This window comes from uncultured Sphingopyxis sp., from assembly GCF_900078365.1.
Taxonomy (GTDB): Bacteria; Pseudomonadota; Alphaproteobacteria; order Sphingomonadales; family Sphingomonadaceae; genus Sphingopyxis.
Genome location: NZ_LT598653.1, coordinates 1200393 through 1309608, shown reverse-complemented (window position 1 = coordinate 1309608; position 109216 = coordinate 1200393). Strand labels below are relative to the sequence as shown.

At 65.4% G+C, this 109216-nt stretch carries 124 protein-coding genes, 2 tRNA genes and 4 pseudogenes (2 of these 130 only partly in view); 69 read left to right on the top strand and 61 right to left on the bottom strand.

Features of this window, described 5'->3' with window-relative positions; all coding sequences use genetic code 11:
- Nucleotides 1-582: the 3' portion of a phosphogluconate dehydrogenase (NAD(+)-dependent, decarboxylating) gene (gene gnd / locus QZL87_RS05905; RefSeq protein ID WP_295325215.1), read on the top strand. Its footprint begins 399 nt before the window's first position; only the last 582 of its 981 coding nucleotides appear in the window; its start codon lies beyond the left edge, outside the window; the stop codon is at nt 580-582.
- A 25-nt stretch (nt 583-607) separates the two neighbouring features.
- On the opposite strand, the gene QZL87_RS05900 is transcribed toward gnd, so the two are convergent.
- Nucleotides 608-907, bottom strand: a complete 300-nt coding sequence (locus QZL87_RS05900; protein ID WP_295325211.1) for a hypothetical protein — start codon at nt 905-907, stop codon at nt 608-610.
- Nucleotides 908-1127: 220 nt separating this feature from the next.
- Between QZL87_RS05900 and QZL87_RS05895 the strand changes: the two genes are divergently transcribed.
- Nucleotides 1128-1409: a DUF427 domain-containing protein gene (locus tag QZL87_RS05895; RefSeq protein ID WP_295325208.1), complete on the top strand. Its 282-nt coding sequence runs from the start codon at nt 1128-1130 to the stop codon at nt 1407-1409.
- Between the two features lie 53 nt (nt 1410-1462).
- Here QZL87_RS05895 and QZL87_RS05890 read toward each other — a convergent pair whose 3' ends face one another.
- The 4 genes from QZL87_RS05890 to QZL87_RS05875 form a co-directional block, all read right to left on the bottom strand.
- A complete protein-coding gene (locus QZL87_RS05890; protein ID WP_295325204.1) occupies nt 1463-2899 on the bottom strand; it encodes an MFS transporter in 1437 nt (478 codons plus the stop codon).
- Between the two features lie 128 nt (nt 2900-3027).
- On the bottom strand, nt 3028-3945 hold the full coding sequence (locus QZL87_RS05885; RefSeq protein ID WP_295325200.1) for an NADP-dependent oxidoreductase: 918 nt from the start codon (nt 3943-3945) through the stop codon (nt 3028-3030).
- Between the two features lie 232 nt (nt 3946-4177).
- Nucleotides 4178-5401: a PLP-dependent aminotransferase family protein gene (locus QZL87_RS05880; RefSeq protein ID WP_295325195.1), complete on the bottom strand. Its 1224-nt coding sequence runs from the start codon at nt 5399-5401 to the stop codon at nt 4178-4180.
- A 40-nt stretch (nt 5402-5441) separates the two neighbouring features.
- Nucleotides 5442-5708 (bottom strand): winged helix-turn-helix domain-containing protein, encoded by a 267-nt coding sequence (locus tag QZL87_RS05875; RefSeq protein ID WP_295325192.1) that lies wholly within the window; start codon nt 5706-5708, stop codon nt 5442-5444.
- A gap of 69 nt (nt 5709-5777) precedes the next feature.
- Here QZL87_RS05875 and QZL87_RS05870 point away from each other — a divergent pair, with 69 nt between their 5' ends.
- From QZL87_RS05870 to QZL87_RS05860, 3 genes are all read left to right on the top strand, one after another.
- Nucleotides 5778-6191 carry a cupin domain-containing protein gene (locus QZL87_RS05870; protein WP_295325189.1) on the top strand — a complete coding sequence of 138 codons (414 nt, stop codon included), beginning with the start codon at nt 5778-5780 and terminating at the stop codon, nt 6189-6191.
- Nucleotides 6192-6206: 15 nt separating this feature from the next.
- Nucleotides 6207-6698 (top strand): carboxymuconolactone decarboxylase family protein, encoded by a 492-nt coding sequence (locus QZL87_RS05865; RefSeq protein ID WP_295325185.1) that lies wholly within the window; start codon nt 6207-6209, stop codon nt 6696-6698.
- 175 nt (nt 6699-6873) lie between these two features.
- Nucleotides 6874-7806 (top strand): AraC family transcriptional regulator, encoded by a 933-nt coding sequence (locus QZL87_RS05860; RefSeq protein ID WP_295325183.1) that lies wholly within the window; start codon nt 6874-6876, stop codon nt 7804-7806.
- 10 nt (nt 7807-7816) lie between these two features.
- Here the strand turns inward: QZL87_RS05860 and QZL87_RS05855 are convergent, their stop codons facing one another.
- From QZL87_RS05855 to egtB, 4 genes are read right to left on the bottom strand one after another with little or no spacing between them, the layout of a single operon-like run.
- The gene (locus QZL87_RS05855) at nt 7817-8479 is read right to left on the bottom strand and encodes an RraA family protein (RefSeq protein WP_295325178.1); all 663 of its coding nucleotides are present in this window, start codon (nt 8477-8479) and stop codon (nt 7817-7819) included.
- 37 nt (nt 8480-8516) lie between these two features.
- Nucleotides 8517-8960, bottom strand: a complete 444-nt coding sequence (locus tag QZL87_RS05850; protein ID WP_295325175.1) for a hypothetical protein — start codon at nt 8958-8960, stop codon at nt 8517-8519.
- A 49-nt stretch (nt 8961-9009) separates the two neighbouring features.
- On the bottom strand, nt 9010-9996 hold the full coding sequence (egtD, locus tag QZL87_RS05845; protein ID WP_295325171.1) for an L-histidine N(alpha)-methyltransferase: 987 nt from the start codon (nt 9994-9996) through the stop codon (nt 9010-9012).
- A 1-nt stretch (nt 9997) separates the two neighbouring features.
- Nucleotides 9998-11287: an ergothioneine biosynthesis protein EgtB gene (gene egtB, locus QZL87_RS05840; RefSeq protein ID WP_295325167.1), complete on the bottom strand. Its 1290-nt coding sequence runs from the start codon at nt 11285-11287 to the stop codon at nt 9998-10000.
- 290 nt (nt 11288-11577) lie between these two features.
- On the opposite strand from egtB, the gene QZL87_RS05835 reads away from it, so the two are divergent.
- The 5 genes from QZL87_RS05835 to QZL87_RS05815 all read left to right on the top strand — a co-directional run bounded on the left by QZL87_RS05835 (nt 11578) and on the right by QZL87_RS05815 (nt 15486).
- Complete coding sequence (locus QZL87_RS05835; protein ID WP_295325163.1) at nt 11578-12129, top strand: transcriptional regulator; 552 nt, start codon at nt 11578-11580, stop codon at nt 12127-12129.
- Between the two features lie 77 nt (nt 12130-12206).
- A complete protein-coding gene (locus QZL87_RS05830) occupies nt 12207-12995 on the top strand; it encodes a glutathione S-transferase C-terminal domain-containing protein (protein ID WP_295325160.1) in 789 nt (262 codons plus the stop codon).
- 69 nt (nt 12996-13064) lie between these two features.
- Entirely contained in the window at nt 13065-13580 is a 516-nt protein-coding gene (locus QZL87_RS05825; RefSeq protein WP_295325155.1) for a redoxin domain-containing protein, read from the top strand.
- 169 nt (nt 13581-13749) lie between these two features.
- Complete coding sequence (locus QZL87_RS05820) at nt 13750-14463, top strand: antibiotic biosynthesis monooxygenase family protein (protein WP_295325152.1); 714 nt, start codon at nt 13750-13752, stop codon at nt 14461-14463.
- Between the two features lie 105 nt (nt 14464-14568).
- The gene (locus tag QZL87_RS05815) at nt 14569-15486 is read left to right on the top strand and encodes an NADP-dependent oxidoreductase (protein ID WP_295325149.1); all 918 of its coding nucleotides are present in this window, start codon (nt 14569-14571) and stop codon (nt 15484-15486) included.
- Nucleotides 15487-15530: 44 nt separating this feature from the next.
- Here the strand turns inward: QZL87_RS05815 and QZL87_RS05810 are convergent, their stop codons facing one another.
- The 3 genes from QZL87_RS05810 to QZL87_RS05800 form a co-directional block, all read right to left on the bottom strand.
- Complete coding sequence (locus tag QZL87_RS05810; protein WP_295325146.1) at nt 15531-16160, bottom strand: glutathione S-transferase; 630 nt, start codon at nt 16158-16160, stop codon at nt 15531-15533.
- A 33-nt stretch (nt 16161-16193) separates the two neighbouring features.
- The gene (locus tag QZL87_RS05805) at nt 16194-16484 is read right to left on the bottom strand and encodes a DUF2218 domain-containing protein (protein ID WP_295325143.1); all 291 of its coding nucleotides are present in this window, start codon (nt 16482-16484) and stop codon (nt 16194-16196) included.
- Nucleotides 16485-16551: 67 nt separating this feature from the next.
- Nucleotides 16552-17073 (bottom strand): hypothetical protein, encoded by a 522-nt coding sequence (locus QZL87_RS05800; RefSeq protein ID WP_295325140.1) that lies wholly within the window; start codon nt 17071-17073, stop codon nt 16552-16554.
- 465 nt (nt 17074-17538) lie between these two features.
- Between QZL87_RS05800 and QZL87_RS05795 the strand changes: the two genes are divergently transcribed.
- The 11 genes from QZL87_RS05795 (at nt 17539) to QZL87_RS05745 (ending at nt 24823) form a co-directional block, all read left to right on the top strand.
- Nucleotides 17539-17967 carry a DUF1810 family protein gene (locus tag QZL87_RS05795; RefSeq protein ID WP_295325137.1) on the top strand — a complete coding sequence of 143 codons (429 nt, stop codon included), beginning with the start codon at nt 17539-17541 and terminating at the stop codon, nt 17965-17967.
- 121 nt (nt 17968-18088) lie between these two features.
- A complete protein-coding gene (locus QZL87_RS05790; protein ID WP_295325135.1) occupies nt 18089-18706 on the top strand; it encodes a sulfite oxidase-like oxidoreductase in 618 nt (205 codons plus the stop codon).
- Nucleotides 18706-19461: a ferredoxin reductase gene (locus tag QZL87_RS05785; protein WP_295325132.1), complete on the top strand. Its 756-nt coding sequence runs from the start codon at nt 18706-18708 to the stop codon at nt 19459-19461. Before QZL87_RS05790 ends, QZL87_RS05785 begins: the two co-directional genes overlap by 1 nt.
- Nucleotides 19458-19730, top strand: coding sequence for a DUF6510 family protein (locus tag QZL87_RS05780; protein WP_295325129.1), 273 nt, complete (start codon nt 19458-19460; stop codon nt 19728-19730). Before QZL87_RS05785 ends, QZL87_RS05780 begins: the two co-directional genes overlap by 4 nt.
- Nucleotides 19731-19827: 97 nt before the next feature.
- A complete protein-coding gene (locus QZL87_RS05775) occupies nt 19828-21051 on the top strand; it encodes an alpha/beta fold hydrolase (RefSeq protein ID WP_295325126.1) in 1224 nt (407 codons plus the stop codon).
- Nucleotides 21052-21488: 437 nt separating this feature from the next.
- Nucleotides 21489-22010, top strand: a complete 522-nt coding sequence (locus QZL87_RS05770; RefSeq protein WP_295325123.1) for a sigma-70 family RNA polymerase sigma factor — start codon at nt 21489-21491, stop codon at nt 22008-22010.
- 145 nt (nt 22011-22155) lie between these two features.
- Nucleotides 22156-22731, top strand: coding sequence for a ferritin-like domain-containing protein (locus QZL87_RS05765; protein WP_295325120.1), 576 nt, complete (start codon nt 22156-22158; stop codon nt 22729-22731).
- A 10-nt stretch (nt 22732-22741) separates the two neighbouring features.
- Nucleotides 22742-23146: a c-type cytochrome gene (locus QZL87_RS05760; RefSeq protein ID WP_295325117.1), complete on the top strand. Its 405-nt coding sequence runs from the start codon at nt 22742-22744 to the stop codon at nt 23144-23146.
- Between the two features lie 179 nt (nt 23147-23325).
- Nucleotides 23326-23775 (top strand): peptide-methionine (R)-S-oxide reductase MsrB, encoded by a 450-nt coding sequence (gene msrB / locus QZL87_RS05755; protein ID WP_295325114.1) that lies wholly within the window; start codon nt 23326-23328, stop codon nt 23773-23775.
- Nucleotides 23772-24284: a peptide-methionine (S)-S-oxide reductase MsrA gene (msrA, locus tag QZL87_RS05750; RefSeq protein ID WP_295325111.1), complete on the top strand. Its 513-nt coding sequence runs from the start codon at nt 23772-23774 to the stop codon at nt 24282-24284. The genes msrB and msrA overlap by 4 nt, the downstream gene beginning before the upstream one ends.
- A 62-nt stretch (nt 24285-24346) precedes the next feature.
- Entirely contained in the window at nt 24347-24823 is a 477-nt protein-coding gene (locus QZL87_RS05745) for a TlpA family protein disulfide reductase (RefSeq protein ID WP_295325108.1), read from the top strand.
- A gap of 6 nt (nt 24824-24829) precedes the next feature.
- On the opposite strand, the gene QZL87_RS05740 is transcribed toward QZL87_RS05745, so the two are convergent.
- A complete protein-coding gene (locus QZL87_RS05740; protein WP_295325104.1) occupies nt 24830-26509 on the bottom strand; it encodes a cation:proton antiporter in 1680 nt (559 codons plus the stop codon).
- A 277-nt stretch (nt 26510-26786) separates the two neighbouring features.
- Here QZL87_RS05740 and QZL87_RS05735 point away from each other — a divergent pair, with 277 nt between their 5' ends.
- The 5 genes from QZL87_RS05735 to QZL87_RS05715 all read left to right on the top strand — a co-directional run bounded on the left by QZL87_RS05735 (nt 26787) and on the right by QZL87_RS05715 (nt 29773).
- A complete protein-coding gene (locus QZL87_RS05735) occupies nt 26787-27068 on the top strand; it encodes a GNAT family N-acetyltransferase (protein ID WP_295325101.1) in 282 nt (93 codons plus the stop codon).
- 36 nt (nt 27069-27104) lie between these two features.
- Nucleotides 27105-28139, top strand: coding sequence for a magnesium and cobalt transport protein CorA (locus QZL87_RS05730; protein ID WP_295325098.1), 1035 nt, complete (start codon nt 27105-27107; stop codon nt 28137-28139).
- 95 nt (nt 28140-28234) lie between these two features.
- Nucleotides 28235-28474 carry a DUF2171 domain-containing protein gene (locus QZL87_RS05725; protein WP_295325095.1) on the top strand — a complete coding sequence of 80 codons (240 nt, stop codon included), beginning with the start codon at nt 28235-28237 and terminating at the stop codon, nt 28472-28474.
- 79 nt (nt 28475-28553) lie between these two features.
- On the top strand, nt 28554-29027 hold the full coding sequence (locus QZL87_RS05720; RefSeq protein ID WP_295325092.1) for a DNA starvation/stationary phase protection protein: 474 nt from the start codon (nt 28554-28556) through the stop codon (nt 29025-29027).
- 104 nt (nt 29028-29131) lie between these two features.
- Nucleotides 29132-29773, top strand: a complete 642-nt coding sequence (locus QZL87_RS05715; RefSeq protein WP_295325089.1) for a cytochrome P460 family protein — start codon at nt 29132-29134, stop codon at nt 29771-29773.
- A 158-nt stretch (nt 29774-29931) separates the two neighbouring features.
- On the opposite strand, the gene QZL87_RS05710 is transcribed toward QZL87_RS05715, so the two are convergent.
- Together QZL87_RS05710 and QZL87_RS05705 are read right to left on the bottom strand one after the other, a co-directional pair.
- Nucleotides 29932-30699 (bottom strand): HD domain-containing protein, encoded by a 768-nt coding sequence (locus tag QZL87_RS05710; protein WP_295325086.1) that lies wholly within the window; start codon nt 30697-30699, stop codon nt 29932-29934.
- 79 nt (nt 30700-30778) lie between these two features.
- Nucleotides 30779-31423, bottom strand: coding sequence for an HD domain-containing protein (locus tag QZL87_RS05705; protein ID WP_295325083.1), 645 nt, complete (start codon nt 31421-31423; stop codon nt 30779-30781).
- 227 nt (nt 31424-31650) lie between these two features.
- Between QZL87_RS05705 and QZL87_RS05700 the strand changes: the two genes are divergently transcribed.
- Together QZL87_RS05700 and QZL87_RS05695 are read left to right on the top strand one after the other, a co-directional pair.
- A complete protein-coding gene (locus QZL87_RS05700; RefSeq protein WP_295325080.1) occupies nt 31651-32634 on the top strand; it encodes a GlxA family transcriptional regulator in 984 nt (327 codons plus the stop codon).
- An 894-nt stretch (nt 32635-33528) separates the two neighbouring features.
- Nucleotides 33529-33849: pseudogene (locus QZL87_RS05695) on the top strand (MarR family transcriptional regulator); the annotation flags it as partial.
- 48 nt (nt 33850-33897) lie between these two features.
- On the opposite strand, the gene QZL87_RS05690 reads toward QZL87_RS05695, so the two are convergent.
- The 3 genes from QZL87_RS05690 to QZL87_RS05680 all read right to left on the bottom strand — a co-directional run bounded on the left by QZL87_RS05690 (nt 33898) and on the right by QZL87_RS05680 (nt 34606).
- Nucleotides 33898-34101 carry a hypothetical protein gene (locus tag QZL87_RS05690; RefSeq protein ID WP_295325077.1) on the bottom strand — a complete coding sequence of 68 codons (204 nt, stop codon included), beginning with the start codon at nt 34099-34101 and terminating at the stop codon, nt 33898-33900.
- A 139-nt stretch (nt 34102-34240) separates the two neighbouring features.
- On the bottom strand, nt 34241-34438 hold the full coding sequence (locus QZL87_RS05685) for a hypothetical protein (protein WP_295325074.1): 198 nt from the start codon (nt 34436-34438) through the stop codon (nt 34241-34243).
- Nucleotides 34439-34480: 42 nt separating this feature from the next.
- Nucleotides 34481-34606, bottom strand: coding sequence for a hypothetical protein (locus QZL87_RS05680; protein ID WP_295325071.1), 126 nt, complete (start codon nt 34604-34606; stop codon nt 34481-34483).
- 182 nt (nt 34607-34788) lie between these two features.
- On the opposite strand from QZL87_RS05680, the gene QZL87_RS05675 reads away from it, so the two are divergent.
- The 8 genes from QZL87_RS05675 to QZL87_RS05640 all read left to right on the top strand — a co-directional run bounded on the left by QZL87_RS05675 (nt 34789) and on the right by QZL87_RS05640 (nt 41666).
- The gene (locus QZL87_RS05675) at nt 34789-35340 is read left to right on the top strand and encodes a helix-turn-helix transcriptional regulator (RefSeq protein ID WP_295325068.1); all 552 of its coding nucleotides are present in this window, start codon (nt 34789-34791) and stop codon (nt 35338-35340) included.
- 63 nt (nt 35341-35403) lie between these two features.
- Nucleotides 35404-35751: a hypothetical protein gene (locus QZL87_RS05670; RefSeq protein WP_295325065.1), complete on the top strand. Its 348-nt coding sequence runs from the start codon at nt 35404-35406 to the stop codon at nt 35749-35751.
- Nucleotides 35752-35789: 38 nt separating this feature from the next.
- Nucleotides 35790-36287: a hypothetical protein gene (locus QZL87_RS05665; RefSeq protein ID WP_295325063.1), complete on the top strand. Its 498-nt coding sequence runs from the start codon at nt 35790-35792 to the stop codon at nt 36285-36287.
- The gene (locus QZL87_RS05660) at nt 36227-36811 is read left to right on the top strand and encodes a JAB domain-containing protein (RefSeq protein ID WP_295325061.1); all 585 of its coding nucleotides are present in this window, start codon (nt 36227-36229) and stop codon (nt 36809-36811) included. The genes QZL87_RS05665 and QZL87_RS05660 overlap by 61 nt, the downstream gene beginning before the upstream one ends.
- Complete coding sequence (locus tag QZL87_RS05655; RefSeq protein WP_295325059.1) at nt 36808-37230, top strand: winged helix DNA-binding protein; 423 nt, start codon at nt 36808-36810, stop codon at nt 37228-37230. Before QZL87_RS05660 ends, QZL87_RS05655 begins: the two co-directional genes overlap by 4 nt.
- Nucleotides 37231-37282: 52 nt before the next feature.
- A complete protein-coding gene (locus QZL87_RS05650; protein WP_295325057.1) occupies nt 37283-38587 on the top strand; it encodes an SH3 domain-containing protein in 1305 nt (434 codons plus the stop codon).
- A gap of 20 nt (nt 38588-38607) precedes the next feature.
- A complete protein-coding gene (locus QZL87_RS05645) occupies nt 38608-39837 on the top strand; it encodes a DUF2235 domain-containing protein (protein WP_295325054.1) in 1230 nt (409 codons plus the stop codon).
- A gap of 17 nt (nt 39838-39854) precedes the next feature.
- Nucleotides 39855-41666, top strand: a complete 1812-nt coding sequence (locus QZL87_RS05640; protein ID WP_295325051.1) for a hypothetical protein — start codon at nt 39855-39857, stop codon at nt 41664-41666.
- 311 nt (nt 41667-41977) lie between these two features.
- On the opposite strand, the gene QZL87_RS19245 is transcribed toward QZL87_RS05640, so the two are convergent.
- Together QZL87_RS19245 and QZL87_RS05635 are read right to left on the bottom strand one after the other, a co-directional pair.
- Nucleotides 41978-42133: a DUF3223 domain-containing protein gene (locus QZL87_RS19245; RefSeq protein WP_362988829.1), complete on the bottom strand. Its 156-nt coding sequence runs from the start codon at nt 42131-42133 to the stop codon at nt 41978-41980.
- Between the two features lie 162 nt (nt 42134-42295).
- Nucleotides 42296-42616: pseudogene (locus QZL87_RS05635) on the bottom strand (ATP-binding protein); the annotation flags it as partial.
- Between the two features lie 65 nt (nt 42617-42681).
- On the opposite strand from QZL87_RS05635, the gene QZL87_RS05630 reads away from it, so the two are divergent.
- The gene (locus QZL87_RS05630; protein ID WP_295325048.1) at nt 42682-43803 is read left to right on the top strand and encodes an RNA-directed DNA polymerase; all 1122 of its coding nucleotides are present in this window, start codon (nt 42682-42684) and stop codon (nt 43801-43803) included.
- A gap of 402 nt (nt 43804-44205) precedes the next feature.
- Here QZL87_RS05630 and QZL87_RS05625 read toward each other — a convergent pair whose 3' ends face one another.
- The 5 genes from QZL87_RS05625 to QZL87_RS05605 form a co-directional block, all read right to left on the bottom strand.
- Nucleotides 44206-44400 carry a DUF6771 family protein gene (locus tag QZL87_RS05625; RefSeq protein ID WP_362988826.1) on the bottom strand — a complete coding sequence of 65 codons (195 nt, stop codon included), beginning with the start codon at nt 44398-44400 and terminating at the stop codon, nt 44206-44208.
- A 106-nt stretch (nt 44401-44506) separates the two neighbouring features.
- Nucleotides 44507-45073, bottom strand: coding sequence for a lytic transglycosylase domain-containing protein (locus tag QZL87_RS05620; RefSeq protein ID WP_362988823.1), 567 nt, complete (start codon nt 45071-45073; stop codon nt 44507-44509).
- Nucleotides 45061-45591, bottom strand: a complete 531-nt coding sequence (locus tag QZL87_RS05615) for a S26 family signal peptidase (protein ID WP_295325042.1) — start codon at nt 45589-45591, stop codon at nt 45061-45063. The genes QZL87_RS05620 and QZL87_RS05615 overlap by 13 nt, the downstream gene beginning before the upstream one ends.
- Nucleotides 45584-45814, bottom strand: coding sequence for a helix-turn-helix domain-containing protein (locus QZL87_RS05610; RefSeq protein WP_295325038.1), 231 nt, complete (start codon nt 45812-45814; stop codon nt 45584-45586). The genes QZL87_RS05615 and QZL87_RS05610 overlap by 8 nt, the downstream gene beginning before the upstream one ends.
- Before the next feature lie 166 nt (nt 45815-45980).
- A complete protein-coding gene (locus QZL87_RS05605; protein WP_295325035.1) occupies nt 45981-46244 on the bottom strand; it encodes a DUF2285 domain-containing protein in 264 nt (87 codons plus the stop codon).
- 100 nt (nt 46245-46344) lie between these two features.
- On the opposite strand from QZL87_RS05605, the gene QZL87_RS05600 reads away from it, so the two are divergent.
- Nucleotides 46345-46554 carry a helix-turn-helix transcriptional regulator gene (locus tag QZL87_RS05600; protein ID WP_295325032.1) on the top strand — a complete coding sequence of 70 codons (210 nt, stop codon included), beginning with the start codon at nt 46345-46347 and terminating at the stop codon, nt 46552-46554.
- A 3-nt stretch (nt 46555-46557) separates the two neighbouring features.
- Here the strand turns inward: QZL87_RS05600 and QZL87_RS05595 are convergent, their stop codons facing one another.
- The 13 genes from QZL87_RS05595 to QZL87_RS05535 form a co-directional block, all read right to left on the bottom strand.
- Complete coding sequence (locus tag QZL87_RS05595) at nt 46558-46893, bottom strand: DUF2285 domain-containing protein (protein WP_295325029.1); 336 nt, start codon at nt 46891-46893, stop codon at nt 46558-46560.
- Nucleotides 46894-46945: 52 nt separating this feature from the next.
- Nucleotides 46946-47305: a DUF6499 domain-containing protein gene (locus QZL87_RS05590; RefSeq protein WP_295325024.1), complete on the bottom strand. Its 360-nt coding sequence runs from the start codon at nt 47303-47305 to the stop codon at nt 46946-46948.
- A 5-nt stretch (nt 47306-47310) separates the two neighbouring features.
- Nucleotides 47311-48180 (bottom strand): phytanoyl-CoA dioxygenase family protein, encoded by an 870-nt coding sequence (locus tag QZL87_RS05585; RefSeq protein WP_295325021.1) that lies wholly within the window; start codon nt 48178-48180, stop codon nt 47311-47313.
- Nucleotides 48177-48803 carry an acyl-homoserine-lactone synthase gene (locus QZL87_RS05580; RefSeq protein ID WP_295325018.1) on the bottom strand — a complete coding sequence of 209 codons (627 nt, stop codon included), beginning with the start codon at nt 48801-48803 and terminating at the stop codon, nt 48177-48179. Before QZL87_RS05580 ends, QZL87_RS05585 begins: the two co-directional genes overlap by 4 nt.
- Nucleotides 48804-48858: 55 nt before the next feature.
- Complete coding sequence (locus tag QZL87_RS05575; RefSeq protein ID WP_295325015.1) at nt 48859-49668, bottom strand: LuxR family transcriptional regulator; 810 nt, start codon at nt 49666-49668, stop codon at nt 48859-48861.
- Nucleotides 49617-50066: a DUF2147 domain-containing protein gene (locus QZL87_RS05570; protein WP_295325010.1), complete on the bottom strand. Its 450-nt coding sequence runs from the start codon at nt 50064-50066 to the stop codon at nt 49617-49619. Before QZL87_RS05570 ends, QZL87_RS05575 begins: the two co-directional genes overlap by 52 nt.
- The gene (locus QZL87_RS05565; RefSeq protein WP_295325007.1) at nt 50063-50920 is read right to left on the bottom strand and encodes a metal-dependent hydrolase; all 858 of its coding nucleotides are present in this window, start codon (nt 50918-50920) and stop codon (nt 50063-50065) included. Before QZL87_RS05565 ends, QZL87_RS05570 begins: the two co-directional genes overlap by 4 nt.
- A 198-nt stretch (nt 50921-51118) precedes the next feature.
- Nucleotides 51119-54496 carry a TonB-dependent receptor gene (locus tag QZL87_RS05560; protein ID WP_295325004.1) on the bottom strand — a complete coding sequence of 1126 codons (3378 nt, stop codon included), beginning with the start codon at nt 54494-54496 and terminating at the stop codon, nt 51119-51121.
- Nucleotides 54497-54559: 63 nt separating this feature from the next.
- Nucleotides 54560-55540, bottom strand: coding sequence for a FecR domain-containing protein (locus QZL87_RS05555; RefSeq protein WP_295325001.1), 981 nt, complete (start codon nt 55538-55540; stop codon nt 54560-54562).
- The gene (locus QZL87_RS05550) at nt 55506-56120 is read right to left on the bottom strand and encodes a sigma-70 family RNA polymerase sigma factor (protein ID WP_295324997.1); all 615 of its coding nucleotides are present in this window, start codon (nt 56118-56120) and stop codon (nt 55506-55508) included. The genes QZL87_RS05555 and QZL87_RS05550 overlap by 35 nt, the downstream gene beginning before the upstream one ends.
- Complete coding sequence (locus QZL87_RS05545) at nt 56098-56277, bottom strand: hypothetical protein (protein WP_295324994.1); 180 nt, start codon at nt 56275-56277, stop codon at nt 56098-56100. Before QZL87_RS05545 ends, QZL87_RS05550 begins: the two co-directional genes overlap by 23 nt.
- An 83-nt stretch (nt 56278-56360) precedes the next feature.
- A complete protein-coding gene (locus QZL87_RS05540) occupies nt 56361-57587 on the bottom strand; it encodes a site-specific integrase (RefSeq protein WP_295324990.1) in 1227 nt (408 codons plus the stop codon).
- Between the two features lie 197 nt (nt 57588-57784).
- Nucleotides 57785-57870, bottom strand: a tRNA-Tyr gene (locus QZL87_RS05535).
- A 78-nt stretch (nt 57871-57948) separates the two neighbouring features.
- Between QZL87_RS05535 and rlmB the strand changes: the two genes are divergently transcribed.
- Complete coding sequence (gene rlmB, locus QZL87_RS05530; protein WP_295324986.1) at nt 57949-58716, top strand: 23S rRNA (guanosine(2251)-2'-O)-methyltransferase RlmB; 768 nt, start codon at nt 57949-57951, stop codon at nt 58714-58716.
- A gap of 80 nt (nt 58717-58796) precedes the next feature.
- On the opposite strand, the gene QZL87_RS05525 is transcribed toward rlmB, so the two are convergent.
- Nucleotides 58797-59114, bottom strand: a complete 318-nt coding sequence (locus QZL87_RS05525) for a 2Fe-2S iron-sulfur cluster-binding protein (RefSeq protein WP_295324981.1) — start codon at nt 59112-59114, stop codon at nt 58797-58799.
- 101 nt (nt 59115-59215) lie between these two features.
- On the opposite strand from QZL87_RS05525, the gene QZL87_RS05520 reads away from it, so the two are divergent.
- On the top strand, nt 59216-59833 hold the full coding sequence (locus QZL87_RS05520) for a DNA-3-methyladenine glycosylase 2 family protein (protein WP_295324978.1): 618 nt from the start codon (nt 59216-59218) through the stop codon (nt 59831-59833).
- A 151-nt stretch (nt 59834-59984) separates the two neighbouring features.
- Here the strand turns inward: QZL87_RS05520 and tig are convergent, their stop codons facing one another.
- The gene (gene tig / locus QZL87_RS05515; protein WP_295324974.1) at nt 59985-61580 is read right to left on the bottom strand and encodes a trigger factor; all 1596 of its coding nucleotides are present in this window, start codon (nt 61578-61580) and stop codon (nt 59985-59987) included.
- A gap of 87 nt (nt 61581-61667) precedes the next feature.
- Nucleotides 61668-61752 (bottom strand) — tRNA-Leu (locus tag QZL87_RS05510).
- A gap of 190 nt (nt 61753-61942) precedes the next feature.
- On the opposite strand from QZL87_RS05510, the gene QZL87_RS05505 reads away from it, so the two are divergent.
- Both QZL87_RS05505 and QZL87_RS05500 read left to right on the top strand, forming a co-directional pair.
- Entirely contained in the window at nt 61943-62140 is a 198-nt protein-coding gene (locus QZL87_RS05505) for a hypothetical protein (protein ID WP_295324970.1), read from the top strand.
- Between the two features lie 164 nt (nt 62141-62304).
- Nucleotides 62305-63990, top strand: coding sequence for an amidohydrolase (locus QZL87_RS05500; protein ID WP_295324966.1), 1686 nt, complete (start codon nt 62305-62307; stop codon nt 63988-63990).
- A 137-nt stretch (nt 63991-64127) separates the two neighbouring features.
- Here the strand turns inward: QZL87_RS05500 and QZL87_RS05495 are convergent, their stop codons facing one another.
- From QZL87_RS05495 to QZL87_RS05475, 5 genes are all read right to left on the bottom strand, one after another.
- Complete coding sequence (locus QZL87_RS05495; protein WP_295324961.1) at nt 64128-65459, bottom strand: amidohydrolase family protein; 1332 nt, start codon at nt 65457-65459, stop codon at nt 64128-64130.
- An 11-nt stretch (nt 65460-65470) separates the two neighbouring features.
- Entirely contained in the window at nt 65471-66937 is a 1467-nt protein-coding gene (gatB, locus tag QZL87_RS05490) for an Asp-tRNA(Asn)/Glu-tRNA(Gln) amidotransferase subunit GatB (RefSeq protein ID WP_295324956.1), read from the bottom strand.
- Nucleotides 66938-67063: 126 nt separating this feature from the next.
- Nucleotides 67064-68545, bottom strand: coding sequence for an Asp-tRNA(Asn)/Glu-tRNA(Gln) amidotransferase subunit GatA (gatA, locus tag QZL87_RS05485; RefSeq protein WP_295324953.1), 1482 nt, complete (start codon nt 68543-68545; stop codon nt 67064-67066).
- Between the two features lie 127 nt (nt 68546-68672).
- Entirely contained in the window at nt 68673-68975 is a 303-nt protein-coding gene (gatC, locus tag QZL87_RS05480) for an Asp-tRNA(Asn)/Glu-tRNA(Gln) amidotransferase subunit GatC (RefSeq protein ID WP_295324948.1), read from the bottom strand.
- A 208-nt stretch (nt 68976-69183) separates the two neighbouring features.
- Entirely contained in the window at nt 69184-70962 is a 1779-nt protein-coding gene (locus QZL87_RS05475; RefSeq protein ID WP_295324944.1) for a DUF4153 domain-containing protein, read from the bottom strand.
- Between the two features lie 199 nt (nt 70963-71161).
- Here QZL87_RS05475 and QZL87_RS05470 point away from each other — a divergent pair, with 199 nt between their 5' ends.
- The 4 genes from QZL87_RS05470 to QZL87_RS05455 all read left to right on the top strand — a co-directional run bounded on the left by QZL87_RS05470 (nt 71162) and on the right by QZL87_RS05455 (nt 75482).
- Nucleotides 71162-72460, top strand: a complete 1299-nt coding sequence (locus tag QZL87_RS05470; protein WP_295324941.1) for a DUF3089 domain-containing protein — start codon at nt 71162-71164, stop codon at nt 72458-72460.
- A gap of 174 nt (nt 72461-72634) precedes the next feature.
- Complete coding sequence (gene ruvX, locus QZL87_RS05465; RefSeq protein ID WP_295324938.1) at nt 72635-73093, top strand: Holliday junction resolvase RuvX; 459 nt, start codon at nt 72635-72637, stop codon at nt 73091-73093.
- Between the two features lie 179 nt (nt 73094-73272).
- A complete protein-coding gene (locus tag QZL87_RS05460) occupies nt 73273-74268 on the top strand; it encodes an aspartate carbamoyltransferase catalytic subunit (RefSeq protein ID WP_295324935.1) in 996 nt (331 codons plus the stop codon).
- Complete coding sequence (locus QZL87_RS05455; RefSeq protein WP_295324931.1) at nt 74259-75482, top strand: dihydroorotase; 1224 nt, start codon at nt 74259-74261, stop codon at nt 75480-75482. Before QZL87_RS05460 ends, QZL87_RS05455 begins: the two co-directional genes overlap by 10 nt.
- 209 nt (nt 75483-75691) lie before the next feature.
- Here the strand turns inward: QZL87_RS05455 and QZL87_RS05450 are convergent, their stop codons facing one another.
- The 4 genes from QZL87_RS05450 to QZL87_RS05435 form a co-directional block, all read right to left on the bottom strand.
- Complete coding sequence (locus tag QZL87_RS05450) at nt 75692-76225, bottom strand: DUF2059 domain-containing protein (RefSeq protein ID WP_295324926.1); 534 nt, start codon at nt 76223-76225, stop codon at nt 75692-75694.
- Between the two features lie 117 nt (nt 76226-76342).
- The gene (locus QZL87_RS05445; protein WP_295324921.1) at nt 76343-77758 is read right to left on the bottom strand and encodes an SPOR domain-containing protein; all 1416 of its coding nucleotides are present in this window, start codon (nt 77756-77758) and stop codon (nt 76343-76345) included.
- Nucleotides 77759-77777: 19 nt separating this feature from the next.
- Entirely contained in the window at nt 77778-78458 is a 681-nt protein-coding gene (locus QZL87_RS05440) for a hypothetical protein (protein ID WP_295324916.1), read from the bottom strand.
- A gap of 14 nt (nt 78459-78472) precedes the next feature.
- Nucleotides 78473-79195 carry a ParA family protein gene (locus QZL87_RS05435; protein WP_295324912.1) on the bottom strand — a complete coding sequence of 241 codons (723 nt, stop codon included), beginning with the start codon at nt 79193-79195 and terminating at the stop codon, nt 78473-78475.
- A 257-nt stretch (nt 79196-79452) separates the two neighbouring features.
- Between QZL87_RS05435 and QZL87_RS05430 the strand changes: the two genes are divergently transcribed.
- Entirely contained in the window at nt 79453-80685 is a 1233-nt protein-coding gene (locus QZL87_RS05430; RefSeq protein ID WP_295324907.1) for an SPOR domain-containing protein, read from the top strand.
- A 185-nt stretch (nt 80686-80870) separates the two neighbouring features.
- Here QZL87_RS05430 and bla read toward each other — a convergent pair whose 3' ends face one another.
- Complete coding sequence (bla, locus tag QZL87_RS05425; protein WP_295324904.1) at nt 80871-81737, bottom strand: subclass B3 metallo-beta-lactamase; 867 nt, start codon at nt 81735-81737, stop codon at nt 80871-80873.
- 199 nt (nt 81738-81936) lie between these two features.
- Between bla and QZL87_RS05420 the strand changes: the two genes are divergently transcribed.
- Entirely contained in the window at nt 81937-82821 is an 885-nt protein-coding gene (locus QZL87_RS05420) for a LysR family transcriptional regulator (protein ID WP_295324899.1), read from the top strand.
- A gap of 229 nt (nt 82822-83050) precedes the next feature.
- On the opposite strand, the gene QZL87_RS05415 is transcribed toward QZL87_RS05420, so the two are convergent.
- Both QZL87_RS05415 and serB read right to left on the bottom strand, forming a co-directional pair.
- Nucleotides 83051-83401 carry a DUF2200 domain-containing protein gene (locus tag QZL87_RS05415; RefSeq protein ID WP_295324896.1) on the bottom strand — a complete coding sequence of 117 codons (351 nt, stop codon included), beginning with the start codon at nt 83399-83401 and terminating at the stop codon, nt 83051-83053.
- 336 nt (nt 83402-83737) lie between these two features.
- Nucleotides 83738-84622: a phosphoserine phosphatase SerB gene (gene serB, locus QZL87_RS05410; protein WP_295324893.1), complete on the bottom strand. Its 885-nt coding sequence runs from the start codon at nt 84620-84622 to the stop codon at nt 83738-83740.
- Here serB and miaA point away from each other — a divergent pair.
- From miaA to QZL87_RS05375, 7 genes and pseudogenes are all read left to right on the top strand, one after another.
- Nucleotides 84621-85598, top strand: coding sequence for a tRNA (adenosine(37)-N6)-dimethylallyltransferase MiaA (gene miaA / locus QZL87_RS05405; protein ID WP_295324890.1), 978 nt, complete (start codon nt 84621-84623; stop codon nt 85596-85598). The genes serB and miaA overlap by 2 nt on opposite strands.
- 73 nt (nt 85599-85671) lie before the next feature.
- Nucleotides 85672-87521, top strand: a pseudogene (gene ilvB, locus QZL87_RS05400) (biosynthetic-type acetolactate synthase large subunit).
- A gap of 163 nt (nt 87522-87684) precedes the next feature.
- Nucleotides 87685-88203 carry an acetolactate synthase small subunit gene (gene ilvN, locus QZL87_RS05395; RefSeq protein WP_295324887.1) on the top strand — a complete coding sequence of 173 codons (519 nt, stop codon included), beginning with the start codon at nt 87685-87687 and terminating at the stop codon, nt 88201-88203.
- Nucleotides 88204-88328: 125 nt separating this feature from the next.
- Complete coding sequence (gene ilvC, locus QZL87_RS05390) at nt 88329-89369, top strand: ketol-acid reductoisomerase (RefSeq protein WP_295324884.1); 1041 nt, start codon at nt 88329-88331, stop codon at nt 89367-89369.
- A 103-nt stretch (nt 89370-89472) separates the two neighbouring features.
- On the top strand, nt 89473-90609 hold the full coding sequence (locus QZL87_RS05385) for an 8-amino-7-oxononanoate synthase (RefSeq protein WP_295324881.1): 1137 nt from the start codon (nt 89473-89475) through the stop codon (nt 90607-90609).
- Nucleotides 90606-91214, top strand: coding sequence for a dethiobiotin synthase (gene bioD / locus QZL87_RS05380; RefSeq protein WP_295324878.1), 609 nt, complete (start codon nt 90606-90608; stop codon nt 91212-91214). Before QZL87_RS05385 ends, bioD begins: the two co-directional genes overlap by 4 nt.
- A gap of 119 nt (nt 91215-91333) precedes the next feature.
- Nucleotides 91334-92617 (top strand): adenosylmethionine--8-amino-7-oxononanoate transaminase, encoded by a 1284-nt coding sequence (locus tag QZL87_RS05375; protein WP_295324876.1) that lies wholly within the window; start codon nt 91334-91336, stop codon nt 92615-92617.
- A gap of 137 nt (nt 92618-92754) precedes the next feature.
- Here the strand turns inward: QZL87_RS05375 and QZL87_RS05370 are convergent, their stop codons facing one another.
- Complete coding sequence (locus tag QZL87_RS05370) at nt 92755-93633, bottom strand: OmpA family protein (protein WP_295324873.1); 879 nt, start codon at nt 93631-93633, stop codon at nt 92755-92757.
- Between the two features lie 248 nt (nt 93634-93881).
- Between QZL87_RS05370 and QZL87_RS05365 the strand changes: the two genes are divergently transcribed.
- The 5 genes from QZL87_RS05365 (at nt 93882) to leuA (ending at nt 97946) form a co-directional block, all read left to right on the top strand.
- Nucleotides 93882-94283, top strand: coding sequence for a hypothetical protein (locus tag QZL87_RS05365; RefSeq protein ID WP_295324870.1), 402 nt, complete (start codon nt 93882-93884; stop codon nt 94281-94283).
- A gap of 103 nt (nt 94284-94386) precedes the next feature.
- Nucleotides 94387-95028: a YceI family protein gene (locus tag QZL87_RS05360; RefSeq protein ID WP_295324867.1), complete on the top strand. Its 642-nt coding sequence runs from the start codon at nt 94387-94389 to the stop codon at nt 95026-95028.
- 86 nt (nt 95029-95114) lie between these two features.
- On the top strand, nt 95115-95465 hold the full coding sequence (locus tag QZL87_RS05355) for a hypothetical protein (protein ID WP_295324864.1): 351 nt from the start codon (nt 95115-95117) through the stop codon (nt 95463-95465).
- A 128-nt stretch (nt 95466-95593) separates the two neighbouring features.
- Nucleotides 95594-96079, top strand: a complete 486-nt coding sequence (locus tag QZL87_RS05350; RefSeq protein WP_295324861.1) for a rhodanese-like domain-containing protein — start codon at nt 95594-95596, stop codon at nt 96077-96079.
- A 202-nt stretch (nt 96080-96281) separates the two neighbouring features.
- Nucleotides 96282-97946, top strand: a complete 1665-nt coding sequence (gene leuA / locus QZL87_RS05345; RefSeq protein WP_295324858.1) for a 2-isopropylmalate synthase — start codon at nt 96282-96284, stop codon at nt 97944-97946.
- A 17-nt stretch (nt 97947-97963) separates the two neighbouring features.
- Here leuA and QZL87_RS05340 read toward each other — a convergent pair whose 3' ends face one another.
- On the bottom strand, nt 97964-98545 hold the full coding sequence (locus QZL87_RS05340; protein ID WP_295324855.1) for a hypothetical protein: 582 nt from the start codon (nt 98543-98545) through the stop codon (nt 97964-97966).
- 94 nt (nt 98546-98639) lie between these two features.
- Between QZL87_RS05340 and QZL87_RS05335 the strand changes: the two genes are divergently transcribed.
- The 6 genes from QZL87_RS05335 to QZL87_RS05310 all read left to right on the top strand — a co-directional run bounded on the left by QZL87_RS05335 (nt 98640) and on the right by QZL87_RS05310 (nt 101980).
- Nucleotides 98640-99704, top strand: a complete 1065-nt coding sequence (locus tag QZL87_RS05335; protein ID WP_295324852.1) for a hypothetical protein — start codon at nt 98640-98642, stop codon at nt 99702-99704.
- A gap of 78 nt (nt 99705-99782) precedes the next feature.
- Nucleotides 99783-100766: a hypothetical protein gene (locus QZL87_RS05330; protein WP_295324849.1), complete on the top strand. Its 984-nt coding sequence runs from the start codon at nt 99783-99785 to the stop codon at nt 100764-100766.
- Nucleotides 100767-101067: 301 nt separating this feature from the next.
- On the top strand, nt 101068-101274 hold the full coding sequence (locus tag QZL87_RS05325) for a cold-shock protein (RefSeq protein WP_295324847.1): 207 nt from the start codon (nt 101068-101070) through the stop codon (nt 101272-101274).
- Nucleotides 101275-101277: 3 nt separating this feature from the next.
- Complete coding sequence (infA, locus tag QZL87_RS05320) at nt 101278-101541, top strand: translation initiation factor IF-1 (protein WP_295324845.1); 264 nt, start codon at nt 101278-101280, stop codon at nt 101539-101541.
- A gap of 65 nt (nt 101542-101606) precedes the next feature.
- A complete protein-coding gene (locus tag QZL87_RS05315; protein WP_295324842.1) occupies nt 101607-101759 on the top strand; it encodes a hypothetical protein in 153 nt (50 codons plus the stop codon).
- Between the two features lie 26 nt (nt 101760-101785).
- Nucleotides 101786-101980 (top strand): hypothetical protein, encoded by a 195-nt coding sequence (locus QZL87_RS05310; protein ID WP_295324839.1) that lies wholly within the window; start codon nt 101786-101788, stop codon nt 101978-101980.
- Nucleotides 101981-101985: 5 nt separating this feature from the next.
- Here QZL87_RS05310 and QZL87_RS05305 read toward each other — a convergent pair whose 3' ends face one another.
- Nucleotides 101986-102900, bottom strand: a complete 915-nt coding sequence (locus QZL87_RS05305; RefSeq protein WP_295324836.1) for an AraC family transcriptional regulator — start codon at nt 102898-102900, stop codon at nt 101986-101988.
- A gap of 176 nt (nt 102901-103076) precedes the next feature.
- Between QZL87_RS05305 and QZL87_RS05300 the strand changes: the two genes are divergently transcribed.
- The 3 genes from QZL87_RS05300 (at nt 103077) to QZL87_RS05290 (ending at nt 105118) form a co-directional block, all read left to right on the top strand.
- Nucleotides 103077-104039, top strand: a complete 963-nt coding sequence (locus QZL87_RS05300) for an SDR family NAD(P)-dependent oxidoreductase (protein ID WP_295324834.1) — start codon at nt 103077-103079, stop codon at nt 104037-104039.
- Nucleotides 104040-104109: 70 nt separating this feature from the next.
- A complete protein-coding gene (locus tag QZL87_RS05295; protein ID WP_295324831.1) occupies nt 104110-104643 on the top strand; it encodes a GNAT family N-acetyltransferase in 534 nt (177 codons plus the stop codon).
- A 100-nt stretch (nt 104644-104743) separates the two neighbouring features.
- Nucleotides 104744-105118 carry a glycine zipper 2TM domain-containing protein gene (locus QZL87_RS05290; protein ID WP_295324828.1) on the top strand — a complete coding sequence of 125 codons (375 nt, stop codon included), beginning with the start codon at nt 104744-104746 and terminating at the stop codon, nt 105116-105118.
- A gap of 22 nt (nt 105119-105140) precedes the next feature.
- Here the strand turns inward: QZL87_RS05290 and QZL87_RS05285 are convergent, their stop codons facing one another.
- The 5 genes and pseudogenes from QZL87_RS05285 to QZL87_RS05265 all read right to left on the bottom strand — a co-directional run.
- A complete protein-coding gene (locus QZL87_RS05285) occupies nt 105141-105446 on the bottom strand; it encodes a hypothetical protein (RefSeq protein WP_295324825.1) in 306 nt (101 codons plus the stop codon).
- A 242-nt stretch (nt 105447-105688) separates the two neighbouring features.
- Entirely contained in the window at nt 105689-106747 is a 1059-nt protein-coding gene (locus QZL87_RS05280) for a choice-of-anchor A family protein (RefSeq protein ID WP_295326763.1), read from the bottom strand.
- A gap of 193 nt (nt 106748-106940) precedes the next feature.
- On the bottom strand, nt 106941-107609 hold the full coding sequence (locus QZL87_RS05275; protein WP_295326760.1) for a DUF6445 family protein: 669 nt from the start codon (nt 107607-107609) through the stop codon (nt 106941-106943).
- Nucleotides 107609-108871 carry a DUF6596 domain-containing protein gene (locus tag QZL87_RS05270; RefSeq protein ID WP_295324822.1) on the bottom strand — a complete coding sequence of 421 codons (1263 nt, stop codon included), beginning with the start codon at nt 108869-108871 and terminating at the stop codon, nt 107609-107611. Before QZL87_RS05270 ends, QZL87_RS05275 begins: the two co-directional genes overlap by 1 nt.
- A gap of 136 nt (nt 108872-109007) precedes the next feature.
- A pseudogene (locus QZL87_RS05265) lies at nt 109008-109216 on the bottom strand (YciI family protein); its annotated part runs 142 nt beyond the window's last position; the annotation flags it as partial.

Here is a 109216-nt window from a genome sequence, read left to right as displayed (position 1 = left end):
ATGATCGGCGGCGACAAATCGGCGGTCGATCATCTCGATCCGATCTTCGACGCGCTCGCGCCGGGGCTCGGCACGATCCCCCGCACCCCCGACCGCAGGGAAGCGCAGGATCCGCGCGCCGAAAAGGGTTATATCCATGTCGGCGCCGCGGGTTCGGGACATTTTGTGAAGATGGTCCACAACGGCATCGAATATGGGCTGATGCAGGCTTATGCCGAGGGCTTCGACATACTCAAGAGCCGGTCGTCGGACAGACTCCCCGCGGCCGAGCGTTTCGACATCAACCTCACCGATGTCGCCGAGGTGTGGCGGCGGGGCAGTGTGATATCGTCGTGGCTGCTCGATCTTTCGGCGGCAGCGCTCGCCCGCGACCAGATGCTCGAACAATTCTCCGGTCATGTTTCCGATTCGGGCGAAGGACATTGGACGATCGAGGCGGCGATGGAAGAAGCGGTGCCGGTCCATGTGCTCTCCGCGGCGCTGTTCGCACGCTATCGCAGCCGGGTCGAACACACTTTCGGCGACAAATTGCTGTCCGCGATGCGGTTCGGTTTCGGCGGTCATGTCGAAATGCCGCAATAGGCGCGGGCGACCGGCAGTGCAGCGATCAGCGCGCTGCCGGGACGGGCCCCCGCGCCCTATCCGCGCGATAGCCGAGAACGAAGGCGGTGACCTTCTCAACGGGCATTTCGCAGGGCCTGTGCACAATCTTGCCGCTCGCCGGCCGATAGAGGTTCAGGCTGACGATATCGGTTCCGCCAAGCTCCCTTCCGAAGAGCGACCATCTTCGCCCGTCGTCGGACCGTTTGATCGCCACCCCGTAGCGGCGCGCCGAATAATATCCCTCGCCATAGCCGAGGGGAAGCGCCTCGAGCGCCGCCATGAACCCGTCGTGATTGTCCGGCATCGCTGATCGGCTCCTTCGCAGCCCTTTGAGCTCGAAGCCCGGCTGTCCCAGGTTACATCGCCCACCCCGATATGCCGGTTGCCCGCCCGGGGGCCGGCTCTTTGTAACGCCCATCCGGTCGCCGACGAGCTATAACGGGAGCCGGGCCAGACGATCGACGCGTCGTCCGCGGGACCGACGCGAAACCGATCACCCCGGGCTTGAAAGAAGGATGGGACGCATGGTGCAGGCACGATGGAATGGCGCAACGATCGCCGACAGCGACGCGACGATCGTGATCGAGGGGAATCATTATTTCCCGCCCGATTCGATCGACCGCGATTTCCTCCAGGAATCGGCGCACACGACGGTCTGCCCCTGGAAGGGAACCGCGCATTATTACACGCTGAGCGTGGACGGCGCGCTCAACCCGGACGCGGCCTGGACATATCCCGATCCGAAGCCCGAGGCCGAACGCATCCGCAATTATCTCGCCTTCTGGAAGGGCGTCGACGTCGGATAATCCTTACCGCCGGGGCGCACAGCCGATCGAAACCGGCCGAACGAGCACCCGCGTCAGCCTCGCGGGATGAAATCGACATGCGGCCCCGGTTCGATGATGAAGACCGCGAGCGCCGCGAGGAGGCTGGCGATCGCCGCGCCGATCATCGCGGCGTAGAAGCCGGAAAACAGTTGCGGACCGCCCTGCTGGAGCACGCCGCCAAGCATCGCGATCGCGATGAGTGACCCGGCGCGCGAGACCGCACTGTTGATCCCCGCCGCGGTGCCGGCACGATCGGCATCGACGGAGGTGAGAACAAGCGTTGTCAGCGGCGCGATCGCGAGACTCATTCCGAGCGCCAGCAACAGGATCGGGGGAAAAATGTCCTCCCAATAGGCGGCGTTCGAACCGATGCCGAGCGACAGGAGGCACGCCGATGCTACGACGGCGGCGCCCGCGAAGAGCGGCAAACGCCGGCCGAAGCGGCGACAGAGCGTTCCCGCGAGGGGAGAAACGGCGGTGATGAGCAGCTGAAGGGGGAGGAATGCGAGACCCGCCAACGAGGCCGGCAGCTGCGCTCCGCGGATCATCACGAACGGGATCAGGGTGAGCATGACCGCGAACGCGCCATAGAGGAGCGCGGTGAAGAGGTTGGCGCCGACAACCGACCGCGAGGCGAAGACCGAGGGAGGCAGCATGGCCCTTTCGCCAAGACGCCTTTGAGTGAGGAAAAGGGCTGCGAGGCAGCTCAGGCCCGCGAGCAGGGCGGCGAACACCCAGGTGCCGGAACCGGAGCCGTTGGTCAGGCCCGTCAGCCCCGCGCCGAGCCCGCCGAGTCCGACGATCGAAAGCACTGCTCCGCCGGCATCGACCCGGGCGCCGCGACCTCGCCGATCGCCTGGTATCCAGGCTGCCCCCGCGGCGAGGGCTGCGGCAACCAGGGGAAGGAGCATAAGGAAGGCCGAGCGCCAGGACCCTTCATCGAGCATCGCGCCTGCGATGGCGGGGCCCGCGCCGCTGGCAACCGCGCCGGCGGCAGACCAGATGCCGACGGCGCGGGCCTTCCTGTCGGCCGGAAAGGCCTGTCCCAGAACCGAAAGGCCGTTCGGAAGGATCAGGGCTTCGCCCAGCCCCTGCACGAACCGGCCGGCGACGAGCGCTCCGAAGCCCGGCGCGAGAATAATCGCTCCCGCCCCCAGGCCGAAAAGCGCGATCCCCGCGAGGAACATCAGCTTATGTCCGAACCGGTCGCCGAGCGCGCCGGCGGTCAGGGTCAACGCCGCGAGCGGCAGCAGTTCGGCGTTGATCACCCATTGCAGGTCGAGCGGTGAAAGGCGCAGGTCGCGTCCGATCTCGGCGAGCGCAACCGCGACGACGGCACCGCTGACGAAAACAAGGCAACTGCCAAGACTGGATGCAGCAAGCACCATGGTGCGGCGCCGTTCGCCGACGACCTCGGGTTCGGTGAGCGCCAGGCCGCCGTCGCTGAGCGTGAGAGGCGCGCCGCTCATTGTCCGTGACCAGGTCGAACGAGGGAGGTCCGGCGGACAAGAAGCGGACAGGAGACAGCGAACCGCGCATGAAGATCGAGCGCGGCCAGGGTTTCCCGAATGGTCATCGCTCGCTCTTTCCGGCTGCCTTACGGCCGAACGCGGATGATCGTTTTGCCCCGGTGCCGCCCGGTCGGATTGAAGGCTGCAACGGCGTCGTCGAGGCTTGCGACGGTCCCGATATTCGTTCGCAGCCGTCCGTCGCGGATACGCGCGATGATCTCGCTTAGCTGGGCGCGGTCGGACTCGACGACAAAGTCGATCGCGAGGCCGTCCGCCGGCCGCTCTTCAACCGGTCCGACGATGGAGACCAGCGTCCCGCCCGCCCGGACACGCCGCGCGGACCGCTTTCCGATGTCGCCGCCGATGAGGTCGAAAACCAGATCGACCTCGCCGACATTCTCGAGCGGCTCGCTGTCGAGATCGACAAACTCGTTCGCACCGAAATCGAGCGCCGCGTCTCGGTCGGCGGCGCGCCCCGTGCCGATCACATAGGCGCCGAACTCGCGCGCGAGTTGCGTCACCATCGATCCGACCGCGCCGGCGGCGCCATGCGCAATCACCCGCTGTCCGGCGCGGACACGGCCGTGGACGACCAGCCCCTGCCACGCGGTGAGACCCGAGATCGGAAGGCTCGCGGCGGTCGCAAAGTCGACGTCGCCGGGAAGCGGTGCGAGGTTGCGCGCCTCGACGGCGACATATTCCGCGAGCGTGCCGTCGCGCGACCAGTCAGTGAGACCGAACACCCGCTGCCCGACCGACAGCCCCGTCGTGCCGTAGCCGAGGGCGGTGACGACGCCGGCCATCTCGTGGCCGGGAATCGACGGCGTTCGATCGCGCCCGAGGCGATCGGTCCAGGTCGACGGCCAACCGAGTTCGGTGTTGACGAATCCCGCCGCATGAACCTGAACCACGACGTCGTTGATCGAGGGCTCGGGCGCGGGTCGCTCGACAAGCGTCATCCCCGCCGTTCCGGCAGCCTCGTCCTTTACCACTATCGCCTTCATCATGACCTCCTCGCCTCGTCGCCCGCGCCGCGCATGATCGCCTGAAATAGCCGCCATGATCCGGGCGCGACGCCCAGCCTATCAACCTGACCGGCTCGGGCTCCGGTTACAGCCTTGACGAAATTTCCGTCCACGCCCGCCGGCCATTATTCGCCCGCGGACGCGAAAGGCGCCTGTCGAGAAGCGGCACACGGCGATCGCTAAAGCGCGGACCGCTTTCCGATTGTCTTGTTCAGCGTCCGGGCAGATCGACGAACCGGCGGATGATATCGAAGAGCCGGACACAGGCGCGGGCCATGTTTCGCGTCGGCGCGGTCGCGACACCGAGCAGGAGACCGCTGCGGGCCTCGTCGGCCGACGCATACCATGCCGATAGCGGAGATGGCGACATGCCAAATGCCAAAGCTTCGCGCGCCACTGCGACATCGGATACCCCTTTGGGCAGTTCGAGCAGCACGGCGAGACCAGGCGTTGCCATCGCCCCGGTGCTCGCGCAGGCCCGAAGGTTTTCCAGCAAGGCTTCGCGCTTCGCGGCATAGGCGCGCTTCGTCCTGCGGAGATGGCGTAGATAATGCCCCTCGCGCATGAACCCGGCGGTCGCGAGCTGAACGGCGGGCCCCGGAGGCGGCGCGAGACAAGCCGCCACATCGGCAAACCGGCCGGCGAGCTCGGGAGGCGCGACGACGAAGCCTAGCCGAAGCGTGGGACTGAGCGTCTTGCTGAACGAACCGATGTGGAGGACGCGCCCACCGCGGTCGAGCGCGGCGAGCGCCGGTGCGGCGCGGCCCGACAACTGCAGATCGCTCAGATAATCGTCTTCGATGATCCAGCTTTCGCGCTCGCTTGCCCATTCGAGCAGCCGAAGGCGCCGTTCGAGCGAGAGGGTCGCGCCGAGCGGGGCCTGTTGCCCCGGGGTGACGAGAGCAAGCTTCGCGCCGGGATGGTGACATATGCCCTGCCCGACATCGATGCCCTCGCCATCGACCGCGATCGGCGCGAGCGACAGCCCTGCAAGCTTGAGCCCCTTTCGCGACCATGGGAAGCCCGGCTCCTCGATCCACGCCGTCTCGCCGGCCAGGCGAAGGACGCTCAAGGTCAGGCCAAGCCCTGCGCTATATCCTCCGGTGATGATGACCTGCGACGGTGAACAGTGAATGCCGCGCGCGACGGCAAGATAGCCCGCGATCTCGCGCCGCAGTTCGATTTCGCCGCGCGGGTCGGGATAAAGCGGGGCGGCGCTCGCCTCCGCGCGGATCGCATGCGCGCGAAGGCGCGCGAACAAGGTGGCAGGAAATGTTTCGGTGGCCGGAACCCCCATCTGGAACAGCGCGGGCCCCTGTGTCATTTCCTGATAGAGGCTGATGAACGAGCCGGGATCGGCCAGCGGTTCGGCCTTGCGCGCGGTCCGGGGGCGCCGGGCGACGCGCGTGCCGGCGGCGCGCGATGCCTCGATCAACTGGGCGGCCGCAAAGTCGCGCCCGGCGTACCCGCCTCGATCAACTGGGCGGCCGCAAAGTCGCGCCCGGCGTACCCGCCTCGATCAACTGGGCGGCTGCGAGCTTTTCATAAGCGACCCGCACCGTGCCGCGCGAGACGCCGAGCTGCGCAGCGAGGTCCTGCCACGACGGGAGGCGCGCGCCGGGCTCCAGCACCCCCGTTTCGATGGCGGTCGCCACCCCGCTTCGAATCTGGTCGGCCAGCGACAGTCCTGCGGTTCGGTCGAGGGTCAGTTCCAGCGGCACGCTCATGGCGCCGTGGTACATGATTTTTTGAGCTTCTTGGCACTTTTCTCTGAACCATGAGCTGCCATCTTCGGGAGAAAGGAGAATCGCATGAAGCTTTCGATTTCAGCCGCCGCCGCGCTCGCGGCCCTGGCGCTTTGCGCCCCGGCGGCCGCGCATGAAAGCCAGGCCGAAACCGTCGCGCCCAAATTCGACCAGGCGATCACGAACGTCCCGGGCAAGTCGCTCGTCGTTGTCGAAGTCGACTATGCGCCCGGCGCCGCTTCGCCCTCGCACACGCATGCCCCGTCCGCCTTCATCTACGCCTATGTCCTTGCCGGCGCGATCGAGTCGCAGGTGAACGACGAAGCGCCCCGCATCTACACGGCCGGCGAGAGCTGGTACGAGGCACCGGGCGCCCGGCATCGGATCAGCCGCAATGCAAGCACGACCGAGCCCGCGAAGCTACTCGCGATCTTCGTCGTCGATTCCGGCGACAAGCCGCTCACCACCCCGGCCGGGTGAGGAGGAGGGAAAGCCGTGCCCAGGAGAATCGACTATAATCAGGTCGCCCCGCTCGGCGCCAAGGCACTCGGCGGCGTTTACGGCTATGTGGCGCAGTGCGGTCTGCCTCCCGACCTCGTCGACCTCGTCTATCTCAGGGTCTCGCAGATCAACAATTGCGCTTACTGCCTCGACATGCACACCCGCGATCTCATAAAAAAGGGAGTGGATGTCGGCAAGATCGCGCTTGTCCAGGCGTGGCGGGAAGGCGGCTCGCTGTTCAGCAGGACCGAGCGCGCCGCGCTCGCCTGGGCCGAGAGCGTCACACGCGTCGCCGAGACGGGCGTGCCGGGCAGCGCCTATGAAGCCGCGCGCGAGGTCTTCGACGAAAAGCAGCTCGTCGACCTCACGATCGCGATCGGCCTGATGAACGCCTATAATCGAATGGCGATCAGCTTCCGGAACACGCCGCTGGCCGTCTTCGAGAACGACCGGGACGGGGACAGCGAGACATCCTCGGCGAGCTGAGGGCCGGGCAGCCGGCGCCGGCGCGGCGCGAGGCTCGCCTTCGCACACTCCGCGGCGATCGGCCGAAGCCGCGTAACATTTCGTGCCTCGGCGAAGAGCTTAGGTCGAACAATCGAACAAGCGTATAGGCTGTGATCGTCCGAGCGGGCAGGTCCAGCGGCAAAGGAACCATCAGATGGCAGCATCATCGTCGACGCTCGATGCGCTCCTTGGAGCCCTTTCGGTCGAGATCGAAGCGTTCGCGGTCTGCGAGATCGGCGATGATGTCCGACTGATTATCCCGCCGGTCGACATGATCGAGGTGCATCACATTCTCGAAGGGACGCTGCATCTGACGATCGACGGAAATGAGACGGTCGAGGCCGGCCCGGGCTCGATGTTGATCGTGCCGCCCGGGCGATTGCAGCATCTTGCCACCTCGAGCGACGCGGCGCGCGACAAGGCAACCTTCGATGTCTGCGTGCCCGCGCGCGACGGCCTGCTCGTGGTCGACGCGACCGAGGGCAAGGCGCCGACCCTACGCGTCGCGTGCGGCGCCGTGACGCCCGACCGGACCGGCTCCTATGGGCCGCTGGCAAGCCTGACGCGGCCGGTCGTCGAAAATCTCGCCGACTTTCCGGTGGTGCGCGCAGCATTCGCGGCCTTGCTCGAGGAAGTCTCTTCCCCGACCGAAGGGACCCAGGCGCTGACGAGCGCGCTGATGAAAGCCTGCCTCGTCGTCCTCTTGCGCCGACATGTCGAAACGAGCCGCATCGCGGGAACCGCGCCCGCGCTCTTTCACGACGCGCGCATCGGCCGGGCGATCGCCGCCATTCTCGACCATCCCGCCGCCGACCATTGCGTGACCGGCCTCGCCAAAGAGGCGGGGATGAGCCGCTCGGCTTTCGCGCGCGAGTTCAAGGTCGCGCTCGACCTGACGCCGATGGAGTTCGTCGCCCGCGTCCGCTTGAACCTCGCGCACCGCCTGCTCGTGTCGACGGGCATCAGCGTCGAAGGCATCGCCGCCGCGGTGGGCTTCAGCAGCCGCAGCCATTTCAGCCGCCTGTTTCGCGAACATTACGGAATCGACCCCTCCGGTCTCCGGCGCAGCAGCAAGGAAAAGACCTAGGCGGCCTGGTTCAGTTTTCGGCGCTGCCCCGCTGCCGGACCGTATCGGGAGTCTCGTTCCTGATCGCGAGGAGAAAATCCTTGTCCTCTTCGTCGATCGCGTGCGCGAGGTCGAGCGCCCGTTCGATATGGCGGGCCGGAATAACGACCGCCGCGGCGCTATCCGCATAAATATAGTCGCCGGGAAAAATCGCGGTTCCGCGCAGCTCGACCGGCACGTTGACGGCGACGGGCATCAGGGCGCGCGTGCCGGCCTGCGCGGCTTCGCCGCCGCAGTAAAATACCGGATGATAGCCTGCGAGTTCACCGAAATCGCGGATTCTGGCATCGGTGAGGAGACCCGCCACCCGGTGATTGTGGAGGCGCGAAAATTTGACCCCGCCGCCGATCGACGTGTCGGCGCGGCACGGATTGTTGAGGACGAGCACCTTGTCTTCGAAATCTTCGGCGATCGCCCGGTAGAAAGCGCCCGCGAACCCCGGCATCGCCTCGTCGGCAAGATCGTCGCGATAGGGTATGTAGCGGATGGTCGCAGCGCGCCCGAACAGGATGCGTCCGGGCGTCGGGGAGACGAGATCGAGGATATGGGCCCGGTGCGAGCACAGCCGTCCGACAGCGTCGGTGAGCGCGGCCGCCGTCAAGCCTTCCAGCTTCGACCCCAGCGTATCGATCATCCTCCCCTCCCCGGCCCTTTACGCCCGCGGCGCGCGGCTAAATCACGCTTTCGATGACGAAATCGCGCCCGTTGAACGTGCAGGCATCGCCCGCCGCCTTGCCCGCGACCGCCTTGTAGAGCGGCGCCTCTGCCGAGATGCCCATCAACTCGTTGCCGTCGCAGACGAACCGGTCGCTCGCGACCGCGATCACGAAGAAGCGATCCATGATCTTCACGATCGCACCTTCCTCGATCATCTCCTTCGGACCGAAGTCGATCCGGCGAAGCCTTGCGATCTTGTCGGCATGCGCGTGCACCGGCTGGTCGAACGCTTCGGAGAGGTCTCCGGCAAGTTCGGCCTGCGCCTGTTCGTCATTCTCGATCGGCTCCGACCGATCGAGCCGCGCCGACGATACATATTCGAGATAGGCCTCGCGTGAGGCCTCGAAATGCTGCTGCTCGAGATCGAGCATCCTTTGCTTCACGCGTTGCTTGTCCATTCTGTCCTCTATCGAAATTTCCGGGGTTGCCTCATGGATATTGCCGCGTTCAGGGCGCGGACCGATGCTCGGTTGCCGCGGCGAGGATGAGCATGAAATCCTCGTCGGTGTCGGTCCACAGGTGGATCGGCGTCCACCCACCCGCCTGGAGCAGCAGCCGGGCCTGGTCGGGCGTATATTTGTGGCTGTTCTCGGTATGAATGGTCTCGCCCCTCAGCATCCGGATCGTCCGGCCCGACACGGTGAACAGGAGATCGTCCGCTGCCTCGAGGTGCATTTCGATCCGCGACCATTCTCCATTCCAGCGCGCGACATGGCGAAATCGTTCCAACGGCACGTCGCCGCCGAGTTCGCGATTGATCCGATCGAGAAGGTTGAGGTTGAAGTTCGCGGTGACACCCCCCGCGTCGTCATATGCCGCGACGAGCCGGTCGACGTCCTTGTGGCGATCGATGCCGATCAGGAGCTGCGAGTGCGCGCCGAGCGTATCGCGCATCGATCGCAAGAGATCGATCGCCGTGTGCGGCACCATGTTGCCGATCGTCGAGCCGGGGAAAAACCCGAGCCGCACGCTCCGCGGCAGCGAGCCCGGCAGCTCCACCGGCTGCATGAAATTCGCTTCGATCGGAACGATGGCAAGCCCGGGGAATTTGGCTGCGAGCTCGAGGCTCGATCGCCGCAGGAATTCGCCGGAGATATCGAGCGGCACATAGGCCGAGGCGGCCAGTTCGCGCAGCAACAGCGGAGTCTTGACCGAGCTTCCCGATCCGAACTCCACGATGACGCGGCCCGGACCGACGAGCGCGGCGATCTTGCCGGCGTGGGTTTCGAGCAGCGCGGTTTCGACGCGCGAGGGATAATATTCGGGAAGCTGTGTAATTTCTTCGAAAAGCTCGGATCCCTTCATATCGTAGAACCAGCGCGCGGGGATCGCTTTCTGCGGCTCCGCCAGGCCATGCAGCACCTCGGCCCGAAACGCGGGGTCGACGCGCTCCTCGTCCTGTCGGGCCAGTTTGAGATCGGCGTGCATCGCCATGTCAAAGATCCTTTGCCAACCGCAGTCCGGTGAACTGCCAGCGCTGATGGGGATAGAAAAAGTTGCGGTAGGACGCGCGGACATGGCCGCGCGGCGTGGCGCAGCTCCCGCCCTTGAGGACGAACTGCCCGCTCATGAACTTGCCGTTATATTCGCCGACCGCGCCCGCCGGCGCCCGGTAGCCCGGATGGGGACGGTAGGCCGACCCGGTCCATTCCCAGACATTGCCGAACAGCGACGACAGGCCGTCCGCGCCGGGCACGAACAGCGGACGGACAGTGCCGGCGCGGTCGAGCTGGATTCCGAGATAGGGATTATGGGTCCGGGCGGCCGATTCCCATTCCTGCTCGGTCGGCAATCTGGCTCCCGCCCAGGCCGCGAACGCATCGGCTTCATAGAGGCTGATATGCGTGACGGGCTCGGACGGATCGACCGGATGCCAGCCGGCGAGCGTGAAATTCTCCCAGCCATCCGCGGTACGCCGCCAATATAGCGGCGCGGCGATTGCCTCGCGCTCGATCCATGACCAGCCGTCGGCAAGCCACAGCGAAGCGGTTCGATAGCCGTTGTCGGCAATGAAACTGCACCACTCGGCATTGGTGATCGGCCGGTCGGCAAGCGCATGGGGCGCGAGATAGTGCCGGTGCGCCGGCCCTTCGCAATCGAAGGCGAAGCCATCGTTCGCGACGCCGATCTCGACCGGACCGGTTCGGCCGGCGTGCCAGGCGATGTCCGAGCCATAGGGGCGCGCCTTTCCGAACGGCGCGCACGGCCAGACCGCAGGCCCGAGCGGATTTTGAAAGAAGAGATGCTTGAGATCGGTGAGGAGCAACTCCTGGTGCTGCTGCTCGTGATGGAGACCGAGTTCGAGGAGATCGGGACAGCGTTCGGCGATCAGCGGCATCGCCGCGACGATCGCCGCGTCGACATGCGCACGGTACGCCAGCACCTCGGCGAGCGTGGGCCGGGTAAGCATCCCGCGCCGGTCCCGGCGATGAAAGCTGCCTTCGGCCTGATAATAGCTGTTGAAGAGGAAGGCCCAGCGTGCGTCGAACGGCCGATATCCGGGCACATGATCGCGAAGGATGAAGGTTTCGAAAAACCAGCTCATATGGGCAAGATGCCATTTTGCGGGCGAGGCGTCGGGCATCGACTGGACCGTCGCGTCGGCCTCCGAAAGCGGCGCGACGAGGTCGACGCTGAGCGCCCGCACGTTCGCATAGCGGGCGCGCGCGTCGTCTTCGCGGGGGCTCGCGCCCGTCACAGGTTTCGCGCCGGCTGCAAGGCCCATGATGCGACATTCTTTCAGCTTCGCGTTCCGATCGGAACAGGGTGCCGCCCGGCTTCGCCGCGCGTCTCCTTTCCAGACACGCGCGGCGGGCTCTTCGGTTACAATGGCGAGCCCCTCGCGCTTTCGATTCTTTCGCGAAGCGATCCCGCCCACGGCACCGCGCTTTTGCCGGAGATTGCTGCGGGCGACCGCCTGTAACCGCGGAGCGGTCCGGCGCGGTATTGTCATTGCCCGCCGGTCGCCGCGAAGGACCGGCATCCCCGCTGCCGGTTGCCGGAAGGTTCCAAGTCATGCGCGCGTTCATCGATTTCGAAGCATCGTCGCTGGGACGCCGGGGCTATCCAATCGAGGTCGGCTGGGTCCTTGAAAACGGCGACGAAGCCTCCTTCCTCATATTGCCGCTCGCGAAATGGACCGACTGGGATTCCGCTGCCGAAGCGGTTCACGGCATTTCGCGCGCGCAACTGGCGGCCGAAGGCGTGCCGGCGGATATCGTCGCCAATCGCCTCGTGGATGCGCTCCAGGGCCATGAGGTCCTTGCCAGCGCGCCGTCATGGGACGGCAAATGGTTGAGCGCGCTCCTCCGCGCGGCGGAGCTGCCGCGCCACGCGGTCCGCGTCCTCGATACCGACACCGCGCTCGCCGAGCTTGCCGCCGCGCTGCTTGCGCCGGTGTTGCCGTCGGGAGACGTCCACCGGGCGACCCGCAAGATACTCGCAAGCGCCGCCGAACGGTTCGCCGGGCAAAAACCCGCGCATCGCGCGCTCGCCGACGCAAAGCGCGAGCGCGAGCGCTGGCTCGCGGTCTCCGACCTCGCGCATAGCTACGCGAGCCGGTTCTGACATGACACGCGCTCCAGGCAGACCCATGAGCCGCCGGCGGAGCGCGCTCCCTGACCATCAAACCCGGTAGAGAGTCCATGATCCGCTTCTATTTTCATCCGACGCCGAACCCTGCAAAGATCGCGCTTTTTCTCGAAGAGGCGAACCTGCCCTACGAGACTGTTCCGGTCGATACGGGCAAGGGCGAGCAGCACGCGCCGGCCTTTCTCGCGATCAATCCGAACGGCAAGGTTCCCGCAATCGTCGACACCGATGGCCCCGGCGGCCGCGAAGCGCGGGTCTTCGATTCCACCGCGATCCTTCTTTATCTTGCCGAAAAGACCGGGGCGTTTCTCGGCGCGCCCGAAGACCGGCCCGAACTCCTCTCCTGGCTCCTGTTCATCGCTTCGGGACTCGGCCCCTTCTCGGGCCAGGCCGTGCATTTCCAATATGCCGCGCCGGCAGGGCTCGACTATGCCGTCAACCGGTATCGCCGCGAAGCGGAGCGGCACTACCAGGTCCTCGACGACCATCTCGCGGGCCGGAGGTTCATCGTCGGCGAGACCTACAGCATCGCCGATATGTCGGCGTGGGGCTGGCTCGACCGGGCCCCGCGCGTAATGAAGGGCGCGGAGGATTCGCTCGCCCCCTTCCCGAATCTCAAGCGGCTGTTCGAAGCGGTCGACGCGCGGCCCGCCGCAGCGCGGGCCCGGGCCATCGGCAAGGATCATCCCTTCAAGCAGGTTCATGACGAGCAAACGAGGCGCGCGCTCTTCCCGTCCAACTATCCGCCGGAAAATCCGGCGAGCCTGCTCCACGAGCGGCACGTCGCTGCCATCCATCTTCGGCACCGGAATGCGGCCCAGGCGCACGGCGACGAGTCATGAGACCTGGTCCATGCCGCATGCGCCCGTCCTCCGAACATCCCGCCAACCAAACAAGGGAGCCCCTCTGACATGCTGCGAAACGGCGATCTTTTCCCCTCCTTGTCCTTTCCGCGCGCGGGCGGCGGCGAGGTCCATCTTCCCGGCGATCTTGCCGGCGCCTACGGCGTGATCCTCTTCTACCGCGGGTCCTGGTCTCCCGCCTGCAATGAACAACTTGGCGCATTCGCGCGCGCGGCGGATGCCTTTGCCGAGGAAGGGATCAGGATCGTCTCGGTATCGGCCGATGATCGCGAGGCCACCGAGGCGCTCGTCGAGCGGCACAGGCTCGGCTTCACGGTCGCCTACGCGGCCGACGCAAAGGCGGTGTCGGCGGTCATCGGCGCCTTCGTCAACGAGGACGCCGTCTATCTCGATGCCACCGGCTTTGTGATCAATCCCGGGGGACAGATCGAAACGGCCGTCTATACGAGCGCCGAGGGCTCGGAGGACCGGATCGTCACCATATCCTATTCAAGCGGAACGGCGGGCCGCCTGCTGCCAGGCGACGTGCTGAAGCTGGTTCGCGACCTCCGGTCGAAGAGCTAGGCAGGTTGCCGCGAACGCTCGCTTGCCCGCGCGCACGGCGATGATCGCATGATCCGTCCCCAACTTGTCCTTCCGGCGATTGAGACAAGCGAAACAGGATCGCGGGCGGGCCTGTAACGCGAGCCGCCCGCGCGCCGTGCTTTCGATGAGGCAATCTGGAGAGACACGCATGTTTTCGGTGATATTCGAGCTCGATCCCAAGGCAGGGCAGCTCGATGCCTATCCCGGCAGCGCGGAGGAACTCGGCGGCGCGCTCGCAGAGACCCCGGGGTTTGTCGACAATATCCGTTACAGGAGCCTGACGCGCGAAGGCCGGCTGCTGTCGCTGTCGAGCTGGCGCGACGAGAAATCGCTCGTCCGCTGGCGGACGGACCCGCATCACCAGGACGCCGAGGTGAAGGGGCGCGCGGAAATCCTGTCGGATTATCACCTGCGCGTCGGCCAGTTCACCTATGACACGCAGCTTCCCGAGGGCTGCGAACTCCTCGAGCAACGCCTCGACCAAACCGAGGCGGCCGACGGCACTGCGATCACGCTCATCGATGCAAGCCAAAGCCCCGAATGGACCGGCGCGCGCAACCCGCAGGAACTCGCGACCTATCTCGGTTTCGATCACAATTCCCATGGAGACTGCATCTCGTGGGACGTGCTCGAAGCGATCGCCACGCCCGGAGCCATTCTTCTCTTCGTCCTGTGGAAGGACCAGGCGTCCGCGATGACGTTCGCGCAATCGGCGATCGTTCCCGACGACGCCCGGGTGCGAGCCATAAGGGTCGTCCGCGATTATTCGATGTTCGATCGGCGCGAAGCACCCCAGTTTTTCCCGGACGCGACTGGTCCCGTTCGCGGCTCCGGACCGCCAGCTGCCGGCCAGGAGCCATAACCGAGGCCGGTCCGCTTCCGGCTGACAGAAGGGAAAGTGCTGCGGCCGCGCAGCGGCTTCCAGGGGCTGTGTCGGGCCGGCTGGCCCAGGCAAAGGAGATTGGAGATGAAGGCGATCGTGGTGACCGAACCCGCGGCCGGGACGGCCGGCATGCGGCTTGTGGACCTGCCCGCGCCCGAGCCCGCGATCAACGATGTCATCGTCGAGATATATGCTTCGGGATTCACCTCGGGCGAGCTGACATGGCCTTCGACCTGGACCGACCGTCTCGGCCGCGACCGGACGCCGGTGATCCCGGGGCAGGAACTCGCCGGCGTGGTTACCGCGCTCGGCTACGGGACCCGGGGGCTGTCGGTCGGACAGCGGGTATTCGGCCTGACCGATTCGTACCGAAGCGGCACCTTGGCCGAATATGTCGCCATCGAGGCCCGCAACCTCGCGCCGCTGCCGGGAGACGTCGACTTTACCGTCGCCGCGGCCGCGGCGATGCCCGGGCTGACCGCCTGGCAAGGACTGGTCGACCATGGCGGCCTTCAGCCGGGGCAGACGATCCTCGTGCATGGCGCGGCAGGCGCCGTGGGATCGATGGCGGCACAGCTCGCCCGCGATCTCGGCGCCCGTGTCGTCGGCACCGGGCGGGCCGCCGACCGCCAACGGGCGCTCGACTATGGCGCGCACATGTTCGTCGATCTCGAAAGGGACGTGATCGAGGATGCCGGCGACGTCGACATGGTTTTCGATGTCATCGGCGGCGAGATCGGAGCGCGGTCGGCGCGGCTGATCCGTCCCGGCGGCAAGCTGGTGACCATCGCCGGGCCGACCGATGCGCGCCCCGCCGACGGCATGACGATCGATTTCGTCGTCCTGCCCGACCGCGGGCAACTGCGCGAGATCGCCCGGCGTCTCCGCGACGGACGGCTGCGGACCAACATCGGAACCATCGCGTCGCTCGACGAGGCCATCGCCGCCTTCAATCCAAAGGAACGCCGCGCGGGCAAGACGATCATCCGGGCCCGCCCGTGAAGATGTGAAAATGCGGCGGGGTGCCGGCGCGCTTCCCGATCCCCTCACCCTTTCGCATAGGCATAGGGGCCGCCGCGCTCGATCGCCTTCCTGTAGGCGGGCCGCGCCTGGAAGCGCGCGACCCACGCGGCAAGTTCGGGCAGGTTCGATATGTCGGTGAAGGTCGCGGCAAGCTCGCCGACGAAGCTCATCTGCACGTCCGCCGCGGTCAGCGCGCCGCCGAGCAGAAAGTCCCGCCCTCGCAGGCGCTCGTTGATATAACCGAGGTTGAGCGCGAGTTCATGGTCGACGCGGCGGTGCAGCGGGGTCGCCATCTTGCCGAAACTGTTGGCGATCGGAAGAATTACGAAGGGGAGCGATGCGGACCCTTCAGCATAGTGCAGCCAATGCACATAATCGTCATAGTCCAGGCTTTCCGGATCGGGCCTGAGCCGCCCCTTTCCATAGTGGCGGACGATATAGTCGATGATCGCCCCCGATTCCGCGATCGCCCGTCCATCGTCGGTGATCACGGGCGATTTCCCGAGCGGATGGACCTGTTGCAGTTCTGCCGGCGCCTGCCGGCTGTGCGCGTCGCGCCGGTAGAACTGGATGTCATAGGGTACGCCCAGCTCTTCGAGGAGCCAGAGAATCCGCTGCGAGCGGGATTCGTTGAGGTGATGAACGGTGATCATCGCGTCGCTCTGCCCTTTCTCGCAGCGCTGAAATCAGGAGAGCTGGTGCCAGACGCAGCGAACGCCCGCATCGCGTCCGGCCACCCGGTCGACATGGGTGGCAACCGCCGCCTTGAGCGCTTCGAAGCGGTCGGCGTCCGAACCGACGAGCCGCAAGGTCAGACTGTCGCCGTCGGCGGTCATGACAAGCTCGCCGCCCGGCAGCTGGACCTCGCCGGTAAGCGGGTCGTAGCGCACCGGGTAGCTGTGATTCCAGCCTTCCGCGACCTCGATCAGATAGCGACTGGCTTCGAGCGTCGCGATACGGGCTTCGGCTTCAGGCAATGGAGGTCTCCTTTTTTTCCGGATTCAGGGCTGAAAGCTACTCGCGCACGGCCGCACCGACGTTACATCAATGGGATCGCTTTCCGGGCGCCGCCGACCAAGTGGGCGCGATGATTTCGACCCGCGCCATCCGCCGCCGCTTCAGCAGCGCAAGCGCCGTCTCCGAGGCGCGTTCGAGCTGCTCCCGGCCGGCAAATGTCTCGATCGTATAGGCGCCCCGGATGAACATCCGGAGCTCTGCAGACGCGGCGGCCACGAGATCGGGCGGCCAGCGACAGAGAAGAACATAGGGCCAGCCTTCATCGGGCGGTCCATAATGCGCGACCATGATATGATCGGCAGAGAAGGTCGAGGGGCGCGCGGCGAACTGGTCAAGCCATGCGGAAATCTCCCCCTCTCCTTCGAGACGGGCATCGAGTTCCTGCTGCTCCGCGATCGTCTCGACCAGGATCGGATGGTGGTTTCCGGGCGGCAGCGCCGGGCTGCCGAATTCTTCCGGGATATCGATCATCAGTATATCGGGCATCGCGGGGATCGGCCGCAGATAGAAGGCGCGGCGACGCGCGACACCAGTGCTCAGCGAGACCATATGCGATCCAGTCCATCTATCAGCGCGACCTTGTGTTGATTTTCACCTTTGTCATGGGAGATGAACAGGCGATCCCTGTTCCGACGACCGGGCCACCCGGGCCGTTCGCCGCGCAGGTGCGCTTCCTTCATCCGCTCTTCGATCGGCGGTTGGCGCGGGATCGATAGACTGCTCCTTTTTGGCGGAGCGACGCATTTCAAGAATAACCAGCCCGAAGCGGACCGCGGTTACAGGCCTTGCGCAATTTTTCAGGCGATGGCCGTCCCGGCGTTTCAAGGCGCGCGCATGGGCCGGACTGTTCCAAAAGGCCCCCGTCGGGCAGGGTGTAACGCCTGGCGGGTCTTCGCCGTGTTTCCATCCGTGCCAGGATCATCGAACGGATTGGTCGCTTCCGGCGGCGATCCTGGCGCATCCGTTTCCGACCGGCCCGAAGATCCGATCCCGATCCAGTGAAAGCATCGCCCGATGACCGATGAATATGAACTCCAACGTTTCGTTGACGCACAATCCGCCATCTATGAAAACGCGATCGGGCAGTTGCGCGGCAAGGCTCTCGATCCTGCCTGGATGGCGTTCGTCTTTCCGCGTTTCGTAAATTGCTATCACGATCCCTCCACCGAGACCTTCGCCATCGGCTCGCTCGACGAGGCACGCGCCTATCTTGCGCATCCCCTGCTCGGCCCGCGCATGCGCGAAAGCATCGCCGCGCTGGCGTGGTTGCATGACCTCGATCCCGCGGAGGTTCTTTCCGAGCAGGATCGTCAATATCTCCATTCCTCGCTCACCCTTTTCGGGGAAGCGACCGCGGAGCCGCTGATGCGGCAGATGCTCGCGCTCTGGTTCGACTGCCGTGCCGACGAGACGACGATGGTGCAGCTGGATCTTCGGCCATGACCGCGCGGCCTCACAAAAGAGCGCCTGCCCGTTCGCCCCGCGTCCGCCGCGCGAACCGGCGGGCCGTGCCCGCGGCGATCGCGGCGCCCCGATCGCAATATTGACGCTGCGGAGAGACAGGATGGCTATTACCCGAGGCTTCAAGGGCCGCTCCCGACCGGATGCAGCGACGCGGTCGCGCGTACCGCCCGGCCAATATGTCACGTCGGACTTTCCCGTCCTTACCGCCGGCCCCACGCAGCATGTACCGCCCGGCGACTGGACCTTGTCGCTTCACGCCGCCGGCCGGCCCCTCGCGCAATGGTCATGGCAAGACTTCGAGGCGCTGCCGCAGACCGAGATCGTCACCGATATCCATTGCGTGACGAAATGGTCGAAACTGGGCACGCGCTGGCGCGGCGTCACCTTCGACGACCTGCTGCGCGCGGCCGGGCTCGATGAACCGCCCGCCGCCTTCGTCATGGCGCATTGCGACGGCGGCTATTCCACCAATTTGCCGGTCGCCGATCTCGTCGCCGGCAGGGCGATGGTCGCCACGCATTATGACGACCTTCCGCTGACATCGACGCACGGCGGACCCGCGCGCCTGCTGGTGCCGCACCTTTATTTCTGGAAAAGCGCGAAATGGGTCCGTCGGATCGCGTTTCACGAAGCCGACAGCCCCGGTTTCTGGGAATCGCTCGGCTATCATATTCGCGGCGATCCGTGGCGAGAGCAACGCTATGACGGAGATCGCTGATGCCCGAACCGGCACCGGGGCTTCCCTGGCTAACCGCGACGGTCACGGACCTTCGCGCCGAGACCGATGCGGCCAAATCGATCGCCTTCCGGGTTCCGGGCTGGCCGGGTCATCTCGCCGGACAGCATATCGATCTGCGCCTGACGGCGGAGGACGGCTATGTCGCGCAGCGGAGCTTTTCGCTCGCCTCGCCGGCGGGAAAGGGCTCGATCATCGAGATCACGGTCCAGCGCGTCCCCAACGGGGAGGTCTCGCCTTTCCTGCTCGAGGAACTGCGGATCGGCGACGAAATCGAGCTGCGCGGCCCGATCGGCGGCTATTTTACCTGGTGCCCTCCCGGCCCGCGGCCGCTGATGCTGATCGGCGGCGGCTCGGGTGTCGTGCCTTTGATGTCGATATTGCGCACCCGGCATCAGGCGCGGGACAGCGGAGCGGCGCGCCTGCTCTATTCGTCCCGTTCGGCCGACCAGATTCTCTACGAAAGCGAGCTTGTCGGGCTTTCGGCTTCGCCCGGCGCGCCGCTGATCGTCCACACGCTCACCCGCGGAGCACCGCCGGGCTGGACGGGCGAGCGGGGCCGGATCGACAAGGCGATGCTGGCCCGCCGCGCGATCCCGGCAGGCGAAGCCCCCGACATCTTCGTCTGCGGCCCGACGCCGTTCGTCGAGGCGGCGGCCGATCATCTGCTGTCGCTCGGCCACGCCGAGGATCATATCCGCACCGAGCGATTTGGCCCCACGGGAGACGTAAAATGAGTGACGACGCCATGACGCTCGACGGCAATGCCGCCGCGGGCGCGCTCGGTTCGCTGTTCGCGTTCGATGTCACCACCGCGATCGTGCATTGCGGCCATTGCCATGCATCGGGGCCGCTCGCCGAGCTCAGCCTTTATGGCTCGCCGCGTGCCATGGTGCTGCGTTGCCGCCGCTGCGACACTGTCAATATCCGGCTTCTCGAGACCGACCGATCGATCAATCTCGATCTGGGCGGCGCTGCGCGGATCGAGATCGCACGCAGGCGCTGATCGCCCCTTTCTGGTGCGCGGCTTGTCGCCGCCGCGCGCCGGGGGTCGCGGGGCTGCACGCGCCGGCCGCCCTGCAACGATGCGACGGGAGAAAACGATGCCAGGCCTGGATTTCCTGTTCGATGCCGAGGATGGCCGCCGCGTCATGGGAAGGCTCGAGACACCCGGCGCGACCCCGCGCGGCTGGGCCATCTTCGCGCACTGCTTTACCTGCGGCAAGGACAGCCTCGCGGCAGCGCGCGTCACCCGCGCGCTCGCGCGCGCCGGTATCGGGGTGCTCCGGTTCGATTTCGCGGGAAGCGGCGGGCGCGGCGCGGCGTCCGAAAGCCCGATGTTCGGCGCGAATGTCGGCGATCTCGTGGCCGCCGCCCGCGCCATGACCCGAGCCGGCATGCCGCCCGCGCTTCTCGTCGGCCACAGCTTCGGCGGCACGGCAGCCTTCATCGCGGCGGGCGAGCTTCCGGAGATAAAAGCGGTCGCAACCATCGCGGCGCCTGCCGATGCCGCGCATGTCCTCAGCCAGTTCGCGCCCGAGGATCTCGAACGCATCATGGCCGAAGGTGAGGCGGAGGTGGCGATCGCCGGCCGGCCGTTCACGATCCGGCGCAGCTTCCTGGCCGAGGTCCAGGAGCAGGACGTCGAGGCCAAGGTGGGAACGCTCGGGCGCGCGCTTCTCATCATGCACGCTCCGCTCGACACCGTCGTCGGCATCGACCATGCATCGCGTCTCTTCCTCGCGGCGCGCCATCCGAAGAGCTTCGTTTCGCTCGACCAGGCCGATCATCTCCTGACCAGGATCGAGGATGCGAACTATGCGGCGGGCATGATCGCGGCATGGGCGAGCCGCTACCTTCCGCCGCTCGTCGCCGACGTGCCGCAAGTCGAGGTCGCGCAGGGCGTCTCGGCGAGCGAAACCGGCGCCGGCGCGTTGCAACTCGAAATCCGAAGCGGCGACCACCGGTTGCTGGCGGACGAGCCCGTGTCGGTCGGAGGCCTGGGGAGCGGGCTGTCACCTTATGAGCTGGTGGCGGCGGGACTTGCCGCCTGCACCGTAATGACCATGCGTCTCTACGCCAATCGCAAGGGCTTTCCGCTCGCCCGCGCGCATGCCGTCGTCGAGCACAGCAAGATGTCCGGGATGGAACCCGCGGACCGTTTCACACGCACGATCAGGCTCGAGGGACCGCTCGACGCGGATCAGCGCGAGAAAATAGTGGCGATAGGCGATCGCTGTCCGGTGGACCTGACGCTGATGCGCGGATCCGACGTCCAGACACGCCTCGCCGAAGCCGCGGAAGCCCCCCTCGAGGGTGTTGAGTGATCCGGCGAAGAGCGGTCGACGCCTCAGCCGAGTCGGGCGTCTCGCGCCGTCCAAAAGATGTGTTCCCACCTCTTCGCGTGCCGTGGACTCCACGCGCGGTGCGGTGCCGTCCAAACTTGCTCCGCAGGTCCGCAAAGCAATGGAAACAAGTCGGCTCGCAGGTCATGGTCGGCAGCGGACAGACGATCCCGGCGCGATCCGGAATGCCCTGTCCTATTACAAAATAAGGTCGTTTCCGGCAAAGTGTGAACTTGGGCACGGTTACAGGTCGAGAGCTCCGGTTCGAGGTTCGAACGCGGAACCTGTTCTTGCGCTGAACTGAACCCCTTCGGCACATTGCTTCGCGGCCCACGGACGAGGCTGCCCGAATGTCAGAAACGATCGATGCCCGCGCCTTGCAGTCTTCGGGAGGCGCCAAGGCCCTCGGGGCGTCGGCCGTGGTCTCGCTCGACGAGCGCTGGAACGCGCTCATGGCGGCGGCGCAACGGGGCGACGACCGGGCCTATGAGCGATTGATGGGCGAGGTCAGCGGATGGCTTTCGCGATATTTCCACCGACGGTTGCCGCCCGCCGCGGCCGAGGATGCCACGCAGGAAGCCCTCCTCGCCATTCACGTCCACAAGCAGAAATACCAGGCCGACGCGCCGATGACGCCCTGGCTCAAGACCATCGCCCGCTTCAAATGGATCGATCAGCTCCGCGGCCATTTGCGCAGCCCCGAGAGCCTCGGAGAAACCGAGGTGCCGATCGCCGATCACGGCCCCGCCGCGCGCGCGGCGATCCTCCTCGAACTCCTCCTCGCCGAGGTCAAGCCCGCGCAGGCGCAAGTCATTAAGCTGGTCAAGCTTCACGGGGCGACCGTCGAGGAGGCCTCGAAAGCGTCGGGGCAATCGCCTTCGCTCGTCAAGGTCAACATCCACCGCGGACTGAAGCGCATCGGGCAGACCATCGCCGACTGAACGCGAATATCGCCGCCGAGGACCCGGCTGTAACCGGCCCCGCTTCGCCGCCGAGTTGAAAGACAGGTCCGGAAAGCGGCAGCCCGGCAGCGCCATGCGGGCGCCGAACGGGAGCCGGTTGGCCGGACGCATCGGAGACGGGACAATGGCAACATATCAACGCGCGGCGGTCGGTGACCGGCGCAAATTTCTGACCTCGGGCGCGATGGTGCTGGGGATCGGCGCGGCGAGCAGCCTCGTCGGGGGCCGCGCCGCCGCCGCCGCCACGGCGCAGACGGATGACCTCGGCGTGATCCAGACCGCGCTCGCCCTCGAGCACGAAGGCATCGCCGCCTATCGCATCGCGGGAAAGAGCGGCCTTCTCTCGCCCGCCACGCTCAAGGTCGCGCAGACGTTCATGGGACATCACGAGGCGCATCGCGATTCGCTCGCCAAGCTCGTCTCGGGACTGGGGGGCAAGCCGGCCGAGCCGAAGACCGACGCCGACTATGCGGCCGACCTGAACCTCGGCGCGCTCAAATCGGAAAGCGATGTCGTGGCGCTCGCCACCACCCTCGAACGGGGCGCGGCCAGCGCCTATATCGGACAGATCAGCTCGCTCAAGGACCCCGCCATCGCCAGGCTTTTCGCGTCGCTCTCGGCCGACGAGGCGGTGCACTGGGCGACGCTCAACAATGCTGCCGGAACCCCGATCCCGGCAGCGCCCTATCTGTTCGGTTGACGGAGGCGGCATGGGCTTGTCGCTCGCGGCCGCATCGCGGATCGGGACCGCGCTGTCGATGGGGGGCGCTATCCTGTTCCTCGCCGCGCGGCCGAGCGGCGCCGCCGATGGGACCGCGGCGGGCCGGACGCTGTATCAAAGCCGCTGCGCGGGCTGTCACTCGGTCGATGCCGACCGCATCGGCCCGCGCCACCGCGATGTCGTCGGACGCGCCGTCGCCGGCGTGCCGGGATATGCCTATTCGCCGGCGCTGAAGACGCTCGGCGGGGTCTGGACGCCGGCAAGGCTCGACCAATGGCTTGCCGGCACCCAGAAAATGGCGCCGGGAAGCCGGATGTATCTTAAGATGGATGACCCCGCCGAGCGGAAGCTGATCGTCGCCTATCTCCGGTCGGTGTCGAAAGCGGAGAAATAGCCCGCCCCCGGGGCTTCGGCTGCTTGCTTCTCCCGGCAAGCAGCCGACCTTGGCGCAAGACGGCACGCTTTGCGCGCGTGCAGGCGCGGTTCGGGGCTGCAGGGAAGCCATGCCTGCCTATTGAACCTGGGCCGGCTGCATTCCCATCTTCGAGACCAGGCAGTTAGAAGGAGGTTGTGATGACCAAATATGAGAAAAGCGAAGAGGCGATCGCGAAGCTGTCGCCCGAACAATATCGCGTCACGCAGGAGAGCGGGACCGAACGGCCGGGGACCGGCGAATATCTCGGCAACAAGGAGCCGGGCATCTATGTCGACATCGTGTCGGGCGAGCCGCTCTTCGCATCGTCCGACAAATATGAGTCGGGGTGCGGCTGGCCGAGCTTCACCAAGCCGGTCGAGCCGGTGAACATCAATGAGCGGCACGACGCGAGCCACGGCATGATCCGCACCGAAGTGCGCTCGACGCATGGCGACAGCCATCTGGGGCATGTGTTTCCCGACGGCCCCCGCGACCGGGGCGGGCTGCGCTACTGCATCAACTCGGCATCGCTTCGCTTTGTCCCGAAGGCCGAAATGGCGGCCGAGGGCTATGGTGATTATCTCGATCAGGTGGAGGATATCCAATGAATAGCGAACGCGCGGTTCTGGCAGGCGGCTGCTTCTGGGGCATGCAGGACCTGATCCGCAAGATGAAGGGCGTGGTCGCGACCCGCGTCGGCTATACCGGCGGCGACGTGCCGAACGCGACTTATCGCGATCACGGCACGCACGCCGAAGCGATCGAAATCCTCTTCGATCCGCAGCAGACATCCTACAGGAAGCTGCTCGAATTTTTCTTCCAGATCCACGATCCGACGACGCCCAACCGCCAGGGCAACGATCGCGGCTCGAGCTACCGCTCGGCGATCTATTTCACGAGCGAAGCGCAAAAAGCCGTCGCCGAGGACACGATCGCCGACGTCGATGCCTCGGGCCTCTGGCCCGGCAAGGTGGTGACCGAGGTCGAGCCCGCCGGCCCCTTCTGGGAAGCCGAGCCCGAGCACCAGGATTATCTGGAACGCTTCCCCGACGGATATACCTGCCACTTCGCTCGGCCGGACTGGGTGCTGCCGCGCCGATCGGACGCGGCCGCATAGGGCCTGTTCCCCGCGCGCGGGTCCGCATGCGATCCGCGCGCGTCGTTCGAGGATGACCTGCCATGACCATAGTCGGCCGCCCCGCCCCGCCGCTCCGCGGCGTGCGATGGATCGATGCCGCGGGCCGGGACAGCGCCGCCCTGTCGCTGGACGATCTCGGCGCGGGATATCGGATTCTCTATTTCTTCCAGCACTGGTGCCAAGGGTGCCATGTCCATGGCTTCCCGACCCTTGTCCGGCTCGTCGCCGCGCTGGCGGGCACGAATGCGGGGTTCGCGGCGATCCAGACGGTGTTCGAGGGCCATGACGTCAATATATTCGAGAGCATCCGCGATGATCAGCAGCGCTACGCCCTCGCGATTCCGTTCGGACATGCCGTGCCCGAACGCGGCCGACCGGTGCCGGCGCTGATGGAAGACTATCGCACCGGCGGCACGCCCTGGTTCGTGGTCATCGCGCCCGGCGGCGAGGTGATGTTCGACGGGTTCCAACTCGATCCGGAAGCCCTGGTCCGGGCCGTGATGCCACCGGCCGCCTGAAGCGCATCACGCGGCCAGCGGGCTTGCGATGCGCGCGCGCTGCCGGCCCGCCCAGGCAGACACCGCGCCGGGTTCGATGTCCATCGCGGCAAGCAGCGCCTCGGCCGCCTCGATACCCCGCGCGCCTTCGGGCGAGACGACCGCTTCGATCCCGAGTTCATTGAGCTGCGCCGCTTCATCGTCGGTTCCGGCCACCCAGAGACGGTGGAGATCGGGAAACAGCGCGAGAGACGCGGGAAACCAGTCCCTTGCCGCCGCGATCGAAGAGGCCGTCATGACGCTGAACCGGCGGCCGCCGAGATCGACGGCGCGCCAGAGCCTTGCGTCCGACGCATCGCCGAAGGAGGCGTTATACCCGTCTGCGACCGCATCGCGGAGCCGGACCCCGTCGCGCTCGATGGCGTCATAGCGGATATCGAACTCCTCGAGCGCGTCCGCGATCGTCCGCCCGACATCGCCCATGCCGATGATAATCACGGGGTTGGTCTCGCCTTGCGGCTCCATCTCGCTCGCCATCCTGGGCGTCGCGCGGGTGCGCAGCCGTCCCGCCAGATCGCGGCCGACATAGGCGAGGGTCGGCGTCGCCGCGAGCGTGAGCGCGACGGCGGCGACGAGCTGCGCGACCGCCGCGTCGCTGATGACGGCGCGCACGCCGGGCATGGCGAAGAGCACGAAGGCGAATTCGGATCCCCCCGCCATCAGCACGCCAAGCTGCACCGATCCGGGCACCGACCAGCGGAAAGAAAGGCTCGCGAAGATATTGGCCGCCGATTTGAGCAGAATGATCCCGAGCGCGATGGCGAGGATCGCCGGCCACGCGCCGGCGATCACGCCGAGGTCGAGCGAAGCGCCGACCGACAGGAAAAAGAAGCTGACGAGGAGTCCGCGAAAGGGAGCGATTTCCGAGCGCACGCTCGCCTTGAACGGGCTCTCGGCGACCATCATGCCGCCGAGAAAGGCCCCGAGCGTCATCGACAATCCGGCCATGGCGGCGGACCATCCGGCGGCAAGCGCGATCAGCAGCGCGGTCGCGGTGAACACCTCCTCGGCGCCGTGCTTCGACAGGATGGCGAAGAGCGGACGGACGATGAGGCGCGCCGAAAGCAGCGCGACGGCGATCGCGGCCAATGTCTTCAGCAACGCCGCGAGCATCGCCGGCCCGGCGGCGCCGCTGCCGAGCGTCGCCGCCAGGATGAGAAGAAAGATCGCAGCGACATCCTGAAAGATCAGGATCGCCGTCGCGGTGAGCGCGACCGGACAATTTTGCTGGCGGCGCTCGGCGATGACGCCCGCGACGATCGCGGTCGAGGAAAGCGCGAGCGAGGCACCGACAAGAAAGGCTCCGACGGGCGGCATGCCGAGCGCCCACGCGAAGGCGCCGATCAGAAGGGTCGATGCGCCGACCTGGAGCGGGCCGAACCCGAATATATTGCCCGCCTCGCGCCGGACATGCGCGGTCGAGAAATGGAGACCGATATCGAAAAGCAAAAAGACGACGCCGAGTTCGGCAAGCAGATGAACGACGCCCCCGGCCGAAAGCAGTTCGGGCCGGATGGCCGAGACGAGGACGCCGAGGAAGAGATAGCCGACGATCGGGTTGACCCGCACCATGCGCGAGAGGACGGCCGCCGCGATGCCGAGCGCCAGGATGACCAGGATCGGGAAAATGGCTTCGGCGATCTCCATGCGCGCTCCTTGCTGCGTCTCCGGGCTGCGCTCCGCGAAATCCGGACGCTTTTTTGAATCCCGCCCTAATCCAACCGGCCGAAGGCGCGGGGCGGTTACGGCACCGCCCGCCCTTCGCCCCCGATGCCGGGCGCGGCGACGGGCCGCCCCCGCCCCTCCCCCCGCCCGGTGTAACCGCACCGCGACCCCCGACGAGATTGGCATCGGGCCGGACGATCGGCGCCGCGCGCCTTCTTCCGCGCCGGCGAAGGCAGGACACCGTCGAAAGGAGTGCGGGATGGCAGGCGAGATCATCAACAATGTGTCGATGCGCAGATATGAACTGCCGATCGCCGACGAGGCCGTGGCGGTCACCTATTATAGGATCGACGATGGCCGCGTCGTGCTGCTGCACACCGAGGTGCCCGGCGAGTATAGCGGCCAGGGCATCGGCAAGGCGCTTGCGCATGCCGTCTTCGAGACACTGCGCCGCGAAGGAAAAAGGGTGATCGCCAAATGCCCGTTCATGGCCCGCTATGCCGCCGGCCATCCCGAATATGCCGCGATGCTCGATGGGTGAGCGCGCGCCGCACGGCGCGCCGGCCAAGGCGCCGCGATGAGCATCGTCGCAGCCATCCACGGTGGAGACGAGAAGCCGCGCTGGAGCGCGTGGGAGGGAGCCGCGCCTGTTCCCGAACGCGGCTTTGTCTGGATCGACGTCGTCGACCCCGAAGGCGAGGAGATCGGCAGGCTGCAACGCGCCTTCGGCCTCCACGAACTCGCCGTCGAGGATTCGATGAGCCTATCGCAGCTTGCGAAGGTCGATCTCTATGCCGATCATGTCTTCATCGTTGCGAAAGCCGCCGAACTCGGCGCCGACGAAATCCTCTATACCGACGTCAGCATCTTCCTCGCCGAGGGGCGCGTCATCACGGTCTGCCGGATGGAAACGGCCTTCGGGCACCGGCTGCGGGAAAGGATCGACAGGATCGCGGCGCGCAAGGTGAAGGGTCCCGAATATGTCGTCCACGATGTCCTCGACCTGATCGTCGACGATTATTTCCCGATCGTGCAGATGATCGCCGACGAGGTGCTGCGCATGGAGAGGCGTCTCCTCGACGATTCGCTTGGCCGCGACGAGATCGCGCTGATCTTCCAGCTTCGGCGCGAGACGGTTCATTTCAAGCATGTGCTGACCCGGATGGGGGACGTCTGCAACAAACTTGCGAGCCTCGATGTCCCCTGCGTTTCCGCCGGTGCGCAGCCCTATTTTCGGGACGTGCTCGATCACCTCACCCGGATCGATGCGATGAGCGATGGCCTGATCGACGTCATCCGCACCGCGATGGAGGCGAGCAGCCTGCTCGAGGAGCAGCGGCAGTCGGCGATTACCCGCCAGCTCGCTGCCTGGGCCGGAATTCTCGCGATCCCGACGGCGATCACCGGATTTTACGGCATGAACTTCATCGCCGCCCCGCGGCCGCCGGCGACCTGGGACGCGCTCCTGCTCTTCGGCGCGATCATCGCGATCTGCGGCTTCCTCTACTGGCGCTTCCGCCGCCTCGGCTGGCTGCAGTCGGGGGGCAGGCAATCGGCGCGCCGGCGCCGCAAGGACGGTTTTTACCGGGGGAGCGGCCCCCGCGCGATGTAACCGCCCGCCGCCATCGCCCGAGTGATTGGCGTCGCAGGCACCAAAAGGGCGCGGAGACATTATCAACATCGCATCAAACCGACAGGAGGTCGAAAATGGCTGGTTTCGAAGCCGTGAAAGAAAAGATGGAAGTGATTGGCGCGGACGGCGTCCATGTCGGAACGGTGGACCGCATTGCCGGCGACCGGATCAAGCTGCTGCGCTCGGACAGCGGCCAGGGCGAGCATAAGGGACATCATCATTATATTTCGCGCGGCCTGGTGGCCGAGGTCGAAGGCGACAAGGTCCGCCTGAGCGCGAACGCGGCGGTCGCGGTCACCTTCGAGGAAGAATGACGGGCACGGGAACAGCAAGGGCGGCCTCGGCCGCCCGGCGACGCGAGGACGACATATGACGGCAAACGCAGAACAACGCATGGCAGCCCTGGATTTTGACGAGAAGGCGATCGCCGTCCTCGCGGAGCGGCTGAACGTCACGCTCGCAGACAGCTTCGCGCTCTACCTCAAGACCAAGAATTTCCATTGGCACGTCTCGGGGCCCTATTTCCGGGACTATCATCTTCTCTTCGACGAACAGGCGGCGCAGATTCTGCTGAGCACCGATGCGATCGCGGAACGGGTGCGCAAGGTCGGCAGGACGACATTGCGCTCGATCGGCGACGTGGCGCGGCGCCAGAGCCTGCCCGACAATGACGCCGACTTCGTCGAGGCGCGTGACATGCTGGCCGAACTCAGGACCGACAATCTCCATCTCGTCCTATCGCTGCGCGCCGCCAAGGCCGCTGCCGACGCCGCCGGCGACAATGGAACCTCGGGCCTCATCGACACGTGGACCGACGAGGCCGAGCAGCGCGCGTGGTTCCTTTTCGAAACCGGGCGCTCCGCCTGAGAGATGGCCAGGGAGCCGGCGGCGATACATCGCCGCCGGCTGTAACCGCGCCCACGCCTCGTGCGTGAACATTGCTGAATGCTGATGGCGAACAGGAGGTTGGCGTGCGCAAATCGTGGATATCCCTCATCATGGTGCCGACCGCGGCGATAGCGGTATTGGCCGGCTGCTCGTCGTCGCAGCCGGAAAGCGGGGCGCAGGCCAAGGCGGAGGGCCGGGAGGCGATGGCCGTCACTCCCGCGCGCTATCTTCCCGAATATGCAGCCGACGGATCGCTCGAGCTGCCGAAGAACTGGCGAACCTGGGTCTTCATCGGCGCGCCGCTCACGCCCAATGCGCTGAACAACGGCGAGGCGAGCTTCCCCGAATTCCACAATGTCTATATCGAGCCCGGGTCCTACGCGATCTACAAGAAGACGGGCGAGTTTCCTGAAGGAACCATCTTCTTCAAGGAGCTTCAGCTCGCGCTGCCCGGCGAATATCCCGACGGATCGCGGACCGAGCCTTCGGGGCGCGGATATTTTCCGGCGGCCTATAACGGGGCCGACGTCACCGTTAAGGACAGCAGGAAATACGCCGAGACCGGCGGGTGGGGATATTATAATTTCAACCACCACGAGCCCAAGGCCGCGACCGCGATGCCGCGACCCAAAGACGAATGCGCATCCTGCCATATCGCCAGCGCCAAGAAGGACGATGTCTGGACGCAATTCTACCCGCTGCTCGACGATCTCTCGCTCAATTGATCCGCGCCCTTTGCGCGGTTGCGGCCAGGCCGCTTGCGGGCCGAGAATGAGCGAAGCGGAGATTCGCATGGCGCAGATCGACAAGGTCTTCACCGACAGTCGTCAGGGCCTTTTTCCTTTTGCCGGCTGGGAAATAATGTCGCATTGGCTCCGGCGCCTCATTGTGCCGCAGTCCAGGGCGAATGGAGCATCAGCTTGCTGAAGTTCCTGAGCCGGAATTTCGGATCCTTGTAAGCCATCACATCGGCGAGACCGGTACCCTGCGTGGTTTCGGGGCGATGCTTGAGGCTGCGATAGAGCGCGCTCATGAAGTCCTCCGCGAACTGCGGCTCGCGCGGGTAGGCCGCTTCGACGGCGTCGCGCTGCGCCGCGGTGAAATCGTTAAAACCCGCCCCGACGAGATCCATGTTGGCCGCTTCGGCGAGAAGCGCAGCGACCGGGTCGAGATGACCGGACACGCCGTTCGTCGTGTGGAGCGCGATCGCCAGCCAGATTTTCTGGCTTTCCGCCTCCGCGATGCCGTGCTCGATCAGGAATTCGCGGGCAGCATCGGCGCCGTCCACCTCGTATCGCCGGTGGCTCTCGCCATAGCCTGCGGTCAGGCCATAATCGTGAAACAAGGCCGCGACGAACAGCAGATCGGGATCGAAATGCAGCCCCTTGCGCTCCCCCGCGAGAGCGGCCCAATGATAGACACGCATCGAGTGCTGAAACAGCAGTTCCCCCTCCGCGCTGCGGACCAGCCGAATGGCATCGCGCGCGAGCGGGCTCTCGGGGGTTTTGAGACCCCAGCCATTTTCGGAAGAGCGGACATTCTCCGGACTGGTCGCGCTCGCGCCCGGTCCGGCTTGACCAGCGTGCGCCGCCGGTGCGCCGCCCAGGGTGAGCCCGATGCAAATGGCGGCTGCCAGCTTGCGAATTCTCATTGCATTGCCTTTCCGGTCTGCCGGTTTCCCGCTCGCTCGCGGTCGCGGGACAGGCGGCGATTGATGATGGAGCGCTGGCCTAGATCGGCCAGGCCGAGCCGAGGATGATCGAGCAGAAATTGCCGCGAACGAAATGCTCGGGCTCCTTCAGCGCGAGGACGTCGGCCTTGACGTTGCCGAACGTCGTTTCGGGCTTTTTGATGATGCCCTGCGCGAAATGCTCGATGATCGCTTCCTTGAAATTGGCCTCGCGCGGATGGTGCGCGCAGACATGGTCGCGTTGCTCCTGCGTGAAGTCGTGATAGGCGATACCGAGCACGTCCATCTCGACCCCGGCGGTCGTCAGCGCGATCGTCGGGCGCATATGCTCGGGGACGCCGGGGGTCGTGTGGAGCGCGATCGCGGTCCACACGTCCTCGATGTCGCGCTCGAATACGCTGTAGCTCTTCATGAAATCGCGCGCCGTGTTGGCGCCGTCGACCTCGAAGCGCAGGTCCGCGCTCGAATAGGCGCCCGTCAGCCCCATGTCGTGGAACATCGCGGCGAGATAGAGCAGTTCGGCGTCATAGGCGAGGCCGCGGCGTTCCCCCGTCAGCGCGCCCCAGAAAAAGACGCGGCGGCTGTGATTGAAAAGCAGATCGTCCTCGGTGTCGCGGACGAGCTGGGTCGCGGCGCGGGCGATCGCGCTGTCGGGAACGCGGATTCCGGCGATGGTATCGATCATGATGTGCTCCTGCTTTTGGCAAGGCTCCGCCCTGGCGCAAAAGCGCCATTGGCGAGGGCCGTGCGGATGGCGTAAATGGCGGGGACTGCGCCGGCGGGGATCGGGGAAGCGCCGGCGCAATCCCTGCTGTCTTTTTGGGCGCGCGACGCCATGATCGCAACGGACGCGCGGCACCGAATCGGGACAAGCAGGCGCCGGATCGAGCCAACTGAGCGAAGAAGACGATCATGGTGATGCAGAGAGTCGCAATCGCGATCCATGACGGTGTCCAGGCGCTCGATGTTGCAGGACCGCTCGACGTATTCGCCGAAGCCAATATGTTTGTGCCGGAGGGCGAAGGCTATGAGGTCCTGCTGGTCGGAGCGACGCGCAATGCCGTTCGCGCGTCAAACCGCATGCAAATGGTTGCGGACCTAGTTTTCGAAGAGGCGCTCGGCGGCTTCGACATCTTGCTTGTCGCCGGCGGCCCGGCGCTGCCCTACATCGAACCCGAACCCGCGATGCGCGCATGGCTCGAACAAGCGCCATCGCGTGCGAGCCTCTACGGATCGATCTGTACCGGCGCCTTTGCACTCGGCCATGCGGGATTACTCGACGGCAAGCGGGTGACGACGCACTGGCAAATCGCGCAAAAGCTCGCCGACCGATTTCCCGCGGCCCATGTCGAGCATGACCGCATCCACTTGCGCGATGGTCGCCTCCTCACCTCCGCAGGTGTTACCGCAGGGATCGACCTCGCACTCGCATTGGTCGGCGAACGCCACGGGCAAGCCGTGGCGGTCGCGGTCGCCAAACGACTGGTCGTCGTCGCCCAGCGGCAGGGCGGGCAGTCGCAGTTCAGCCCGTATCTCAATGCGCCGGCGGATCCAGAATCGCCCATCGCGCGCATTCAGCATTATGTGACCGCCAATCTCGGCGCGCGGCATAGGCTGGACAGTCTTGCAAAGCAGGTGGGGATGAGCGCGCGGGGGCTGGCGCGCCATTTCGTGCAGGAAACGGGCATTACGCCGCACGAGTTTGTCGAACGTGCGCGGGTCGATGCCGCGCGCGGGATGCTCGAAGCGAGTGAACGGCCGCTCAAGGCTGTTGCCTTCGATTGTGGCTTCGGGACCACCGACCGCATGCGGACAATTTTCACTCAGCGGCTCGGCGTAACCCCTCGCCAGTATCGCGCGAGCTTTCGGCCCAAGTCAAACAATCCGCCGGAATAGCCAGCCGGGATGAGAATAAGTTATTGGCGCGCCCGCAATGCTCCGCGCGATTTCGATGTCCGGCGACCGGGCTGAATGCGGGCGGAGGGCCGCGCCCCGGCCGGCGATGTGTTCCTGCTGCATCCCCGCAGCCGTTTCGTCGCGCAAGGGTATCGCCGGTCCGAAACCGGTGCCCCCCCCGGGGGACCCGGCATCGATATATAGCGGAGACATTCAAAGGCGCCGCCGCGAGTGCATCCCGCGCCATACTGGAGAAATTACGCTTGGAGACTCGCGAAGCTGAGCGCACGGACTCGAAAAGCGCTGCAGCACAACGCATCGATCGATCCGATTTGACGCCGATATCGAGAACCTGTCCATTTCGCGGCGACGCCGCAGCCGATCCGGGGGAAGTCGGCACATATCTCATGATCATCCATCGTCGATGGCGGCTTCACGCGCGCACGAGAGACATAGGAAATGGCAGCTTGTCCCAGACAGCGACTTGTTCGGCTGGAAGATACGGACATCACGACCAGGTGGATGGTGCGCTTGGCGCCGATCTCGCCGGAATGGATGTAAACGCCGCAGAAACCATGCTAGAAATCGGACATAAATGCTGCGTCATTTCGGAGGAAAGGGCAACGCATGGGGGGCATAGGCACTGAAACGGGCTCGCAGGATAGCGATCTCTACGCGCGTCTCGACGAGCTCGAGCGCATGGTGCGGAGGCTGATGGGAGAGGTTTCCACTCCATCGGCCGGCACTTCCCTCCGGCCGCTAGCCGCGGATTATCATCATGGCGGACACGCGCATCGTGAGCCTGCGACAAGACCCTCATTCGGGAGCCTCGGGCGCGCTCCGTTCGACGACCGGCACGGCGATGCTGGCCCGAGAGGCTTCGACAGCGGCCGCGCCAAGCTGGTGCGCAGGCTCATTCGCAAGCGCCGGCAGCGCGATCAATTTTTCCCGTCCGACCTGTTCGCCGATCCCGCCTGGGACATGATGCTCGATCTCTATGCTGCGCATTATGAGCGGCGCGAAATATCGGTTTCGAGTCTCTGCATCGCGGCGGCGGTTCCTGCGACGACGGCGCTGCGCTGGATCAAGACGATGGTCGAGGACGGGCGCTTCGTGCGCGTCGCCGATCCCGAGGACGGACGGCGCATCATCGTAAGCCTCGCCGACGATACGCGCTGCCGGCTCGACGAATATTTCGACAATTTCGAGGACTGACCCTAGCCGCAGAACGGCATACGCACCACGGCCACGCGCCGGGGAACGTCAATTCATGAAAAGATTGCGCCGCAGCCGTTCGATTTCCTCGTCGCTCGGGGTTTCGCCGAGTTCGCGATTGAGGCGATCGATCGCCGGGCTGAGGTCGGCTGCGGTGCGGCTGTCGCCGAGCTGGTCGAGACGAAGCATCTGCTCGACCAGCGCATCGCGGATCGCGCGGACAGCCTGCAACCTCTCGATATCCTCCGCCATAATGCCCTGCGCCTTGTCGGCCTCTCGTCCAGACCAGCCAGGTGCTGATGGCGAGGCGCGCGGCGAATAGCAAACTCAGCGGCGTGCGGGAACCTTTTCCTCGCCAAAATGACCCTATCCGGGTAACGATCCGGGCAGATTAGTGGCCTTGTGTCCCGTTTTGCGCCTTGATCAGTTCGTCGAGGCAGGCTGCGATGGCTTTCCACATCGCGATGCCTTCGCGGTCGCCGGCGAGCGCCAGAGCCCCGATCCGTTCGGCCACCACGACCGCGGCCCGCGTGCCATGCTGGCGTTCGATCGCGAGCGCGCAGGCCCAGAAATGCTCCTCAGGCGACATGGTGTCCGATCTCTTCGTCCATTCTCCCGCGTGGATGCGGGGCTAGAACAAGCGGCGCACCATCTGCCAGGCGCCGACGAGGAAGGAACTGCCGACCACGATGGTCGCGATCCAGAATTCGATCGCAAGTGCACGATCGCGCCATTTATTCGAGTCCCGTTCCTTCATGCGGCAATGATGGCATCGGGGAGGATTGTAGGAAAGCCCGCTCACGCAAAATTGGAGATCCGGCGCATCACCCGCGTAATCACCCGGCTCCCACGATCGTCACCATATTGGCAACATCTCCACCCGATTATGGGAAACGGCCTTTTGCCGTAGCGGTAACTTATGGTTAATATGGCGCCACGATGCCGACGCATAATGACTCGAAATCAAAACCCGACGAATTCGAATTGCTGACCGAAAAGCAGGCGGCGGTTCTCGGCCTTCTCGCAAGAAGCCTCACCAGCAAGGAAATTGCCGCCAAACTTCGAACCTCGGAATCGGCGGTCAACCGTCATATCGAGATATTGCGGTCGCGCTTCGGCGGCATCACGCGCGCGCAGCTCGCGCAGCGCTACCGCGAAAGACCGCGCGATTTCCGGCAAATACCGGGTGCTCCCGCATGTGTAGAAGCTACCAAGCAAATAATTGATCTCGCCGGAACCCCGCCCGGCCCGGAAGGAGAGCCGCAGGACGACCGCGAGGCCGGCCTCGCTTTCAGGGACTCGCTCGAGATGACGCTCGACGCGCCCTGGACGAGACCGGAAGAGCAAAGGATCGTCCCGAGGGTGCTCGACGGTGACAATGCCGCGCTCACCCGTGGTGCGGCGATCGCGATCATCCTGTTCGCGCTCATCGCCAGCCTGGTCCTCGGCCTTGCCGCGGCGCAGGCGATCACGGATGCGCTCGGCAGCTAGCCGCCCTCATCGACGACAAGATGATGAGCCCATGGCCGCGAGCGCATGGGCCGGGGGACGATAATGACCATTTCCGATCCGACCGCACCGGTTCCCGCCTATATGATGCGCATCCGCAACCAGATCCGGGCGGCCGAAGCCAAGGCCGACGAAAGCCTGCTTGCCAAGCTCGACGTGATGAGCTCGATCCTGCGGGCGCGCCAGATCGAGGATATTCCCGCGCCGCACATCGGCCAGGAAGCGATCATCCGGCTCGGCCGCGCGATCCAGTCGGACATCAGCGGCGCGAACGACGTCTTTCGCACGCATAATGCGCTCGTCGCCGACAAGACGCTGATCACGGGCATGCCGGGTCACGACGACACGCAGGTCTTTGCTGCCGGAGAGGACGGGCAACAGGCGGTTGCCTGACGATTGACGGCGCCGCCGCGCGGGGCCAGTTTCACCGGGTGAGCTGGATCTGGTCCTTCAACTTCCTGACGGTCGCGATTCTCGGCGTGGCGGCGCTGCGCTGGGGAGCCGGTCCCGAACGGATCTGCGCGGCGGCGCTCCTCGCGATGAATGTTGCGGACCGTGTCTATCATGCCCTCGTCGGGCGCGGGACGATCTACGGATCGGTCGATATCGGTCACCTCGTCATCGATATGCTCGTCGCGGCGGTCTTCATCGGCGTCGCGCTCAAGGCGAACAGGGTCTATCCTTTATGGCTATCGGCGTTTCAGCTGGTCTCGGTCGTTTCGCACTTCGCTCGCGAGGAGAGCCGGAAGATTGCGGAACTCGCTTATTTCCTGATGAACTATGTCCCTTATTACGCACTGCTCCTGATCCTGGCGGGCGGCATCTGGCGTCATGCGATGCGGACGCGGCGCCGCGGGCCATACCGGTCGTGGCGCACCTCCTCGAACCCTTCGCCGGCGACCGCGCGGACGACGCCGCCGTCCGGCTGATCGCCCATTTCGGAAGCCTCGGGCGCGCGCTCGACGCCTCATCCGGGCAACTCGCCGCCGCGCTCGGCCGCGACCACGATCTGGTTGGCGCGATCGTCGCCGCCCGCGCCCTCATCAAGGCCGGGCTGCGCGAGCAGGTCGCAAGAACGCAGGTCTCGATCCGTGACCCGCGCTTTCGCGACTATCTGCGCAGCGTCATCGCGAAATCGCCCACCGAATGCCTGCACGCGACCTTCGTCGCGCAGGATTGGGGCTATCTCGCCGACGAACTGCTGGCGCAAGGCGGGGCCGGCCATGTCGAAGGCGATCTGCGCCGGCTGCTCGGCCGGGCATTCGACGTCGGCGCGCAGGGCGTCATCCTCGCGCACAACCACCCGTCGGGATCGGCCGAGCCGAGTGCGGAAGACATCAGATTGACGCGCCGCATCGCCGATCTGACCCAGGCGGTCGGCGTCCAGCTTCTCGACCATCTCATTCTTGCCGGAGCCGATATGGTCAGCATGCGCGAAAGGGGTCTGCTGTGACCTCGGAGCCCGACGAGCCCGGGCCGAACGGCGCCGGCGACATCCCTCCCCCCGGCGGCAATGAGCAGGATCAGCTCGCGGCCATCGCGCGAAGCGAGTTCCACAATCGCCGGCGCCGCGACAGCCTCATCCGCTACGATCTCTTCGCCGAACCCGCGTGGGACATGCTGCTCGATCTCTACGTCCAGCATCATCGCGGGCAGCCGGTTCCCATCGACCGGCTTTGCACGGCCGCGGCGACGGCGAGCACCACCGCGCTGCGCTGGCTCGCCCTTCTCATCGAAAAGGAGCTGGTGATACGCTCGTCGTCCGCCGAGGAGGACGGCAACGTCCGCGTCATGCTTAGCGAACAAGGGATCGACGAGATGGAACGCTATTTGCGCGATTTCCTGCATCGCGACCGGCTGGGGGCGACATAGCCGCCGCGCTCTCCGCGCGCTAAGAGGAACAGGGGAATAGGGGGAACATGCCATGCGTGCGCTGACACTTGCCATTCTGCTTCTGCTCTCCCTGCTCGGCGCCTCGCGCGCCGCGGCGGACGACATCGTGCCGAGCGCGCGCGTGTCGAGCGCGGTCCTGGTTCGCGAAGGGCCTTCCACCGATACCCCCATCCTCGGCCGCCTGCGCCCCGGCGACAGCGCGCGGCTCGTCGGCGAAGTGAGCGGCTGGTACCGCGTCGAGCTGCCCGACGGCACGCAGGGCTATGTCAGCAAGGCATGGACGCTGGTGGTCGGCGGCGCCCCGCCGGGCGAAGCGCTGACGAGCGCGGCTTACAAGGTCCATGTGATCGACGTCGGAACCGGGCTCGCCATATTCGTCGAGGGCCGGGATTTCGCGCTACTCTACGACGCCGGAAGCCAAGATGATCTCCACGACGGCGACGAGAACCGCGTCGTCGCCTATATCGAGGCCGTGCGTCCCGGCCTTGCGCGCATCGACCATCTGATCCTCAGTCATCCGCACAAGGATCATCTCCAGCTGATGCCCGACGTCTTCCGCCGCTTCGCGGTCGGCCATGTCTGGGAGTCGGGGCGCGTCAACAAGACCGACGGCTATTGCCATTTCCTCAAAGCCGCGATGGCCGAGCCGGGCGTCCAATATCATGACGCGGTCGCCGCGAATGCGACGCGGACCGTGACCTTCTCGGGGAGCGGGTGCAACGGCACCATCATCGTGCGCGAAGGCACGATGATGGACGCGGCGCCCGTGCCGCTCGGCGCCGGCGCGCGCATGCAATTCCTCTATCGCGATCCGCGAAACTACGCCGACCCCAATGGCAACAGCGTCGTCGTTCGGCTCGATCTCGGGAACAAACGGATCCTGCTCGCGGGCGATGCCGAGGGCGGCGAACGCGAATTGCCCGCCACGGCGCCGCGGCCGAGCAGCATCGAGGCCAAGCTCATCGCGTGCTGCGCCACAGATCTCCGCTCGGACGTCCTCGTCGTCGGCCATCACGGCAGCCTCACCTCCTCGAGGCGCGCCTTTCTCGATGCCGTCGGCGCCTCGATCTATGCGATCTCGTCGGGTCCCTATCCTTACAGACGCGTCCGGCTCCCCGATCCCGAGATCGTGTCCGAACTCGAGAGCCGCGGCGAGGTTTTTCGTACCGATCGAGACGATCTCTATCAGATCGAAGACGAGAGGCGCGCCTGCGAACTCAACCCGAGCAAGATCGGCCCCGATGCCGACGAGGCGCCGGGCGGCTGCAACAACATCCTGATCGAGATCGGCCCGTCAGGCACGATGCGGGCAGGCTACAATGCTGTCGCCGATTAGCGCGGCAAGGAGAAATGAAGATGGCCAAGGCTCCAGCGAGCAAGACGTCCGCGAAGCAAGACAAGACACCGGTGCGAAAGACGGAGGGACGCAACCTCGTCATCCTTTGCGACGGCACCGGCAATGAGCTTGGCGGAGCACTCGCTGACGAGATCGGCGACATCCGCATCTCCAATGTTCTCAAACTCTACCGCATCGCCGAGAAAGGGCAGCGCCAGCTCGTCTATTATTCGCCCGGCGTCGGCACCGTGGGGCGGGTCGACTGGCTCTACCGCTGGAAGCAGAAATTCCTCGGAGTACTCGGGCTAGTAACGGGCTATGGGCTCGACGACAATTTGCTCGGCGCCTACCGTTTTCTCGCCGAAAATTGGGAGGAAGGCGACCGTATCTATATCTTCGGCTTCAGCCGCGGGGCGTGGACTGCGCGCGTGCTGGCCGGGATGCTCCACCTAATCGGTCTCGTCAGACCCTCGCAACTCAACATGTGCGACAATGCGCTTGCGACCTACAAGCGGGCCGCGAAGGAAGACAAGCTACCAATCGCCTGGCATTTCGCTCGGGTGATTGGCGCGCGCTATCCCGGCATCCATTTCGTCGGGGTCTGGGATACGGTCGCCTCGGTGCTTGTGCCGCGTTCGGACCGCATGTGGATACCGAGCCTCGAGACCCTGCCCTTCACCGCCACCAATCCTTCGGTGCGAATCTTCCGGCACGCACTCGCGCTCGACGAGCGGCGGCGCATGTTCCGCGTCGCGCGTTGGGCGCAGCCGCAACTCCATGTCCCCAATCGCTTCCGTCCGCGCGAAACGCTTGCACAGGATATCGAACAAAGATGGTTCGCCGGCGTCCATTCGGACATCGGCGGCGGATATCGCGAGGATGAAAGCCAGCTTTCGAAGATTCCGCTCATCTGGATAATTTCGGAAGCGCGCAAGGCGGGACTCGCGATCACACCCGCCAATCTACGGCAGTTTGCCGAGGGCGAGCCCAAGGAGGGAAGCGAACATGTCTACAGTCGCCCCGATCCGCTCGGACTGTTGCACAAATCGCTGACCTGGGGCTGGAAGCCCCTCGAAATCCTGCCAAAGGCCGTTCGCTACCGTGAGTGGCGACGCCGCGCTTTCCTCGGCCGTTATCTGCCGCTCGCCGAACCGCGCCTCATCGCGGCCGAGCATGTCATCGACGATAGCGTGCATGAGCGACGGGCGAAGGATGCGACTTACCGCCCCGCCAACCTCGAAATCCGATAGCCCAAGGAAAGACCGCCATGGCCATTGCCCCCACTCTCGCCCAGCTTCGCCCTTATCTCGCGCCCGTGCTCCTCGAAGCGACCGGCACCCTGCAGGGCCAAGCCCTGCTCACGCGACTGCTCAACGAGACAAGCGCGCAGCTTCGCAGCTCCTCTAGCCGGGGCCGCCGCATCGTCCGGACGACTGACGTCGACACCGCCGACGCGCTTCTCACCCAAGCAATTCTCTATCGCGAGACGGGGTCGCCATCCTGGCTGCCCGGACCCGGGCTCGAAGATGTAGCGCATGAACTCATCGTCCTCTCGGTCCGCGGCACTTACGCGACGCTCTGCGCTTCCAGCGGCCCGATGCGCGACCGGCTCGTCAAGAAGCTCAAGGCCGTTCGCCGGATGCCGCGCGATGCGATCGCCGCCTTCGTGGGAGACGAGGCCAAGGCCTTGTGGCTGAACGGCGTCCATACGCCGACAGCGGCCAAGGCCGACACCAAGGCGCTGACGGGCGTCGATCTCGGCTATTCGCTCGATCCGATCGGCGACCAGTCCTATTATTATTCGGCAGTCCGTTCGATTCCGGACATTCCCGCGCTCGCCGCCGGCACGCCGAGGCCGCCGCTCATCGGCGCGGCTCCTGGCGGCGGCCGGATATGGATCCGCCGCGCCGAAAGTCTCGAGGATTATCGGGCAGTGATCAACGCGGCGCTCGATCATGCCACCACTGGTGAACGCCGACCCGATCCCTTCCAGGCTCTCGCGCAACCGACCAACAGCGCGGAAGGTGTCGAAGGCGCCTATGCGATCTCGATTATCCCTGAAGAATTATTGTCGGAAGACGATATTCCGCGCGAGGATCGCGAGGCGGCGAGACGCTGGGCGTTCGATGCCCATTATGCGGTAACGCCGCGCGACGGCATGTCGCTCGCCATCGCTGTAGCGCTCGGCAGCTTTGCCATCGGGACCGCCGAGCTCGGCATTACCCTCGATGACGAGGGCGAAGCGCAGCTCGGGTTCGGTTGGAGCGAGCAGCCGCCCGAGGCGGCCGCGGCGCGTGCGGAATGCGAGGCCTTTCTCGGCGATCTCGGCGCGATCAAAGTCTATTATGAAAGCGGCCATACGCTCGCGCAGGCGCGCTGCTATGCGGGCGGGTTCACCGACCAGCCTTTCGACTGGAGCTTCGCCGATTTCAGCGACTATGCGGTCGATGCCGAGAAGCCGGCCGTTCCCAAGGGCAAGACGCTCGCGCAATGCATCGCGGTCGATGGCGATACATCGCTCTTCGCTTTTGCGTGCGAGAAAATGTTCACCGATGCCGATGGCAAGCCACACGGCTGGCTCGCCAGCGACGACGGGTCGATGGAACTTGCCGACTTCATTCATATCGACCCCGATGCAAAGGTGCTGACGCTCGTTCATATCAAGGCCTCGGGCTCGACCGAGACGGACCGGATGGCCGCGCCCGCCGAATATGAGGTGGTCGTCTCGCAGGCGGTGAAGAATTTGCGTCACCTCGATCGCCGCAATCTCGCCGACGAACTCAAACGCGGCAAGGCCAAGAAGATCGGCGCGGCCGTGTGGCACAATGGCGACAAGCAGAAGGACAGAACCGGCTTTCTGGCAGCAGCGGAAAAACTCCCGCGAAGCGCCAAGCGCAAGCTCGTCGTTCTTCAGCCGCGTGTGACGCGCGGCGAGCGCGAGCGCTGCCTCGCCGACGGCGCGCCGCCCTCGCATGCGATGCGAATGAAGCAAATCGAAACGCTGATGCTCGCCGCGCGCGCGTCAGCGCTTGCTTGCGGAGCGAGTTTCGAAGGCATCGCCGATGGTGTCGCCCCCTAGGCGCTGGCGACGGCATCGGCCAAGAAGGCCGCACAATAGCGCACTTTTTTGTAGCCGATTTCAAGCCATTCAATCAAACCCGGGCACAGTGGAAGTCAGCTTCCTATAGCGTCTAGTCGGCTAAGATTGCGCACCGCATGGCCGCTTGCTTGCTGGCAGGTCTTGGGATCGCGGAAAGCGATAGCTGCCGTTCCCCCTGCATCCTTGTGTGGAAGGAGCCGCCGACAAAGCCGACGTTTGCGGTCCTTCGCGAGGCCGTCGAAACCGGCCGTTCGTTCACGAGCACCTGCGCGGCGGTTTTTGTCAGGTGCTCAGGTGCCGTAAATGCATGCGGTATGGGAGAACTTCTCGGTGCTCTTGTCAGGCCGATTGAGCCAGAAGCACCTCGTTCCGAAATCGGCGGTTCGCACGCTGAAGTGCGTAATCCCGCAACCGATCTTGGCTTGCGCCTCCGTGTCAATCGGCACGCAAAAGGGACCCCCGATCGGCGTCGAAGAGGGCCCCCCCTTTCGGATATGATGATGGCTTGTTGAGGATGGTCTTGCGCTGCGTGCGGCGGAGGGCGGGCGTAGCCCGACCGGAGGCGCGCGCAGCGCAAGATAGATTTTTGAAGGCGCCGAAGGTGGCGGTCAGCTGCGGTTTTTGAAGCGCCAGCTGTCGTTGCCCGTCTCGATGATATCGCAGTGGTGGGTGACGCGGTCGAGCAGCGCCGTAGTCATCTTGGGATCGCCGAAGACGGTAGGCCACTCGCCGAAGGCGAGGTTGGTGGTGATGATGACGCTGGTGCGCTCATAAAGCTTGCTGATGAGGTGGAACAGCAACTGCCCTCCCGAGCGTGCGAACGGCAGATAACCGAGCTCGTCGAGCACGATCAGGTCGAGCCGCGACAGCTGCGCCGCCAGGGTCCCGCCCTTGCCGATCCGGGTCTCCTCTTCGAGGCGTGTCACCACCTTGGGCCTTCCACGGCAAATCCGCTTCAAAGGTTGATCGACGGGCGAACTCTGCCAATCTTTTCATGAACCGCCTCGATCTAATCTTGCGGGCAGGTCAGGATGGCCAGACAGTAGGTATACCGGTCGGGCCGGATGCCTCGCGTTACATCGCAGAAGTGATCGGTACGGCGATAGACCGAGAGTTCGTATCACGCGGAGGCGCGACTGGCTGTGCCGTACTACGCCATGTAGATGACGTGTGGATCGGCGCAGACTCGCATGCAACGGCCGAGGCCGCGTTGTGGAAATATCGCGAGGCAATTAGGGCGTTCGAACTCGATATCAACGAAGCCAAGACGCAAATCTATTCCGAAAGCTTCCGGTACTCGGATAGCTGGCCGACTGACTTGGCCTCTCGAATCGAATTCGCTTTAGATTCGCCGTCGCGCCGCGTGTCAGAGCGCCTGCGCGCCGCTCTGGAACACGCATTTTCATTAACTTCTGCGGCCAGCGACGATGGAATTCTCAAATACACCCTTCGCTATCTCGACAAGTCTACGCTCCCCGCGGGCCAATGGGCAGTTGTCGAGCCATTTCTGAAGCGTGCCGCCGTTCATTACGGTCACACAGTTGACTACGTGGCCCGCATCATTGTTTGGCGCCACCTCGCCAAGCGGGATCTCGACACTGACGCTTGGGGCACCATCCTGGTTGGTCTACTCGACCGGCACGGCCGACTAGGTAATGACGCCGAGGTCTGTTGGGCGCTTTATGCCGCGCTACGCCTCGGCGTTACGATCCCAATCGGAACTGCGTTAGAGGTTGTCAGGAACTGCGGTGCCATGTCCATAGTAGCTCTCCTGTCGACAGCTTACGCCGGATTTGTGGATCGAGCCATTTTCGAAGCGACCGAGAACGTGATCATGGGAGAAAGCGCATCCGGCCCGTACTGGCCAGTGTTTCTTGAGTGGCGTGTACGCGATTGGCCAGAGGGAGTGTTCTTGCTCCCAGACAATGACCTCATTGAAGAACTCATCGAGCAGAGCATTTCAATCTTTGATGCGGGTAAGCTTCCATCGGTATTTCGTGACGTCGACGAGAATGATTTCGGCGAGGTCGACCACGCTATCGAGCAGCGAAGTAGCTACGACGGCGACTGGGACGACGAAGAGGAGGAGGAAGACGACATCTCCGTCAACTTTTAAGACGGCTACCCGCGAAAGGTATTTCCTGACGATGACGCTGGCCGACTGGACAGCTGCTTATTGCCCGTCAGCGTTTCAAAGGAGCCGTTCCGGTTCGTCCGACTTAGGAGTCGTTCTCCTGCTTCCGGTGACTGTCCGCTTTCAGGTCCCAGTCGCCAGCCTGCATACGGCCGACTTGAGGCGCGAACCAGCCGCAAACCGCTTCGCCGTGTGTACAAAACTGCATACGCGCTGCTCGATAAACGGAACTTTCGAGGTGGAGTATATCTGCGAGGCGACTGGATGGAAGGCGTTCGGCCTGTCGGTGGAGACGGGTGTCAGTGACGGGCGAATTGCCTCTCCTCCTGGCGGATCGGCTGTCCCGATAGACCACGCCGGATTTTCGCTACGATCCTGACCCTGTCACAAGAGCAAGGCCGGCTGGTCGGCGGCGGACGCGCCGACCCAGCCGGCCTCGATCGCCGCGAGGATGACGCGGGCGAGCTCGTGCGCGGCAACGGTGCGGAAATGCGGCGCGGGCGCGGTGATTCCAACGCGCGCCCAGCCGGGTGCAGTGAGGATGGCTTCTGCCATACGACTCGGGTTGATTTGTTCCACTGCCCTTTAGAACATAAAGAGAACATAATCACAATGAGGTTGCGGCGAGCCGAAGGCGGGCACGCGTCCCACGATCCGGCAGCACAGGAAATCGGTGCTGTCCGCCCTATTGGCGAATGAAGAAAATCCGCTGGGCGCTGATACGCGCATCGGCTTCGGCGCCCTGATGCCGTGGCGAGGCGAACAGCGGCGCACTCAGCGGCGCTGAATGATCGGCGACGGCGACCATATAGGCACGCGTCTCGCCGGGAAGCCTCGATCGTCCGGCAAGCCAGGCCGAGTATCGCGCCGGTCCTGCGTTATATGCGCCGAACAGACCCGGATAACCGAAACGGTCATACATCAGTCGCAGATAATAGGTCCCAGCCAATATATTGTCGCGCGGCGCATGGGGGTCATGTCCCAGTCCGAGCCGCGCGCGCATGTCGGCCCATGTCCCAGGCATGAGCTGCATCAGTCCCATTGCCCCGGCAGGACTGACAATCGGGCGGCCGTCCAGCGTCGTGCGCCCGCCGCTTTCCGCGCGCATGACGCGCTCGATCCATTCGACCGGGATGCCATAGCGCGCGGATGCCTCGACGATGTATGGCTGCCAGCGATCGACCGGCTCCGCCCTAGCGGGCACTGCCATGACCAGCGCGAGCGCGGCGAACGCGATCCTCACCGCCGCCACAGGAGCCGCGCCCGCCCGACAATATCGTCCGCATTGCTCACGCCGAAATAGCGCCCGTCGAACGACGCAGGGCTATCGGTCATCAACAGGAAAAACTCGCCGCGACCAAGTTCGGCGCAGCCCGACCACCGCGGCATCACCCTACCCGCGCCGTCGCGATCGAGGCGGCGCGCGACGAGCCGCCCGTTGACCATGACGCGCGCGCCGATCGCGCAGACCTCATCGCCGGACGCGGCGGCAACGCGCTTCACCAGCGGGACATTCGCCGGAAGATAATGCCGCCGCGCCGCCATCATCCGAAACTCACCCGGCACCCGCGCGATCACCATGTCGCCGCGCGCGAGCGCCGCGCCGTCACCGACCGCATAGAGGCCGACCGGCGCGCTGGCGCTGGCGTTCCAGACAAGGCGCGGGCGAGGCTCGACTATCAACGTCGCGGCGAGCGCCGCCGCGAGGCCGCCGCAGCCGATCGCCCGTCGGCCGAGCCGCCGCCGCATGACCGGTGCCGGGTCAGTCATCGCCCGGCGCTCCATCCTGCCCGATCGACCAACTATCGAGATCGTCGATATGGTATCGGATGCGCCGGCAATGGCGGCGGAAGCACGGGCCGGTGCCGCGCGTGCGATGCACCTGCAAGGTCCGCAGCGAGACGCCGAGATAATGGGCGGCCTGCTTGGGACTTAGGAAGGGCGAACCTCGCTTTGCCTCCTTCGCCCGCTCAATGCTGTCGTCACTCTCCATCCTGTCTCTCGCTCCGTCGCGCCGTGCTGGCGAAAGGGGGAGGATGAAGCGCCGTTCGCGTCCACGAACGTGTCGGAATCAGGATCGCGGATTCCGACACCGTAGCGGACGAATAGCCAAGTCGGGGTGCTGCCTCGTCGGGCCGCGTCCGTGCGGCAACCGGCGCCTAAGCGGCAAAGCCGCCGTCGACGAACCAATGGGCGCGGTCGAGGTGCGATTGCCAGCAGCGTTTCGCGGCGGCCATGTCGACCTCGATGTCGAGTAGCAGGATGTCGGTCGCGGCCTCGATCCAGTCGAAGCCGTCGCGCTCGGCATCGAGCAGGCGGGCATAGGTTAAGATTTGCGAGCGGTCATAGTCGGTAAGGGCATCGCCCGCCGGGGCGCTCGGCGCAACGAGCGGCGGGATGTTCAAATGAGACTTGGTCGGCACGATGCGCCTCCTATGAAACGACCTCTCTCGCCCCGCCCCTATAACGAATAGGAACGATCATTCCTAGAACGATCATTCCTTTCGGTTGATCTACTTGTAGATGGATTTGAAGGATGTCCTTGCCACAAATCTTCGGCGCATTCGGAACGAACGCGGCAAGACTCAAGAAGAGATGGCGCACATCCTCGGAATCAGTTCGCGCTATCTCGGGTCGATCGAGCGCGCGCGTGTCTCGCCAAGCGTTTCGCTGCTCGGAAAGTTCGCGGTCGCGCTGAAAGTCGATCCCTGCCACCTGATCCAGCGGCAATGACGCTCAGGAAAAGATGCTCCGCGGCCCCGCGTTCCAGATAGCTAATGCCGCGGTTCTAAGACGCCGCGCGGCCGATTTGGTCGACTCCCCGCGACCGGGCCAGTCGCTCGCGCGAACGAAGGCTTCTCCGATGGTTCGCAGCGAAGCCCCCTCGCCCAAGGCGTCGATGACGCGCAGCGCCAGCACGGTGCGGTAAAGGCGCGGCCGCGTCACCGCTGCGAGCGGCTGGCCGCGCGTCAGCGCGACCAGGCGCCGGAACTCGGCAAGCTGCCTCGGCGCGATAGCGACGGTGAAAGGAAAAATCAGCCGATCGAGTGGCAACGGCTCGACGCTGCTCACAATGTCGATGCGGACGCCGTGATGAACGCCGCCAATAGCGGCATGAAGCCGTCTATCTCCCGCGACAGCGAGGCAGGTCGCGAGCAAAGGCGCGGCATCGGCGCGGGTCGCGCCTCGCGTGGGCCGGGCGCGCAGCACCGATGGATCGAAAGCGGCCGACCAAAGCAGGCGGGCGGCGGACGCAGGCCGGCCCGGTTCCTCGGCGAAAGTGAAGCCCCCAACGCGCGGTGAACGCGGTATCGGCGGCGGTCAGCGGGCCGTCGCCCGGATCGCCGCCGACGGGATAGTCGGGATCGCGGCGCAGCAGTTCCCACGCGAGGCCGCGCGCGCCAGTGGCGGCGAGCGCGGTATAGGCGCGGGCATCGCGCCAGCTTCCGGGCGGCAGGACCGCGCGCGTCTCGATCGCCGGCATGACTGCTATCCGTCGCCGCGCTGCGTCTGCACATAGGCGCGCAGGGCGTCGGCCTGATCGGGACGAAGCGCATCGGCGGCGGCGACATGATCGGGCCTTTCACCCGCGAACAGCCAGGAGGGGCAACGCCCTTCGACATTGCCGAGATTGGGACGATGCTGCGCGTAGCCGACCAGCGCGGCCAAATCCGGGTCGAAATGCCGCGCGACCTCGGGCGGATAGACCAGCCATTGCAGTTCGAAGGGCTTGAGCCAGCCAAGGCAATAGCTGACGATGATCCCGCGCCGCGGGGCGTCGCTCACATTGGCGCCCGCACCGTGCAGCGTCCCGCCGAGCCAGATCAGCGCGTCGCCGGGTTCGCAGGTCGCGGCAACGGCGGCGCCTTCGTTCGCATCGCCGTCATAGGTGAGCCGGTGACTGCCCGGCCATAGCCGGGTCGCGCCATTCTCCACGGTGAAGGACGAGAGCGGCCACATGACGTTGACCTGAAATTGATGCCCGCCCTTGATCGCGGGCCATAGATCATGGTCGCGGTGCGGATATTGGGCGAGCGCGCCGGGGTGTATCTCGACGGCTTGTGTCAGATTGAGCGCGATGCGGTCGCAGTTTGGCGACAGGATACTTTGAGCCAGCGGAAGAATTGCGCCGTGCATGACCAGCGCGCGGGTCGCGGGCGCGCGGGTGAGCAGCCGCCCGAAACGCTTGGTCCGCTCGCCGAAGAAGTCGCCGACGCAATAGGGCGTCGCCGCGAAATCATAGTCGAGCGAGGAATCTATCGCGTCGATCTGATGGGCAGGAAACAGATTGCGGATGACGCAAAAGCCGTCGCGGTCGAGCCGAACGGGCGCGCTATCGGGGGAGAAAGGCGCGGTCATGCCGCCGATCCCGCCGCGATCGTCCCCGCCGGCAAGGCGGGAAGCGCATAGAGGCCGTTCGCTTCGAGATGGGCAGGCGTCGCCGGCTCGATCGTCACAGCGAAGGCGCCGAGACGGCCGCCGCCCAAATCCTGCCCCGGTCCCAGTGCCTCGCCCTGCCAACCCATGCCGAGAATCTGTTCCCGGAAGCGCGCGGTGACGACGCCGGTAAAGCGGTTGATGCCGCGATCGAGCGCATGATCGACCATCGCGCGGATAAGCCCGTCGCGCAGTCGCAGCCGGTCAGGCCGGAGCAGATTGGGCGGCAGGCAAAGGCGGGTGATCTCGAAAATGTCCGGGCCGACCGGAACGCCGTCGGTGCAGAGCCGCTCGAACAAAGTGCCGAGCAGATGCGGCCGGGTCGAGGGCAGCAGCCGCATCGAGGCCAGATGGCGGCCGGCGCGGTCGGCGGCGATGATATAGGTGGCATAGGCGTCGTCGAAGCGATCGACCTCCAGCCGGTCATCAACGACGGTCAAATCCCAGTCGAGCAGGTCGATGAACAGCCGCTTGCGGTCCTCGAACATGGATTCGAGCAACGGCTGGTCGGCCGGCGTGCCGAGCCCTTCGACGATATGGATCATGATTTTCGCTCCCTTGCGTGTGGTCACGCAAGGGAGCGAAGTTCGCCGCGGAATGTCAGGTCGCCAGGTGGCGATGTTGACGCGGGGCGATTTCGTGGATGCCGATCTCGCCATCAAGAACGGCGGCCAGGACAAGCTGGGTGCGGTTGGGGACGTCATAGCGGGCGCAGGCCGCTTCGATGTAGGTTTTGACGGTCGAGGGCGTGAGACCGAGAATCGTCGCGATGTCGGTGTTGCTCTTGCCCTGTCCGGCGAGAACGACGCAATCGCGCCAGCGCGGGCGCAGCCGCCCGACGCGAACTTGCCGCAGGCGTCTGCCGTTCACGATCTGCCGTGCCTTCTGAAAGGCAAATCCGCCGATCGTCTGAACCCCAGCGAGATAGTGCCGAACGCATCCGGGTCGGCGCGGCGAGCAGAAGTTGCACGATCCGCTGCGCTCGCCCAACACGAAGGCGGGAACGGTGATTCCATTGCTGACGCCATGATATTCTCCGCGTTCGAGGAAGGCCCGGTGCCGTGGACTCAGTTCGATCAGGTCGCCGATCTCGCACCATGTAAAGCAGGCGTTGGCCGCGATGCAGGCATGAACAACCGGATCGTCGCGGTGATAGAGGCCGGCGAAATATTCCAGCGCATAGTCGGGCGAATAATTGTTCATGTTGATGAGGCCCGGCGACCCGCTGCGATGATCGTCGTGATGGATCATCGCATAGTGACGAAAGCCCAGCTCATGCGCGACGGCTTCGAGCAAGCTCTCGATCGCGGGCAAATCCTCCGCCCGCTGGACTTCAATAAGAAATGCCGCAGCGAGGCTTAACGCACTCGCGTCCATATTTTGGTGCGGCAGAAGATCGCCGCCCTGCAACCCTTCACCTCCAGTTTTCCATCCTCGCGCAAGATCAGATATCCCTTCGTCGCGCCATCGCCCGTCTCCGGGTCATAAACGGGTCCTCCCTTCCATTCGCGCGGGCCACCCTCGAAACCGCGCAGCACCACCAGCCCCTTGAGCGTCCGGCTCCGCAAAGCCCGGTCGGGGTTCTTCACGTCGCGCTGGTCGGGGTTGGCCCGCAGGGGAGCGGCATCGACCACCTTGCCGCAGATGGCCGCGCCGCAGCGATACAACTCGATTTGCCCCCCGTTGCTTCCGGTCGACCACAGACCGGCGATAGCGTTGCCGCTCCCCTGCGAAGCCGCGGCCGATCCCCCTCCGGCGGCCGCAACCAATGCCATTGCGAAAAAGAGAACCCGCATATCGTCGATCACCGTGGCAGGGGCGTGATGAGCGGCGGGGTCAGCGACGCGAGGGCGCGCCGCGCCAGCGCGCGGTCGTCGTGCTGCCATGGATGGAATCCGGGGCGGAGATAAGAGAGGATGCCGCGCGCAAGTCCGCGCATCACGCCCGGATAATCATAAAGGTAGGCGAGCAGCACCCGCCATGTCGCGCGGTTGTTCTTCCCGTCCTGCCGCAGCAGGTCGCGGGTATTGCGGAATATGACCCCATGGAAACGCCATGCTGCGCTCAGCATCGCGAGCGAGCGCAGCGACCAGCGCGCAAAGCGCGGCATATCGCGTGTCGCGAACAGCCATGTGTCATAGGCGACCGCCTTATGTTCGATCTCCTCGATCGCGTGCCAGCGCCACATGCGCTCCGCCTCGACATCGGCGCCCGCGAGGTGCGCCGGATCGGACAGTACGGCGTTGGCGAGGATCGCGGTGAAATGCTCGAGCGCGCAGGACGCGGCGAGTTGCATGATCGGCGGGCGGCGCTTCGCCCAGGCGATCGTGCGCGCGGCGCGGTTCTCGGATGACGCCATGTCATAGCCCGCATCGCGCGCCTGCCGGTTGAAGAGGATATGTTCGCGCGAGTGGGTTGATTCCTGAAAGATGAAATCGTCGATCTGCTCGCGCAGCGCCTCCGGCACGTCGCCGCGATAATGGCGCACTGCCGCAATGAAGAATTTTTCGCCGACCGGGAACGTCGAGGACAGGGCATTATAAAAAGCTGTCCGGCCCGGATCACCGCCGTGCCACCAGTGGCGCGGAAGCATGTCGCGGCCGAATTTCCAGTTGCGCTTTTCGATGACGTGGCCGGCCGGGGTTTGCGTCCTGTCGGTCATCATCGTCTCCTTCCTGCGATCAGAAGAAATGGGCCGCCGCACGGCGCCGGGGAGGAACCGGGCGGCGGCCAGTTCTCTCGGAGAGAGAGTGCGCGTGAATGCATCCCGTCGGTCAATCGGTCTGCGAAAAACTGGGCCGATGTTCGCTCGGGAGCAAACAGACACCGGCCCAAGGTTTATCCCCCAGTGGTGGAGACCTCAGAATTTCTTCGCGATGCTGAACCCGATGATGCGCGGGTCGAGGGTGAAGACGTTGGTCGTCAGGCCCGAATCGTCCGAGTTCAGGAAGGCATCGGTGATCGGCGTCGAGTTGAAGACATTCTTCACATAAGCCTCGATCGACAGGTCATCGGGACCATCGACGCGCAGCGAGATGTTGAAGTTGGTCCAGTCGCGCAGGCGATCGTATGGCGCGAGATTATAGACACGCGCCCAGCTCTTCGCCTGCCAATATCCATCGCCGCGAATGGTCGCGCTCCAGCCGTCGTCAAACGGGACGGTATATTCTGCTCCGAGATTAACGGTCCAATGTGGTGAGTTCGGTAGTTCGTTGCCGCTAAGGTCCGTGTAGAGACCGGCACCACCATTAAGCTCAGGATAATTCGCAAAGTCGAAAAGCTGCCCGGTAGCAGGATCCGGCAAAGTTAAACCGCCAAGCGCGAAAATGCCTCCCCAACCCCCGCAGAGTTTCCACGATTCCGCATCTCCCCCCTTCGTTTGCAGAAAGGATTCGGCGTAATGAGCCGGCACAACACAATTCGAAGGTAACTGCACCCAACCCCGCGTGACGACATAGTTGGGATCGCCGAGGTTGCGATTCATGGGGTCGATGGATTTCTGACCCTTTCCGATACGCGAGCCGAGCCAGCCAATGTTGGCATTGAGGCGGAAATTGTCGACAGGCTCGAAAAGTGCGGAAAGCTCGGCGCCCCACACTTTGGCATCAAAATTCTCATTGACTGCGGTGCGATCGCGTATCTGCGATACTTGATAATTCTTGTAGTCATAGAAGAAGGCGCTCGCATTGAGCGTCAGCCGCCCGCCCATAAGGACATTTTTCGTGCCGATCTCGAATGCATTGACGAACTCTGGCTCGAAAGTCGGGCCGTAGTTCACACCACTCAACGACAGAACAGGGTTTACGCCGAGGGAATCATAAAGTGCTGCTTCTTGCTCAGTTAGAACGCCAGCATCAATGAGTTGCTCGGAGGTTGCAAAACCCGGAGTAGGCGGATTCATACCACCTGCTTTGTACCCCCGACTATAGAATGCATAGAGAAGCGTATCGTCAGTGAAGCTGATTTGTGGAGACCAATCAATCCCGAAACGTCCCGTGAATTCTCCCCATTTTAACTTTATATCCGGACCAGCAGGATAGCCCTTCCCGACCACGCCACCTGCCAACATTGTGGGTGCTAGTAGTAACTGGCTAGGCACGGGGGTGAATGTTTTACGATCGCGCGTGTAGCGTAAACCAGCCGTCAGTTTCAGGTTAGGATCAATTTCATAATATGCCTCGCCAAAGGCGGCTAGGCTCTGGAGTGCATATGGGTTCGAACTGCGAAAATAGTTGTGGCCCTGCCCATCAATACTATCAACAGGATTGGGATCTATATATGGACAATAATCCACTCCATCAACAGTAGACCCGCCGAATAGTCCGTAATTATTCTCATTACATTGATCCAAATTTCCGAATGGAGGAGTTTTAGCCAGAGCTGTCAACAAATTACTTAATACATAATAATCATTTTGCGTTCGGAACTTTGTGTAGTTTCCTCCCACACTGAAATTGAATGGTCCATCAAAATCGGACTGAAGGCGAACTTCTTGAGAAAATTGCTTCGAGTATGCGGAAGAAATATCAAATACCGCCAATGTGTCGGAGCATCCGAGCTGAGGATCACACAATATGCCACCAGGAGATAGTGGTCGAAATGGACTGGGAGGGTAGGTCACACCGGTACCAGGAGTAAAAGCAGATGTAACCCATCCAGAAGAATCGTTAAAAATCGGCTGAGTATTAAATCTATTATAGTCCTGGAAGCTATACACGCCGTCCCAATTCCATGCAGTTTGCGAGGAAAAGGTGAGGCCTTGAGCTAGGTCGATGTCGAAATTGAGTTCGAGAAGGTCGGATTTAGCACGATAAATTGGGTCTTTCGATGAAGCAATTTCGCGCAAGTCGCGCGATTGCATCAGACCACCATAAGGATCAACACCAGTTTTCAGCAGGGTCGCTAGAACGCGTGCGCTGGGTACAGCGCCTTCATACCCAAGAAGGAAAGCGTTGTGAGCCTGATTCGCCCCTGCAACATATGCAAGCGCCAGTCCGTTCGGGGTACCGAAAGCATCGTCATCATAAAGACTTCCCGCTTTGCATCCGGTGCTGAACAAAGCTTCTCGCAAAGGCGACCGTTGGGTTAAATTGACTCCCCCTGCTCCAATGCCTGTTTGCGGCACCGGGGTATTGCCAATGATTTTCAAGCCATCATCACGATGGCAAAGCTGCTTTCCGGTACGCGAACGATTGTCGTTCTCCCGGAAACGCTCCCAAATGAAATTGCCGCGTAGCCAATCATTCTCGAACCCCAGCGTCGTCCGTAGCGAATAGAGGTCGCGCCCGTTGACCCGATTCTTTGTCACCGAATTATAATCATATCCATCACGATCGGTCATCGACCCGGCAATACGGAGGCCAAAAGCATCAGGAACAATTGGGATGTTAAGCATCCCCGTCATGCGGCGGCTATTGAAATTGCCCACTTCGCCCTTGATGCTGCCCTCGAACTGGCCAAGCTTCGGCTTGGCGGTAATGAGGTTAATAACGCCGCCCGTCGCGTTTCGGCCATAGAGGGTGCCTTGCGGACCGCGAAGAACCTCCATGCGTTCCATGTCGAAGAACTCTTGCTCGAAGAAGCGATTGTGGATGATGCCGACATTGTTGAAGCTAACTGCGACGCCGGGGTCAGATGTAGCCGAAATCGCCTTCGTGCCGATGCCTCGTATCGAAATGTTGTAGCTGGTGAAGTTGGATTTGCTGAACGTCAGGTTCGGCACCGCGCGCATAATGTCCGCACCGCTCTCGATCTTCTGCTCTTCCAGATTTTTCTGTGACAGTGCGGTGATCGCGATCGGCACCTTCTGGGCCGATTCCACACGCTTTTGCGCGGTGACGATGATTTCGTTGCCCCGGTAGTCGCTGTCAGGCGCGGGGTCGGCAGCGGCGGACGTTGCCGAAGCGAGCGTCCAGGTGCGTCCATCGTTCGACACGATGCGCAGGCCGGCATCGGCCGCCGCGCGGCGCACCGCCTGATCGACGGTCATCGATCCCTTGATCGCGCGGATGCTCTTGCCGCGCACGGCGTCTTCACTGACGAGTATCTGAATGTCGGCCTGCTCCGCGAGTGCCGGGATGCCGGTGGCGGCCGACTGCGCCGGAACGTCGAAGCTCTTGGTCTGGGCCATCGCGGGCGTCGCAACCACCACCGCATAGATTGCCACCGAAGACGCGAGAGCGCCGCGAAGATCGCGATACCGCATAAAATCCTCCCCCATGTAATCCGGCCCGATCATTCGGGCTCACATGGAAAACGATGCTTGGGAGAGGGCTTTCCGTTTTTTCGAGCGAAATTTTTTTCAGTTCGATGACAGGATAATCCGGTCAGCGGTGATTTCGGCGCGGGAATCCGTCAGATTCGCAACAGCGCGCGCGAAGGCGTCGGGTTCGTTGGTGCGGAAGCGACCGATCATCTTTTTGCGCCCAAGCGCCGCGTCGGACAGCTCGATCGTGCGAACATTGTAGCGATTGAACTCGGCAACGGCCTCGGCGACCGTATCGCCGTCAAACACGAGCTGGCCGGTTCGCCATGCGAGCGCCTTGTCGATTTCCTCGCTGATGGCCGGGACGGATACGACGGCCTTATCGGGTGCGACGAACGCGCGTGCCCCTGCCGATACGCGCTGGACGTTCTTTTCATCCCCGACGCGCCAAACTTCGACCACGCCCTCCGTGACCTGCACATCGACACCATCGGCCTCACGCCTGACCGAAAATGCGGTGCCGACTGCCCGGACGCGCACGTCGCCGACCTCGACGATGAACGGACGCTCGCGGTTCTTGGCTACCTGAAACCACGCCTCGCCCTCTTTGAGCGCGATCCGGCGCACCTCGGGTTTCATCGTCACGTCGAGGGCGGTTTGCGTATTCACAGCCGCGAACGAGCCATCGCTCAGCGGAACCCGCCGGATTTCCCCGATCGCCGTCTGGATTTTCTGGTCGGGCGCAGCGAAGAAATCCAGGTTCGGAAGGCCGACCACCAGCGCGGCGGCAGCAGCGGCGACACCGCCGCCCCATAGGACACGCCGCCTTGAAAACCAGGCGCCGCCGGCGGCGGCCACCTCATAGGATTGCGGTTGTCCAGCGCGGAGAACGCTTGCCCGGTCGAGCATATTCCATGCGACCTTGGCGCGAAAATAAGCGCCGCGGCGGCGATCGTCACCCGCGAGCCACGCCTTGAGCTCGGCGCGCACGGCAGGGTCATGGCCCTCGCGGTCCATGCGGGCGACCCACGCGGCGGCGCGCTCATTGATCGCGTGTGCTGTTTCGCGTTCGCTCATCTTGTCCCATTCTCGCCATTGCCTGCTCGGCCGACTGGTCGCCATCGGCTATTGCCTGCAATATCAATCTCAAACCCTTCGCCACGTCGTTCTCGACCGTGTGTTCCGTTACCCCAAGCCGCGCTGCAACGTCCTTCTGGGGCAGTCCCTCGACCTTGCGAAGCTCGAATATCTTTCGGCATCGATCGGGCAATCCCTCAATCAGACGGCGCACCCGATCGAGTTCGCGGCGGCCCGCGGCTACCCGTTCGGGAGACGGTTCATCTCCAACGATGTTTAAGCTCTCGATTTCCGTAACGGATTCGATGCTGACGATGCGCGCACGGCGCAGCCGCATCAGGACAATCCGGCGCGCGACGGTGAAAAAATAGGCGCGGCCGCTGTGAATATGGCCGACATCTTTCATGCCGGCGATCTGGCAATAGGTTTCCTGAATGACGTCTTCGAGGTCGTCGGGATCGAGCGTGTGGAGCAGCCAGGAGCGCACGTCGGCTTCGTGCGGCAGGATTTCCCGCCCCACCCAAGCCATGATCCTCGCGCGCTTCTCCCTGTTCACATCACCCGTCTTTGCGATCCCCATTCTGAATAACGATGCGCGGCGAAGGATTTTCCGTAGGAGCCGCGCAAATATTTTTGGCGTCGGCGATCAACTTAGCATGATTGCGGCCATTCAAGACCGGCCGTTCAATGGAAAATGCGCCGCCGCGCATCGCTGGAAGGGCGTAACTGCCGACCATTCGCATTTCCGAGCGGTTGGTTCAGCCTCATCCCATCGTTACCGAGCGCGGTGCATCCGTGCCTGCATAGGAAGAGGCAGGCATTATCCCGCCTTTTTTCCTGCCAGTGGCACCATATTGTCCGTGCCAACTGCTCCGCTCGCGCAATAGCGTCCCCACGCGGCCATCAGTTCCACACGCGCTCCCGGCTTATCGGGGGTGCCAAGATAGGTGGTGCGGCGATAGGCGGCCTGCACTGCGTCCGGCGTCTTATGCGCCAGCGCCGCCTCCACCACGGCATCGGCAAAGCCCTCGTTCGCCGCCCAATCGGTAAAGGCGGAACGGAAACCGTGGACGTGGTAAGGCTCGCTCATGTCGCGCATCACCTTCAGCAGCGTCATGTCCGACATCGGCTTGCCAGCCATGCCCGGAAACACGACATCACTCTCCCCCAGCCTGAACGCCGCCGCCTTCGCCACCACCGCCAGAGCGGCGTCTGAGAGTGGCACCATGTGCCCCTTGCTCCGCTTCATATGATCGGCGGGGATCGTCCAGAGGCGGCCCTCAAGGTCGAATTCGGTCCAGGTGGCAAGGCGCACCTCCTGCGAACGAACAGCCGTCAGGATGAGCAGTTCCAGCGCGAGTCGTCCGAATGACGGCTTGCGTTGCAATGCCGTCATGAAGGCCGGCACGGCGACATAGGGCATGGCTTTGCGGTTTTCGCGTTCCTTCACTTGCCGGGGCAGACCGCGCCCAGCTTTCAGGCTTCCGCTACCCGACGGGGCTTCGCTGGAACGCCAGCCCTTCGCGTGAGCATAATCGAGCACCGCGCATATCCGGTTGCGCACCTGGCGCGCCGTTTCGGGGATTTCCTGCCAGATCGGGGTCAGCACCGCGATGATGTCGGGCGAGCCGATGCCTCCGGTCGGAATATCGCCCAGTTTCGCGAAGGCGTGGTTTTCCAGACTGGCGAGCCACTGACGAGCATAAATGGGACTTTTCCAGCCGGCCTTATTCTCGGCATGATATTGGCGCGCGGCCTCGCGGAACGTCACCTTCGCGGCAACCTCGTCTTTCTTTTCGGCCAGAACATCGCGCCGTTCCACCTTGACCGCCTTACGCAGCCCCCTCGACTTCTCGCGGGCTTCCGCCAGCGTCAGCAGCTTGGCGCTGCCGAGCCCTATATCATGCCGCTTGCCGTCGCGCTGCAATCGCAGGAACCAGGAGGCTCCGCCGCGCTTGTCCACCTTCAAAAACAGCCCTTCGCCATCCTGATAAGTACCAGGATTCGCCAAAGCTGCCTTGACCGCAATCGCCGTGAGCCTGCCCATCGCGTTACCCCCACATTCTTCCCCCACACTTTTGGGGGATAAAGTGTGGGGGTAAGAAAATCTTCCCCCACATTCCCCCCACACTTTTCTTCGGCTGCACACGAACGACGCCGGACGCAGGGGGACGGATATGGCGATAATACGCTAGGTTTTCTGCGATTTCTAGGGATTTCGGCGGATGCCCTCGGATGGGAGGGTGGTGGACAGGGCTGGATTCGAACCAGCGTACGGAAACCCGGGCAGATTTACAGTCTGCTGCCTTTAACCACTCGGCCACCTGTCCTTGGGGCCCGCTTTGGGAAGCGGTGCAATGGCGAAACGAGGCTTGCCTGTCAATGGCAGTCATGGGAAAGGCGCGGCCATGAGACAATTTTCCCGTCATCGTCGTCCGGGCGGCCAGAATTCGCGCGGCCAGGCCATCCGTTTCTGGGGCCGCCACGCCGTTCTCGCCGCGCTCGCCAACCCCGAACGCACCGTCAAGCGCATCTGGGGCACGCGCGAAGCATTGGGCCAACTCGATCTGCCGCCGGTGATTCCGATCAGCTACGCCGATGTCGCCGACCTCGCGCGACTCGTTGCGCGCGACGCGCCGCATCAGGGCCTCGTCATCGAGGTCGACCCGCTCGAGGGCGTCCATCTCGGCGACCTGCTGCAGGAAGAGGTCGATGCCGGCAGCAAGCGCCCGCTCGTCATCCTCGATCAGGTCACCGACCCGCATAATATCGGCGCGGTGCTGCGCTCGGCGGCGGCGTTCGACGCCGCCGCGATCATCACGCAGGACCGCCACAGCCCGCCCGAAAGCGGCGTCATCGCGCGCTCGGCCTCGGGCGCGCTCGAAACCGTGCCGTGGGTACGCGTCGTCAACCTGTCGCGCGCGCTGGAGGAAATCGCCGAGGCGCAATATTGGCGCATCGGGCTGATGGGCGATACCGAAACGACGCTGGGCTCGACGCTCGACGGCAGCAAGGTCGCGCTCGTGCTCGGTTCCGAGGGCGACGGGATGCGCCACAATGTCATGGAGCATTGCGACGTGCTGGCGAAGCTCCCCATTTCGCCGCGGATGGAAAGCCTCAACATCTCGAACGCCGCGGCGATCGCGCTCTACGCGGTCGCGACGGCGCAAAACTAATCGTCATCCCAGCTAAAGCTGGGATCGCTCATGTTCTGAATGGACGATAGCGGCCCCGGCTTTCGCTGGGGCGACGGAAATCAATCCTCCGCCGCGATCCGCACCTTCAACCCGTCGAGCGCATCGCTGAACGGGATCTGGCACGACAGGCGCGAAGCTTCGTCGCGGTCGGTGGTCGAATCGAGCAGGTCGTTCTCGTCCTCGCTCATCGCGGGCATCGCGGCGGTGTCGCCCGCCTCGACATGGACATGGCAGGTCGCGCACGAACAGCAGCCGCCGCACAGCGCGAGCAGTTCGTCGAAACCCGCGTCGCGGATATTCTCCATCACGGTCAGGCTGGTGTCGCCTTCGATCTCATGCTCGGTTCCGTCGCGCGTCACGACAATCAGCTTCGCCATGCTAGTCCCCATAGGTTTCTTGTCGCAGGCGCTATGTCGCGCGTTGCCTGTCAAATCAAGCGTTGCTATCAGCAACCTTGGGAACAAAAGGAGAATATGTGATGAGCTTCGGCCAGGAGCAGCTGAATGCGGGAATCGACGCGATCGCCGCGATCGACGCCAATTTCGCGCGCGCGCTCGGCAACGCCGGCTATCCGCCGCCGCGCATCCGCGAGCGCGGCTATACCACCCTGCTCCGCACCATCGTCGGCCAGCAGGTCAGCGTCGCCGCCGCGAATTCGATCTGGACCAAGCTGGAGACCGCCTTCGGCGAAGGATGCCCCGCCGAGGTCATGGCCGCCGCCGAGTTCGACGCGCTGCGCGCCTGCGGCCTGTCGGGACAGAAGCAAGGCTATGCCAGGAGCCTCGCGCAGCTCGTGCTCGACGGCGAACTCGATTTCGACGCCCTCCCCGCCGACGACGAGGAAGCGATCGCCTTGCTCACCAAGGTCAAGGGCATCGGCCGCTGGTCGGCCGAAATCTACCTGCTCTTCGCCGAAGGCCGCCCCGACATCTGGCCCGCGGGCGACCTCGCGGTGCAGGAAGCCGTCGGCCGCATCCTCGGGCTCGGCGCGCGGCCGAGCGAGAAACAGGCGCGCGAACTGGCCGAGCCATGGCGTCCGCATCGCGGCGCGGCGGCGATCTTCAGCTGGCACTGCTATAATATGGATGTGATCTGAGCGCGTTCGTCGCCCCCGCGAAGGCGGGGGCCGCCAGCGACCTTGCGCTACACCGGTAGCGGCCCCCGCCTTCGCGGGGGCGACGATTCAAACAAAAAAGGCCGGGCGGAGCATCCTCCACCCGGCCTTTTTGTCGATCGTCAGCCGAAGCCTATTTCTTCGCGGCGGCCTTCTTGGCCGGAGCCTTTTTCGCGGGCTCGGCCTTTTCGGCCTTCGCCGGAGCAGCCTTCTTCGCGGCGGGCTTGTCCTCGGCCTTGGCCGCAGCCTTCTTCGCCGACGCCTTCTTGGGCTCGGCCTTGGCCTCTTCCTTCACCGCATCCTTCTTGGCGGGCGCAGCCTTCTTCGCGGCCGCCTTCTTGGCGGGCTTCGCGTCATGGTCATGGTCGTGACCGCAGCCCGGACCGTGGACGTGGCCGTCATCGTCGGCCTCGATCGCCGCCTCGATCTCTTCACGCGTCACTTCGCGGTCGCTGATCTCGGCCTTTTCGAACAGGAAGTCGACGACCTTGTCCTCATAAAGCGGCGCGCGGAGCTGCGCGGCGGCGAGCGCGTCCTGCTGGACATATTCGACGAAACGCTGGCGGTCTTCGGGGCGATATTGCTGCGCCGCCTGCATGACGAGGCGCTGCATTTCCTGTGCCGACACCTGCACGCCATGCGCCTGGCCGATCTCCGACAGAAGCAAGCCGAGGCGGACGCGGCGCACCGCGATGCTGCGATATTCGTCGCGGTCGCTCTCGAGTTCGGCCTTCGCCGCTTCGGGATCTTCCTCGTGGCTCGCTTCATGCTCGAGCTGCTGCCAGATCTGGTTGAACTCGGCCTCGACCATCGTCGGCGGCACGTCAAAGTCGTGGCTCGCGGCGAGCTGGTCGAGCAGCTTGCGCTTCATATAGGTGCGCGTCAGGCCGTTCAGTTCCTGCTCGACCTGATCCTTCATCAGCTCCTTGAGCTTGTCGAGGCTTTCGAGGCCGAGCGATTTCGCAAACTCGTCGTCGATCTTCGACGCCGCGGGGACCTTCACTTCCTTCACCGTGACGGCGAATTCGGCGGGCTTGCCCTTCAGATTCTCGACCGGATATTCGTCGGGGAAGGTGACTTTCAGCACCTTTTCGTCGCCCGCCTTGACGCCGACGAGCTGGTCTTCGAAGCCCGGGATCAGCTGGCCCGAGCCGATCTCGACCGCCATGTCCTCACCCGTGCCGCCGTCGAAGGCGACGCCGTCGACGCTGCCGGCGAAGTCGATGATGACCTGATCGCCCTGGGCGGCCTTCTTGGTCTTCGGCGCTTCCTCGAACCGCTTCATCTGCGCGGCGAATTCCTCGATCTTCGCCATCACCGCCTTGTCGTCGGCGGGAACGGTCAGCCGCTCGAGCTTCAGCCCGTCGATCGACGGGGTTTCGATTTCGGGCAGCACTTCCAGCGCGACGGTGACTTCGGCGTCCTTGCCGGTTTCATAACCGTCGGCCAGCGTCACCGCGGGCTGCAGCGCCGGGCGCAGCTTTTCCTTCGCCATCAGGTCGCGCACGCCGGCGTCGATCGCCTTGTTGAGCGCGTCGGCCGACAGCGCGGGCCCGTGCATCTTGCGGATCAGGTTCGGCGGCACCTTGCCAGGGCGGAAACCGGGCATGCGGACGGTCGGGGCGATGCTCTTCACCTCGTCGTCGACGCGCGCGTCGATATCCTTGGCGGTGATCGTGACGCGATATTCGCGCTTCAGGCCTTCGTTCAGCGTTTCGACGGTCTTCATTGCCTTGGTCTTATCCTTGCTCAAAATCTCGTATCGAACCCCGCCAAAATGGCGGAGTTCCCCATGATCCCGGCCTGCATTGCGGATTGGTGCGGGCGAAGGGACTCGAACCCCCACATCTTGCGATACTGGTACCTAAAACCAGCGCGTCTACCAATTCCGCCACGCCCGCAGGTGTTTTCGGCCGGGTGCACGAAATCGCGCGCTGCCGCGCACGCCCGTGCGGGCCGCGCGGGGCTATAGCAGACGCGTGGCCGAGGGCAAGGGCGGAAAGCCCCCTGTTCCGCGGGCGGAACATGCTCGGCGCCCGCGGGCGGAACATGCTTCGCGCCCGTTCGTTGGTTGATCCAAGGAGAAAGATCATGGTCAGTAGCCCCGACCCGCTGCCCAAGCCGAAGCCCGATACGATCGAACCGCAATCGCCGCCCGAAAAGCCGGTGCAGCCCACCCCGCTCGAAGACCCCGCCGGCCAGCCCGCCGAAGTCCCCGGCCGCCCAGGCGGCGGCGACATCGACCAGCCCGGCCGCGGCCCGAGCGAAGTGCCGCCGCAGGAGGTGTGACGCCGCCTCACAATTCGTCATTCCCGCGAAAGCGGGAACCCAGTTGCGCCTTCGGTTCGCTGGGTTCCCGCTTTCGCGGGGATGACGAGGAAGATTAGATTGCTCAGGAATACTTGACCTCTCCTCTCTCCCTCCGCACGGTGGGCGTTCAAGGGGAGAGACAAATGAAATCCATCACCGCCGCCATCGCGCTGCTTTTGGCAACCACAACGCCCGCCGCCGCACAGGACACGATCCTCTATCGCGGCGGCCCGATCATCACCATGGACGGCGACACCCCCCAAAGCGTCGAGGCCGTCGTCACCAGGGGCGACCGCATCGCCTTCGTCGGCACGGAGCAGGAGGCGCGCAAAGTGGCGGGCAGCGACGCCGCAATCCACGACCTTCACGGCGCCACCCTCCTCCCCGGCTTCATCGACGCCCATTCGCATTTTTCGGCGATGATGCAGATGGCGAGCGGGCTCGACCTCGACGATCCGTCGCTGCCGCCCGTCACCGACATCGCTTCGCTCCAGGCCGCGATTCGCGGCTTCATCGACGCACGCGCGATCCCCGCGGGCGGCTGGGTCGTCGTGTGGCAATATGACGATCAGAAGCTTGCCGAAAAACGACACATCACCCGCGCCGAACTCGACGCCATAGCCGCCGACCGCAACATCGTCGTGCTGCACAGCTCGCTGCATTCGCTGGTCGCCAACAGCGCCACCCTCGCCGCCGCGCATTTGACCGATGCCAGCACGCCGCCGCCCGGCGGCACCTTCCTGCGCGATGCCGAAGGGCGCCTCAACGGCGTGCTGCTCGAAACCGCCGCCTTCATCATCCACGGCGCGATGCCGAAACCGACGCTGGACCAGCGGCTGGCGACGCTCGACGCCGCACAGCAACGCTATTTCGCCCACGGCTACACCCATGCGCAGGACGGCGCGACGCTGCTCGGCGACATCGCTTTCTTCACCGGCGCCGCGGCGCGCGAACGCCTGAAAATCGATCTCGCGCTCCTCCCGCTCTACACCGGGCTCGACAAGCTGCTCGCCGACCCCGCTCTCGAATTCGGGGTCTATCGGGGCCATGCCAAGCTGCAGGGGATCAAATTCATTCTCGACGGTTCGGTGCAGGCGCGCACCGGCTATTTCACCCGCGACTATGCGCTGGGCAGCCCGACGGGCGAGAATCCGTGGCACGGCCACCCCAATATCGCCCCCGGCGCCTTTCGCGCCGCCGCGGCCAAGGTGAACGACCGCGGCTGGCAGATTTTCGCGCACGCCAATGGCGACGCCGCGATCGACATGGCGATCAAAACCTATGACGCGCTGGGGATCACCGCCGCCGACGACCGCCGCCCGATCATCATCCATTCGCAGTTCCAGCGCCCCGACCAGCTCGCCGCATACAAACGCATCGGCGTCGGCCCCGCCTATTTCACCAACCACACATGGTATTGGGCCGACACCCACCGCCGGAATTTCCCCGCCGAGGTCGTCGATTTCATCAGCCCGATGAAGTCCGCCAAAGCCGCGGGGCTGACGCCCTCGAACCACAGCGACTTTCCGGTCACGCCAATCGACCCGATGTTCATGCTCTGGACCGCGATGGCGCGCGTTTCGCCCACCGGCGTCGTCAGCGGCGCAGGCGAGCGCGTCGACGCCTATGCCGCGCTCCAGGCGCTCACCACCGGTCCGGCCTGGCAAGCGTTCGAAGAAGACCGCAAGGGCCGCATCAAGCCGGGCCTGCTCGCCGACTTCGTGATCCTCGACAAGAACCCGCTGACGACGCCGGTGGACGGCATCAAGGACATCAGGGTCCGCGAAACGATCAAGGAAGGCCGCAGCGTCTGGAAGGCGGCCGATTAGAGGCTGATCATATTTGATAGAATCGTCATCCCGGCGAAGGCCGGGATCTCCCCGTTTCGGCCTGATGCACCGGCGAGATCCCGGCCTTCGCCGGGATGACGGGAAGGAAGGGCGTTTCAGTCTAACCCGATCACGCTTTAAGGAACGACGCGCTTCGCCGCGACATCCTCCAGCATCGTCTTAAGCGCCGCCGCATCATACCACCGCCTGCCCGCCATCACGCCAAGCGGGGCCCGCAAGGTCGCGGGATTTTCGAGCGGATTGTCGGCGACGAGCAGCAGGCCGGCGCGATAGCCCGGCGCCACCACGCCGAACTTCGCCGCCCCCGGCACCGTCTTCGCGATGAATTCGCCCGGCGTGCGCGTCGCTGCCGACAGCGCCTGCCACGGGGTCAGCCCGGCGCCGAGCATCGCGTCGATCTCTTCGTGCAGCGCGAAGCCCGGAACCTCCCCGGGGATCGACGGCGCGTCGCCACCGGTGATCAAGGGCACGCCCGCATCGGCCATCGCCTTCACGAAGCGCGCTTCGAACGCCACCCGCCGCGACAGGTCGACCGCCTTTTTCTGATAGCCCGACTGTGCCCAGCCGATCCGGTCGCCCGGCGACAGATAGCGCGCCTCGGGCGCCGCCAGATAGGCTTTCACGACCTCGGGCTTACCGAACTGCGCCGCGATCGCGCGATAGTTGAACAGGTCCGACGTCACGAAGGCGCCGTGCGCCTTCACCAGCGCGATCGCATCGGCGATCCGCGCGTCGTCGGGCGGCGCGTTCGGATCGTCGGCGGGCGGCTCGGGGAAGAAACCGTAGAAGAATTCCTCGACATGCGCGACCATCGCCTGCCCCGCCGCAAGCTGCCGCGCGAGCCCGACTGCCTTCGCATTGTGGCCGACGATGCCGACGCCCTGCGCTTTCGCCTCCTCGGCCAACGCCGCGAAGGCATCGGCCGACAGGTTCGTATAGACTTTGATGAAGCTGTAGCCGTTCGCCTTCGCGATCCCGACGATCGCGCGCGCATCCTCGGGCGTGTCGATGACCAGATGCCCATATTGCGGGTCGCCATCGACCGCGAGCGCGGTGAAGATGTGCGGCCCCGGCACCTCGCCCTTGTTCACCGCGATCCGCGTGCGCCCGGCGAAGCTGTTCGTCGCCTCACCCATGTTGAGCATCGTGGTGACGCCGTTCGCGAGCAGCAGCGTCAGGTCGCCGCGCGTCGTCACATGATTGTGCATGTCGGCGAGCCCCGGCACCAGCCACGCGCCTTTGCCGTCGATCACCGGCGTGCCCGCGGGCAGCTTCGCCTTGATCCCGATGCTCGAAATCACGCCGTCGGTGACGATCACCGTCGTGCGCGGAATCACGCGTTCGCGGTCCATCGGCACGACGTTGACGTCGGTGAAGACGATCGTCTCGGCGCGCGCGAAAGCCGTGCCGGCGACCAGCAGCCAGAGGGTCAGGAGCGCGCGAAGCATCGCGCGCATCCTCAGTTCAGCGCCTTCTTCAGCAGTTCGTTCACCACCTGCGGGTTCGCCTTGCCCTGCATCGCCTTCATCGTCTGTCCGACGAAGAAGCCGAACAGTGCTTCCTTGCCGCCCTTATACTGCTCGACCTTGTCGGCATTGGCGGCGAGGACCTTGGCGATCTCGGCCTCGATCGCGCCGGTGTCGCTCGTCTGCTTGAGCCCCTCGCGGTCGACGATGACCGCGGCGCCGTCGCCCGTCTCGAGCATCTTCTCGAACACCTGCTTCGCAATCGTCCCCGAAATCGTCCCGTCGGCGACGAGCCCGAGCAATTCAGCGGCCTGCGCGGGCGAAACCGGCGAATCGGAAATGTCGCGTCCCAGACGATTGAGCGCGCCGAACAGCTCGCTCGTCACCCAGTTCGCCGCCGCGACGGGCTTCGCGCCCGCTTCGAGCAGCGCGTCGAACCAGCGCGCCGCCTCGACCTCGGCGGTCAGCACATCGGCGTTATAGGCCGAAATGCCCAGCCCCAGATAGCGCGCGCGCTTGGCGTCGGGCAGTTCGGGCAGGCTCGCCCGGCACTCGGCCAGAAACGCATCGTCGAGTTCCAGCGGCAGCAGGTCGGGATCGGGGAAGTAGCGGTAATCATGCGCATCTTCCTTTGACCGCATCGATCGCGTCTCGTTGCGGTCGGGATCGTAAAGCCGCGTTTCCTGCACCACCGTGCCGCCGCTTTCGATCAGTTCGACCTGGCGCTTCGCCTCGCCCTCGATCACCGCCATCACGAAGCGCACCGAATTGACGTTCTTCGTCTCGGTACGCGTGCCGAATTCGCCGCCGGGCTTGCGCACCGACACGTTCACGTCGGCGCGCATCGAGCCCTCTTCCATATTGCCGTCGCACGAGCCGACATAGCGCAGGATCGAACGCAGCTTGCGCACATAGGCCCCGGCTTCCGCAGGCGAGCGCATGTCGGGGCGCGAGACGATCTCCATCAGCGCGACGCCCGAGCGGTTGAGGTCGACATAGGACATCGTCGGATGCTGGTCGTGCATCAGCTTGCCGGCGTCCTGCTCGACATGGATGCGTTCGATCCCGATCACCTTGTCGGCGGGGATACCCGCCTTCTCATCGGCTGCGATCGTCAGCGAACCTTCGCCGACAAGCGGATGATAAAGCTGCGAAATCTGGTAACCCTGCGGCAGGTCGGCATAGAAATAATTCTTGCGGTCGAAGCGCGACCATCTGTTGATCTCGGCCTCGATCGCCATCCCCGTGCGCACCGCCTGACGGATGCACTCGCGGTTCGGCACTGGCAACATTCCCGGCATCGCGGCGTCGACGAGCGACACCTGCGTGTTCGGCTCCGCCCCGAACGCCGTCGCGGCGCCCGAGAACAGCTTGGCGTTGGAGGTGACCTGCGCATGGACCTCAAGGCCGATCACGACCTCCCACTCGCCGGTTTCGCCCTTGATGCGATAGTCAGACATCTTTTTTCCTCGTCATCCCGGCGAGAGCCAGGATCATTCGCCAATCTCGTCATCCCAGCGAAAGCTGGGATCGCTACCGTCCTGCCGCACCGCCAGCGGCCCCAGCTTTCGCGGGGGCGACGTGAGCTACCACCACTTCTCCGCCCGCGCCGTAAAGCCCGCGCGCTCCTCGATCGCCAGCCCGGCGTTCAGCACGCCCTGCTCGTCGAACGCCTTGCCGATGATCTGCAAGCCCAGCGGCAGCCCTTCGCGGTTCAGCGCGGCGGGCACCGACATCGCGGGCAGCCCCGCGAGGCTGGCGGGCACCGCGAACACATCGTTCAGATACATCGCCAGCGGATCGGCCATCTTCTCGCCGAGCCCGAACGCCGCCGACGGCGCCGTCGGCGCGAGGATCACGTCGCACACCCCGAACGCCTGCTCGAAGTCGCGCGCGATCAGCGTCCGCACCTTCTGCGCCTGCGTGTAATAGGCATCGTAGAAACCCGCCGACAGCACATAGGTACCGATCATGATGCGGCGCTTGACCTCGGGCCCGAAGCCGTCGGCGCGCGTTGCCGCATACATGTCCTGCAGCCCCGCGCCCTGCGGCAGGTCGCGCAAACCGTAACGCACGCCGTCATAGCGCGCGAGGTTCGACGACGCCTCGGCGGGCGCGATGATATAATAAGCCGGCAGCGCATATTTGGTGTGCGGCAGGCTGATCTCGACGACATCGGCCCCCGCATCCTTCAGCATCGCGATCCCCGCATCCCACATCGCGTCGATGTCGGGATCGATGCCCTCCAGCCGATATTCCTTGGGAATACCGACCGTCTTGCCCTTGAGATCGCTCGACAAAGCCGCTTCCCAATTCGGCACCGGCAGGTCGAGGCTGGTCGCATCCTTCGGATCGAAGCCCGCCATATTTTCGAGCATGATCGCGCAGTCCTTGACGTCGCGCGCCATCGGCCCCGCCTGATCGAGCGAGCTCGCGAACGCCACGATGCCCCAGCGCGAGCAGCGGCCATAGGTCGGCTTGATCCCCGAAATGCCGGTGAAGGCCGCGGGCTGGCGGATCGAGCCGCCGGTGTCGGTCCCCGTCGCCGCGGGGCAGAGCCGCGCCGCGATCGCCGACGACGAGCCGCCCGACGAGCCGCCCGGCGCGAGCGCGGCATTGCCGCCATCTTTGCGCCGCCATGGCGAAATCACATTGCCGAAATAGCTCGTCTCGTTCGACGACCCCATCGCGAACTGGTCGAGGTTGAGCTTGCCGAGCATCCCGCAACCCGCGTCCCACAGTTTCGCCGAAACGGTCGATTCATAGCGCGGGACAAAGCCTTCGAGCATATGGCTCGCGGCGGTGGTCTGGACGCCGTTCGTCGCGAACAAATCCTTCATCCCGATCGGCACGCCCGACAAGGGCTTGAGCGTCCCCGCCGCGCGGTCGGCATCGGCCGCCTTCGCCGCCGCGATCGCATGCTCGGGCGTCTCGACGATGAACGCATTGAGCGCCTTCGCGCCCGCGACATTGGCGTTGAACGCCTCGGCGACCTCGACGGCGCTGAAATCGCCCGCGCGGTGCCCGTCGCGGATCTGCGCGACCGTTAGATTTGTAAGATCAGTCATTTCCCAAACCCGCTCGTGCTGAGCTTGTCGAAGCACCGTTCTTTCTTGTTCGAACGGTGAAGAGGAGAACGGCCCTTCCCCCGGACCTGATCCGGGGTCAGGGCGAACGGAAAAAGAGCAAGGCGCATCATTCGATCACCTTCGGCACGCCAAAGAACCCATGCTGGGGCGCGGGCGCGTTCGCCAGCACATCGTCCCGACGGTTGCCGCCGGTCAGCGGGTCGGCGTCGACGACATCGTCGCGCAGCCGCAGCTTGTTCGGGATCACCGCGGTCATCGGCTCGACCCCGGTCACATCGACCTCGCCGAGTTGCTCGACCCAGCCCAAAATGCCGTTGAGTTCGCCTTCCATCGCGGCGGCCTCGGCATCGCTGATCGCGATGCGCGCCAGCGACGCGATTTTCCTTACTGTTGCCTGATCGATTGACATGATCGCCCTAACTTTAACGAAGCCGCGCCGCTAGCATCCCCGCCGGATCGCATCAACCGTCTCGATCCTCCCCGTGGCGAAGCCATGGGGAGGGGGACCGCTCGCGAAGCGAGTGGTGGAGGGGCCGCAACGTCGCGCTATTCGCCCCTCCGTCAGCGGCTGCGCCGCTGCCACCTCCCCACCGCTTCGCGGCAGGGAGGAACAAAACTCACTCGAACGTCCCCGATTCCGGCTCGCCATTCACCAGCACGCGGCGCTGCGTCACCGTCTCGACCTCGATCTGTGCCGTCGACAGATCGACCGCCGGCCTTTTTGCGTTAGCCCGCGCGGGCTTCGCCCAATCGCCCTGCACCCATTGGCCGGCGTCATTTCGCGTCACGAAGTCGAAATTCAGCGCATCGCCCGGCTCATTCTGCCCGAGCACGCCGATCCTCTTGTCGTCGAGCCACAGCGCGACGCACGCCTTGGCGCGGCTGCACATATAGCTTCCCGCGATCCGGTCGAGCGCCTCGGGCGGCAAAGCCCGGCCCTCGGGAAGCACTCGCAGCCGCTCGGCCAGCGGCTTCAACAGCAGCGCGCCGCGCGGCCCGTTCAAATCCCAGCGGTTCTTCGCAGCAAGAGCGGCCTTCGCCGCGTCGGCGCGCACCTTTTGCGGAGAACGCGCGAGGTCCGTCAGCGCCGCGCGCCCGCTCGGCCCGAAATCGAACGCCATCGCCGCCCAGTCGAACTTCTCGACCGGCGTCGCGCCCGATTTCAGCCGCGCAAGCTGATCGCGCGTCGAAATCGCCCCGAAATCGAGGATCGGCAGCGCGAGGAAGAGCGCGAGCAGCGCCAGCCCGATCGCCAGCTTCTGCTGCAGCGGTCGCAGCCAGTCGTCGAAATGGCGCCGCCCGCGCGCCACCGCCCACAGCCCGGCGATGCCATAGGCGAGCGCGATCAGCGCCGCGATCACGCCCCAGATGCGCTCGGGCGTCCAGCCATATTGGACCACGCGCAGGTGCATCGAATAATAGGCGATGCCCGCGAGCGGCAGCACCGCGACCGCCAGCACCGGCGCCGCCCAGCGCAGCGCCGGGCTCGTCGCGCGGTCGTCGCCGCCGTTGCCGATCACCGCATTGGCGAGCAGCACCGCGAACGCCGCCACCGCCATCATCACCGCCGCGGTCGAAAAGCCCGAATCCCACAGCTTCTGCAGCCCCGTCCCCGCGAGCGAGAGCAGGAACAGCACGAGCGCGACCGCGAGCACCGGCGCGAGCACTGCGAGCACGATCATCACCAGCCGCTGCAAGGTCGCGACCAGCTTGTCGCGCTCGCGCAGCAGGCCGACCGCGCCGCCGAACGCCGCGCCCGCGAGCATCCAGCCGAACCATTCGTCGTTCAAGAGGTCGAAGATCAGATTGATCCCGATCAGCTTGAACATCTGCCCGATCAGCACGGTGAGCAGGAAAGTGATGCCGACGAACGCCAGGCTCGCCGCGCCAATCACCGCGTCGGTCCACGCATGGCTGTGCAGCCGCTCATAGGGCATCGTCCACAGTTTCCAGAAGCGCCAGTCGGGCGCGACGTCGCGCCGCGTCTGGAACAGCGGCGTCGCGACGAGCACCGCGAGAATCCCCGACCAGAAGGGCCACTCGACCGGATTGCCCTGGATATTATAGGCGGCGGTCGTCCGCGCGATCAGCCCGAGGATCACGCCCCAGCCGAGCGCGAAGCCCAGCGCCCAGTGCCAGCGGCGCCGCTCGACCCCGAGCACGAACACCACCGTCGCCGCGGCGATTCCCGTCGCCAGCGCGCTCCGCCAATGCGCGAGCGCATCCTGATAATGATGGTCGATCAACAGATGAAAGGCGAGCCCCGCGACGGCGCAGATCGCCGCCATGATCCACGGGCGCAGCGGCCATGGCGGATCGCTGTCGTCGAGGCGCGCCGAAGCGCTCGACGATTTGGCGGGCGAATCGGGGGCGGTTGGTGCGATGCTCTCGGTCATGCCCGCAATCTGGGCTTGTTTCCCGCGCGTGGGCAAGCCAAATGCACCTCGATACTGGACCGGCCTCTCATCCCGTTCGTGCTGAGCTTGTCGAAGCACCGTCCTTCTCTTCCCCAAAAGTAAAGAACGGCCCTTCGACAAGCTCAGGGCGAACGGTTAGAGAAGGGCCGATTTCTCTCCCGACCGCATGGAGCCCCATTTGGCCCGCAAATTCCTCTACATCATCGCCGCGATCATCCTCCTCATTCTCGCTGCCGGCATCGTCTATCAGCTGTTCCCGGGCTGGATCGCGCGCACCGCCTTCGTGCCCAGCACCGAGTTCGAGCCGCAGGCCGCCGCCGCCCCCAACGCCTATGACGATCCCAAGATGTGGTTCGCGCGGCCGGGCATGGAAAAGGACCCCTCGGCCTGGCGCCCCGCCGCCGACGGCAGCGAGACCCCCGGCACCGAAATTCCGGCCGAAAAGACCGCCGGCGAGTTGATCCCGCCCGCCAAGGCAGCCCAGGCGGCGGCCGAAGCGCCCTTCCCCAGGGGCGACGCCGCGGTCTTTTTCGTCCACCCGACCAGCTATTACAGCCGCTCGAGCTGGAACGCGCCGCTCGAGGATCGCGATTCGGACCACCGCGCCAATCTGTTCGTGCAGGGCATGGCGAGCGCCTTTGCCGATGCCGGCGAAATCTGGGCGCCGCGCTATCGCCAGGCGACGCTCGGCGCCTTCCTCGCCGAGGATCGCGTCACCGCGGGCAAGGCGATCGATTCGGCCTATCGCGACGTCGAGCAGGCGTTCGACGCCTTCGTCGCCGCGCAGCCGAAGGACAAGCCGATCATCCTCGCGGGCCACAGCCAGGGCGCGCTCCACCTCACCACCCTGCTCCGCACGAAGATCGCGGGCACCCCGCTCGCGAAGCGCATCGTCGCCGCCTATGTCATCGGCTGGCCGGTCAGTATCGACACCGACATCGCCGCGCTCGGCCTCCCCGCCTGCCGGACGCCCGAGCAGAAGGGCTGCATCCTCGGCTGGGCGAGCTTCGCCGACCCCGCCGATCCGGCGATGGTCACCGACGCCTATGACGGCACGATCGGCTTCGACGGCCGCCCGCGCGCCGAAACGCGGATGCTCTGCACCAACCCGCTCACCGGCATCCCCGACACCGCCGCGCCGCCCGAGGCTAATATCGGCACGCTCAAACCCACCACCGGCTTCAAGTCGGGATCGCTGGTCGCGGGCAAGATCGGCGCCGCATGCGACGACACGCGCGGCTTCCTGATGATCGGCGACGCCGACATCGCCAAGAATTACGTCGTCGCGGGCTATGTGCTGCCGGGCAACAATTATCACGTCTACGACATCACCCTCTTCTGGGCCAACGTCCGCGCCGACGCGCTCCGCCGCCTCGCGACCTATGAGGGCAAGCCCTCGCCGGTGCCGCCGCCGGCGGAACCGCTGGAGCCGGAAACTCCGTCCCTCACTCCCCCAGCCTCGTCACCCCGGACTTGATCCGGGGTCCCGCTTTTTAAGCCGCTCGCTTCCCTGCTTGAATCGTCATCCCGGCGAAGGCCGGGATCTCACCCTGGCATCCTGACACACCGGCGAGATCCCGGCCTTCGCCGGGATGACGGAACGGTGGTGATGTCTTTCATTCAAAGGCGATCATGTTCTAGAGAGGCCGTGATGATCACCACCGCCGCCCCCGACTTCGCCGCCGCGCTGCCGGTCGGCGGCCGTCTCATGAGCCTCGACGTCGGCACGAAAACCATCGGCGTCGCCTTCTGCGATGCGAACTGGAGCTTCGCGACCCCCGACAAGACGATCATCCGCAAGAAATTCGCGCTCGATCTCGAAGCCCTCAAGGCCCTCGTCGCCCAGCACAATATCGCCGGCCTCGTCGTCGGCCTGCCGCTCAACATGGACGGCAGCGACAGCCCGCGCACGCAAAGCACCCGCGCCTTCGCGCGCAACCTCGCGCCGCTCGGTCTTCCGCTGCTGCTCTGGGACGAGCGCTGGTCGACCGCCGCGGTCGAGCGCGCGATGATCGCCGCCGACGTCAGCCGCGCCAAGCGCGCGACACGCGTCGACAGCGCCGCCGCGGCGTTCATCCTGCAGGGCGCGATCGACGCGATGACCAGATAATCCTCCCTGCCGCGAAGCGGTGGGGAGGGGGACCGCGCCCGAAGGGCGTGGTGGAGGGGCCGCAACGCCGCGTCATTGCCCCTCCGTCAGCGCTTCGCGCTGCCACCTCCCCATGGCTTCGCCACAGGGAGGATCTTTCCTTGCCAGACTCGTCCCGCCCACCTAAACGCTCCCCTTTAATGACAAGCTCCACCATCCGACCCGCCAGCGACTATCCGCCCGGCGGCGATGCGTTTCGCCATCGCCACCTCACCGGCATCGCCCCGCTCACTCCGTGGGAGATTTCCTACGTCCTCGACGCCGCCGAAGAGTGGGTCGAACTCAATCGCAGCGGCGCCGCGAAGCATGACGACCGGCTCGCGGGCCTGACGATCATCAACGCCTTTTTCGAGAATTCCACCCGCACATTGCTGTCGTTCGAGATCGCGGGCAAGCGCCTCGGCGCCGATGTCGTCAACATGCACGCCGCGCAGTCGAGCGTGAAGAAGGGCGAGACGCTGATCGACACCGCGATGACGCTGAACGCGATGCGCGCCGACGCGATCGTCATCCGCCACGCCGCGTCGGGCGCGGTCCAGCTCATCGCCGACAAGGTCGACTGCCCCGTCCTCAACGCCGGCGATGGCCGCCACGAGCATCCGACGCAGGCCTTGCTCGACGCGCTCACCATCCGCCGCCGCCTCGGCCGTGTCGAGGGGCTCACCATTGCGATCTGCGGCGACGTCCTCCACAGCCGCGTCGCGCGCTCGAACATCCTCGCGCTGACGCTGCTCGGCAACGAGGTGCGCGTCGTCGCGCCGCCGACGCTCACCCCGCCCGCGATGGAGCGGATGCACGTCACCAGCTTCACAGACATGGACGAGGGTATCAGGGACGCCGATGTCGTGATGATGCTCCGCCTCCAGAACGAGCGCATGGACGGCGCCTACCTGCCCTCGGCGCGCGAATATCACGCGCTTTACGGCCTGACGCCCAAGCGGCTCGAAATGGCGAAACCCGATGCCATCGTCATGCACCCCGGCCCGATGAACCGCGGGGTCGAGATCGACAGCAGCATCGCCGACGATCCCGCGCGATCGACGATCACCGAACAGGTCGAGATGGGCGTCGCGGTGCGCATGGCCTGCCTCGACATATTGACGCGCCGCAAACGGGGGGTCGCGGGATGGAACTGAGGCCGCTCCATATCGTCAATGCGCAGCTGATCGATAGCGACACGCCGCGTCCTGGCAGCCTGCTCGCGGTCGATGGCCGCATTGCCGCACTCGATCCGATCCAAATCCCCGACGGAACCGAGACCGTCGATGCGAAGGGCCAATGGCTCGCCCCCGGCATCGTCGACCTCGGCGTCTTCGCGACCGACAAACCCGCCTTTCACTTCGGCGGCATCACGCGCGCCGCGCTGATGCCCGACAGCGGCCCGCTCGACGGCGCCGGGCTAGTCGAGCGGGCCGCGAAGGGCGGCAAGCCCGACCTCTGGGTCCACCCGCTCGCCGCCGCCACGAAAGGCCTTGCGGGCAAGGAACTCGCCGAGATCGGCCTGATGAAACAGGCGGGCGCGCGCGCCATCGCCACCGGCCGCGGCCGCATCGCCGACAGCGGCGTGATGCGCCGCGTGCTGTCCTACGCCGCCTCGCTCGGCCTCGTCACGATCATCCATGCCGAGGACGAAGGCCTCACCGCCGGCGCGGTCGCAACCGACGGCGAGATGGCGACGCGGCTCGGCCTCGCCTCCGCCCCCGCCATTGCCGAGGGAATCGCGATCGCGCGCGATCTCGCGCTCGTCGAAGAAACCGGCGCGCCAGTGCATTTCCGCCAGGTCACGACCGCGCGCGGGCTCGCGCTTGTTCGCGAAGCCAAGGCGAAGGGGCTGCCCGTGCTTTGCGGCATCACCCCCGCGCATCTGCTGCTCTCGGACACCGCGATCGGTGATTTCCGCACCTTCGCGCGCCTGTCACCACCGCTCCGTTCGGAGGACGACCGCCACGCCTGCCTCGCCGCGATTAAGGACGGCACGATCGATATATTGTCGTCGGGCCACGACCCGCGCGGCCCCGAGGACAAGCGCCTGCCCTTCGCCGAGGCTTTGCCCGGCATGGCGGGCGCCGAAACTTTGCTCGCGCTCGGCCTCGGCCTCGTCCGCGACGGCCATGTCTCGCCCGGCCGCCTGTTCGAACTGCTCGCGAAGACCCCCGCCTGCCTGCTCGGCGTCGACGCCGGCAGCCTCGCGGTGGGACAGGAAGCCGACCTCATCCTCGTCGATCCCGACACGCCGTGGCAGGTCGACGCGAAGAAAATGGCCGCCTGGGCGGGCAACACCCCCTTCGACGGCATGCCGGTGCAGGGCCGCGCGACGATGATGTGGAAGGGCGGCGTGCGGATACGCTAGGGCGGCGTTGGGGTGGAGAGCGGACGTCTCCAACATTCGTAAGGGAATAGCGACTACCGGTTGCTTCCAGTCTTCGTCATCCCGGGCTTGACCCGGGATCCCGCTTTTCCTTCTGACGCGTTGGCTCGCGACCTCAAGCGGGACCCCGGATCAAGTCCGGGGTGACGATGATTTATAGGCAGCTTCCGGCCGAAAGCGGACGAAATGTCTTATCGAGTCCGATAGAGTTCGATCGCCTTCGTCACGAGCATCTCCTCCGTCTCTTCCATATTGGTGCCGGTGTAAGCCTCCATCCGCCATGATCCATCAAGATAGTGCTTACCGAGAGGCGAATCTAAAAAGCTAACGATTCCACGCAATTCTTCTTCGGTAAACTCCCAGTTGATATGATCCTCATATGCTTCCTGATATTGCGGTCGATATTCCTCGTAGACCGATTTCAGAGCGTCCATAGGACCTGTCCATTGCTCGATCAGCGTGTTGTTCCGGTGAGCATTTTCTGTTCCTTGCGTCCATCCCAGCTCAGGATTGAAAGCATATCTTTCTAAGAAGCGCCCCGAATCGATCCGGTCTTGAAGGCCGGATGACTTCATAAACCTATGTATCAGAGCCAATTTCTCCGCACTTGGCGAGGAAGATACCTGTGCGGATGGCGCAATCATGGATTGGACACCTTCCGGCTCAGCACTCGCTGACGAATTATAGCCGAGGGTCAGCAGAGCAATGCAAACTAGTCGTTTCATTCAGGCATTATGGCATTTTTGCGAATGACCGCAACCGGCCTCCGACACCATCCAAAAACAGAGAGGCGCGGCCTCGCGGCCACGCCCCTCCCCCCTTATTCCTTCAAAAAATCGCGTTCAGCGCGACGCGAGCCGCATCGAACCGGCCTTCGCCGCCCACTGAATCGTCTCGCCGCCCTCCATCGCGCGGATGAAGCAGGCCTGGCCCTGCGCCTTCAGCCGATTGCACAGGCTCGTCGCGTCGGCGCGCGTCGCGAGGCCGTTGACCGTCAGGCGATAGTAAGTGCGGCCCTTCACCGTCGCCGCGTGGCTCGACGCCGGGAAATTCCCGAGCATGCCATTGCGCTTCTTGAGCGTGCCCCATTTCTCCTTGGCGATCGCCAGGCTGTCATAGGCGCCGAGCTGCACCGCCCAGCCATCGGGATTTTTCGCATCGAAACCCATCGCCTTGGGGATCAGCACCGTCGCGAGTTCGAGCGCCTGCTGCTGCGCGGGCCGGATGCGTCCCTCGCCCTGGGCGCGCGGCGCGGCGCGATAGGGCGCGGTTTCGGCGAGGATCAGCTCGCCCGCCGGCTGCGGCTGCGGCAATTCGGTGACCGGCACGATGCCGTCCTCGCCGCGCACCGGCATCGGCAATTCGACGCTGCGGATCGCGCCGCCCGCGTCAGCGAGCACCGGGGCGAGCACCGGCGGCGGCGGCGCATAGTCGGCGACCGGCGCCGGATCGGCGCTCGCGAGCTGGACCGGCGGCTCGCTCACCGGCTCGGCCGAAGCCATCTGCGTATCGGCGAAATTGCTGAGCGCGAGGCGAACGGGCATCCCTGCATCCGCCTGCGCTTCGGTGCCGATCAGGCTTGCGACGCGCACCTGCGCGTTCGGCTGTTCGGCGAGCTTCGACCATTCGGCCATCCGGCCTTCGAGCTTGTCGAGCGACAGATCCTGCGACGCGACGATCCGTGCCTGCGCCCAACGGCCCGACAGCGCGAGCGCGAGCGCGAAATTCTGCCGCGTCCGCGCGTCGGCGCCTTCGGCGCGCGCGGCTTCGCTCAGCACATAGAGCGACCCTTCGGCGTCGCCCGCCAAGGCGAGCGCCAGCCCGAGGTCCGACGCGGGAACCGTGTCGCGATGCCGCGTCAGCAGCGACACCGCCTCGGCATTCTTGCCCTGCGCGATCTCCGACAACGTCAGCGAGAGGATCGTGTTGCTGTCCGTCGCGCCCAGTTCCATCGCCTCGGTCAGCGCCGCGCTTGCCGATACGAAGCGGCCGTCGCCCAGATAAGTCTGACCCAGCAGCGCACGAAAGCCCGCGTCGCGCGGGCTGCCCGCGACCGCGGCTTCGGCGAGGCCGACGGCCTTGCTCGCCTTGCCCGCTTCGAGCGCGGCGCGCGCCTTGTCGGCCGATTTGGCGGCAAGCGCGGGCGCTCCGGCGGCGCGCGACGGCGCGTCGGCCATCTTGCCCATGCCGCTGCATCCGGTCGCGACGCCGAGGACGAAGCCCGAAAGGGCCAGCTTCTTCAGCAAATTGCGGTTCATGTCAGTCCCCCCAATATTTTCAGCGCCGGACGCGCGCCGGACGCGCGGCCGGCAGGCGGCTCGCCATCGCGTCGATTTCGGGCAGCGACGCCAGATATTCGTCGAGCAGATCGGTCAGGATCACCTGCGACGAACGGTTCGTCACCGCGCTCGCCAGGCGCAGGCGCAGATGGCGTTCGGCGTCGAGGCGCAGCGTGAAGGCCGCCTTTTCGCGGGCGCGCAGCGCGCGCGGCGCCTTTTCCTTCTTCGGTGCGGCCGCGGGGCGCGCCTCGACCTTGCGCGCGACAGCGGCGACGCGCTCGATCAGCGATTCCTGCTGGCGGACGACTTCGGGGACTTCGACCGCTTCGGCCTCGAACTGATCGGCGCCATAATCTGCGCTCAATCCGTTATATTCGGTGGAAAATTCAGCCTCCGGCTCGTGATGCGCGCTGTCGTCGACCGCATGTTCGGCCTCGACATTATGCGCCAGCACCGATCCGGTGAGCAAGGGCTTGAGGTCGAGCATCCGCGCGGGTTCGGCCGACTGGTCGGGATCGACATCATAACCCATGTCGTTCCAGCCGAGATCGTCATAACCGCCGGTATGGAGCGGCGCGGGGCCGCTGCCGAGCGGCTGGCGGCGCATCGCGGGACGCGCTCCGCCCTTGCGCGCCAACAGGCCGGCGCTCAGCGATGCGAGGGGTTTCGGTTCGCCCATGGTTCCCGCTCCCGTCACTGACCGGCGATGCGGCGGCCAAAGCCACCGCCCATCGGGCGGACCGCGCCGTAATTGCCCTGCGTCGGGACCGGCGCGGCAAAGATCGTGCGGCGGAAATTCTTTTCGAGGCGATCGTTCATATAGGTCCACAGCTGGCGGATTTCCTCGGCCGAGCGGCCGTTCGGATCGACCTCCATCACCGTGCGGCCGTCGATCATCGACGCGGCGTAATCGGTGCGGTGGTGCAGCGTGACCGGCGCGACCGTGCCGTGCTGCGACAGCGCGACCGCGGCCTCGCTGGTGATCTTCGCCTTCGGGGTGGCGGCGTTGACGACGAACACCAGCGGCTTGCCCGCGCGTTCGCAGAGGTCGACGGTGGCGCCGACGGCGCGCAGGTCATGCGGGCTGGGGCGCGTCGGGACGACGATCAGCTCGGCGACCGAAATCACGCTCTGGATCGCCATGGTGATCGCCGGCGGCGTGTCGATGACCGCCAGCTTGAAACCCTGCTGGCGCAGGATTTCGAGGTCGGAGGCGAGCCGCGCAACCGTGGTCTGGGCAAAGGCGGGAAGGTCGGTTTCGCGCTCGTTCCACCAGTCGGCGAGCGAGCCCTGCGGGTCGATGTCGATCAGGACGACCGGGCCGGCGCCGGCAAGCTGCGCCTGCACCGCGAGGTGCCCCGACAGCGTCGTCTTGCCCGACCCGCCTTTCTGTGAAGCCAAAGCCAATACGCGCACTGCGTTACCCCCTCGGAAATCCAAAAATCGGCGAAGGGATGCCATGCGGGGCGCTAAAATTGGGTTAACGATGATAAAAAGAGCGTGAACGACTTCCTCACGCTTATGGTAAACAATCCCTCAAGACCAACTTGTCCCAGAACGGATCAAGTCGGGCGCGCCGCATTTTGTCGCTAACGCGGTGTTAGCCAATTGGCGCTATGAAGCATCCGGGGACTGCAGCCGCTGTCATGCCGCGCAAGTCATTGGAGAATAAGATGCCTTCGTTCCGCACCGCCGTTTCACTGGCCCTGCCGCTCGCCCTCGCGTCGATGCTGGCGGCGCCCGCCCTCGCCGACGTCAAGGACGGCGTCGATGCGTGGCAGGCGGGCAATTATCAGGCGGCGGTGGCCGAATGGCGCCCGCTCGCGATCGGCGGCGATGCCGATGCGCAATTCAACCTCGGCCAAGCGTACAAGCTCGGCCGCGGCGTGCCGACCGATCTGACGCAGGCCGAAGCCTGGTATCGCCGCGCCGCGAAACAGGGGCATCTGCAGGCAGAGGACAATCTCGGCCTCGTCCTCTTCACCGCGAACCGCCGCGAAGAGGCGATGCCCTTCATCATCCGCTCGGCGGCACGCGGCGAACCACGCGCCCAATATGTCCTCGGCACCGCCCACTTCAACGGCGACCTCGCGGCGAAGGACTGGCCGCGCGCCTATGCGCTCACCAAGCGCGCGAGCGACGCCGGGCTCGCCATCGCGTCGGCGCGCCTCGTCCAGCTCGACAATCTGATCCCGCTCGACCAGCGCCAGCGCGGCCTCGCGATGATCCCCGACATCGAGCGGAGCGAACAGCAGGCGCGCCTCGCCGCGGTCAGCGCCGCCGCGCCGCCCGCACCGACCCCCGCGCCCGCCCCGACGATCAAGACCGCGAGCCTCCCCGCTTCGGCCCCCGGCGCCAGCTACACCCCGCCGCCGGTGATCAAGCCGCAGCCCGCGCCGGCGCCGAAGGTCCCCGAACCGATCCGCAGCGTTTCCGTGCCGCCCTCGCCCGTCGCCAGCGCCGCCGCGGCCGCCGCCGCCGAAGCGACCGCCGAAGCCGAAGCCGCGACCGCCCGGCCCGGCACGACCTACGCGCCGCCGCCCGAGAGCGGCACGCTGCCGCCCGCGCCCGAACCGGCAAAGCCCGCCCAGCCCGAACCGACGAAACCGGAACCCGCGAAACCCGAACCGGCAAAGGCCGCCCCGGCGCCCGCCCCCGTCCGCGGCGCCGCCGCCAGCCCGTGGCGCGCGCAGCTCGGCGCCTTCGGCGTCGAAGGCAATGCGCGCAAACTCTGGACCGCGCTCGAAAAGAAGAACCCCGCCGTCGCGGCGCGCCAGCCCTATCTGGTCAAGAGCGGCAAACTCACCCGCCTCCAGGCCGGCGGCTTCGCGAACAAGGCCGAGGCCGACAGTTTCTGCGCGGCGCTGCGCAAGGACGGGCAGGCTTGTCTGGTCGTGGATAAATAGGCGGCGGCGCGGCGGCGGCTGATCGGTTCCGCCCCATTTTCCCCGTCATCCCGGCGAAGGCCGGGATCTCGCCGGTGCGTTGGAAGGCCAGATCGAGATCCCGGCCTTCGCCGGGATGACGATTCAGAAAAGAATGATAAGGGTTAGCCGGCGATCACGGTCCCCCGGTGTTTGCGCGATCATCCCTATCTCGCCCCCGCGCGCTCCGCGGCCAGCCGTTTCGCGAGCAGTTCCCGCGAACGGTCTGCATAGGCGCGGCACGCGCCCGGCGCGTCGCTATACCGCCCCGGCCCCGCATTGTCGGGATGCGCCGCGATCAATATGTCGCACGGCGTCGCATCCATCTTGCGATAGCTTTCCTCGAACCCGGCGACGAATGGCGCGCCGGCCTTCGAGGTAAAGCGATAACCCTCCGCCGATACCGGGTTGAGGCTCGATGCGAAAACGATCGCCCTGCAGGCGCTTCCCTCACACGCCTGCCAGCGCCAACTCATGCTGCCCATCGTATGCCCCGGCGTCGCGACCGCGGTGATCGCCGTCCGGCCAAGCTTCAGCACTTCGCCATCGCGCATCACGCGCACCCGGTCCAACGCGGGCCAACTGCCGCCATAGGCAAGCTGCGGATCGTCCGCCGCATGCCGCCCCATCCGCAGCCCCTCGGCGCCGCGCGCGCTCGCCACCACCGTCGCGCCGGTGTCGCGCGCGAGCGCCGCGAGCCCGCCGGCATGGTCGAAATGCGGCTCGGTGCTCAGAATAAATTTGATGTCTTCGGGATCGAAGCCGAGCCCCCGGACATTGGCGAGGATCGCGGGCGCCGCCTGCGGCAACGCCCCGTCGATCAGCACCAGCCCGTCGCCCGTGTCGATCAGCGCGACGCTCATTCCCGCAAACCCGACCAGATAGGTGTCACCGAAGATTTTCTCGGGCTCCGCGGGGGCCAGCCATTGGGCCGCATGCGAGCTCTCGATCGGCCGCGTCAGCGGATCGACCACCGGAACCGGCGCCCCGCTCACCGCCGCAAGCCACGCGAACAGGCTGATTGCATCGAACATTTTGATCTCCCTTCGCCCCGAAAATGCCAAGCGACGCGCCCCGCGACAAAGCATCATTTCTCGACAAAGCCATGAGAATATCTCATACTTTTCGTCATCCCGGACTTGATCCGGGATCCACTCGCGCCACCGTCGGGCCATGGATCCCGGATCAAGTCCGGGATGACGAGGGAGGCAATATCACAAAGCAGGAGACCCGATGGACCGCGCCCAGCTCCCCCTTAACGCCCTGCGCGCCTTCGAGGCCGCCGCGCGCCACCTCAATTTCACGCGCGCGGGGCTCGAACTCCATGTCAGCCAGGGCGCGGTCAGCCATCAGGTCGCCGAGCTCGAACGCCGCCTCGGGACGCGCCTCTTCCACCGCCTGCCGCGCGGTCTCGCGCTCACCGACGAAGGCCATGCGCTCGTCCCCGCCGTCGCCGAGGCGTTCGACCGCGTCGCCGCGACGCTCGATCAATATGCCGATGGCCGCTTTCGCGAGGTGCTCAAGCTCGGCGTCGTCGGCACCTTCGCGACCGGCTGGCTGCTGCCGCGCCTCGACGCCTTCGCGCGCGCGTTTCCGTCGATCGACCTGCGCATCGCGACCAACAACAACCGCGTCGACCTTGCGGGCGAGGCGCTCGACTATGCGATCCGCTTCGGCGACGGCGCGTGGCACGGCACCCATGCCGAGCCGCTGCTCGCCGCACCGCTGGCGCCGCTCTGCGCCCCCGCGATCGCCGCGCGCCTCCAAACCCCCGCCGACCTGATCCACGAACGCCTGTTGCGGTCATACCGCGCCGAGGAATGGGCGCTCTGGTTCGCCGCCGCCGGCGTGCCCGTCCCCGTCCTGCGCGGCCCGGTCTTCGACAGTTCAGCGTTGATGGCGGCCGCCGCCGCTTCGGGCCAGGGCGTCGCGCTCGCCCCGCCCTCGATGTTCGCACGCGACCTCGCCGCCGAACGGCTCGTCCAGCCCTTCGCAGTCACGATCGACGCCGGCCGCTACTGGCTCACCCGCCTGATGTCGCGCGCCGAAAGCGACGCGATGCGGCGGTTTCGGGCGTGGTTACTGGAAGAAATGGCGAACGATCCATCGGCGGCATGACAGGCGTTTGCCCGCGCCGTGTTAACGTTGTTAGCATTGCAGCCGCTAGGCGCATATCTTATGTTTACATCGTTAATATCGACTTCAGAATGGCGAATAAGTGATCCCAATACTCGTCATTCCCGCGAAAGCGGGAACCCAGTGGCAACGTCGGTTCGCTGGGTTCCCGCTTTCGCGGGAATGACGAGATAGGAGAAGCGGGCGAACCGCTACCGTCCAAAACCCGCCGCTACCCGCGCAATATCTTCGCCATCGCCTTCCCCTTGGCGAGCTCGTCGATCAGCTTGTCGAGATAGCGGATTTCCTTCATCAGCGGGTCCTCGATAGTCTCGACCCGGATGCCGCAGATCACCCCGGTGATCAGTTCGCGCGCCGGGTTGAGCTTCGGCGCCCGGGCAAAGAAATCCTCGAAACTCGTCCCCTTCGCCAGCTCGGCCTCTAGCGCCGCCTGGCTATACCCCGTCAGCCAGCGGAAAATCTCGTCGACCTCGGCCTTGGTGCGCCCCTTCTTCTCCGCCTTGGCGATATAATGCGGATACACGCTCGCGACGCTGATCGAATAGACGCGGTGCTTGGTCATGGGCTTCTCCCGCCCGCATGATAGCGCGCCGCAGCGCGATCATCACCCGTCCGCATTGGTGTGGTGCGCTGCCATGCCCCACCTTCGTCATTCCCGCGAAAGCGGGAACCCAGCGAACCGACGTTGCCACTGGGTTCCCGCTTTCGCGGGAATGACGAGGGTGAGAGCGTGATCGGCAGCAACCGGTCGAACCGGGCATTTTAAGAGATTCGCGCAGAGGCGCAGAGAACGCCGAGGTGAAGAGCTTTCTCCTCTGCGTTCTCTGCGCCTCTGCGCGAATCTTGTTTGAAGCCGCCTATGCAGCCATGGCAGCGCCGGCCGAAAGCCGCCGCACCCCTAACCCATCACCCACTGCCGCCGCGAATAGCCCTGCGCCCACAGCAAGGCCGTCAAATCATGATGCCGGATCACCGCCGCCGCCGCTTCGCCCGCCGCGGGGTGCGGGTAATAGCCGATCCCCAGCCCCGCCGACGTGATCATCGGAATGTCGTTCGCGCCGTCCCCCACGGCCAGCGTCTCGGCGAGCGGCAGGCCGTGCTTCGCCGCCTCGGCCTTCAGCGTCTCGAGCTTCGCCGAGCTGTCCACCACCGGTTCCAGCACCCGGCCCGTCAGCTTGCCGCCCGCGATCTCCAGCTCGTTCGCGACGACCCTATCGAAGCCGATCGCCTCGGCCACCGGCCCGGCAAAGGGCATGAAACCGCCCGACACGAGCACCGACCAGGCGCCATGCGCCTTCATCGTCTGCACCAGGGTGCGCGCGCCGCGCGTCAGCCGCACGCGCTCCATCCGGCAATCGACCAGCGTGCTCTCTGCCATCCCGCCGAGCAGCCCGACGCGCTCCTCCAGCGCGGCGCGGAAATCGAGCTCGCCGCGCATCGCGCGCTCGGTGATCGCCGCGATCTGCGGCTTCAGCCCCGCATAATCGGCGAGTTCGTCGATGCACTCGCAGGTGATCATCGTCGAATCCATGTCGGCGATGATCAGCTTCTTGGTTCGGTCGCCGAGCGGCTGCACGACGATGTCGAGCGCGCCATGGTCCATATGCGCCAGTTCCTTTCGCGCGCTGACCAGACTGCCGTGAAAGACGATGTCGGCCGCGTCATGCTCGTCGAGCCAGTGCGGCGCACCGACGTCGTGCCCCGTCGCCGCCAGCCGGTCTATACCTTCGCGAACCACCTCGTCGGTCAGCTTCCCGGCTGCTATCAGCGTCGCGACGAACATGGCATCTCCTTCTTTCTCGACCGCCGAAGCGCGGCTGCCCGTGGCACTTATCGCCGGACCCACCGCCAGCGGCAAGAGCGGTTTGGCGGTCGCGCTCGCAAAATCGCTCGGAAACGGGACGCCCGGTGACGCGACAGTGGTCAACGCCGACGCGAGCCAGGTCTACGCCGACCTCGCCATCCTGTCGGCGCGCCCCACCGCGGAAGAGATGGAAGACGTGCCGCACCGCCTCTTCGGTCATGTCGATGCCGCCGAAGCGCATAATGCCGCGCGCTGGGCGGGCGAAGCGCGCGCCGTCATCGCCGAAGCCCATGCGGCGGGCCAAGTTCCGATCCTCGTCGGCGGCACCGGCCTATACCTGCGCACCCTGCTCTTCGGCATCGCGCCGGTCCCCGAGATCGACCCGCAGGTCCGCGAAGCCGTCCGCGCGCTTCCGGTCGCCGAAGCCCATGCCGCGCTGGCGATGGCCGACCCCGCCGCCGCCGAACGCCTCCATCCCGCCGACACCACGCGCGTCGCGCGCGCACTCGAAGTCGTCCGCGCGACCGGCCGCACTCTCGCCGACTGGCAGCAGGCGCGCGAAGGCGGCATCGCCGACGCCATCGCGCTCGCGCCGCTGATCCTCCTTCCCCCGCGCGACGGGCTGCGCGCGCGCTGCGACACCCGCCTCGTCCAGATGTTCGCGGGCGGCGCGATCGAGGAGGTCGAAGCCCTTCTCGCGCGCGGCCTCGACCCCGATCTTCCCGCGATGCGCGCGATCGGCGTGCCGCAGATCGCCGCTTTTCTCCGCGGCGAGATCAGCCGCGCCGACGCGCTCGAAGCCGCCCAGGCGGCGACCCGCCAATATGCGAAGCGCCAATATACCTGGTTCCGCCACCAGCCCCCCGCCGGCTGGCCGCGCCATGCGGAGTCATTAAACATCGATTCTATTGAGCAATTAGTAATAATATTACGTGATAGACTGTTGACAGGATAGAATCATACACCTATTGCCCGCAGCCCTGTTGCAGCGCACAAGCGCTGCGTTTTTGGTTGAAAGGAGTTTCGTCGTGACGGAAATGAGCGGTGCCGACATGGTGGTTCAGGCGCTGGTCGACCTCGGGGTCGATACGGTGTTCGGCTATCCGGGCGGCGCGGTCCTTCCCATCTATGACGCGCTCTACAAGCACCCGACGATCAAGCATGTCCTCGTCCGCCACGAACAGGCGGCGACCCACGCGGCGGAGGGCTATGCACGCTCGACCGGCAAGCCCGGCGTCGTGCTCGTCACCTCGGGCCCCGGCGCGACCAATGCCGTCACCGGCATCACCGACGCCTTGCTCGACTCGATCCCGATGGTCGTGCTCACCGGGCAGGTGCCGACGACGCTGATCGGCACCGACGCCTTTCAGGAATGCGACACCGTCGGCATCACGCGACACTGCACCAAGCATAATTATCTCGTGATGGACCCCGACCGCCTGGGTTCGATCATCCACGAGGCCTTTCATATCGCGACCCACGGCCGCCCCGGTCCGGTGGTGATCGACATTCCCAAGAATGTGCAGGTCGCGACCGGCACCTACAGCGTGCCCGAATTCATCCAGCACAACAGCTATCGCCCGCAGGTCGAGCCCGACGCCGACGCGATTGCGCAGGCGATCGACATGATCGCCGCCGCCGAACGCCCGGTTTTCTACACCGGCGGCGGCGTGATCAACGCCGGCCCCGACGCGAGCGCGGCGCTGCGCCAGCTCGTCGGCCTGACCGGCGCGCCGATCACCTCGACCTTGATGGGGCTCGGCGCCTTCCCCGCCGACGATCCGAAGTGGCTCGGCATGCTCGGCATGCACGGCACCTATGAATCGAACATGGCGATGAACCGCGCCGACCTGATCATCGCGGTCGGCGCGCGCTTCGACGACCGCGTGACCGGCCGTCTCGACGCCTTCGCGCCCGAGGCGAAGAAGATCCACATCGACATCGACCGCAGCTCGATCAACAAGATCGTTCCCGTCGACCTCGCGATCGTCGGCGACGCCGGCCGCGCGCTCGACGCGCTCGTCGCCGCGTGGAGAGCCAAGGGCCACAAGGCGCGCGACCTCGGCGAATGGTGGCGCCGCATCGACGGCTGGCGCGCGACGCGCTGCCTCGACTTCCCCGAAAGGAAGGAGCCGGACGCCGACATCATGCCGCAGCGCGCGGTGAAGGCATTGTTCGACGCGACGCGCGGCCGCGACCCGATCATCACCACCGAGGTCGGCCAGCACCAGATGTGGGCCGCGCAGTACCTGCGGCGCGCCGCGCAGGGCCTCGACCAGCGGCAGGCCGCGATGCCATCGTGTCCACCGATGTGGGCCAGCACCAGATGTGGGCGGCGCAGCATTTCGGCTTCTCCGCGCCCAATCGCTGGCTGACCAGCGGCGGGCTCGGCACGATGGGTTACGGCTTCCCCGCCGCGGTCGGCGCACAGATCGCCAACCCGAACCGCCTCGTCATCTGCATCGCGGGCGAAGCCTCGCTCCAGATGAACATTCAGGAAATGGGCACGGTCGCGCAATATCGCCTGCCGGTGAAGATCTTCATCCTCAACAATGAATGGATGGGGATGGTCCGCCAGTGGCAGGAACTGACCTATGAAAGCCGCTATTCGAACAGCTATTCGGACAGCCTGCCCGATTTCGTGAAGCTCGCCGACGCCTATGGCTGGACGGGGCTGCGCATCGACACGCTTGGCGAGCTCGATGACGGCATTCGCACCATGATCGACACGCCGGGACCGGTGATCGTCGACTGCCGCGTCGCCAAGCTCGCCAACTGCTTCCCGATGATCCCGTCGGGCGCGGCGCACACCGACATGATCCTCCAGCCGAACGACATCACCGGCACGATGGACGACGAAGCGAAAGCGCTGGTGTGATGATGGCAAACGCTTTCCATCCCCTCCCGCAAGCGGGAGGGGCAGCGAGGCTTGCGAACTTGTTCGCTAGCCGCAGCGGGGTGGGCAGCCCCCCGCCGTCTGCTCGCTTCGCTCGCGCCCACCCCTCAATCCCCTCCCGCAAGCGGGAGGGGAAGGAATAACAATGAAAATCACCACCGAAGCCGGCGAGCGCCATGTGCTCGCCATCACCGTCGATAACGAGGCCGGCGTGCTCGCCAAGATCACCGGCCTGTTCACCGCGCGCGGCTATAATATCGAAAGCCTGACCGTGGCCGATATTACGGCCGACCATGCGCTGTCGCGGATCACCATCGTCACCTCGGGCCCGCCGCCGATCATCGACCAGATCATCGCGCAGCTCGACCGGCTCGTCCCCGTCCACAAGGTCGTCGACCTCACCGACGCGGGCGAGGCGCACGTCGAGCGCGAGATCGCGCTCGTCAAGGTCTCGGGCACCGGCGATAAGCGCATCGAGGCGCTGCGCATGGCCGACGTCTTCCGCGCCAAGGTCGTCGACACGACGCTCACCAGCTTCATCTTCGAAATCACCGGGAACAGCGACAAGGTCGACCGCTTCATCGCGCTGATGCGCGAATGCGGGCTGGTCGAGGTCGGCCGCACCGGCGTCGTCGCCATCGCCCGCGGGTCGGAGGCGCTCTGAGCTTATAGGAATGAAGGTCCAACTATCGTCACCCCGGACTTGATCCGGGGTCCCGCTTTTCACCGTGGTTTAGCGGGACCCCGGGTCAAGCCCGGGGTGACGGAAGAAGAATAGGGAAGAATGACATGCAAGTTTATTACGATCGCGACGCCGACCAGGATCTGATCAAGGGCAAGAAGGTCGCCGTCGTCGGCTACGGCAGCCAGGGCCACGCCCACGCGCAGAACATGCGCGACAGCGGCGTGCGTGAAGTCGCGATCGCGCTCCGTCCCGGCTCGCCCACCGCGAAAAAAGCCGAAGCCGCGGGCTTCAAGGTCATGTCGAACAAGGAAGCCGCCGAATGGGCCGACGTGATCATGATCGCCGCCCCCGACGAGCATCAGGCGAAGATCTACGCCGACGACATCGGCCCGAACATGAAGCCCGGCGCCGCGCTCGCCTTCGCGCACGGCCTCAACATCCACTTCGGCCTGATCGACGCGCGCCCCGACATCGACGTCTTCATGGTCGCGCCGAAAGGCCCCGGCCACACGGTGCGCAGCGAATATCAGAAGGGCGGCGGCGTCCCCTGTCTGATCGCGGTCGCGCAGGAAGCGCAGGGCGCGGGTTCGTCGGGCAACGGCTTCGCCAAGGCGCTCGCCCTCAGCTACGCCTCGGCGGTCGGCGGCGGCCGCAGCGGCATCATCGAGACGACCTTCAAGGAAGAATGCGAAACCGACCTTTTCGGCGAACAGGCGGTGCTCTGCGGCGGCATCACCCACCTCATTCAGGCGGGTTTCGAAACGCTGGTCGAGGCGGGCTATGCCCCCGAAATGGCCTATTTCGAGTGCCTCCACGAAACCAAGCTGATCGTCGACCTCCTCTATGAAGGCGGCATCGCCAACATGCGCTATTCGATCTCGAACACCGCCGAATATGGCGACATCAAGACCGGCCCGCGCATCATCACCGACGAAACGAAGAAGGAAATGAAGCGCGTCCTCGCCGACATCCAGTCGGGCCGCTTCGTCAAGGACTTCGTGCTCGACAACCAGGCCGGCCAGCCCGAGCTCAAGGCCAGCCGCAAGGCGGCCGCCGCGCACCCGATCGAGCAGACGGGCGAGAAGCTCCGCGCGATGATGCCGTGGATCGCCAAGAACCAGCTGGTGGACAAGACGAAGAACTGAACCGTCATCCATAAACTCGTCATTCCCGCGAAAGCGGGAACCCAGCGAGCAACCGGCACGACTGGGTTCCCGCTTTCGCGGGAATGACGAATGAGGAGAAAATGTGGCGAACTCTCCCTTCACCGCCCACCGCGCCGACCTCGCCGCGCTCGCGGAGCAGGGCCGCCGCCGCGCCCTCGCTCCGCGCGCCGGCCGCGATTTCGCGTCGAACGACTATCTCGGCCTCGCCGCCTCCGACGCGCTGCGCGACGCGCTCGCCGCCGGCATCGCGCGCGGCCTGCCAGCAGGCTCGGGCGGCTCGCGCCTGCTCCGCGGCAACCACCCGGAGCATGAGGCGCTTGAAGCCCATGCCGCGCGCCACTATGGCTGCGAGGCGGCGCTCTTCTTCGCGACCGGTTTCGCCGCCAACGCCGCGCTTTTCGCGACGCTGCCGCAGCGCGGCGACCTTATCGTCCACGACGCGCTGATCCACGCGAGCGCGCACGACGGGATGAAGCTCGGCCGCGCCGGCCATGTCGCCGCCGCGCACAATGACGCGCAGAGCTTCGACGACATCATTTCGCGCTGGCGCGCCGGCGGCGGCGCCGGAACGCCGTGGATCGCGGTCGAAAGCCTCTACAGCATGGACGGCGACCGCGCCCCGCTCGCCGATCTCGCCGCGGTCGCCGACCGCCACGACGCGGTCCTCGTCGTCGACGAAGCGCACGCCACCGGCGTCTTCGGTCCCGGCGGCACGGGCCTCGCGCACGCGCTGCCGCGCCGCGACAATCTCGTCACGCTCCACACCTGCGGCAAGGCATTGGGCGCCGAGGGCGCGCTGCTCTGCGCCCCCGCGATCGCCTGCGACTTCCTCGTCAACCGCGGCCGCCCCTTCATCTTCTCGACCGCGCCTTCGCCGCTCAGCGCCTGGCTTGTCCGCCAGGCGATCGAGATCGCCGCGAACCAGCCCGAGCGCCAGGCCCGCCTCCACGCGCTCGTCCGCCACGCCGCCGAGCGCCTCGTGCCCCTGGGCATCCCGGCGAGCGGCACCCAGATCCTGCCCGTGATCATCGGCGACAACGACCGCACGATGCGCATCGCGGCAAGCCTACGCGACGCGGGCTTCGACATTCGCGGCATCCGCCCGCCGACGGTCGCCGAGGGTAGCGCGCGCCTCCGCATCGCGATCACGCTCAATGTTGACGAAGCCAACATCGACGCGATGGCCGATGCGCTGGCCCAGGCGATGGCCGCGGCATGACCCGCTTCGTCGTTACCGGCACCGACACTGGCATCGGAAAAACCATCTTTTCCGCCGCTTTGGCGCAGGCGACCGGCGCGCCTTACTGGAAACCGATTCAGTCCGGCCTCGAGGAAGAGAGTGACAGCGAGGCCGTCGCGCGCCTCGCCGGCGTACGCATCTTGCCCGAAGCCTACCGCCTCGTCACTCCCGCCTCGCCGCATCGCGCCGCCGAAATTGACGGTGTTAAGATCGACGTCGAAACGCTCACACCGCCCCCCGGCGACCTGATCGTCGAAGGCGCGGGCGGCGCGCTCGTCCCCGTCACGCGGACGACCCTCTACGCCGACCTCTTCGCGCAATGGCAGATCCCCGTAATCGTCTGCGCGCGCACCAGCCTCGGCACGATCAACCACAGCCTGCTGACGATCGAGGCCTTGAGAAGCCGCAACATCCCGATCCACGGTCTCGCTTTCCTCGGCGATGCGGTCGAGGACAGCGAGGCGATCATCGCCGAAATCTCCGGCGTCCGCCGCCTCGGCCGCCTGCCGATCATCAACCCGCTGGACAGCGCAACGCTGGCTGCCTCGTTCAAAGCAAACTTCCAGATCGCCGACTTCCTCTAATCTTCGTCATTCCCGCGAAAGCGGGAACCCAGCGAGACAATATATTCACCCGCAGGGTGGCATTCGACCAGCAACGGTGCCACTGGGTTCCCGCTTTCGCGGGAATGACGAGGTAAGAGATGACGCAGACCCCCCCCTCCCCCGTCTGGCACCCCTTCACCCAGCACGGTCTCGGCGACCCGATCCCGCTGATCAGCCGCGCCAAAGACGCCAGACTCTACGACGCGAACGGCAACAGCTGGATCGACGCCATCTCGTCATGGTGGGTCACCACCCACGGCCACGCGCACCCGCGCATCATGGCGGCGATCCGCGACCAGTCCGAAAAGCTCGACCAGCTCATCTTCGCCGGCTGGACGCACGAACCCGCCGAAAGCCTCGCCGTCGAGCTGGTCCGCATCACGCCCGATCCGCTCACCCGCGTCTTCTTCTCGGACTCGGGCTCGACCAGCGTCGAGGTCGCGCTCAAGATGGCGCTCGGCTACTGGTTCAACATCGGCGAGGCGCGCAGCCGCGTCCTCGTCCTCGAACATAGCTATCACGGCGACACGATCGGCACGATGTCGGTTGGCGAGCGCGGCGTCTACAACCGCGCCTGGCAGCCTTTGCTGTTCGACGTCGGCACCATCCCCTTCCCGCACGAAGGCATGGAACAGGCCACGCTCGACGCGCTCGAAGCCGCGTGCGCAGCCCAAGAAACGGGCGGCGCGCCCGCTGCCTTCATCGTCGAACCGCTGATCCTCGGCGCCGGCGGCATGCTCATCTACCCCGCATGGGTGCTCGCCGAGATGCGCGCGATCTGCGCGCGCCACAATGTCCTCTTCATCGCCGACGAGGTGATGACCGGATGGGGCCGCACCGGAACGCGCTTCGCCTGCGACCAGGCGGGCGTCATCCCCGACATCATGTGCCTGTCGAAGGGGCTGACGGGCGGCGCGATCCCGCTCGCGGTGACGCTCTGCATCGAACCGATCTTCGCGGCCCATTTTTCGAAAGACCGCGGCAAGGCCTTCTATCATTCGTCGAGCTACACCGCGAACCCGATCGCTTGCGCCGCCGCGAACGCCAATCTCGCCATCTGGCGCGACGAGCCGGTGCAGGCGCGCATCGACGCGCTCGCCGACGCGCAGGCCGCGCATCTTTCGCTGCTGTCGCATGATCCGCGCGTCGCCAATCCGCGCCGCCTCGGCACGATCGCCGCGCTCGACATCGTCGTTTCCGACGCCGGCTATCTCTCGAACCTCGCCCCGCGCCTCACCGCTTTCTATCGCGACCGCGGCGTCCTGCTTCGTCCGCTCGGCAACACGCTCTATGCGATGCCGCCCTATTGCATCGCGCCCGACGAGCTCGCGCAGCTGTGGGACGCGATCGCGGCGTCGCTCGACGGTCTCGAGGGCGGCTAGAGCGCGATCACCGAATCGTCATTCCCGCGAAAGCGGGAACCCAGAGCGCGCGTCGGCTGACCCCACACTGGGTTCCCGCTTTCGCGGGAATGACGAATGCCGGGAATGGGGCGGACCATGGCCCGCCCCCGCCGATCTTACAGGCCGTCGGTCGCCTTGCTGACCAGAATGTTCACCGCGACGCGGCGGTTCTGCGCCTTGCCTTCGGGGGTGGTGTTGTCCGCCGCCGGGTCGGCTTCGGCCATGCCGGTCGGCGTCAGCATCCGATAGGGTTTCCAGCCGCAGGCCTGCTGCAGGTGGTTGACCACGCGGCCGGCGCGCTTTTCGCTGAGCAGCTGGTTGAATTCCTGGCTGCCGGTGGAATCGGTGTAGCCGACGACGAGCAGCAGCGCATTGTCCATGCCTTCGGCCTGGTTCGCCGCGGCGCAGAGATCGGCCTTCGCCTGTTCGGACAGCACGGCCTTGCCGGTGTCGAAGTTCACGTTGGTCGTCGCCTTGACGTTATACTGGTCGATGTCGCCGACGCGGCTGCGCAGCGCGTCGGTCGCCGCCGTCTGCTCGGCGAAACGCTGGTCGGTGCCGGTGTGGATCATCGACGCGGTGCGCAGGTCCTTGCTCTTCAGCTTGACCTCGCTCGCCACCAGTCCGCCGTCCCACTGGAGGGTTTCGACGCTGACCGGCAGGCCGTTGAGCAGCGAATTGGCCGCGAGCTTGTCGCGGTCGAGGCCCAGAAAGCCTCCGCTGCTCTTGATCTTGGTATAGTCGGCGATCGCGATCGCCGTGTTGTTGCCGTCTGCGGTCGTGACCTGCATCCGGCCGTCGCTGCGCGCCGAGATGATGCCTTCGACCTTGGGCCCCTTGGTCATTTCTTCGGGCGAAGGCAGTTGACCGTAAACGGTCGCCATCACTTCGCTGCCGGACGTGTCCTGCTCCTGCGCCGCCAGGCTACCCGTCGCCGGTGCGGCGAGCATCGCCAGCATCAGCATCGCGCCTGAACTCTTCGAAACGGCACCCATACCCTACTCCTTCAATTGAACCAGCTGCCCCCGCAGCTCGCGCCCGCCAATTGACGTGGCCCGTTCTGGCACATGAATACTCGCGGGCCGGGCGAAAGTTGCGCAGCTTGTCGGACGTCCTGCACGGCAAGGCGATAAGACCATGTCACCCAATCGAAATTTTTTTGCCCGGGGCGCAGTTCGGCTTAGGTTCATCTGCCGCGTTTCATCGCCAAAAAGGGAAACGGGGTCTGGGAACGCGATCTGTGATGAAGAAAAAGGCCGGCCTCCTCCCCCTCCTCGCGGCGCTCGCCGTCACCGCGCCCGCGCCCGCGCAGGAAAGTCTCGCGCAATCGAGTTCGCCGCCGCAGCGCACCTCGGTGCTCTACACTTATGGCGACGAACCCTGCCCCGAGGCGCAGGAGGGCGAGATCGTCGTCTGCGCGCAGCAGCCCGAGACCGAACGCTACCGCGTGCCGAAGGAATTGCGCGAGGAGTTGAAGGACGACGCCCCCGTCGGCGGCGGCAGCTGGGCCTCGGCGGTCGAGGGCTATGAAAATGTCGCGCGCGCGACCCGCCCCAACAGCTGCTCGCCCGTGGGGTCCTACGGCTTCACCGGCTGCGCCGCCGCGGCGCTGCGCCAATGGTTCGAGGCGCGCCGCGCGCCCTGAGCCTCTCCGCGAAGCGAACCGAAACGCTGCGTTTCTCCGCCGCTTGTTGACGCCGTCCCCCGCCGTCGCCTAGCTTGCGCCCTCCACAACAGGAGGTCCCCCTATGCGCCGCATTGCTCCCCTTGCCGCCCTCGCCCTCATCGCCGCCGTCGCCACCCCGATCGTCGTCGCGCAGGGCGGTTCCGCTCCCGGCGCGCCCGACAAGTCGCGCGTCACCGCGGGCACCTATGCCGCCGACCCCGGCCACACGATGGTCGTGTGGGAGGTCGATCACCTCGGCTTCAGCAAATATACCGGCATCTTCGGCGACGTGACCGGCACGCTCGTCATCGACCCCGCCAACCCCGCCGCCGCCAAGGTCGACGTGACGATCCCGGTGTCGAAAGTCACCACCGCGAGCGCCGGGCTGACGAGCCACCTGCTCCGCCCCGGCAAGGACGGCGGCAAGGCCGATTTCTTCGGCGCCAATCCCGCCGACGCCAAATTCGTCTCGACCGGCGTCGTCCTCGACGATGACGGCGACGAGGCGAAGGTCACCGGCAATCTCACCCTCAACGGCGTGACCAAGCCGGTGACGCTCGACGTCGATTTCCACGGCGCGGGCGTCGGCATGAACAAGAAGGAAACCATCGGTTTCGAGGCCGAAACGACGATCAAGCGCAGCGACTTCGGCGTCTCGATGGGCATTCCCTATGTCAGCGACGAAGTCGAACTCGAAATCCACGCCGCGTTCGAGAAGCAGTAAGACACGCGCCAATCTGTCACATGCGCCGCGTATCAGGGGGCGGGACCGGCATGGTCCCGCCCCTTTTCGCACAAGGAGCCCATGTGATGAGCGAACTGGTCCGCGAAATCGTCGAAGTGAACGCCGGAATCGACGGCGACGAGGAAAATCCGCTGTTGGTCGTCGAGGTCGAGGGTCTTGCCGCCACCGCGGGCTGGACCAACGTCCGGCTCGACCCGCATGTCTACATCACCCCGCCCGACGACGGCGTGCAGGATTTCGACCTCGTCGGCGACCGCCCTGCTGACGCCGCCGAGGCCCTGACCGAGGTCGAGGCCGGCTGGGAAGGCCCGCTCGAGGATTGGGTTATCGGGGTGCGCGTCCACGCGGTCGACAATCTGATCGAGGACGAGGTCTACGAACCCTGGGACGAGGACGACGAGAGCGAAGCCGCCTGAGGCCCGCTCCGCAACCATCCCCTGCACTACGCCGGGCCGCGGGTCTCTTCGCGGCCCGGCGACATTTTCGGTTCATCGCAGAGCCAGCAAGCGCGGCCTAGCCTCCCCGCATTCAAGGGAGGATCACCATGCGCACGCTGCTTCTCGCTCTCGCCCTCACGGCCACCCCCGCGCTGGCCCAAGCCAACCCGCAGATCGACTATCCCGGCTTCCAGGCGCTCACCGCCAGCGTCGCCCCCGAACGCGCGCAGCGCCTGATCGCCTTCGACGCCTTCAAGGCCGCGGCCGCCAAGCCCGGCACCCTCCTCCTCGACGCGCGATCGAAGGACGCCTTCCAGCGCGGCCACATCAAGGGCGCGGTCAACCTCCCGCTCACCGACTTCACCGCGGAGAGCCTCGCCGCGGTGATCGGCGCCGACCCGAACCGCCCCATCCTCATCTATTGCAACAATAATTTCTCGAACCACAAAAGCCCCGTGCCGCTCAAGCGCGCCCCGCTCGCGCTCAACATCCAGACCTTCATCAACCTCGTCGGCTACGGCTACCCCAACGTCCGCGAACTCGCCGACGTCGTCGATTTCACCGATCCCAAGGTCGAGTGGGTGACGGGCTGAGCCCTCACCCCCACGCAATTTTCGCATTCCCCCCTTGCATCCGGCGACATTTTGCATCACTAGGGCGCCCATGCGCGGCAACGCCCTTCTTCTTCTGCGACTTACACGCCCTTGGGCGTGACACTGGCTGCGCGCTAGTCGCGGCCACCCGCTCAAGGGTCCGACCGACACCGACGCAACCACCAGAAGAAGTTATACCGACATGACCATGCTCCGCGATCCGTCCGCGAAATATTCGGCTTTCCCGCAGGTTCCCTTGACGAACCGCGAATGGCCCACCCGCGTCACCACCAAGGCGCCGATCTGGCTCTCCACCGACCTGCGCGACGGCAACCAGTCGTTGATCGACCCGATGGACGCCGAGAAAAAGACGCGCTTCTTCGACCTGCTCGTCAAGAGCGGCTTCAAGGAGATCGAGGTCGGCTTCCCCGCCAGCGGCGCGACCGACTTCGACTATATCCAGAACCTCGTGCGCAGCGGCCGCATCCCCGGCGACGTCACGCCGCAGGTGCTGACGCAAAGCCGCGCCGACCTCATCCGCACCAGCTTCGACAGCCTCGAAGGCGCAAAGACCGCGATCGTCCACGTCTATAACGCGGTCAGCCCCGCGTGGCGCAAGATCGTCTTCGGCATGGAGATGGACGAGATCAAGGGCATCGCGATCGAGGGCGCAAAGCAGCTCCGCGATAATGCCGCACGCCTGCCCGGCACCGACTGGCGCTTCGAATATAGCCCCGAAACCTTCTCGACCGCCGAGCTCGATTTCAGCATCGCCTGCTGCGAAGCGGTGATGGACATCCTCCAGCCCACCGCCGACAAGCCGATCATCCTCAACCTCCCCGCAACGGTCGAGGCGTCGACGGCGAACATCTACGCCGACCAGATCGAATATTTCTGCAAGAACCTCCCCAATCGCGACCGCGCGATCATCAGCCTGCACACCCACAACGACCGCGGCACCGGCGTCGCGGCGGCCGAGCTCGGCCTGCTCGCGGGCGCCGACCGCGTCGAGGGCTGCCTGTTCGGCAATGGCGAGCGCACCGGCAACACCTGCCTCGTCACGATCGCGCTCAACATGTACACGCAGGGCGTCGACCCGCAGCTCGACTTCTCGAACATCGACGAGGTCATCCAGACGGTCGAATATTGCAACAACCTGCCCGTCCACCCGCGCCACCCCTATGGCGGCGAGCTCGTCTACACCGCCTTTTCGGGCAGCCACCAGGACGCGATCAAGAAGGGCTTCGCCGCGCGCGAACGCCAGAATGACGAGCGCTGGGAAGTCCCCTATCTGCCCATCGACCCCGCCGACCTCGGCCGCAGCTACGAAGCGGTGATCCGCGTCAACAGCCAGTCGGGCAAGGGCGGCGTCGCATGGGTGCTCGAACAGGACAAGGGCCTGAAACTGCCCAAGAGGATGCAGGCGAGCTTCAGCCATGTCGTCCAGGCGCTCGCCGACGAAACGAGCCGCGAACTCGGCGCCGACGACATCTGGCACGCGTTCGAGGGCCAATACCTGGCGACCGAAGCCAAGCGCTTCCAGCTCGTCGACTGGCACGAAACCCACTCGGGCGCCGACCGCATCTTCGCCGGCAAGCTCACCATCGACGGCACCGCGCGCAGCGTCAGCGGCCGCGGCAACGGCCTGATGTCGAGCGTCATCGCGGCCTTGAGCGAAAGCGGCGGCCCGGTGATGGACATCGTCGACTATAGCGAGCACGCGATCGGCCAGGGCAGCAATGTGCAGGCCGCGGCCTATGTCGAATGCCGCACCGCCGACGGGAAAAGCCTGTTCGGCTGCGGGCTGGATACCGACGTGGCGACCGCGAGCGTGCGGGCGATCCTTAGCGCAGCGAATGGGGCATAAACTACCGAGAAGCAAAATTAACTGGGTACTTTGCTCAACGCTTTGGACACCGTCTCAACTAGATCATAAAAGCGATACGCATCGGTCGGAGACACTTCATGCTCATGGGCTGCGGTGTTTCTAATCTTCTGAAGATCCCGAATCATATTGTGGATTGAAGAACTTATGTCTCCAGATCGCAATAAATCGTCGATGATTGCTCGGATCGTAGGGAGGCGACGCACATCCATTTGGCGAAACGTGCCAATTTGCCTCAATCGACGATCGACGGAAGCCCAAGAGTCGAGAATTGCAGCAGATGGGGAAATCTCAAGCAAACGCTGAAATCGATCATCCGGAAGCGGCGTAGGCGCGCCACCATCAATCTCAGAAATAGCCTTGGAGGCCGTTTCGACTTTGTCCAACTGCGTCGCTAGTTCGACACTGGTGTCGCCCCAAGACAGCCGTCTAATTTTATTCAGCAGGCTAGCAATTTGCTTTCGAAATGCGAATGCGATGACCACAATAGCGATCGGCCATGACACTGAGCTCACGACGGAGGCTATAAACTCCAGCCACCCCATCCCCTCCGGCCCTTTCGAGATTGTTACATCAATCATTGCGACCCCCGCCACGCTTTTCCGATCCCTTTTCAAGCGCTAGAAGCCACGAGTCCAGTCTCATAATTTCGTCACCTTAAGGCAATCGATATCCATGATCACAGATGTCTTTCCTCGTCGATACTCCAAGACCAAGATCAGAGATCAGTATTATGAGGAGGATCGCCGCTTTCTTAATCAGGCGTCTACAATCATGCTTTCCGGGCGATTGTGGGATGGAGGAATAACAGAAAAGGTCACCGACCACGCTGAAAACAGTTTCAAACAGGCCCATGATACGCTTGCTTTGGAACTGGGAGTGGAATTTCTTAGTGATCGCTGGATATTTCGCACAACGGAATATAACGGAAACAAGACAACTCAAAGCTACAAAAACAGCTATGCGACAATCTGTAAGAATTTTCTTATCAAAGCTCCGAGCGATCTGTCGCTCGGCGATGCGTGGGTGAAGGACAGGATCGGTCTAATTGAGATCGCTTTTTCACTTCGCGAAAAGCAATTAGCTCTTGCAGACATTGAGCTTCCGCAGAAAATCCGAGATGCCGAGCGAGCGGCAACCATGATGCCCTCACCACGCGTCATACGTGTTCCCGGAAATAGGGTCGAAGCCATAAAGACCATGCATCAGCGCCGAAGAGAAGTTTTCTCCGAGTTGGTCATTGAGCTAAATGAGCGAATGAAGCTCGCACTTTATAAGCTGACATATAACAATGGCCTCATCCAAATATCAGATGACGAACTGACGTCTAGCGAGATCGAAGAACCCTTTTGGCCGCTGATATCCCAGTCGCCTTGGGAGAATGTCGATATCCAGATGAAAGAGGCGATCGATTGCAGAGACACGGGGGACCGTATGGCCGCATTTCACGCCGTTAGTGCCCTAGAAAGCTGCATCAAGATTATTAGCCAGTCCAAAGGCTGGAGCACTGGAAAAGAAAAAGGCGCAGCAAATTTCGTGGATAATCTCGTGAGCAAAAACAATGGGGGTTTCATATCCGTGTGGGAGAGTGAAGTTTTAAAATCGCTCTTTAGCAACGTTCGAAATCCATTTGCGCATGGCGCCGGAAGTTCCGAAATGCCTACTCTTACGGTCGAACAAACAAATTGGACGATTGAAACGGCAATGACGTGGATAAAAAGCCTCATAAGACGGCTTTGATTTCATCAGAAACCCCTTTCCTACATTTCACCCATATGGTTCATTCTGTCGGTTTCACCAAACCGAAAGGACGAATCGATGGACGACTCCCCGCACGATCCCGCGTATATTCCCGCCCCCGGCAGCTATCACTGGACGCCGCGGCTCCAGCGCGAGTTTCTGGAGGCTTTCGCCACCAACGGGTCGGTGAAGATTTCGGCGGCAAAGGTCTGCATGTCGCCCGCCGCCGTCTATCAGCTCAAGCAGCGGCCCGAGGGCGCGGCGTTCCGGCTCGGCTGCGCCGCGGCGCTGCTGATCGCGCGCGGGCGGCTCGTCGACGAGCTGCTCGACCGCGCGATCTGGGGGCATGACGAGGTGACCACCGTGATGCGCGAGGAGGACCGCAGCATCTATAAACGCCGCCGCATCGACGGCCGCCTCGGCCTCGCGATGCTCGCGCGGCTCGATCGCATGGTCGAAGCGCAGGCGCCCCAAAACGGAGGACGGCCGGGCGAGGACATGCTCGCACAGACCATCGCCGGCGACTGGCCGGGCTTCCTCGCGCTCTTCGACATTGCCGAGGCCGCGCGCGGCGGGGCCGCTGCGGCGCCGGGCACGGCGGAGGAACAGCCGCACGGCCTCGCCGCCGCGCTCGCGCTCTGGCTCGCCGGTCGCGGCGATCAGGCGAACCCGCTCGCCGCGCTGTGGCGGGACGGTGAAATCGCGAATGAAGTTGCGCAGATTTCCGCCGATTCCGGCGACGAGGACGACGGCGCCGAAACGGTGGAGGAGGCCGCCGCCGCGATGACCGTCTGGTTCGACGACCGCGCCGGCGAATGGCGTACCGACTTTCCGCCGCCCGGCGATTTTTACGGGCATGAGGAGGGCCAGTTCGGCGATCCCGCCTATGCCCGCGCGCTCGACGACGACGAACTCCTCCTCTACGACGCGCTCCGCGACGCCGAGACCGCACCCTTGCGCTTCGCCGGCGAAGCCGCGCGCCGCGCCTTCTTTCGCTTGCCCGATCCGGCGAACGACCCGGCGCCGGGGGGCGGCGAAGCGCGCAAGAGCGCGAGCGGCTAGCCCCCTACTCGTCACCCCGGACTTGATCCGGGGTCCAGCTTTTCGACGTCGCCGAGCGGGACCCCGGATCAAGTCCGGGGTGACGAAAAAAGGGTGAGGCTAGCCCGCTATTTCCATGCGCATCGGCAGCCGCACGGCCCAAACCTTGACTTTTCGAGCAAAACCGCCATATTCGGGAAGCTATCGTCGCCTGCGACGGAAATTTACGGCCCTTCGGGGCACTATCTTCCCTTCACATGCTACCAGCTCCGCCGGTGCTTCTGCCGGTGGATTCCCGTTTCTCGTGAAAGGAAACACCCCCATGCCCATCGGCACCGTAAAATTCTTCAACACCGACAAGGGTTACGGCTTCATCGAGAATGAAGACGGCTCGGGCGACAGCTTCGTCCACATCACCGCGGTCCAGGCCGCGGGCATGGACACGCTCCACAAGGAGCAGCGCGTCTCCTACGAACTCGAAACCGGCAAGAACGGCAAGATTTCGGCGATCAACCTCCAGTCGGCCTGATTATTGACCAAAGAGGAACTGATGACCTTCGAAGGGCAGATCGACGAGATTCTGCCTGACGGGCGCTTCGGCGTCATACTCGAAAACGGTCATCGGGTGATCGTCTATACGGCGGGCCGGATGCGGCGTTTCCGCATCCGGTCGGTCGTCGGTGACGCCGTGCGCGTCGAAATGACGCCTTATGACCTCAGCAGGGGCCGCCTCGTCTACCGCGAACGCGGCAGCGGGCCGGTTACGCCGAGCCAGCGCAAGAGGCGCGGGCTCTAAGTCACCGGATCGGCGCAAGAGGCGCCGATTTCCAAAAATCAAAACACTCAAAATCAAAGATAAAGATGATGACTCTATTCAACAACAATTCCATTTTCCCCGCTCTGCCCGCGCTGTCGCTGGCCGGCAAGGCGCAGACGGCGACCCCGCCGCGCCGCCGCCGCCCGACGCTGTCGCGCCGCGAGCTCCGGCGCCTGATCGCCGAAATGGTCGACTGATCGACTTCACCCCTCAAGGAGCAGCCATGTCCGCCACGATCGAATTCTATGTCGCACAGGCCGAAAAATGCGCCGCCGAGGCCGAGGCCTCGGCGCTGACGCAGGTCCGCGACCGCAATCTGCGCGCCGCCGCGGCGTGGCAGGCGATGGCCGACAAGCTGCTCCACACCGAAAAGCTGCGCGCCGAAAAGGAAGCCGCGGTCACCGCCGCGAAGGCTTAGGAGTTCTAACCCCAAGCCGCGGCGGCCTCCACTTGCGCCGCGCCGCGCAGCCGCTCGGCGTCGCGCGACGGCGGCAGGCCGAAGGCGCGGGCATATTCGCGGCTGAACTGCGATGCGCTCTCATATCCGACCGAGTAAGCCGCGCGGCTCGTCTCGCTGCCCCCCGCGAGCAACCGCCGCGCCGCAAGCAACCGCAGCGTCTTCTGGAACTGCAGCGGGCTCATCGCGGTCGCGGCCTTGAAATGACGATGGAAGGAGGCAACGCTCATCCCCGCGATTTCCGCCAGCGTCGCGGTCGGCAGCATCTTGTCGAAATGCTCGTGCATCCACAGGATCGCGCGCCGCACCCGCGACAGCCGGCTGTCCTCCTGCGCAATCGCGCAGAGTTGCGCGCCGAGCGGCCCTTGCAGCAGGCGATAGAGGATCTCGCGCTCGCGCATCGGCGCGAGCATCGCGACGTCGTCCGGCCGGTCGAGCAGCCCGAGCAGCCCCGCCCACGCCTCGACCAGCTCCTCGGTCACCGACGCGACGGCAAAGCCCGCGAGGTCGCCCGGCGGCGCATGGCCGATGCCTGCGGGATCCATGCTGGCGATCAGGTCGGCGAGCGCCGCGCGGTCGAGGCGCAACGCCGCCGCGACATAGGGCTTGTCGGGGGTCGCCTCGACCACCCGGCCGACCGCGGGCAGGTCGAGCGAGGCGACGAAATAGCTCGACGCATCGTATCGCAGCACCTGGTCGCCGATCGCAACCTGCTTCGTTCCTTGCAGGATCAGGCAGGTGACGGGCTCGTAAACGGTCGCGATCTCGCTCGTCGGCGCGCATTGCGTCGCGACGACGAGCCGCGGCACGGGCGTCTCGCAATAGGGAGAAAGCGCGTGGCGCCGCACCTGTTCGCAGATCGAGTCGAGCCTGTCCCGCATGGCTCCAACATCGGACGCCGCGCGCTTCTGCGCAAGACGCGGGCTCGCGCCCGGCACTCGATTGACAGGAATAGGCAAGCAGATGCCATGATCGGGCAGCGCGACGGCGGGTGGATGCCCTATCTTGATCGCAGCAGGGCCCTCCCCTCCGCCCTGCCCGATCCAAGGAGTGTTCCATGACCCAGTTCAACGCCAAATCGACCACCGACGACGTGCTTGCGGGCGTCGACCTGTCGGGCAAGCGCTTCCTCGTCACCGGCGTGTCGGCCGGGCTCGGCGTCGAGACCGCCCGCGCGCTCGTCGCCCATGGCGCCGATGTCGTCGGCGCAGCGCGCGACCTTGCCAAGGCCGAAGCCGCGACGGCCGAAGTGCGCGAGGCCGCCAAGGCCGGCGGCGGCAGCTTCGAGATCGTCGCGCTCGATCTCGCCTCGCTCGCCAGCGTCCGCGCCGCCGCCGACAAGCTGATCGCCGATGGCCGCGGGTTCGACGTCGTCATCACCAACGCCGGCGTGATGGCGGCGCCCTTCGGCAAGACCGCCGACGGTTTCGAGACGCAGTTCGGCACCAATCACCTCGGCCACTTCGCCTTCGTCAATCGTATCGCGTCGCTGATCGAGGACGGCGGCCGCCTCGTCAGCCTCGCTTCGGCGGGACACCATTTCGCGGACGTCGATCTCGGCGATCCCGGCTTCGACCGCAGCGATTATGATCCGTGGGTCGCCTATGGCCGGTCGAAGACCGCGAACATCCTCTTCGCGGTCGAATTCGACCGCCGTCACCGGGGGCGCGGCGTCCGTGCGGCGGCAGTTCACCCGGGCGGCATCCAGACCGAGCTTTCACGCCACCTCGACGACGGCGCGATCGAAGCCCTGATCGAACAGATCAACGCCGCGGCGCGCGCCGCCGGCGACGAAGCGTTCGAGTTCAAGTCGATCCCGCAGGGCGCGGCGACCTCGGTCTGGGCGGCCGCGGTCGCCGATCCGGCCGAGATCGGCGGGCGCTATCTCGAGGATTGCCAGGTCGCCGGGCTCGCCAACGAAGGGAGCGGGAACCGGGGGGTGCGCGCCTATGCGCTCGATCCCCAAAACGCGAAGGCGCTGTGGGCCAAGAGCGAGGAGATGGTCGGCGAGCGCTTCTGACGCCTCGATCCCTGCGAAGGGCGGACGGCAGTTCTTGCCGCCCGCCCTTCGTGCGTCCTATGGCGAACCGATGTTCACGCACCGCATCGCCACCCCCGCCGACCTCGAAGCCCTGCGCGCGGTGATGGCGCTCGCGATCGCCGAACTGCAAAAAGGCTTCCTCTCCCCCGAACAGATCGCCGCGAGCAACGCCGTCATGGGGCTCGATACCCAGTTGATCGCCGACGGCACCTATTTCATCGTCGAGGAAGGCGAGCAGATCGCGGGTTGCGGCGGCTGGTCGCATCGCGCGACGCTCTATGGCGGCGACCACAGCACGGACCTGCGCGACCCCGCCCCGCTCGACCCCGCGGTCGACGCCGCGCGCATCCGCGCCATGTATACGCATCCCGCCTCTGCGCGGCGCGGCGTCGGCCGCCTGGTAATGGCCTTGTGCGAGGATGCGGCACGCGCCGCCGGGTTTCGCCGCGCCGAAATGATAGCGACGCTGTCGGGCGAACCGCTCTACCGCGCTTGCGGCTACGCCGCCGTCGAACAGGTCGAGGCGCCCGGCCCCAATGGCGTCGCGGTCCCGCTCATCCGCATGGGAAAGGCGCTCGATTGATCGCCGCGCGGAACCAAAAGCCCGGAGCGCCGTTTTCGCCGTTCAGCCCGGGTTATGGTCGACCGTGGCACGATCGACCATAGCAAGGAAAGGATCCGAGATGCGCAAAACTCTTATCGCCGCCATGATGGCGGCCGTCGCCCTTCCCGCCGCGCCGGCGCTCGCCGACCCGCCGCCTTGGGCTCCCGCACACGGAAAACGCGCCAAGCAGGCTGCCATCTACGACAATTATGGCCGCTATTACGAACCGCGCCGGCTCGATCGTGGTTCGCGAATCTGGCGCGGCGACGATGGCCGCTATCACTGCCGCCGCGATAACGGGACGACCGGGCTGATCATCGGCGGCGCCGTCGGCGCGCTCGTCGGGCGCGAACTCGACGGCGGCCGCGATCGCACCGTCGGCACGATTATCGGCGCCGCCGGCGGCGCGCTGCTGGGCCGCGCGATCGATCGCGGCGAGCTACGCTGCCGCTGATGGCAAGCCGCGCCCGGGCGGGTCAGTCGACGACCCAATAATCGGCCGCCCCGCTCGGTTCGCGCCCGCGGCGGCAAATCACCTCGCCCCCGCTCGACAGTTCGGCCCATTCGCCGGTCGGCTCGCGCTCCATCATCGCCAGCGCCGCCGCGACATCCTCGGCCTCGAAGGTCACGCGCTTCTCCATGCCGAACCAGGCGTCCCGATAACGCAGGAGGAAAGCGATCGGTGCGCGCGCATCAGTGGAGGATTCCGGGGCTGCAGGCTCGGGCCGCGGCAGGCAGTCGCAGCCGCCGCGGCCGCTGGAAGTGGCGGAGGGGAATTTCATCGGGGAGAGCCTTCGGTGGGGGAAACGAAGGGGGCGGTCGCACTGGTCTCTCCAGCCTTGGCCGCCGCCGGGGCGAGATTTGGTCGGCGATACATCTCCTGCCGGCGCACCGACGCGATCAGGTTCGCGTGCATGGCCGCAACGCCCAGAAAAAGATATGTTATTTCATTGCCATATATCATCCGTCCGCCCGTCTTCCCCTTCGACGAGCGGCGCGTTCCAATCGACAAACGACTTGACGGTTATTCGCCGCCCTGCCGCGCGCGGCGCCGCCGCCACAGGATCAGCCCCGCGACCCCCAATCCGAACAGGCCGACCATCCCAGGCTCGGGAACCGGCACCGCACCCCCGCTCGATCCGCCACCGCCGGGCGCCCCACCGGTCGAGCTGTCGCCGCCGCTCGATGTCCCGCCGGAGGGCGGCGTGACATAGCCGCCCTTGAAGGTGCCGATGTGCATCTCGCCATTCTGTTTGAGATTGCCGAACACCGCCGATCCCTGGATGTAATTGCGCGTCTCGGCGTCGGCGAGCGGCGCGAGCACCGACCCGCCCCAGGCGGTGGTCAGCCTGAGTTCTTCGGCATCGGGAAAGTTCCAGATCAGATTTTCGCCAAGGTTGGCGGTACCGCCCAGGAAATTGTCGTTGAGGTTGACCGTCCGGCCGCTGACATTGACGATCGCGGTGTCGGCGCCGCCCAGGTTGAACTGGATTTCGCCGATCTTGTCGAGATCGGCCGCCGTGATGGCGAACACCGCGAGCCCCTGCGCGTCCGGCTGCGCGTCGAAGATGCCGCGATTGCCCTGCATGCTCATCTGGCTGTTCGCCGCCAGCGTCCCCATGTCGAACGACAGGCTGCCGAGGCTGCTCTTGAGGTCGGCCTTCTGCTGCTGCAGCCCCAGCCCGAACGCGGGATCGCTCGCGTCGAGATTCGACAAGACGCTGTTCTGGTTGACGTTGGTGTTGCGGATCATGCCGCCCACCTTGACCGTCTGGCTCGGCCCGTTGAGGTTGAAGCCGCTCGTCACATTGCCGCCGACCACCGCACCCGACCCGTTGTTGAGATTCTTGTGACCGCCGTTGACATTGCCCACCACCGTCAGCCCCGGCTGCCCGTTCGCCGACGTTGTGGCGCGGGTCCCGTAATTCGACGAATTGCCGGTGAGGTTTCCGCCGACGAATGTGCGCCCTTCGACCTCGGATGAGGAATCGAGGTTGCCGAGCACGACGAGATTCCATTCGCGCAGCGCGTCGATACCGGTGATCGTTGGATTCTGGGCGAGCGCCGGGATCGACAATGCCATGGCGGCGAGCGCGGCGGGAAGCAGGATGCGGGTGGAGAAAAGCACGGTCGAGCGTCCAGTTTCAAAAGAGAAAGCGCGGCCCATAAGGCGTCCGTCGCCGAGCTTACACCGGAGTGCGGCACGCCGTTGTCCCGATGTGGAACATGGGCCCGTTTCCGGCGCGGACCCGTTGCGAATGTGCGGCGAGTGCCGGTCAGCCGATCGACAGAAAGGCCGTCACCGTCAGCCGCCCATCGATCGGATCGGCCGTCAGCGCGGTCGCCGGCGAAATCGCCCCGCTATGGAGATTCCAGCTGCGATAGAGCAAGGCGCGATTGTAGCGCGCGGCTTCGGTGCGGATCGTTTCGAACAGCGGCGTATCGCCCAGCACATATCCGGGCGCCGGCGCCCCGCCGTGGCGCATCTCGGTGTCGAGATGGCGGAAGAACAGGTCGCGCCGCGCCTCGGTCACCGTCTCGAATCCCGTCGCGCGGTGGCGGAAGAAGGCGGTGCCGTCGCCGCCCTCGGGCGACAGATAATGGACGAGCGCGATGCGGTCTCCGGTGAACGCATCGACATGCGGCAGGCGCTGCGGGATCGTCAGCTCGCCGGGCGGGGTCGACACGATCGAAAAGCTCGCATCGACGACGCGCAGCACCCCCCGCTTTTCGAAGGCCACCGTCGCGGCCTCTGCGATGAGGGGAAGCTGCGTCGCCAAATAGGCCTCGGGAAGCGCCGCGCGAACTCCCGGATAATGGTTGCGCGCCGGGGAAAAATCTGCAGCCGCTGCAAAATGGCGCAAGCCATCGGGGTCGGGCGCGAAATCGTCGAGTATGACGAGCGGCTGTCCCTCGCTTCCGATCGCCTCGACGCGCATCTCCATCACTCGCCGCACGCCGCCGCACGCCCGAGCAGGAAATCGCGCTCGCGCTCGTTCGCGGTCAGCGCCGCCGCCGCCTCGAAGGCGACCCGCGCCTCGCCGCGGCGACCAGCGCGGAACAGAAAATCGCCGCGCGCGGCGGGAAGCGGCGCATAGTTTCGCAGCATAGCCGCGTCGGCGATCTCGTCGACCAGCCGTAGCCCCGCCTCGGGGCCGAACGCCATGCTGTGCGCGACCGCGCGGTTCAGTTCGACCACCGGCGACGGCACCACCTGTCCCAGCCGGTCATAGAGGCCGGCGATCCGCCGCCAGTCGGTCGCCTCGGCGGCCTGCGCCCGCGCATGGCATGCCGCGAGCGCCGCCTGCAGCGCATAGGGTCCGTCGCCGCCGCCTAGCGCCTCCGCCCGCGCCAGCGCATTGAGCCCGCGCCGGATCAGCAGTTGGTCCCAGCGCGCGCGATTCTGTTCGGTCAGCGGCACGAAGCGCCCGTCGGGCCCGGCGCGCGCCGCCAGCCGCGACGCCTGAATCTCGACCAGCGCGAGCAATCCCAGCACCTCGGGCTGCTCGGGCATCAGTCCGGCGAGGATGCGCGCCAGCCGCTGCGCCTCGGCGCAGAGCGGCGGGCGGACGAGCGACGGCCCCGCTGTCGCCGCATAGCCTTCGTTGAAGATCAGGTAGACGACCTCGAGCACCGAGGCGAGCCGCGCCTGAAGCTCGGCGCCGCGCGGCACTTCGAACGCCACGCCCGCCTTGGCGATCGCCTTTTTCGCCCGCGTGATCCGCGCCGCGATCGCCGCCTCGTTCGACAGGAACGCCCGCGCGATCTCCTCGACCGTCAGCCCGCCGACCAGCCGCAGTGTCAGCGCGGCGCGCGCCTCGGGCGAAATGACAGGGTGACAGGCCGCGAAGATCAGCCCGAGCAGTTCATCGCCCAGCACATCGTCGAGCGCCGCCTCGGCGGCTTCCACGCGCATATCCTGCTCCTCGTCGAACTCGCGGGCGATGTCGGCCTGTTTGCGCGACCGCATCGCGTCGTGCCGCGCGCCGTCGATCAGCCGCCGCTTCGCCGCCGCCATCAGCCACGCGCCCGGCCGCTCCGGCACGCCGCGCTCCGGCCATTCGGTCAGGGCGATCAGCAGCGCCTCCTGCGCCAGTTCCTCCGCCCGGTCGACATCGCGCGTCATCCGGGCGAGCGCGGCGATCAGCCGCGCCCGCTCGATCCGGAATGTCGCCTCGATCGCCCGATGGGTCTCGTCCTTCGCCATGCCCGCCTTCTCGGGCAATGCGGCCGGGCAGGCAAGCATGGCGACGGACATCTGCTTATTGGCCGCCGAGCCGGTCGCGCAGCTTCTGCTCGCGCTCGGCGAGTTCGGGGGTCAGTGCCTCGCCGAAATCCTCCATTTCATAAAAAGGTCGGATTTCGAGTTCGCTCGGTCCCGGCATCGGGTTCGGGCAACGCTTCGCCCAGGCGACCGCCTCGTCCATGTCCTTGACCTCCCAGACCCAATAGCCCGCGACGAGTTCGCGCGCCTCGGCGAACGGCCCGTCGATCACCGTCCGGCTCGCGCCGTCGAAGGCGATGCGCTTGCCGGCAGAAGAGGGCTTGAGCC

Bases quoted from the DNA above. Each gene is read 5' to 3' on its own strand.
- QZL87_RS05900 (WP_295325211.1), bottom strand. From the start codon at position 907: ATGCCGGACAATCACGACGGGTTCATGGCGGCGCTCGAGGCGCTTCCC.
- QZL87_RS05895 (WP_295325208.1), top strand. From the start codon at position 1,128: ATGGTGCAGGCACGATGGAATGGCGCAACGATCGCCGACAGCGACGCG.
- QZL87_RS05890 (WP_295325204.1), bottom strand. From the start codon at position 2,899: ATGAGCGGCGCGCCTCTCACGCTCAGCGACGGCGGCCTGGCGCTCACC.
- QZL87_RS05885 (WP_295325200.1), bottom strand. From the start codon at position 3,945: ATGAAGGCGATAGTGGTAAAGGACGAGGCTGCCGGAACGGCGGGGATG.
- QZL87_RS05875 (WP_295325192.1), bottom strand. From the start codon at position 5,708: ATGTACCACGGCGCCATGAGCGTGCCGCTGGAACTGACCCTCGACCGA.
- QZL87_RS05870 (WP_295325189.1), top strand. From the start codon at position 5,778: ATGAAGCTTTCGATTTCAGCCGCCGCCGCGCTCGCGGCCCTGGCGCTT.
- QZL87_RS05860 (WP_295325183.1), top strand. From the start codon at position 6,874: ATGGCAGCATCATCGTCGACGCTCGATGCGCTCCTTGGAGCCCTTTCG.
- QZL87_RS05855 (WP_295325178.1), bottom strand. From the start codon at position 8,479: ATGATCGATACGCTGGGGTCGAAGCTGGAAGGCTTGACGGCGGCCGCG.
- QZL87_RS05850 (WP_295325175.1), bottom strand. From the start codon at position 8,960: ATGGACAAGCAACGCGTGAAGCAAAGGATGCTCGATCTCGAGCAGCAG.
- egtD (WP_295325171.1), bottom strand. From the start codon at position 9,996: ATGGCGATGCACGCCGATCTCAAACTGGCCCGACAGGACGAGGAGCGC.
- egtB (WP_295325167.1), bottom strand. From the start codon at position 11,287: ATGGGCCTTGCAGCCGGCGCGAAACCTGTGACGGGCGCGAGCCCCCGC.
- QZL87_RS05835 (WP_295325163.1), top strand. From the start codon at position 11,578: ATGCGCGCGTTCATCGATTTCGAAGCATCGTCGCTGGGACGCCGGGGC.
- QZL87_RS05830 (WP_295325160.1), top strand. From the start codon at position 12,207: ATGATCCGCTTCTATTTTCATCCGACGCCGAACCCTGCAAAGATCGCG.
- QZL87_RS05825 (WP_295325155.1), top strand. From the start codon at position 13,065: ATGCTGCGAAACGGCGATCTTTTCCCCTCCTTGTCCTTTCCGCGCGCG.
- QZL87_RS05820 (WP_295325152.1), top strand. From the start codon at position 13,750: ATGTTTTCGGTGATATTCGAGCTCGATCCCAAGGCAGGGCAGCTCGAT.
- QZL87_RS05815 (WP_295325149.1), top strand. From the start codon at position 14,569: ATGAAGGCGATCGTGGTGACCGAACCCGCGGCCGGGACGGCCGGCATG.
- QZL87_RS05810 (WP_295325146.1), bottom strand. From the start codon at position 16,160: ATGATCACCGTTCATCACCTCAACGAATCCCGCTCGCAGCGGATTCTC.
- QZL87_RS05800 (WP_295325140.1), bottom strand. From the start codon at position 17,073: ATGGTCTCGCTGAGCACTGGTGTCGCGCGTCGCCGCGCCTTCTATCTG.
- QZL87_RS05795 (WP_295325137.1), top strand. From the start codon at position 17,539: ATGACCGATGAATATGAACTCCAACGTTTCGTTGACGCACAATCCGCC.
- QZL87_RS05790 (WP_295325135.1), top strand. From the start codon at position 18,089: ATGGCTATTACCCGAGGCTTCAAGGGCCGCTCCCGACCGGATGCAGCG.
- QZL87_RS05785 (WP_295325132.1), top strand. From the start codon at position 18,706: ATGCCCGAACCGGCACCGGGGCTTCCCTGGCTAACCGCGACGGTCACG.
- QZL87_RS05780 (WP_295325129.1), top strand. From the start codon at position 19,458: ATGAGTGACGACGCCATGACGCTCGACGGCAATGCCGCCGCGGGCGCG.
- QZL87_RS05775 (WP_295325126.1), top strand. From the start codon at position 19,828: ATGCCAGGCCTGGATTTCCTGTTCGATGCCGAGGATGGCCGCCGCGTC.
- QZL87_RS05765 (WP_295325120.1), top strand. From the start codon at position 22,156: ATGGCAACATATCAACGCGCGGCGGTCGGTGACCGGCGCAAATTTCTG.
- QZL87_RS05760 (WP_295325117.1), top strand. From the start codon at position 22,742: ATGGGCTTGTCGCTCGCGGCCGCATCGCGGATCGGGACCGCGCTGTCG.
- msrB (WP_295325114.1), top strand. From the start codon at position 23,326: ATGACCAAATATGAGAAAAGCGAAGAGGCGATCGCGAAGCTGTCGCCC.
- msrA (WP_295325111.1), top strand. From the start codon at position 23,772: ATGAATAGCGAACGCGCGGTTCTGGCAGGCGGCTGCTTCTGGGGCATG.
- QZL87_RS05745 (WP_295325108.1), top strand. From the start codon at position 24,347: ATGACCATAGTCGGCCGCCCCGCCCCGCCGCTCCGCGGCGTGCGATGG.
- QZL87_RS05740 (WP_295325104.1), bottom strand. From the start codon at position 26,509: ATGGAGATCGCCGAAGCCATTTTCCCGATCCTGGTCATCCTGGCGCTC.
- QZL87_RS05735 (WP_295325101.1), top strand. From the start codon at position 26,787: ATGGCAGGCGAGATCATCAACAATGTGTCGATGCGCAGATATGAACTG.
- QZL87_RS05730 (WP_295325098.1), top strand. From the start codon at position 27,105: ATGAGCATCGTCGCAGCCATCCACGGTGGAGACGAGAAGCCGCGCTGG.
- QZL87_RS05725 (WP_295325095.1), top strand. From the start codon at position 28,235: ATGGCTGGTTTCGAAGCCGTGAAAGAAAAGATGGAAGTGATTGGCGCG.
- QZL87_RS05720 (WP_295325092.1), top strand. From the start codon at position 28,554: ATGGCAGCCCTGGATTTTGACGAGAAGGCGATCGCCGTCCTCGCGGAG.
- QZL87_RS05710 (WP_295325086.1), bottom strand. From the start codon at position 30,699: ATGAGAATTCGCAAGCTGGCAGCCGCCATTTGCATCGGGCTCACCCTG.
- QZL87_RS05705 (WP_295325083.1), bottom strand. From the start codon at position 31,423: ATGATCGATACCATCGCCGGAATCCGCGTTCCCGACAGCGCGATCGCC.
- QZL87_RS05700 (WP_295325080.1), top strand. From the start codon at position 31,651: ATGGTGATGCAGAGAGTCGCAATCGCGATCCATGACGGTGTCCAGGCG.
- QZL87_RS05690 (WP_295325077.1), bottom strand. From the start codon at position 34,101: ATGGCGGAGGATATCGAGAGGTTGCAGGCTGTCCGCGCGATCCGCGAT.
- QZL87_RS05685 (WP_295325074.1), bottom strand. From the start codon at position 34,438: ATGTCGCCTGAGGAGCATTTCTGGGCCTGCGCGCTCGCGATCGAACGC.
- QZL87_RS05680 (WP_295325071.1), bottom strand. From the start codon at position 34,606: ATGAAGGAACGGGACTCGAATAAATGGCGCGATCGTGCACTTGCGATC.
- QZL87_RS05675 (WP_295325068.1), top strand. From the start codon at position 34,789: ATGCCGACGCATAATGACTCGAAATCAAAACCCGACGAATTCGAATTG.
- QZL87_RS05670 (WP_295325065.1), top strand. From the start codon at position 35,404: ATGACCATTTCCGATCCGACCGCACCGGTTCCCGCCTATATGATGCGC.
- QZL87_RS05650 (WP_295325057.1), top strand. From the start codon at position 37,283: ATGCGTGCGCTGACACTTGCCATTCTGCTTCTGCTCTCCCTGCTCGGC.
- QZL87_RS05645 (WP_295325054.1), top strand. From the start codon at position 38,608: ATGGCCAAGGCTCCAGCGAGCAAGACGTCCGCGAAGCAAGACAAGACA.
- QZL87_RS05640 (WP_295325051.1), top strand. From the start codon at position 39,855: ATGGCCATTGCCCCCACTCTCGCCCAGCTTCGCCCTTATCTCGCGCCC.
- QZL87_RS05630 (WP_295325048.1), top strand. From the start codon at position 42,682: ATGAACCGCCTCGATCTAATCTTGCGGGCAGGTCAGGATGGCCAGACA.
- QZL87_RS05615 (WP_295325042.1), bottom strand. From the start codon at position 45,591: ATGACTGACCCGGCACCGGTCATGCGGCGGCGGCTCGGCCGACGGGCG.
- QZL87_RS05610 (WP_295325038.1), bottom strand. From the start codon at position 45,814: ATGGAGAGTGACGACAGCATTGAGCGGGCGAAGGAGGCAAAGCGAGGT.
- QZL87_RS05600 (WP_295325032.1), top strand. From the start codon at position 46,345: ATGGATTTGAAGGATGTCCTTGCCACAAATCTTCGGCGCATTCGGAAC.
- QZL87_RS05590 (WP_295325024.1), bottom strand. From the start codon at position 47,305: ATGCCGGCGATCGAGACGCGCGCGGTCCTGCCGCCCGGAAGCTGGCGC.
- QZL87_RS05585 (WP_295325021.1), bottom strand. From the start codon at position 48,180: ATGACCGCGCCTTTCTCCCCCGATAGCGCGCCCGTTCGGCTCGACCGC.
- QZL87_RS05580 (WP_295325018.1), bottom strand. From the start codon at position 48,803: ATGATCCATATCGTCGAAGGGCTCGGCACGCCGGCCGACCAGCCGTTG.
- QZL87_RS05565 (WP_295325007.1), bottom strand. From the start codon at position 50,920: ATGACCGACAGGACGCAAACCCCGGCCGGCCACGTCATCGAAAAGCGC.
- QZL87_RS05560 (WP_295325004.1), bottom strand. From the start codon at position 54,496: ATGATCGGGCCGGATTACATGGGGGAGGATTTTATGCGGTATCGCGAT.
- QZL87_RS05555 (WP_295325001.1), bottom strand. From the start codon at position 55,540: ATGAGCGAACGCGAAACAGCACACGCGATCAATGAGCGCGCCGCCGCG.
- QZL87_RS05550 (WP_295324997.1), bottom strand. From the start codon at position 56,120: ATGGGGATCGCAAAGACGGGTGATGTGAACAGGGAGAAGCGCGCGAGG.
- QZL87_RS05545 (WP_295324994.1), bottom strand. From the start codon at position 56,277: ATGGTCGGCAGTTACGCCCTTCCAGCGATGCGCGGCGGCGCATTTTCC.
- QZL87_RS05540 (WP_295324990.1), bottom strand. From the start codon at position 57,587: ATGGGCAGGCTCACGGCGATTGCGGTCAAGGCAGCTTTGGCGAATCCT.
- rlmB (WP_295324986.1), top strand. From the start codon at position 57,949: ATGAGACAATTTTCCCGTCATCGTCGTCCGGGCGGCCAGAATTCGCGC.
- QZL87_RS05525 (WP_295324981.1), bottom strand. From the start codon at position 59,114: ATGGCGAAGCTGATTGTCGTGACGCGCGACGGAACCGAGCATGAGATC.
- QZL87_RS05520 (WP_295324978.1), top strand. From the start codon at position 59,216: ATGAGCTTCGGCCAGGAGCAGCTGAATGCGGGAATCGACGCGATCGCC.
- tig (WP_295324974.1), bottom strand. From the start codon at position 61,580: ATGAAGACCGTCGAAACGCTGAACGAAGGCCTGAAGCGCGAATATCGC.
- QZL87_RS05505 (WP_295324970.1), top strand. From the start codon at position 61,943: ATGGTCAGTAGCCCCGACCCGCTGCCCAAGCCGAAGCCCGATACGATC.
- QZL87_RS05500 (WP_295324966.1), top strand. From the start codon at position 62,305: ATGAAATCCATCACCGCCGCCATCGCGCTGCTTTTGGCAACCACAACG.
- QZL87_RS05495 (WP_295324961.1), bottom strand. From the start codon at position 65,459: ATGCTTCGCGCGCTCCTGACCCTCTGGCTGCTGGTCGCCGGCACGGCT.
- gatB (WP_295324956.1), bottom strand. From the start codon at position 66,937: ATGTCTGACTATCGCATCAAGGGCGAAACCGGCGAGTGGGAGGTCGTG.
- gatA (WP_295324953.1), bottom strand. From the start codon at position 68,545: ATGACTGATCTTACAAATCTAACGGTCGCGCAGATCCGCGACGGGCAC.
- gatC (WP_295324948.1), bottom strand. From the start codon at position 68,975: ATGTCAATCGATCAGGCAACAGTAAGGAAAATCGCGTCGCTGGCGCGC.
- QZL87_RS05475 (WP_295324944.1), bottom strand. From the start codon at position 70,962: ATGACCGAGAGCATCGCACCAACCGCCCCCGATTCGCCCGCCAAATCG.
- ruvX (WP_295324938.1), top strand. From the start codon at position 72,635: ATGATCACCACCGCCGCCCCCGACTTCGCCGCCGCGCTGCCGGTCGGC.
- QZL87_RS05460 (WP_295324935.1), top strand. From the start codon at position 73,273: ATGACAAGCTCCACCATCCGACCCGCCAGCGACTATCCGCCCGGCGGC.
- QZL87_RS05455 (WP_295324931.1), top strand. From the start codon at position 74,259: ATGGAACTGAGGCCGCTCCATATCGTCAATGCGCAGCTGATCGATAGC.
- QZL87_RS05450 (WP_295324926.1), bottom strand. From the start codon at position 76,225: ATGAAACGACTAGTTTGCATTGCTCTGCTGACCCTCGGCTATAATTCG.
- QZL87_RS05445 (WP_295324921.1), bottom strand. From the start codon at position 77,758: ATGAACCGCAATTTGCTGAAGAAGCTGGCCCTTTCGGGCTTCGTCCTC.
- QZL87_RS05440 (WP_295324916.1), bottom strand. From the start codon at position 78,458: ATGGGCGAACCGAAACCCCTCGCATCGCTGAGCGCCGGCCTGTTGGCG.
- QZL87_RS05430 (WP_295324907.1), top strand. From the start codon at position 79,453: ATGCCTTCGTTCCGCACCGCCGTTTCACTGGCCCTGCCGCTCGCCCTC.
- bla (WP_295324904.1), bottom strand. From the start codon at position 81,737: ATGTTCGATGCAATCAGCCTGTTCGCGTGGCTTGCGGCGGTGAGCGGG.
- QZL87_RS05420 (WP_295324899.1), top strand. From the start codon at position 81,937: ATGGACCGCGCCCAGCTCCCCCTTAACGCCCTGCGCGCCTTCGAGGCC.
- QZL87_RS05415 (WP_295324896.1), bottom strand. From the start codon at position 83,401: ATGACCAAGCACCGCGTCTATTCGATCAGCGTCGCGAGCGTGTATCCG.
- miaA (WP_295324890.1), top strand. From the start codon at position 84,621: ATGGCATCTCCTTCTTTCTCGACCGCCGAAGCGCGGCTGCCCGTGGCA.
- serB (WP_295324893.1), bottom strand. From the start codon at position 84,622: ATGTTCGTCGCGACGCTGATAGCAGCCGGGAAGCTGACCGACGAGGTG.
- ilvN (WP_295324887.1), top strand. From the start codon at position 87,685: ATGAAAATCACCACCGAAGCCGGCGAGCGCCATGTGCTCGCCATCACC.
- ilvC (WP_295324884.1), top strand. From the start codon at position 88,329: ATGCAAGTTTATTACGATCGCGACGCCGACCAGGATCTGATCAAGGGC.
- bioD (WP_295324878.1), top strand. From the start codon at position 90,606: ATGACCCGCTTCGTCGTTACCGGCACCGACACTGGCATCGGAAAAACC.
- QZL87_RS05375 (WP_295324876.1), top strand. From the start codon at position 91,334: ATGACGCAGACCCCCCCCTCCCCCGTCTGGCACCCCTTCACCCAGCAC.
- QZL87_RS05370 (WP_295324873.1), bottom strand. From the start codon at position 93,633: ATGGGTGCCGTTTCGAAGAGTTCAGGCGCGATGCTGATGCTGGCGATG.
- QZL87_RS05365 (WP_295324870.1), top strand. From the start codon at position 93,882: ATGAAGAAAAAGGCCGGCCTCCTCCCCCTCCTCGCGGCGCTCGCCGTC.
- QZL87_RS05360 (WP_295324867.1), top strand. From the start codon at position 94,387: ATGCGCCGCATTGCTCCCCTTGCCGCCCTCGCCCTCATCGCCGCCGTC.
- QZL87_RS05355 (WP_295324864.1), top strand. From the start codon at position 95,115: ATGAGCGAACTGGTCCGCGAAATCGTCGAAGTGAACGCCGGAATCGAC.
- QZL87_RS05350 (WP_295324861.1), top strand. From the start codon at position 95,594: ATGCGCACGCTGCTTCTCGCTCTCGCCCTCACGGCCACCCCCGCGCTG.
- leuA (WP_295324858.1), top strand. From the start codon at position 96,282: ATGACCATGCTCCGCGATCCGTCCGCGAAATATTCGGCTTTCCCGCAG.
- QZL87_RS05340 (WP_295324855.1), bottom strand. From the start codon at position 98,545: ATGATTGATGTAACAATCTCGAAAGGGCCGGAGGGGATGGGGTGGCTG.
- QZL87_RS05335 (WP_295324852.1), top strand. From the start codon at position 98,640: ATGATCACAGATGTCTTTCCTCGTCGATACTCCAAGACCAAGATCAGA.
- QZL87_RS05330 (WP_295324849.1), top strand. From the start codon at position 99,783: ATGGACGACTCCCCGCACGATCCCGCGTATATTCCCGCCCCCGGCAGC.
- QZL87_RS05325 (WP_295324847.1), top strand. From the start codon at position 101,068: ATGCCCATCGGCACCGTAAAATTCTTCAACACCGACAAGGGTTACGGC.
- QZL87_RS05315 (WP_295324842.1), top strand. From the start codon at position 101,607: ATGATGACTCTATTCAACAACAATTCCATTTTCCCCGCTCTGCCCGCG.
- QZL87_RS05310 (WP_295324839.1), top strand. From the start codon at position 101,786: ATGTCCGCCACGATCGAATTCTATGTCGCACAGGCCGAAAAATGCGCC.
- QZL87_RS05305 (WP_295324836.1), bottom strand. From the start codon at position 102,900: ATGCGGGACAGGCTCGACTCGATCTGCGAACAGGTGCGGCGCCACGCG.
- QZL87_RS05300 (WP_295324834.1), top strand. From the start codon at position 103,077: ATGACCCAGTTCAACGCCAAATCGACCACCGACGACGTGCTTGCGGGC.
- QZL87_RS05295 (WP_295324831.1), top strand. From the start codon at position 104,110: ATGTTCACGCACCGCATCGCCACCCCCGCCGACCTCGAAGCCCTGCGC.
- QZL87_RS05290 (WP_295324828.1), top strand. From the start codon at position 104,744: ATGCGCAAAACTCTTATCGCCGCCATGATGGCGGCCGTCGCCCTTCCC.
- QZL87_RS05285 (WP_295324825.1), bottom strand. From the start codon at position 105,446: ATGAAATTCCCCTCCGCCACTTCCAGCGGCCGCGGCGGCTGCGACTGC.
- QZL87_RS05280 (WP_295326763.1), bottom strand. From the start codon at position 106,747: ATGGCATTGTCGATCCCGGCGCTCGCCCAGAATCCAACGATCACCGGT.
- QZL87_RS05275 (WP_295326760.1), bottom strand. From the start codon at position 107,609: ATGGAGATGCGCGTCGAGGCGATCGGAAGCGAGGGACAGCCGCTCGTC.
- QZL87_RS05270 (WP_295324822.1), bottom strand. From the start codon at position 108,871: ATGGCGAAGGACGAGACCCATCGGGCGATCGAGGCGACATTCCGGATC.